The organism is Streptomyces parvulus (assembly GCF_014648855.1).
Lineage (GTDB): Bacteria > Actinomycetota > Actinomycetes > Streptomycetales > Streptomycetaceae > Streptomyces > Streptomyces parvulus.
In genome coordinates this window covers 1-111,025 of record NZ_BMRX01000021.1, presented here as the reverse complement: position 1 = coordinate 111,025, position 111,025 = coordinate 1, and the positions used below count along the sequence as shown (strand labels likewise).

Sequence of the window (111,025 nt, the reverse complement as noted above, 5' to 3'; positions counted from 1 at the left end):
AGCAGGACGTCATCAAGTACCCGCAGAACAACGGCGCGACGGGCAAGAACGAGATCGCGCTGCTGCCGGGCACCCAGAAGGACGGTCAGTGCACCGTCGTGCGCGGTATGACCCAGTCGGCGTCGTTCACCCAGTGGATCAACGACTCGATCAACGGCCGCATGGCCACCGCCCGCAAGAACGCCTCGATCATCATGATGGACTTCGAGGACAACCCGGTGAAGCGGTACAACCTCCGCAACGCCTGGTGCAGCAAGATCGACACGAGCACGGTGAAGGCGGGCGAGGCCTCCGCGCTGACCGAGACCGTCACCATCGTGTTCGAAGAACTGGTCATCGAGTAATGCGGCGTACGCCTGCCAAGGCACCCGCCGCGGCACAGACCGCGGCGGCGGGAGCGGACTTCCCCCGTTCGGCTCCCGCCGCCGCGCCGGCGGAGGCGTCGGCCGGTCTTCCGGCCGCGCCTCCCGTCGAGGCGGTACCGCGGCAGCAGTTGCGGACCGAGTTCCCCTTCGAGCTGCCGCGCGGGTACGTCGACGAGTCGGGCACCGTCCACCGGGACGGTGTGATGCGCCTGTCGACGGCGCGGGACGAGCTGATCCCGCTGCGCGACGTGCGCGTCCAGGAGAACCCGGCGTACCTGTCGGTGGTGCTGCTCGGCCGGGTCATCACCCGGCTGGGCACGCTGGCGATGGTGCACGACGGCGTCGTGGAGAACATGTTCGCCTCCGACCTGGCGTTCCTCCAGGACTTCTACCGCCAGATCAACGCGGAGGGGCACACCCGCGCCGCCGTCGAGTGCCCGCACTGCGCGGAGCCCTTCGAGGTGGAACTCGGCGGGAGCCGCCTGGGGGAATCGTGACGTACGCGACCGACCGGCTGCACGAGGAGATCGCGTACGTCGCCTACCACTTCCACTGGAGCCTGGAGGCGATCCTGGACCTGGAACACCAGGACCGCCGCCGGTACACGGACCAGATCGCGTCCCTCGTGACGCGAGGCACGGCGGAGGGCTGATCGGTGGGATTCCTGGACCGGCTGCGGGGTCGTCGGGACGGCGTCGACGGGGGCGGGGGCGAGACCGCGTCACCCGTGGTCTCCGCACGCCCGCTGCCGGACGCGGGTGACGGCCCGGACGCGGGGAGCGGGGCGAACGCCCCGGCCACGCGCACGGCCGTCGCCGCCTGGACGGGCCTGCCGCCGATCCAGCGGGCGACGGGCGCGGCCCGCGCGGGAGTCGCGGACGCCGGTTTCGGCGGCCGCCTTCCGACGTGGCAGAACCCGTCGTTCACGGGGGCGCCGTCCCCCGCCGTGCTGAACCCGGCCGCCGGCGACAGCCTCCTGTCGGGCGCCTTCGACTCCTCGGCCTCGCGGAACGCGCCCGTCCGGCCCGTGCAGGGCACGGCACCGGTGCAGCGGATGCCGGTCGCGCCGCTGCGCGCGATACCCGCGGACACCGCCGCACCCGCGGGGGAGGTTCCGGGGGCGCGGGGCGGTCCGGCCGCCGCGCAGGGCCCCCGCAGGCCCGCCCCCGCCACCGCGCCGGGGACGCGCGGAGCACCGTCCGGCGCCTCCCGCGGCTCCGGTCCCCGGGGCGGCGCGGCTTCCCCGGCCCGCACGCCGGCCGCACCGCCGCCGGCGACGCGGGCCACCCCGGCGCCGCCCACGCGGCCGGCCCCCTCCTCGGCGCCGCCGGCGTCCGCCGCTACCCCGCCGGTCCAGCGGGCGCGCGCCGCCGGGCCGGCCGCGTCACCGTCTCCCGCGAGCACACCGGCCCAGGCCGCCCGCGGGGTGCGGGTGACGCCCGTACCGCCCGCCGCGCCCAGCCCGCGTCAGGCACTGACCAAGGCTCCCTCCGGGACACCCGCCGTGCAGCGCCGGGCCCTGCCCGCGAGCCGCCGGACCAGCTCCGCGCCGGGACCGTCCGGTACGGCCGCCCCCTCGTCGTCGGACGGCGACCGAGCGGACCCCGGCTCGGCACCGGCCCGGGCCGCCTCCCCGGCCGCCCGCGCCGACGACGCCCCGCCGGCGGCCTCCCCGTCGCCCACGACACCTCCGGCACCCGCACCGGCACAGGCACCGGCTTCCGCCCCCGCGCCGGACGCCCCGGTGCAGCGCGCCGTGCGCCCGCAGCAGCGCCCCTCGGCGCCCGCTCCCCCGGCCGCCCCTCCCGTGCGGCCGGCACCCGCCCGCCCCGGAGCCACCCAGGCCGGCGGCGCCACGCCGCCCGGCCCGGGCGGTACCACGCCGTCCGGTACGCCGGTGCAGCGCGCCCCGCGCGCGAGCGGCGACGGCCCGGCCGCCACGCCCGCCGCGCGGCGGGCGTCCTCCGTTCCCCCGTCGGCCCCGGCCCCGCGCCCCGCGGCACCCGCACAGGACCCCGCGACGCCGCCCCGCCCGACCGTGCAGCCGGCCACCCGCGACTCCGCCACCGGCACGCCGGCCGCCCCCGACTCCGGCCCGGACTCCGCCCCGGCCCGCCCGGCGCAGCCCTCCGCCGCGCCCGCCCGGGACGGCGACACGCCCCCGCGTCCGCCCGTGCAGCGGTCCGCACGCGACTCGGTCGGCAACCCGGGACCCGGCACCACCTCCACCCCGCCGGCCCGGCCCTCCGCCGCCTCCCCGGCCGCGCCCGCGCCCACCGCACCCCCCGCCGCCACCGCGTCCGGCGCTCCGGTCCAGCGGTCGGTGTCCCACCGCAGGCCGGGACTAGGCCCCGCGCTGAACCGGCCGGGCGACGGGACGGCACCCACCCGGGGCGGCGCCCCGGCGTCCGGCGCCCCCGTGCGCCCCGCCACCACCCAGTCCGGCACCGCGAGGAGCGGCGCGACGGGCGAACCCCCCTCGCACCGACCGGAGTCCACTTCCGCGCGGACGCCGTCCTCCCCCGCCCCCGGAGCACCCGCCGCTCCCCCGGCGCCCGCGTCCACGCCCACCACCCCCGCCCAGCCGGTGCAGCGCGCGGCGTCCCGGCCCACCGCCCCGGCGTTCGGAGCGAACCCGGGCATCGCCGTCCCGCCGCCCACCGGCAGCGCGACGACCCCCTCGGCGTCGTCGTCCCCCTCGGCGGCGCCCCCGGAGGCACCGGTCCGGCGGGCCGCGGCCCCCCGCGACGCGTCCGCCCCCGACAGCCCCGCGCCCGGCGCCTCCGGCACGGCGGCGCCCGGCCCCTCCGGCACTCCCTCCGCACCCTCCGGCCCCGCGGCGTCCGGCGCCCCGGTCCAGCGGGCCGTCCCCCGATCCGGGCGGCCCGCCACGCCCACGTCCGCGTCCGCCCCCGCCTCGGAGCAGCGCGGTAAGGGCGCACAACTCCCGCCCGTGCAGCGCTCCGTGGGCCGCACCGGCCCCGCGTCCACCACCGGCGGCGAGACGCCCGGCCGCCCCGCCGCACCGCAGGCCGGCCCGAGCGGACCCGCCGCGACACCGCGCTCCGCGCCGCCCTCCCCGGCCTCGCACCGCGCCTCCGCCGCCCCCGCCCGTCCGGCCGCCCCGGGCCGTCCCGCCGACGGCACCGGAGCGCAGCCGCCCGTACAGCGCAAGGCGGGTCCGGCCGGCCCACCCCGGTCCCCGGCACCGGCACCGGCACCGGCACCGGCCGGACCCTCCGGCCGCGGTGAGGCCCCGTCGGCCCGCCCCGCCCAAACCCCGCCGGCCCGCCCCGCGTCCGGCGCCCCCGCCGCACCCACCGGAGCGGCCTCCCCGCCCCGCGGTCCCGAGGCCTCCCAGGGCCCCGGCACCACCCTTCCGCCCCTTCCCGGCCCGGCACCCGTGGCGCCGGTCCAGCGCGCCGCGGGTTCGCCGCCGGCCGACCTGCCGAGCGCACCGGCCGGCCCCCCGGCCCCCGACGCACCGGCGGCACCTCCGGTCCAGCGCGCGGCCGAAGGCGCCGGCCGGCCCGCCGTACCGCTCTCGCGGCCCGGCCCCGCCGGCCCGCCGTCCACGCCTCCCGTGCAGCGCGCCGCGGCACCACCCCGCCGCGCGGGGCTCGGTGCCCCCACCTCGTCCGGCCCCGTGGACGCCGTACGGCGCACCCCGCCTCCCGCCGCCCGGCAGACACCGGCGTCCGCGCCGGCGGGGCGGCCCGCGCACCGGGCGCCGGCCGGGGCCCCGTTCCCCGCGCCCACCGAGGCCGGTCCGGTGCCGACCGTCCAGCGGGCCGCCGCGACCCCGCCCAGCGGGGCGGGGACCACCGCCCCGGCAGGCCCCACCCCGCTGCCGGTCTCCTCCCCGGCGTTCCCGCCCCCGGCCACCGCCGCGGGCGCCTTCGCCCCGGCCGCGGCCGTCCCGCCGTCCGCCCCGGCGGGCGCGCCCCCGGCGGCGCCCTTCGCGCCGCCCGCCCGAGCGGCCCGCCCCGCGCCGAGCGGCGGCCCCGCGAACCCCACCGTCCAGCGCGCGCCCGCCCGGACGGCCGTGCCGCTGCGCCGTCCGGCCGCCCCCGGCACCACGGCCACCGCGGCCCCGCTCCCGGTGGCACCCCTCGCACCGCCCCCGCCGGCGGCGCCGCACCCGCCCCTGCCGGTCAGCACGCAGCCGGCCCCGGCACGGCCCGCCGAGACCACGACCACCACGTCCGCCGGGGCGCCCCCCGTGCAGCGCGCCTTCGGCCTCGGCCGGGCCCGCGGCGCCATCAGCTCCCTGGCCTCCCACGCGGCGGCCGCCGTGGCCGACACCTTCCCGGACCGCAGGTCGTCGTCGTCCCCGCACCGCCCGGCCGGGCATCAGCCGCCCTCCGACCCGCCTCCCCCGTACTCCGAGGCCGCCGCACCCGCCGAGGGAGGCGACGCGCCGCCCGCGTACACGGCGATCCCGGAGGGCGGGTTCGACCCGCGCCAACTCACCGACTTCCAGCTCGACGAACTGGTGCACCGGATCATCGGCCGCGTCACCCGCCTCGTCCGCACCGAACTGCGCATGGACCGCGAACGGATCGGCAGACTGCGCGACCCCCGCTGACCGGACCGCCCGGACAGCGACGCCCCACCGCCACCGTTCCCCGACAGAAAGGTCGACCTGCGATGTCCCGCCAGGACCCGGGCTCCTCGATCTGGTTCAGCCTCGCCATCGACGGCGAGAGCCTCGGTTACTTCAACGGGTGCGAAGGCCTGTCGACCCAGGTCGAGGTGGAGCAGCGCCAGGAGGGCGGCAACAACGGGTTCGTCTGGCAGCTGCCGACCCGCGTGACGTTCTCCAACATCCGGCTGACGCGACCGCTGACCCCGGACACCGCCAAGGTCGCCAAGTGGATCTCCTCCGTGCAGACCGGCGTGAAGCGGCCCACCGCCCAGATCTCGGCCCTGCGCGCGGACGGGTCCCTGGTCGCCCGCTGGGGACTGATCGACGTCCTGCCCGTCAGCTGGCAGGGCCCCAGCCTCGACCCCGGCAACCTGTCGGTGGCCACCGAGGTCCTGGAGATCGCCCACCACGGGTTCACGGACTGACGGCGCCCGCAAGAGCAGAGAGGAAGACCCATGGCCACCAGCAAGGGCGCCGGCAAGAGCCTCGTACGCGCCAACCTCGCCATCCACGAACCGCCCACCGGCACGACCACCACACCCGGTGCGCTGATCCGGACGTTCGCCTTCGAGTTCAACCCGGCCCAACTGGCCATCAGCCAGCGCACCCAGTGGAAGGCGACGCCGACGGCGGCCGTCCGCGAGGCGGCCAAACCGCAGTTCATGGGTGCCGAGCCGCGGGAGATGACCCTGGAGATCTTCCTGGACTCGTCCATGAAGCCCGACGGCAACACCGTGATGAAGAAGGTCGAGTCGCTGCTGCTCTGCTGCGAGGTGACCGCCAAGAGCCTGAGCGCCAAGCAGCCTTCGCCGCCCTGGGTGGTCTTCGAGTGGGGCTCCTTCTCCACCGCGCGGTTCACCGCCTACGTCTCCTCGATCGAGACGCAGTACACCCTCTTCGGCACCACCGGCATCCCCATCCGCGCGACCTGCCAGGTGGCGCTGGTGGAGATCCCGGGGCCGACCCTGGGCCAGAACCCGACCTCCGGCGCGCTCACCGCCCAGCGCGTGCACCGGGTCGTCGCGGGCGACTCCCTCCAGTCGCTGGCCTGGAGCGAGTACGGCAGCGCCAACGCCTGGCGCGTGATCGCCGAGGCCAACGGCATCGACGACCCCTCCCACCTGCCGACCGGCACGGAGCTGATGCTCCCGGCCGCCGAGGAGGTGCCGCACTGATGGTGCGTCCCGCGTTCTCCAGCGTCGTCGAGGTCAAGATCGGCGGTGCGAAGCTGCCCGACGACATCGCGCCGATGCTCACCGACGGCTGGGTCGACCAGGGCGTCGGCGTGCCGGCGGCCTTCCGCATCACCTTCCGCGACCCCGACCACCTGGTCCTCGGCAAACTGGGCGTGCAGTTCGGCACCAAGGTCGTCATCACGCCCATCGCCGACGGACAGGGCAAGGGCAACCCCCTGCTGACCGGCGAGGTCACCGGCATGGAGGCCGACTACGACGGCACCGGCAGCTTCACCGTCATCCGGGGCTACGACTACGGGCACCGCCTGATGCGCCAGCGCCGGGTGGCCGCGTACCGCAACCAGAAGGCCTCGGACATCGCGCGCAAGCTCGTGGCCATGGACGGCGTCTCCATCGGCCGCATCCAGGCGACCAAGGGCACCTACGCGTTCATCAGCCAGTCCAACGTCACCGACTGGGACTTCCTCTCCCGGCTGGCCGACGAGAACAACATGGTCATGTACCTGGACGCCAAGGGGAAGTTCAGGTTCGTCACGCCCAAGCCCTCGGCCGGGGCGCCCTCCCCGAGTACGGACGGCGACAAGAGCACCTTCGTCCTCCAGGCCCGCCACGACATCCTGCGGCTGCGGGCCGCGGTGACGGCGGCCGACCAGATCGGCAAGGTCGAGTCGCGCGGCTGGAACGTCACCACCAAGAAGAAGATCACCGAGATCGCGCCGGCCACCACCGACCCCGGCATCAGCATCGGCTCGACGCCCGGCACGGCCGCGGGCAAGTTCAAGGCCGGCAAGCTCGTCGAGACCGCCAACCCGTACGACAAGCAGGACGAGGTCCAGCACGCCGCGAAGGCCCTCGCCGCCGACGTGACCTCCTCCTTCGCCGAGCTGGAGGTCGCCGCGTACGGTCATCCCGACCTGCGGCCCGGCGTCCCCGTCGCCCTCTCCGACGTCGGCAAGCCCTTCGAGGGCAAGTACACCGTCACCTCGGTCCGCCACCACTTCGGCGACGGCGTGCCCTACGAGTCCTGGATCACGGTCAGCGGCCGCCAGTGGCGCTCCCTGTACGGGCTGGCCTCGGGCGGCAGCGGCGGCACGGACCCCGCGAGCGCCGCCCGGCTGCCCAGCGTCGCCAACGCCATCGTCACCGACGTGATGGACCCCCTCAAGCAGGGCAGGGTGAAGCTGCAGTTCCCGTGGCTGGACGACACGTACGTCAGCGACTGGGCGCGCAGCGTCCAGATGGGCGGCAAGGGAGGCGGCGGGGTCTTCCCCATGGACGTCGGCGACGAGGTGCTCGTCGGCTTCGACCGCGGCGCCCTCGACCACCCCTTCGTCATCGGCGGTCTCTACAACGGCCGGGACCTGCCCACCAAGGTGAAGGACGTGCCGCTGCACGACGGCCTGAAGAAGAAGGCCGTCCGGCACACCCTGTCCGACCGCACGGGCAACCGCGTCGACCTGCTCAGCCAGCAGACCGGCGCCCGCAAGCAGGGCGTGCGCATCGCCAGCGGCAACGACAAGCTGACCATCAACCTCGACCGCACCAAGACCGAGATCACCGTCGACAGCAAGGGCTCGGTCAGCATCACCGGCAGCCGTTCGGTGTCCGTGGAGGCCGGCATGGACCTCACCCTGGAGGGGCGCCGGTCGGTGACGGTGAAGAGCGGCGGGCCGCTCCTCCTCCAGGGGCGCGGCCTGGTCAACCTCAAGTCGACGGCCGGCACGGTCAACGTGAGCGCGATGGGTGCCCTCCTCATGAACGCGACCGGCGCCATGACGCTCACCGCCACCGGCCTGGTGTCGGTCACCTCGGTGGCCAACGTGAACATCAAGGCCATCAAGGTCGATCTCATGGGCGCCGTGTTCGTCAACACCATCAAGTACCCCCTGCCGGCATGACGGCGGGAACCGGCACGACCGCAGGAAGCAGAAGGCAGGTGGCCCACTGATGGCCGAACAGTTCGTGGGGTCCGGCTGGTCGTTCCCCCTGCGCATCGGTCCCACCGGCGGGATCGCCCTCGTCAGCGGCGAGCAGGAGGTGGAGGAGGCCATGCGGCTGATCCTCGCCACCGCCCCCGGCGAGCGGCCCATGCGGCCCGAGTTCGGCTGCGCCATCCACGACCTGGTCTTCTCCCCGGTCAACGAGCAGACCGCGGGCCGCATCCAGCACGAGGTGCACGTCACCCTGGACCGCTGGGAACCGCGCATCGAGGTGCACGAGGTCGACGTCAGCACCGGCGAGGACCAGAACGTCCTCTACATCGACGTCCGTTACTCGATCCGCGGCACCAACAACCCGCGCAGCCTCGTCTTCCCGTTCTACGTCATCCCCTCCCACGACGAGCCCGATCTCCCCGCCGGCCCGGCCGGCCTCCCGGGCTCTCCCGAAAGCGACCGCTGATGCCCCTGCCCTCCCCCAACCTCGACGACCGCCGCTTCCAGCAGTTCGTCGACGACGCCAAGCGCTACATCCAGCAGCGCGCCCCGGAGTGGACGGACCACAACGTCTCCGACCCCGGCATCACGCTCGTCGAAACGCTCGCCCACATGGCCGACCAGATCGTCTACCGCCTGAACCGGGTGCCGGAGAAGAACCACCTGGCCTTCCTCGACCTCGTCGGCATCACCCTGTTCCCGCCGTCCGCCGCCCGCACGGACGTCACCTTCTGGCTGTCCGCGCCGCAGGAGGACTCGATCCTGGTGCCGGTCGGCGCCGAGGTCGCCACGCTGCGCACCGAGCGGGACGAGGCGGTCGTCTTCGCCACCGAACGCGATCTGACCATCGTGCCCTGCACCCTGGACCGCCTGGTCGTCCAGCACCAGGGCGAGGCCGTCACCGACCGGACGACGGACCTCGCCGAGGGCAAGGACCTGATGTGCTTCGCCGAGGCCCCCCGTCCCGGCGACTGCATGCTGATCGGCCTCACCTCGGCCGTGCCGCACTGCGCGCTCGCCCTGGAACTCGACAGCCGCGTCGACGGTGTCGGCGTCGACCCCCGCCAGCCGCCGCTGGTCTGGGAGGCCTGGACCGAGGACGGCTGGCAGCCCTGCGAGGTCGACCGCGACGGCACCGGCGGTCTCAACCGCCCCGGCGACATCGTGCTGCACATACCCGGCGGGCACGTCCTGTCCCGCAACGGCGGCCACGAGGCCGGCTGGGTCCGCTGCCGGGTCACCGAGCCGCTGCCCGGCCAGCCCTTCTACACCACCTCGCCGACCGTCCGCTCCGCCGAGGCCTACACCATCGGCGGCACCACCGGCACGGTCCACGCGGAGACCGTCTACGACGAGGCGCTCGGCGAGTCCTCCGGCCTGCCCGGCCAGCGGGTGCGGCTCGAACACTTCCCCGTCGTCGCCGACGACCCGTCCGTCCTGCTGCAGACCGCCGCCGACGACGGCTGGCAGGAGTGGCAGGTCGTCCCGCACTTCTCGGCCTCGCACCCCGAGGACCACCACATCACCCTGGACGCCGCCACCGGCGAGATCGCCTTCGGCCCCGCCGTCCGCGAGGCCGACGGCACCCTGCGCCAGTACGGTGCCGTGGCCCCCAAGGGCGCCGTCATCCGCGCCCGCCGCTACCGCACCGGCGGCGGCAGGTCGGGCAACGTGGCCCGCGGCGCCGTCCAGGTGCTGCGCACCTCCATCCCGTACGTCTCCGAGGTCGTCAACCGCGAGGCCGCCCGCGGCGGGGTCGACGGCGAGACCGTCGAGGAGGCCAAGCTCAGGGCGCCGATCACACTGCGCGCGCAGGAACGCGCCGTGACCCTGCGCGACTACGAGGAGCTGGCCCGCCGCGCCGCCCCCGAGACCGCCCGCATCACCTGCCTGGAGGGCGAGGAGAACGAGTACGGGGCGCACGCCGTCCGCGTCCTCGTCGTGCCCCAGGCGGTCCCCGATCCCGGCGGACGGCTCCGCTTCGAGCAGCTCGTCCCCGGGGACGCCCTGCTCGGCCGCATCACCCGCCACCTCGACGAGCGCCGCCTCATCGGCACCCGCCTCGCCGTCGGCCCGCCGTACTACCAGGGCGTCACCGTCGTCGCCACGGTCCACGCCTTCCGCGGCGTCGACACCGACCGGGTGCGCCGCCAGGCCCACGACGCCCTCTACCGCCACCTCGACCCGCTCACCGGCGGCGCCGACGGCAAGGGCTGGCCCTTCGGGCGCCCCGTCCAGACCGGCGAGGTCTTCGCCGTCCTCCAGCGCGTCCCCGGCGTCGAACTCGTCGACGAGGTCGTCCTGCACCCCGCCGACCCCCTCACCGGCAAGCGCGGCGACCCCACCGACCGCATCGACCTCGAAGCGCCCGCGCTGGTCTTCTCCTTCGACCACCGGGTCCGCGTGATCGGGGACGGCGCGTGACGGCCGCCGCGTCCCACCGGGGGTCCGTCGACGGGCTCGGCTCCTCGCTGCCCATCGCCACGATGCTGCCGGCCGTCTTCGCCGACGACGACCTCGCGCTGCGCTTCGTCGGCGGGCTCGACGACGTCCTCGCCCCGATCCTGAACGTCCTGGACTGCCTGGACACCTACTTCGACCCCGCCCTCACGCCGGCCGACTTCGCGCGGTGGCTCGGCACCTGGGTCGGCGCGGAGACCGACGGCACCGAGGCCGAGCCCATGCTGCGCGCGGCCGTCGCCGCCGCCTCCCGGCTGCACCGCGTGCGCGGCACCCGGCAGGGCCTGTCGGAGGCCGTGCGGCTCGCGTTCGGCGTGGAGCCGGACATCACCGAGAGCGGCGGCGCCGACTGGAACGCCCGCCCCCTGGGCCCGTTCCCCGGCACCCCGCGCCCGCGCCTGCACGTCACCCTCCGGCTGCCCGAACCGAGACCCGGCGACATCCACCGCCTGGACGCCCTGGTCGCCGCGGCCCGTCCCGCCCACATGCCCTACACGGTCGAAGTGACCGCCGCCGAAAGGACCCCGGAGAGATGACCACGCAGAACTGCGCCGAGTGCGGGACACCCGCGGAACCGGGCCAGTCCTTCTGCGACGCGTGCGGCGCCGTACTCCGCTGGGACCAGTCCGGCGCCCGCACCGCGCAGCCCGCGACCGCGTCGGCCGACCGGGCCGCCGCCCCCGCCGCCGCACCGGGCCGCCCGGCCACCGCGCCCGCTCCCACGCCGGCCGGCGCCGGCGCACGGGGCGGCGAGGCGCCGGACGCCGCGCCCATGCCGCAGCAGCGCGGCGCGGCGAACCCGCCCGCCCCCGGCACCCCGGACGTGCCCGCGGCGCCCGCGGCGGCCCCCGGAGCCGGAGCCGGTGCCGCTGCCGCTGCCGCCGGAGCGGGAGCCGCCGGTGCTGCTGCCACCGCCGGTCCCGGAGCCGTCGCCGGCCGCTCCGCCGACGCGGACGCCGCCCCCGCCGCACCCACCGCCACGCCGGCGGCCCCCGCGGCCCCCGCCCCCGCGGCCCCGGCGCCCGCCCGCACCCCGGACACGGACGAGACCGCCCCCACCACCCCGGTGACACCGGTCCCCGCGCCGAACGCGCTCACCGACACCATGTCCGACCGCGCCCGCTCCCTGCTGGTCCCGGTCGCCGACCCCGAGGCCCGGACCCCGGCACCGCCCCCCGGCGTCTCCCCCGTCCTGCCCGGCCGTCCCGACGCGGACCGGCCCCAGGTCCGCGCCCCCGGCCACGTGGACATCGCCAACGGCCCGCCGTGCCCGTGGTGCTCCACCCCCAACCGCCCCGACCGCCACTACTGCGCGCGCTGCGCGATGCCCCTGGAGGCCTCCGGCGACCAGTCCGACCTGCGCGCCCCCTGGTGGCGCAGGCTCTTCGGCGGCAGGCGCCGCGAGACCCCCTGGGCCGGCGACCGCCCGCGGCTGCGCCGGGTCTTCGACCGCATCGGCACCTGGATCACCGTCGTCGTGGTGGTGACCCTGGCCGTCCTCGGCTTCATGTACATCCCGGACGGCTACCAGGCCACCCGCGACCACTTCGCCAAGCGCGCCCCGGTCTCCCCGGACGGCATCAAGGCGTCGCGCTCCTACGCCGGCCACAAGCCGGAGCTGGTCATCGACCAGCTCAGCAACACCTGGTGGGGCCCCGGCATCGACCAGTCCGGCAAGGGCGAGTGGATCGAGGTCACCTTCACCGAGCCCACCCGCCTGCTGGACGTCATCATCACGCCCGGCGTCTCCACCCGCGCCGCGAAGATCAAGGAGAGCGCCCTCCCGCACCGCGTGAAGGCGACGATCACCATGAAGGACGGGTCGGTCAAGACCCGCGACCTGACCCTGGACCAGGGTGCCGGCGGCCAGCGGCGCCCGTTCCGCGTCGGCGAGGTCACCAAGGTCCGCTTCACCATCGAGTCGTCCCACGCGGCGTCGGCGAACAAGCAGGTCGCCATCGCCGAGATCGAGTTCTTCGGCCCCTCCAGCGCCAACCGCACCTCCTGAACCACGGCAGGCCGAGGGCCCCTCACCGGATCCGGTGAGGGGCCCTCGGCCTGCCGCTTTCTCGGAGCCCCCTGTCGGATTCGAACCGACGACCTTCGCTTTACAAGAGCGGCGCTCTGACCAGCTGAGCTAAGGAGGCACTCGCGCACCCGACGCGCGCGCGGGTCGGTCCACTCTACACAGGGCCCGGTGAACGGGGGGATTCGAAAATTTCGGCGAAGTTCACAGGCTCACAGGTACTGACAGACCAGGTGAACGCCGGGTACCGTCCTGAGCCAGCTACACCCGTGTGGACTACACCACCACCTTCCTACAACGGATCGTCCGGCACGTTCCTGCCGGTAGAAGGGGGCCCATTCACCATGGCCACAGTTACGTTCGACAAGGCGACCCGCATCTACCCGGGTTCCACCAAGCCCGCCGTCGACGGTCTCGACATCGCGATCGAGGACGGCGAGTTCCTCGTCCTGGTCGGCCCCTCCGGTTGTGGCAAGTCCACCTCGCTCCGCATGCTCGCGGGCCTCGAGGACGTCAACGGCGGCGCCATCCGCATCGGCGACCGCGACGTGACGCACCTGCCGCCGAAGGACCGGGACATCGCCATGGTGTTCCAGAACTACGCGCTCTACCCGCACATGTCGGTCGCCGACAACATGGGCTTCGCCCTCAAGATCGCCGGCGTCAACAAGGCGGAGATCCGGCAGAAGGTCGAGGAGGCCGCGAAGATCCTCGACCTCACGGAGTACCTGGACCGCAAGCCGAAGGCGCTCTCCGGCGGTCAGCGCCAGCGTGTGGCTATGGGCCGCGCGATCGTGCGCGAGCCGCAGGTGTTCCTCATGGACGAGCCGCTGTCCAACCTGGACGCCAAGCTCCGCGTCTCCACCCGCACCCAGATCGCCTCGCTCCAGCGCCGTCTCGGCATCACCACCGTCTACGTCACCCACGACCAGGTCGAGGCCATGACGATGGGCGACCGCGTGGCGGTCCTCAAGGACGGTCTGCTCCAGCAGGTCGACACCCCGCGGAACATGTACGACAAGCCCGCGAACCTCTTCGTCGCCGGCTTCATCGGCTCCCCGGCCATGAACCTGGTCGAGGTCCCGATCACCGACGGCGGCGTGAAGTTCGGCAACAGCGTCGTCCCGGTCAACCGCGACGCCCTGAAGGCCGCCTCCGACAAGGGCGACCGCACGGTCACCGTCGGCGTCCGCCCCGAGCACTTCGACGTCGTCGAGCTGAACGGCGGCGCGGCCAAGACCCTGACGAAGGACTCCGAGGACGCCCCGGCGGGCCTCGCCGTCTCGGTGAACGTCGTGGAGGAGACCGGCGCCGACGGCTACATCTACGGCACGGTCGAGGTCGGCGGCGAGTCCCGGGACCTCGTGGTCCGGGTCAGCAGCCGCTCGGTGCCGGAGAAGGGCGCCACCGTCCACGTGGTGCCGCGGCCGGGCGAGTCCCACGTGTTCTCCTCGTCCACGGGCGAGCGCCTCTCCGACTGAACGTCGCTCTCGACGAGCGGGTGAGTTTTTCACCCGTGTCGGCGAACGGAGCCCCGCGGCCTGCCGCGGGGCTCTTCTCGTTGCCGCTCCGATACCCCGGCAGAACGGACTTTTCGCTCCGCGCGCGTCAACCCCTTACCCACTTCGGGGTCACTCTTCATCCCCCGAAAGGGTGACTAAATGTCGCCAAATCATTACCGGGCGCTACCCTCACTCGCGTGAAGCACTCCGTGAAGCACTCCAGCAAGCGACAGACGCGACGCGGCCGGGGCCCCGCCCGCCGGATCGGCCGCTCTCTCGCCTTCGTCCTGCCCGTCGTCCTGGTGCTCTCCGGGACCCTCGCGGTCACCAGGGTCAACTGGTCCGGGGACCCCGCGGACTCGGTGCTCGCCGCGTCCGAGGCCACCTCGGCCAAGGCGTCCACCTCCCGGGCCGCCGCCCGCGCGCCGCACGAGGTGCTGCGCGACCGGCTGCTGACGGAACTCCAGGAGGAGGACCCGGGCGTCGCCCTGACCCATCTCCAGCAGGCGGTGAACGAGCGCCCGTCGCTGGCCGGCCACTGCGCCTCCATCGCCCGCGCCCTCGGCCGCGCCGCGGTCAAGGTGTACGGGCCGACGCGCGCCCAGTCCTACGCCCGCCCCGTCTGCGACACCGCCTTCGCCTCGGGCGTGCTGGCCGCGCACGGCTGAGGACGCTCCGGGGGCCGGCGGGGCGCCGCGTACAGTTCGGGCATGACCGATCACGCCGCGTCCCGCCGCCCCGTCCAAGCCGTCGTCCTGGCCGGCGGACAGGGTTCCCGGCTGCGCCCCTACACCGACGACCGGCCCAAGCCCATGGTCGAGATCCCGGGCACCGGGACCCCGATCATCGGTCACCAGCTCGCCTGGCTCGCCGACGAGGGCGTGACGGACGTCGTGGTCTCCTGCGGCCATCTGGCGGAGGTGCTCCAGCAGTGGCTGGACACCGCCGACCTGCCGCTCTCCGTCACCACGGTCGTCGAGACCGAGCCCCTGGGCCGCGGCGGCGGCCTCAAGTACGCCGCCGCGCACCTGCCGCACCCGGACCGGCCCTGGTACGCCACCAACGGCGACATCTGGACCCGTTTCTCGCTGCGCGACATGGCCGACTTCCACGCCGAGCGGGACGCCGTCGCGACCCTCGCGCTGGCCCGTCCGCGGCTGCCGTGGGGTGCCGTGCAGACGGACGGCTTCGGCCGCATCACCGACTTCATCGAGGCGCCGCCGTCGACGTTCGAGATCAACGCCGGGGTGTACGTCTTCTCGTCCGGCTTCGCCGCGATGCTCCCCGAGCGCGGCGACCACGAGCGGACCACGTTCCCGAGGCTGGCCCGTGAGCGCCGGCTGTCCGGTTTCCCGATCCCGCTGGGCTCCTACTGGCGCGCGATCGACACCGCGAAGGACCTGACGGAGGCGGCCCGCGAGCTGGAGGCGCTGAGCGGCCGCTGAGCGCTCCGCCCACCCGGATGTGCCGAGGGGCCCCGCACGGTCTGTGCGGGGCCCCTCGGCGTGCCCACGGGCCCGTGGGCGGCCCTAGCCCAGGAGGCCGCCCACCAGGCGTCCGCCCGGCTGGCCGGTGGAGGAGGAACCGCCGCCCTCCTCGCTGCCGGAGCCGCCGGTCGAACCGCCGCCGGTGGTGCCGCCCGTGCCGCCGGAGCCGGTCGAGGTGCCGCCCGCGGTCGGTCCGGCCGAGGTGGTCGGCGCCTGGCCCTGGCCGGCCGGCGACGACTGCCGCGGCGGCACCTGGCCGGAGGAGCCCTGCGTCTGGCTGGGCGTGCCGCCGCCCGCGGTGCCGCTCTCCCGGGTCGCTCCCGGCGCGGCCGAGGCGCCCCCGGAGGGGGTGGACGCTCCGCTGGTGGCGCCCTGGGTGGGCGAGGCGGAGGACTCCGGGGTCTTCGGCTGGCGCGTGCCGGGCTCCTGCGGGAGCGGGGCGCCGGGCAGTTCGTTGCGCGGGGCCTCGCCGGGGCCGGGGACGACCACGCGGTCGGCGTCCCGGACGGCACCGCCGAGCAGCGAGCCGACCAGCAGGGTCGCACCGGCGACCAGGAAGGTGACCAGGGCGCCGCGGCGCAGGACGTAGCGGCGCAGGTCCCAGATGTCGGCGCGGGGGCCGAGCCGGCGCCAGGCGCTGCCGGCGAGTCTGCCGTCCACGGAGTAGACGGGGGCGCCGGCGATGATCAGCGGCGACCAGGCGGCGAGGTAGATGATGTCGGGCGCGTCGTAGACGGGGACGCTCTTCCAGCTGACGGTGACCAGCAGCGCCGCGGACAGGCCCGCGCCGATGACGGCGGCCACCCGCTGCCAGCAGCCCAGCACCGTCAGGACGCCCACCAGCACCTGGAGGAAGGCGATGACGAGGCCGGCGCCGACCGGGTGGGCGAGGGCGAACTGGCGCAGCGGCTCGGCGACGTCCCAGGGGTGCAGGGTGTTGAGCCACTTCACCATGGAGCCGCGTTCGCCGCCGTCGAAGTAGACGGGGTCGCAGAGCTTGCCCATGCCGGCGTAGATGGAGATGAAGCCGAGGAAGACGCGCAGCGGCAGCAGCACGACGCCGAGGTTCATCCGGCGGCCGGGGAAGTACGCGTGCCGCGCCGGGTCGTCGGCCCGGCGCCTGGCGCGCGAGTTGTCCGGGTCGGTGTCGTCGCCGTAGCCCTCGTCCGCGTAACCGTCCCGGCCGGGGCCGAAGTCCTGGGCGGCGTAGGCGGGTTCGTCGTAGGCGCTGCCGACGGTGCGCATGGCGGGCAGCAGCCGGGTGCCCTCGGGGACGGGGCCGCGCTGGGCCCCGACCAGCGGGGTTTCGAGGGTCTCGGTGGCGGGGCCGCCGTCGTCGTAGCCGTCGTAGCCCAGGGGGTCCCCGCCGAGGTCGACCCGGGGGATGACCTGGGTGGCCCCGGCATCGGCGGCCGGGTCCTCGACGTGGTGACCGGCTCCCGCGCGCACGGCCTGGAGCAGCCGGTGCGCGCCCGTGTCGTCGGGGTCGGACCGCCCGCTCCACACGACGGCCCGGCGTCGGCCCGGGGCGGCGGGGATGCGGGGGGTGGCCTGGGTGGCGCTCAGGTGCTGTGCGATCCGCGGGGACTGGGTCCGCCGCGCGGAGGCACCGAACTGCACGCGGAAACTCGCGTGGTTGACGATGACCTGGGCCGGATCGCTCGGCACCTTCACCATGCTCAGCGCGGGAGCGTCGTCGTATCCCGACGAGCGGTCCCCCGTGGGTGTGCGGGGTGTTCTGGTGTCCACACTCATCTAACCGAGTGATGTGTCGTTAGGACACTGCCTTGACCGCCCCGATCTGTCCGGACCGCGTCAAGCATGTCCGGACCGACCCGAACACCCCGTCCGGGCTACCGCCAGAACACCCGTTCAAGCGGTACGCGCACCCGACGGCACTGCCATCAGCCGCGCCGGCGCGCCGCCTCGTACAGCACGATCCCCGCCGCCACACCGGCGTTGAGGGACTCCGCGCCGCCCGGCATCGGGATGCGGACGCGGAAGTCGCAGGTCTCGCCGACCAGTCGGGACAGTCCCTTGCCCTCGCTGCCGACCACGATGACCACGGGTCCGTCCAGGGCCTCCAGGTCGCCGAGTTCGGCCTCGCCGTCGGCGGCCAGGCCGACGACCGTGATCCCGGCCTTCTGGTACGACTCCAGCGCGCGCGTGAGGTTGGTGGCGCGGGCGACCGGCGTACGCGCGGCCGTGCCGGCGGACGTCTTCCACGCGCCGGCCGTCATCCCGGCCGCGCGCCGCTCGGGCACCACGACGCCGTGGCCGCCGAAGGCGGAGACGGAGCGGACGACGGCACCGAGGTTGCGCGGGTCGGTGACCCCGTCGAGGGCGACGATCAGCGGGTCGGCGCCCTCGTCGTGGGCGGCGGCCACCAGGTCCTCGGGGTGCGCGTACTCGTACGGCGGCACCTGGAGGACGAGGCCCTGGTGGTTGAGCCCGTTGGTCATCCGGTCCAGCTCGGGGCGCGGCGCCTCCATGAGGTTGATGCCACCGCGCTCGGCGGCGAGCTGGAGCGCCTCGCGCACCCGCTCGTCGTTGTCGATGAACTGCTGGACGTAGAGCGTCGAGGCGGGCACGCCCTCGCGCAGGGCCTCGTAGACCGGGTTGCGGCCGACGACGAGTTCGGACGTCGAGCGCCCGCCCCCACGCCGCTGCTGCTGCGGACGCCCCGTCGCGCGGCGCGCCTTCGCGTTGGCGGCGCGCTGCTTGGCGTGCCCCTTGCGCATCTCGGCGGGAGGCGTCGGCCCCTTGCCCTCCAGGCCCCGGCGCCGCTTGCCGCCGCTGCCGACCTGCGCGCCCTTCTTGCCGGACATGCGGCGGTTGTTCGCGGCCATGAGTTACCTGTCTCCGCTCTCTACGGGAGTGTGCGTGAAGCTGTGTTCTACGCGGTGTGTTCTATGCAGTGTGCCGCCCGGAGGGCCGGGCGGCACAATCGATCTACGGGACCGGACCTCGCGGGCCGGCCGGGTCAGCGCGGTCCGAGGCTCCACCGGGGGCCCTGCGGACCGTCCTCGATGACCAGCCCGGACTGCCCGAGGTGGTCGCGGATGGCGTCCGCGGTCGGCCAGTCCTTCCGCGCCCGCGCCGCCTCCCGCTGGTCCAGGACCAGGCGTACGAGGCTGTCGACGACGTCCCGCAGGTCCTCGCCCTGCTCCTGCTCGCCCGCCCAGTGCGGGGCCAGCGGGTCGAGGCCGAGGACGCCGAGCATGGCCCGCACCTCGGCGAGCCGCGCCACGGCGGCGTCCTTGTCGTCGGCGGCCAGCGCGCTGTTGCCCTGCCGCACGGTGGTGTGCACGACGGCGAGCGCCTGCGGCACGCCCAGGTCGTCGTCCATCGCCTCGGCGAAGGCGGGCGGCACCTCGGCGGCCGGCTCGACGGTCTGCCCGGCCAGCTCGGTGACGCGCTGCACGAAGCCCTCGATCCGCGCGTACGCCGACTCGGCCTCGCGCAGGGAGTCCTCGCTGTACTCGATGGTGGAGCGGTAGTGCGGGGTGCCGAGGTAGTACCGCAGCACGACCGGCCGCCACCGCTTGACCATCTCGCCGACGAGCACGCTGTTGCCCAGCGACTTCGACATCTTCTCGCCGCTCATGGTGACCCAGGCGTTGTGCACCCAGTACCGGGCGAAGGCGTCGCCGAAGCCGACGGCCTGGGCGATCTCGTTCTCGTGGTGCGGAAAGATCAGGTCGATCCCGCCGCCGTGGATGTCGAACTCGCTGCCCAGGTACTTGTGCGCCATGGCGGAGCACTCCAGGTGCCACCCCGGGCGCCCGCGGCCCCACGGCGTCTCCCAGCTGGGCTCCCCCGGCTTCGCCGCCTTCCACATGGCGAAGTCCCGCGGGTCCCGCTTGCCGGTCTCGCCCTCACCCGAGGGCTGGCGCAGGTCGTCGAGGTCCTGGTTGGACAGCGACAGGTACCCGGGCAGGGAGCGCACGTCGAAGTAGACGTTGCCCTCGGCCTCGTAGGCGTGCCCGCGCTCGATGAGCCCGCGCATCATCTCGACCATCTCGGTGATGTGGCCGGTGGCTCGGGGCTCGTAGGTGGGCGGCAGGCAGCCGAGGGCGTCGTAGGCGTCGTTGAACGCCCGCTCGTTCTCGTACCCGATGGACCACCAGGGGCGGTTCTGCTCGGCCGCCTTCTTGATGATCTTGTCGTCGATGTCGGTGACGTTGCGGACGAACGTGACGTCGTAGCCGCGGTACGCGAACCAGCGGCGCATGATGTCGAAGTTCAGCCCCGACCGGATGTGCCCGATGTGCGGGGCCGCCTGCACGGTGGCACCACACAGGTAGATCGAGACGCAGCCCGGCGTGAGGGGGGCGAAGTCACGGATCTGCCGGGCGCTGGTGTCGTACAGCCGAATAGTCACGGGTCCAGGGTAGTAGGCCCCGAGCAGTGCCACGGGCACACGGCGGACGTCGATGCCTCGCTGCGTGGTCGCCCAGCCTCTCGACCGACCGAGCCGGACGATCGTGGCGAGCCAGCCTCTCGACCGACCGAGCCGGACGATCGTGGCGAGTCCAGCCTCTCGACCAACCGAGTCGGGTGGCGGGTGGGCATAGGCCGGGGTCCAGGGGCGGAGCCCCTGGCGGGGCGCGGGGCGGAGCCCCGCACGGCACGCAACCCGGCTGCACCCCTCGCCCCGCCCGGCTAGGACACGGGCACCCGCACGACCAGCGCCGTCGCCACCGCCATCAGCCCCTCCCCCCGCCCGGGGAAGCCCAGCCCGTCCGTCGTCGCGCCGGACACCGACACCGGCGCCCCCACCACCTCGGACAGCACCTTCTGCGCCTCGTCCCGCCGCTTGCCGATCTTCGGCCGCGCGCCGACCACCTGCACCGCGACGTTCCCGATCCGGAACCCCGCGTCCCGCACGATCCGCGCCGCCTCCGCGAGGAGCGTCACCCCGGACGCCCCCGCCCACTGGGGCCGCCCCGTGCCGAAGTGCTGCCCGAGGTCACCGAGCCCGGCCGCGGAGAACAGCGCGTTGCACGCCGCGTGCGCGACGACGTCCGCGTCGGAGTGCCCGGCCAGCCCGGGTCCCTCGCCCTCCCACTTCAGCCCGGCGCACCACAGCTCACGCCCCTCCTCGAAGGCGTGGATGTCCGTACCGATCCCGACCTGCGGCAGCACCGGCAGCGCGGCCTCCCCGGCCCCGGGGCCCCGGGACGCCTCAGAACCCATCGTTCAGCCTCCTGCGCGCCAGTACCGCCTCCGCGAGGACGAGGTCCAGCGGCCGCGTCACCTTGAACGCCTCCTCGTGCCCCGGCACGACCACCACGGCAGGCCCCATCCGCTCGACCATGCTCGCGTCGTCCGTGACGTCCTCGGTCACCGTCTGGTGGGCCCGCACCAGCGTCTCCCGGTCGAAGCCCTGCGGCGTCTGCACCGCCCGCAGCCGCGCCCGCTCGGGCGTCGCCACCACGGGCTCCGGCGCACCCGGCACCTCGGCGGGCTCGACCTGCTTGACGGTGTCGGCGAGCGGCACGGCCGGCACCACGGCGGGCGCCCCCTCCCTGACCGCCTCGATCACGGCGTCGACCGTGTCGACCGGAACCAGCGGCCGCGCCGCGTCGTGCACGAGGACGATGCCGTACTCGGGCGGCAGCGCGGCCAGCCCCAGCCGTACGGACTCCTGGCGCGTCTCCCCGCCGGGGACGACGGCGAAGTCCGTCCGCTCGGGCAGCGCGTGGGCGTCGAGCAGGCTCCTGACCTCGGCAGCGCCGTCGGGCGGGGCGACGACCACCACGAGGGAGACCCCGCGGGAGGCGGCCATCGCGCGGACGGCGTGGATGAGCATGGGCGTGCCGCCCAGCGCACGGAGGGCTTTCGGGGCGCCCGGTCCGAGCCGTACGCCCCGGCCGGCGGCGGGAATGACCGCCGCGGTCCTGGTGCCGGCACGGTCCTCGGCGGCGGTGTCCGCAGGCCGCCGGAGGGGCGAGGGACGCGAATCGTCAGACATCGGTTCCTGTCAGGTTTGTGTGCTCGACCTAGTTGGGTATGGCCTCACCGTGCCGGGCGCGACGCCTTGACCGGACCCTTCCGTGACCCTGGTCGAGCCAGCAGCCCGGGCCCGGCACACCAGGACCCGGGGGAAGCCTCCCGGGATGAGCGTACGAGGATCATCGGCATCCGGATGTGCGGATGGGCGAAATCGCATCCGGGTACGAACATGCCGCAGCGCCCGGCGACATCGAAGATGTCATCGGGCACCGCGGCAGTTCAGTGAGCCGGACCGAGCAGACGACGGTCCGCGTCTCGCCTCAGGAGGCGAGCACCTCGTCGAGCAGGGCCTCCGCCTTGTCCTCGTTGGTGTTCTCCGCGAGAGCCAGCTCGCTCACCAGAATCTGGCGGGCCTTGGCGAGCATGCGCTTCTCACCTGCGGAGAGTCCGCGCTCGCGCTCTCGACGCCACAGGTCGCGCACGACTTCCGCGACCTTGATGACGTCACCGGAGGCGAGCTTCTCCAGGTTTGCCTTGTAGCGACGCGACCAGTTCGTGGGCTCCTCGGCGTACGGCGCGCGCAGCACCTCGAAGACCCGGTCCAGTCCGTCTTGACCAACCACATCACGCACGCCGACGAACTCCGCATTGTCCGCTGGCACACGTACCGTCAGGTCGCCCTGAGCGACCTTCAGCACCAAGTAGGTCTTGTCCACGCCTTTGATCTGGCGAGTTTCGATAGCCTCGATCAGCGCGGCCCCGTGATGGGGATAGACCACGGTGTCGCCAACCTTGAACGTCATGTGACAGGTACCCCTTCCGTGGCTATCCAGGGTAACACGGAAACGGCGGGTTCTGAATGGCGTTTTCGCAGGTCAGGGCATATCTCGGGGCTTGACAACAGCAACAGGAACGTGCTGCGCGAGGCGAGCGGAAGAAAGAATTCGCAGGTCGGAGCGGCTCTCCAGGCCGGGCGAAACGGGCCCGTCACACACAAGCGGAGCCGCGCCCACCGGACCAAACATCCCGATATGTCGGGTTCCAGGCGTGCGACTTCCGCTACTCCGTTCGGATGCCGCGCCGGGGTTCCGGCCGAATCGGAAATTGATCAAGCGGTGGGCCGGCGGGGCCGCGGGTGATCAATTTCCGGCCGCCCGCGCATTCCTTCACCGAAATTTCGCGCACCGATCGGCAACCCGTATGGCGGACCGGTTCTTATGTGAATGGCGGACCGGCGCGAGCCGCAAAGCGGCCCGTGAAGAGGGCCGGGGCTGCCGCCTGCCGGGCGAAGCGCCGGGGCCTTCGGGGAGGGTCGGGTGCGGCGGCCCGACAACGGCTCGGTAGCCTGAGGCCGCTGACAGACACTTAGGGCGGCTTTATCCGTTGCCGCCACCCCGCTCGAGTCCAAGGAGTTGCCGCCGCCGTGAGCAGCAGCCTTCGACGCGGTGCCCTCGCCGCCGCCGCCATCGCGTTCTCGATCGCCTCGCTCTCCGCGTGCGGTGCCGGTCACAACGCCCAGTCGCTGGAGATCAAGCCGGACAACGCCGCGACGACGGTCGGTGACATCCAGATCCAGAACGCGGTCGTCATCACCCAGCCCGACCTGGAGTCGACGGGCCCGGCGGTGGTCTCCGCCACGCTGTTCAACAACGGCAGGTCGGACCAGACGCTCGAGTCCATCACCGTGGCCGGCACCGACAAGACCGCCGAGCTGAAGCCCGCCGAGGGCCGGAAGGGCGGCCTGACCGTCCCGGCCGGCGGCTCCCTGGTCGTGGGCGGCAAGGACAACGCCGCCGCCGTGCTGCCCAGCAGCCGCGAGGCGGTCCAGGACGGCAACGCGCAGAAGATCACCTTCACCTTCAGCGAGGCCGGCGAGGTGAGCCTGCGCGCCTTCGTCGTGCCCGCCGAGAGCTACTTCTCCGGCTGGGGCCCCAGCGACGCCCCCGCGGCGCCCGGCGCCTCCGCGGAGCCCTCCGAGGGCGCCTCCGGCGAGCCGTCCGACGGCGAGAGCCAGAACACCCCGGGCGACGGCGCCTCGTCCCCCGGCACCGGCGAGCAGAGCGGCGAGCCCTCGGGCGAGCCCACCGGCGAGGCGGACCCGACCGGCTCCGCCACCTCCGGCACCGCGCAGGGGACCGGCACGGGCACCGACGCCGGCCACTGAGCACCGTACGGACGAAGGGCGGGACCTCCGGGAGGTCCCGCCCTTCGCCGTGTCCGTGTAACGGCGTACGGCCTACGGCTCGAACTTGTAGCCGAGGCCGCGCACCGTCACCAGGTACCGGGGCGCGCCCGGGTCCGGCTCGATCTTGGCGCGCAGCCGCTTGACGTGGACGTCGAGGGTCTTGGTGTCACCGACGTAGTCGGCGCCCCAGACCCGGTCGATCAGCTGCATGCGGGTGAGCACGCGGCCCGCGTTGCGCAGCAGCATCTCCAGCAGGTCGAACTCCTTGAGCGGCAGGTCGACCTTGGTGCCGCCGACCGTCACCACGTGCCGGTCGACGTCCATGCGGACGGGACCGGCCTCCAGCGCGGCGGGCGTGACCTCCTCCGGCTCGCCGCGGCGGCGCAGTACGGCGCGGATGCGGGCGACCAGCTCGCGGGAGGAGAAGGGCTTGGTGACGTAGTCGTCGGCCCCTATCTCCAGCCCGACAACCTTGTCGATCTCGCTGTCCTTGGCGGTCACCATGATCACGGGAACGTTCGAGCGGCCGCGCAGCTGGCGGCAGACCTCGGTGCCCGGCAGGCCGGGCAGCATCAGGTCGAGGAGCACGAGGTCGGCGCCGTTGCGCTCGAACTCGTCGAGTCCGTCGGGGCCGGTGGTCGCGACGGCGACCTCGAAGCCCTCCTTGCGGAGCATGTACGACAGGGCGTCGGAGAAGGACTCCTCGTCCTCGACGACGAGCACACGGGTCACGGAAGGACCTCCGGGGCGGGAAGCGTTTCGTACGGGGAAGTATGGGGGGAAGAGGGGGACCCGCCGGGCTCGTCGTCGAGTCCGTCGTGGTCCGGCGTCCGCGGCGCGCGGTCGCGGGACAGGCCCGACTCCGGCAGCCGCAGGGTGAAGGTGGAGCCCTGGCCTTCGGCACTCCACACCGTGACCTCCCCGCCGTGCGAGGCGACCACGTGCTTGACGATGGCGAGACCCAGTCCGGTGCCCCCGGTGGCCCGGGAGCGGGCCGGGTCGACGCGGTAGAAGCGCTCGAAGACGCGCTCCTTGTCCCGCTCCGAGATGCCGATGCCCTGGTCGGTCACGGCGATCTCGATCAGGTCGCCGCCGGGCGCGCCCACCCTCCGGGCCGCTATGCCGACGCGGGTGCGGGCGGGCGAGTAGTTGACGGCGTTCTCGACGAGGTTGCCGAGGGCGGCGGCGAGCTGGCCGCGGTTGCCGCGTACGTGCAGATCCGCCGTTCCTCCGGCGGCCATGGTGATCTGCTTGGTGCCGGCCGCCTGCCGGCAGCGGTCGATGGCCTCGGCGACCAGCTCGTCCACGCGGACGGGCTCGGCGTCGTCGAGGGGGTCGTCGTTCTGCACCCGGGACAGGTCGATGAGCTCCTGCACCAGGTTGGTGAGCCGGGTGGCCTCGATCTGCATCCGCCCGGCGAACCGCTCCACGGCCTCCGGATCGTCCGCGGCGTCCATGACGGCCTCGGACAGCAGGGAGAGCGCCCCGACCGGGGTCTTCAGCTCGTGACTCACGTTGGCGACGAAGTCGCGCCGTACGGCCTCGATGCGGCGGGCCTCGGTGAGGTCCTCGACCAGCAGCAGCACCAGCCGGGACCCGAGCGGCGCGACGCGCGCGGAGACGGCCAGGGCCTCGCCCCGTCCGTTCCCGCGCCTGGGCAGGTCCAGCTCGACCTGCCGTATCTCCCCGTCCCGCCGGGTGTCCCGGGCCATCTGGAGCATCGGCTCCACGGCGAGCTTGCCGCCCCGGACCAGGCCGAGGGCGTACGCCGCCGAGCTGGCCTTGACCACGCCGTCGGCCTCGTCGAGGACCACGGCGGAGGAGCGGAGCACCGACAGGACGGTGTCCACCCCGGGCGGCAGCACGGGGTCGGTGTGCAGGGAGGTGCGGGTGGGGCGTTTCTGGTCGCGCTCGCTCCAGCGGAACGCCAGCATGGCGATGACACCGGTGAGTACTCCGGCGATCGCTGCCGCTGCGGCGACCGCCGCGTTCACGTCCATGTCTCCAGGTTAGGCATGCCGTACGTCCCCGCCCCAGCCATCGGGGTGCGACCTCGAACACTCGTCGCCCAGAGTTCACCTTGGAGCCAGTGTCGGTTCATTTGTGGTGCCGGAAACGGACGCGTACAGGCCGGAACGTGTAAGCGTGGGGGCACGGCGAGGGGTGCGAGCCGGTGCGAGCACGGTGCGAGCCAGTTCTTTGAGCCCCCTAAACGGACGTACGAGAGGGAACCCTGATGCGGGACGCGTACCACGAGGAACTTGATTCGATCGGTGACGGTCTGGTGGAGATGGCCCGGCTGGTCGGGTCGGCGATCGGACGCGCCACGACCGCGATCCTCGACTCCGACCTGAAGCTGGCCGAGGCCGTCATCGAGGCCGACCAGCGGGTCGACGAACTCCAGCACGAGCTGGAGGCCCGGGCGATAACCCTGCTGGCCCGGCAGCAGCCGGTGGCGACGGACCTGCGGATCGTGGTGACCTCGCTGCGGATGTCCGCCGACCTGGAGCGCTCGGGCGACCTGGCCCAGCACGTGGCCAAGCTGGCCCGGCTGCGCTACCCGGACCGCGCCGTCCCGCACGACCTGCACGCGACCATCCTGGAGATGGGGCAGCTCGCGCAGCGCCTGATGGCCAAGGCCGCCGAGGTCATCATCACCAAGGACGTCGACCTCGCCCTCCAGCTGGAGCAGGACGACGACGCGATGGACCTCCTCCACCGCACCCTCTTCCAGCACCTGATGGACGACCGCTGGAAGCACGGCATCGAGACCGCCGTGGACGTCACGCTGCTCGGCCGCTACTACGAGCGCTACGCCGACCACGCCGTCGCCGTCGCCAAGCGCGTCGTCTACCTGGTCACCGGGGAGCACGCCGACGACCTCCAGTCGGACAACATCCAGCCGACCACGCAGGTCGAGGGCGCCTGACCCGCGCGGGAGCACGGGGTCCGGGGCGCGGGGACGTACGGGCTCTCCCGGCCGGGGCTGGGGAGCGTACGGGCTCTACGGGCCGGGGCGCGCGGTGGTGCCCCAATGCGCCGTTGATGCGACGGCCGCCCGGGGCGTGCAATGGAGGCGGACACCGGCCTCCGGACGGAGGCAGGCACCGGCTTCCAGGAGGAACCATGGCCGACTCCACCGGCACGAGGCCCGACCCCGCCCAGGAGCGCCCCACCGAGCAGCCCACCGAGATCCGCGCGCTGCCCCTGGTCGCCGCCTGCGGCTGCGGTTCGGGCTGCGGCTGCGGCTGCCAGTCGGGCAACCCCTGCCAGTGCGGCTGACGGGGCGGCGGTGAGGTGCGGGGCGGCTCCGGGACGTCAGCCGGGCCGCCCGCACTCCTCATGGGTGCCGCGCCGTTCGACTTGAGTACGGGTACTCAGGCTCCCGAGCCGTCCGCGTCAGACCCTGGACACAGGAAGAAGACGCAGCCGCAGACGACCTCGGGAGATCGAGACCCCATGAAGAGCAGCCCGATACGCACCTTCGCCCGCCTCGCCGTCGCCAACCGCGTCTCGGGGATCTACCTCGGCCTGGTCGGCGGCGCGATGGCCGTGGCCGCGGCGGAGCCGCTGTTCGCGACCAACCCGGACGCGTCCCTGATCTGGGTCTGGCCCGCGCTGTTCACCTTCCCGGCCTTCGGTTTCGTGGCCTGGCTCGGCGAGGACGGCTGGGGCGGCGACGCGCCCGCGTGGTTCTTCATCGGCGGCATCGTCGTCTCGGCCCTGGTCCAGTCGCTGGCACTGGGTGCGGTGTGGCGCGGCCTGCGCGGCCGCCGCGGCGACCAGGGCAGCCGGGGGCGCCTCAGCGCGGCGAGCTGACCGCGACCGAGCCCCTGGGCCCGTCCGTCGGCGGATGGCAGAGTGGCCGCATGACGGCGACCGGGGGCACGACCGTGACGGTGGACGAGGTCGAGGAACTCGCGGCGGAGGCGCTGCGCTGGCTGATCGGTACGGCCCGGGAGGCGCCCGACGGCGGCCTCGCCTGGCCGGACCGCCCCTCGGACGACGACTCGGAGCCGATGCTCTACTTCGGGACCGCCGGCACCGTCCCCGTACTCCTGGAGGCGTGGCGGCACTTCGGCGACGACGCCTACGCCGACACCGCCCTGCGCGCGGCCCGCTCCCTCGCGCACCGCGTCGAGGACATCGAGGACGACTCCCTGTACTTCGGCCGCACCGGGCTCGCGCTCGTCCTGCGGACCGTGCAGGAGCAGCTCGGCGACGCGGCGTCCGGCGCGGCGGCCGACCGCGCGCTGGCCCTCGTCCGGTCCCGCTTCGACGGAACGCGCTGGGGCGCGCTCTTCGAGCTGATGGGCGGCAACGCGGGGATCGGTCTCGGGGCACTGCTCGCCGGGGACGAGGACCTCGCCGTACTGGCCATGGAGCCGTACCTGCGCACCGCCGAGCCCACCCCCGACGGCGTCCAGTGGGCCCACCGCCCGGACACCGAGGCCCGGCTGCACCACGTCTCGCACGGCTCGCTCGGCATCGCCCTGGCGCTGGCCAGGGTGGGCGCGGACACCGGCCGTGCGGACCTGACGGAGCTGGCGCTGGCGGGCGCGGCGGACTTCGTGGCGCGGGCCGAGCCGGAAACGGACGGCGGCGGGGAGACCGACGGGACGCGTCCGGGTCGAGGCTTGCTGGTCCGGCACTCCACCCCGCAGTACCTCCCCGACCTGATCGAGCCCTTCAGCTACGGCTGGTGCCACGGCCCGGCCGGCGACGCGCAGGCCTTCCGGCAGCTGCGGGACGTCACCGCCGACCCCGCCTGGTCCGCCCTCGCCGACCGCTGCTGGCACACGGTCACCCACTCCGGACTCCCCCGCCGGCTGCGCCCCGGCTTCTGGGACAACAACGGCCGCTGCTGCGGCACCGCGGGCGTCCTCGCCCTGGCCTGCGACCGCGTCGCCGAGGGGCTTGACCCGTACGCCCCGGAGGGCTTCGCCCACCTCCTGGCGACGGACCTGGCCGCCCGCGCGACCCGGGACGCGGACGGCGCCCGCTGGTCCAACGTCGAGCACCGGGCCACCCCGAGCGCGCTCGAACCGCGCGTGGGCTGGGCCATGGGCAACGCGGGCATCGTCCGCGAGCTCCTGCGCTTCGTACGCCTGACCCGCGGCGGCGACCCGCGCTACGCCTTCACATGGCCCGACCAGCCCGCCGTACCCGGGTGAGCCGGGCGCCCGATCGAACCGGACCACAATGATCGGGCGCCGCGGTGTGGCGCCCTGCCACGGTTGACGCAGGAAGGGAGGCCCCGTGATCTCGGCACTCAACCGCCTGGTCGACCTCGTCGAGGAGCACCTCACCGAGGAACTCGACGTCCCCGCACTGGCCGGGACGCTCGGCACGACCGAGTACCACCTGCGCCGGATGTTCTCGTCGCTGGCGGGCATGCCGCTGTCGGAGTACGTCCGCCGGCGCCGCATGACCGTCGCCGCGGCCGACGTCGTACGGGGCGAGGACGACCTGCTGAGCATCGCGGTCCGGCACGGATACGGGTCGACCGAGGCGTTCGGTCGCGCGTTCCGCTCGGTACACGGCGCCGCCCCGCGCGAGGTACGCCGTGCCGGAGGCCCCCTTCAGTCGCAACCGCAGCTCAGGTTCCGCCTGACCGTCGAAGGGAGCACCCCCATGGACACCCGTTTCGCCGACCGCCCCGCCTTCCGCCTGATCGGACACGCGACCCGCGTCCCCCTGATCCACGAGGGCGTCAACCCGCACATTCAGGAGCACATCGCGTCCCTGCCGCGCCAGGAGCACGCCCGCCTGAAGTCCCTGGGCGACACCGACCCCGCGGGCCTCCTCCAGGTCTGCGACGACCTCGCCCCCGACAGCGCGGAGGGCACCGACCTCACCTACCTGCACGGCGTCGCGGTCACCGGGGACACCCCGGCCCCCGACGACCTCGACGCCATCGAGGTCCCGGCCGGCCTGTGGGCGGTCTTCCGCACGTCGGGCCCCCACCCGGAAGCCCTCCAGACCGCCTGGGCGGCGACGGCCTCGGAGTGGTTCCCCTCCAACCCCTGGCGCCTGCGCCCCGGCCCGTCGATCGTGGCGATCCTGGACCGCGCGGAGGATTTCACGACGGCGACGTGCGAGCTGTGGCTGCCGGTGGAACCGGCCTGACCGATGAGTTCGGCGGCCGGTTCCCGTCCTACCTGGTGAGATCGAACCACCAGGCACTCCCGAACGGGCGGTACGCACCATGAACAAGCAGTTCACGGCAACCCTGCGCAAGAGCCCCGCCAAGGGCGGCTGGACCTACGTCGTCTGGCCCGAGTCGGCGGCCTTCTTCGGCACCCACGGCCTGGTCAAGGTCCGCGGCACCATCGACGGCCACCCCTTCCAGAGCTCCTTCATGGCCCTGGGCGACGGCACCCACAAACTGCCGGTGAAGGCGGAGGTGCGCAGGGCGATCGGGAAGGGGGAGGGGGATGAGGTGACGGTGCGGTTGGTGGAGCGGGTGGGGAGCTGAAGCAGCGCCGGCCCCTGGACGCGCTCCACCAAGTCATCACGCCCAGTGGGAAGATGCCCCGATGGGGATGACCGACGGCGGAGCCGCGCAGTACGTACGCTTCCAGTCACCGCACCGGAACAGCCGAGGCCATTTCACCGGTCTTTTCGGGCTCGTGAACAACCTGGCCCGGGCGGGAAGGCTCTCGGACGAGCAGGAGGCCTTCCGCCGCAGCAACAACACTTGGTACGACGCCGCCTACACCGACCCCTCAACGGTCGACCCCACCGTCTACGACGACGAGATCAACCCCGGAGCGGCGGCGTGGTTCAAGCCGTCGGCCGCCCATCTCCTCGCTCGTGTCCCCGGCTACCTGGAGATCCTTCGCGCCCACGGCGTCGCATGCCGGTCCCTGCGTTCGGCGGATCCGGGGCGGGTGATCTACGAGGACGACGTACAGATCGTGGTCGTCCCGTACAGCTCAGACCACGGGTGAGCGCGCTCCGTGTCGTTCGTAAAGGCGGTTCAACTGCCCGATCCAGAAGCGGGACTTCTCGTCCGCGGACGCACTCATCGGGAGCAGCCCCAGTTCCTTTGCCAACTGATAGAAGCCACTGCCGGCGTCGTTGACACCCAGGTAGATCACCAGGGCCGAGAGCATGACCGGCGGTTCCGAGGGCGCGAGCTCCTGATCACGCTCCACGATCAACCCCAGCAGATGCCCCATCGCGGCCCGCTCGTCCGCCCGCTCGAAGTCGAAGGCACGGCAACCGGTACGTCTGGCGAGTGTGACGTTGAGCTCGGTGTACGACGTGGTCGTGCGCAGCTTGGCCCGCTCGACGAGAAACCTGCGCCCGGCCTCCACGAGCTCGTCCCACTCACTGTCCGCACGCCCGTATCCAGCCATGCACTCCCCCTGCACCGCGTCGATCCCGTGAGCGAGAACGTACAGCGGTGCGGCGGGGCCGACAATCGCTCGATCGGCTGACCTGCACGGCAACCACGGGCCGGGGGGCCAAGAGCCAACGCCCCCGCCTGGCGCCGTTCGCACAGGTCGGGGGCGTGGTCACGTCCGCTACTTCTTCTTGCCCTGGTTCTTCACGGCCTCGATCGCCGCCGCGGCCGCGTCCGGGTCCAGGTACGTCCCGCCCGGGTTGAGGGGCTTGAACTCGGCGTCGAGTTCGTAGGTCAGCGGGATGCCCGTCGGGATGTTCAGGCCCGCGATGTCCGCGTCGGAGATGCCGTCGAGGTGCTTGACGAGGGCGCGCAGGGAGTTGCCGTGGGCGGCGACCAGGACCGTGCGGCCGGTGAGGAGGTCGGGGACGATGCTGTCGAACCAGTACGGCAGCATGCGGGCGACGACGTCCTTCAGGCACTCCGTCTGCGGGCGCAGCTCCGGCGGGAGGGTCGCGTAGCGGGCGTCGTCGAACTGGGAGTACTCGGCGTCGCGGTCCAGCGGGGGCGGCGGGGTGTCGTAGGAGCGGCGCCACAGCATGAACTGCTCCTCGCCGAACTCCGCGAGGGTCTGCGCCTTGTCCTTGCCCTGGAGGGCGCCGTAGTGGCGCTCGTTGAGGCGCCAGTGGCGGTGGACCGGGATCCAGTGGCGGTCGGCGGCCTCCAGCGCGAGCTGGGCCGTGCGGATCGCGCGCTTCTGGACGGACGTGTGCAGCACGTCGGGCAGCAGGCCGGCGTCCTTGAGCAGCTCGCCGCCGCGCGTCGCCTCCTTCTCGCCCTTGGGGGTGAGGTTGACGTCCACCCAGCCGGTGAACAGGTTCTTCTCGTTCCACTCGCTCTCGCCGTGGCGGAGGAGGATCAGCTTGTACGGTGCGTCGGCCATGGCTCCGAGCGTAATCGAACCCTCCGGCCGCCCGCGCGGGGCGCCCGCCGGTCGGACGGTTGACGGGAAGTGTTAATCCGGTGGCCTCCGGCGCCCCCGGGTTCGTAAGTTGTGCCTGCCGCTCCAGCCGCTTACACATCCACGGGGGTCCCATGTCCGTCGCCGGTCTCAGACGTGCCGGACGGGAGACCGTCTCCGGGCTCCCCCGAGAGTTCTGGTGGCTGTGGACCAGCACCCTGGTCAACCGCCTCGGCGCCTTCGTCGCCACCTTCATGGCGCTGTACCTGACCATCGACCGCGGCTACTCCGCCTCCTACGCCGGCCTGGTCGCCGCGCTGCACGGGCTCGGCGGCGTGGTGTCCTCGCTGGGCGCCGGCGTGATGACCGACCGGCTCGGGCGGCGGCCCACCCTGCTGGTGGCGCAGACCTCGACCGCCCTGTCCGTCGCGGTGCTCGGCTTCGTGCACCACCCGATCGCCATCGCCGCCGTCGCCTTCGTGGTCGGCATGGCCAGCAACGCCTCCCGGCCCGCCGTGCAGGCGATGATGGCGGACATCGTGCGGCCCGAGGACCGTATCCGGGCCTTCTCGCTCAACTACTGGGCCATCAACCTCGGTTTCGCGGTCTCCTCCATGGCGGCGGGGTTCATCGCCGAGGTCAGCTATCTCGCGGGCTTCCTGATCGAGGCCGGGATGACGCTCGTGTGCGCCGTCCTCGTCTTCGTGAAGTTGCCCGAGTCGCGGCCCGAGGCGCCGGCCGGCCCCGACGTCCTCGGCAAGGAACCGGCGGTGTCGCTCGGGACCGTGCTGCGCGACGGGCGGTTCATGAGCGTCGTCGGGCTGTCGTTCCTGGTGGCCGTGATCTTCCAGCAGGGGTATCTGGGGCTGCCGGTCGCCATGGGCGAGGCCGGGTTCACGCCCGCGGACTTCGGCATGGCGATCGCCGTCAACGGCATCCTGATCGTCGTACTCCAGATTCCCGTCACCCGGTTCATCGAGCACCGGGACCCGCGGCCGCTGCTCGTCGCCTCGTCCCTGCTGGCCGGATACGGCTTCGGGCTCACCGCCTTCGCCGGGTCGGTCGGGGTCTTCGCGCTCACCGTGTGCGTGTGGACGCTCGCCGAGATGGTCAACGCGCCGACCCAGACCGGGCTCGTCGTCCGCTTCTCGCCGGTGCACGGGCGCGGGCGCTACCAGGGCATGTACACCATGTCCTGGGCGGTCGCCGCGCTCGTCGCCCCGCTGATGTCCGGTTTCGTCATCGACCACTGGGGCGCCGAGTGGCTGTGGGGGATCTGCGCGGTCGTCGGCATGGTGGCGGCGGCCGGGTACTGGGCGCTGATGCGGGGCCTTCCGGCGGAGGCTCCGGAAGCTCCGGAGGTGGCGGTCGCGGCGAGCGCGGACGCCAAGGCGGAGGTCGCGACCACCGCCTGAGCGGCGCGCACGGCGCGAATGGGGCTCACTCGGCGTACGGGCTCACGGGGCGTACGCCGATACGCCCCCCGTCCGCGCACCCCCACCCGCGGACTCACGGATGCATCCGCGCCCCCTTCAGCACCTTGTCCACCGCGTTCCTCGGCCCGTACACCGCGAGCCCCACCAGGTCCAGCTCCGCCGTCGGGACGGCCCGTACCGCCGCCCGGTTGTCGCGGTCGTTGCCCGTGGCGAACAGGTCGGAGGTGAACAGGGCGCGGGGCAGGGCCCGTGACAGCACGCGCGCGTGGGCGTTCGTCAGCGTCTCCTTCGTGCCCTCGAAGACCAGGACCGGCTGGCGGAACATCGGCAGGTAGCCGACCGCGTCCGCGTCCTCGTACGGCTCCCCGACCACCTCGGGGAACTGCGCGCCCAGGCCGCTGACGAGGAAGGCGGTGACGTTCAGGCGCTGCCAGGTCTCCAGGTCCTCGCGCAGCAGGACGGCGATCTTGGTGTCGAAGCGGACAGGGGCCCCGGGGGCTGCGTCGTGCGTGCTCATACCGTGAGACTGCCGACCCGCACCCCGCGCGGTCTTGTACGTTTTTTGCATGGCAGGGCGGCGGAGCGACCAGCGGAGCGTGTCCGCCTGGCGACCACGCGTCCCGGGCGTCGTCGAGGTCTTCCACGCGCACTACACCGAGTACGCCTATCCGATGCACGTGCACGACGCGTGGACGCTGCTGATCGTCGACGACGGGGCCGTACGGTACGACCTGGACCGGCACGAGCACGGCACCCCGCACGACACGGTGTCGCTGCTGCCCCCGCACGTGCCGCACAACGGCTCCCCCGCGACGCCGGACGGCTTCCGCAAGCGGGTCCTGTACCTGGACGCCTCCCGGCTGGGCGACGAGCTGATCGGGCCCGCGGTCGACGCCCCGGACCTGCGCGATCCGCTGCTGCGGCGCCGGGTCGGCCGGCTGCACACCGCGCTCGCCCGGCCCGGCGACGAGCTGGAGGCGGAGAGCCGGCTGACGTTCGTCGGCGAGCGGCTGCGGTCCCATCTGGCGCCCCGGCACGAGGCGGGCGCCGCGCGCCGGGACCCCGCCCTCGCCAGGCGGCTGCGGGAGCTGCTGGACGAACGGATCGTCGAGGGCATCGGCCTCGCGGAGGCGGCCGCGCTGGTGCCGGCCCATCCGGCGCACCTGGTACGGGCGTTCAGCGGCGCCTACGGCATCGCCCCGCACCAGTACCTGATGTCCCGCCGGGTCGACCGGGCACGGCGGCTGCTGCTGGCGGGCACCTCACCGGCGGACGTCGCGGGCGCCACCGGCTTCTACGACCAGGCCCACCTGACCCGGCACTTCAAGCGTCTGGTGGGGGTCACGCCGGGGCGCTACCGCGGCAGCGGAGGACGCTGAGCGGGCGTCACTTGCCGCCGCGCTCGATCAGGTGCTGGAACGCCTCCAGGTTCCGCGTGGACTCCCCGCGCGCGGTGCGCCACTCGTGCTCCTTGCGGATGGCGGACGCGAAACCCAGCTCCAGCAGGGTGTTGAAGGCGCCGTCCGCGGCCTCCAGGACCTGGCCGAGGAGCCGGTCGATCTCGTCGGCGGTGACGGCGGCCAGCGGGAGCTTCGCGGTGACGTAGATGTCGCCGAGGCGGTCGACGGCGTAACCGACGCCGTAGAGCTTGAGGTTGCGCTCCAGCAGCCAGCGGTGGACGGCCGGTTCGTTCTCGTCGGGGTGGCGGACGACGAAGGCGTTGAGGGAGAGGGAGTGGCGGCCCACGAGGAGCGACACGGTCGTCGACAGCTTGCGGATGCCGGGGAGTTTGACGACGTAGTTGCCCGGTTCGGGGCTGTCCCACTCGACCTCGGCGTCCCCCAGCGCCGCCTCGATCACCTCTGCCGTCGTCCCGCGCGCGTCAGCCATGGTGCGAGCGTACGCGACGGCGGTGGGACTGGATCGCGGCCGTGTAGACGTCGGCCGTGGCGGCGGCGGCGCTCTCCCAGCCGAAGGACTGGGCGTGGCGGGCCGCGGCGTCGCCCATCTTCGGCGTCAGTTCCGGGTTGTCGGCGAAGTCGGCCAGTACGCGCGCGTACGCGGCGGGGTCGTGGCCCCGGACGAGGCGCCCGGTGACCCCGTCCCGCACGGCGACCGGCAGGCCGCCGACCGCCGCCGCGAGCACCGGCGTGCCGGCCGCCTGGGCCTCGATGGCGACCAGGCCGAAGGACTCGCTGTACGAGGGCATGACGAGCACGGACGCGGCACGGAACCAGTCGGCGAGCTGCTCCTGGCCGACGGGCGGCCGGAAGCGCACGACGTCGGCGATGCCGAGGCGCGCGGCGAGCTTCTGCAGGCCCTCCGGCTTGGCGAGGCCGCTGCCGCTGGGGCCGCCGACGACCGGGACGACGACGCGGGAGCGCAGCTCGGGGCGTTCGTCGAGGAGTACGGCGACGGCGCGCAGCAGCACGTCGGGGGCCTTGAGGGGCTGTATGCGGCCCGCGAAGAGCGGGATCAGCGCGTCCTGGGGCAGGCCGAGGCGGGCGCGGGCGGCGGCGCGGGCGTTGCCGCTGCGGTCCGGGCCGGGGACGGCGCCCTTGGGGAAGGGTCGGAAGCGGTCCAGGTTCACGCCGGGGTGGACGACGGCGACCTTGGCGGGGTCGGCGGCGTAGTGGCGGACGAGTTCGTCGGCCTCCTCGGCGGTGTTGGCGATGAGGCGGTCGGAGGCGGAGACGATCTGGGTCTCGCCGATGACGCGGGCGGCCGGCTCGGGGGTGTCGCCCTCGGCCAGGTTGGCGTTCTTGACCTTGGCCATGGTGTGCATGGCGTGCACGAGGGGGGCGCCCCAGCGCTGGGCGGCGAGCCAGCCGACGTGCCCGGAGAGCCAGTAGTGCGAGTGGACGAGGTCGTAGTGGCCGGGGCGGTGGCCGGCCCACGCCTGCATGACGCCGTGGGTGAAGGCGCACAGCTGCGCGGGCAGCTCCTCCTTGGCCAGTCCCTCGTAGGGGCCGGCGTCGACGTGGCGGACCAGGACGCCGGGGGCGAGCTGGACGGACGGCGGGAGTCCGCCGGCCGTGGCCCGCGTGAAGATCTCGACCTCGATGTTGATCGCGGCGAGGCGCTGCGCCAGTTCCACGATGTACACGTTCATGCCGCCGGCGTCGCCGGTGCCGGGCTGGTGGAGCGGTGAGGTGTGCACGGAGAGCATGGCGACCCGGCGGGGCCTGCGCAGCAGCCGGAGCCGCGGGGAAGCCGCCGGTGAGCGGCGCCCGAGCCTGCTGACGTACTGGCTCACGAGCCACTCCTCCTCGCTGCGGGCATGCCGATCGAAGGGCACACGTCACCCTCCAGGAGGCGGAAACACCGGATCGGTCCGCTCCATTTCCGGTTTCCCGACCTTTGCCGAATCATTACCGCTGGTCGCTCAACCGTTCGAGCACCGGGCGCGTGCCGATCCCGCGGGCCTCGCCGGGACCCGTGGACCGCCCCTCCGCCTACGCGCCCAGCGCCCCGACCCCCCGCGTCCAGGCCGCGTCCAGGTCCGCGTCCGCCGGGAACCGGCCGTGGATCTCCAGGACCACCATGCCGTGCGCGAACGCCCAGAAGGAGCGGGCCAGGTCCTGCTCCCCGCCGCAGACCCGCATCAGCGGCGCGGCGGCCCGGTCCTCCAGGCCGGCCGGCAGGGACGCGCGGGGCAGCGGCCGCTCGGTCATCAGGCAGTACAGGTGGGGATGGGCCAGCGCGTAGGCGCGGTACGCCCGCGCCAGCCCGGTCAGCGAGCCGGGCTCCCGCGCCTCGGCGGCCTCCATGGCCTCCGCCGCGCCGGTGAGCGCCTGCACGACCAGCTCGGTCTCCACCGCCTCCTTGTCCGGGAAGTGCTTGTACAGGGAGGGGGCCTTGATGCCGAGGCGGTCGGCGAGCGCCCGCAGGGTGAGCGCGGCGGGCCCGGACTCCTCCAGGAGGGTGCGGGCGGCGGCGACGATCTCCCGGGCCCGGGGGGACAGACGGTCGGCCACGCTGGCGGCCCTCCTTGGTGCGCGTTCCACAGCCGGTGACTCCACCCCAACCTAGGGCTAACGTCGTTAGCCGTCAAATGCGGAGGTCCACGCCCGCCGCCCCGCCGCATACCCTCGTACGCATGCCACCACCCCGCGCCCCCCGCCCCCTGGGCACGGTCACGCGCGGGACCACCAACCCGAACCGGCTGCGCCGCATGGACCGCTGGATCGTGGCCACGCACGGCGCCGAACTGCGGCGCGCCGCCGACCCCGTCGCGGTCGACCTCGGTTACGGCGCGGCCCCCTGGACGGCCGTCGAGCTGCTGCACCGCCTGCGCACCGTCGCCCCGCACGCGCGCGTGGTGGGCGTCGAGATCGACCCGGCGCGGGTGGCGGCGGCCGAACCGTACGCACGCGCGGGGCTCGTCTTCCGGCACGGCGGCTTCGAGGTGCCCGTCTCCCCGGCGCCGTCGCTGATCCGCGCGGCGAACGTGCTGCGCCAGTACGACGAGGAGGAGGTCGCCGACGTCTGGCGGCGCCTGTGCGCGCGGCTCGCGCCGGCGTCGGAGGGCTCGCGCGGAGGGCTGCTGGTGGAGGGCACCTGCGACGAGATCGGACGCCGGCACGTGTGGGTGGCGCTGGGTCCCGAGGGTCCGCGCACGGTCACCCTCGCGACCCGGCTCGGCTCCCTGGACCGCCCCTCCGACCTGGCCGAGCGGCTGCCCAAGGCGCTCATCCACCGCAACGTGCCCGGCGAGCCGGTCCACGCCTTCCTGCGCGACTTCGACCGCGCCTGGGCCGCCGCCGCGCCCTACGCCTCCTACGGCGCCCGACAGCGCTGGATGCGGGCGGTGCGCGACCTGACGGCCGACTGGCCGGTGACGGACGGTCCGGCGCGCTGGCGGCAGGGCGAAGTGACGGTGCGCTGGCAGGCGTTGGCGCCGCGCGCCTGATCTTCCCCGGCGGGGAACGATCTCCGTGCCGTGTTCGTCACACTGCCGGGGCCTCTGTCGCTTTCCGCGCCGGCATGGCACGATCCCCCGAACGCTAAGTTACTGACGGTTAACCACTTGGGGGGCGAGGTATGCGTACGGGGAAGCATGGCTTGATGACCGCTGCCGTGACCGTGGTCTGCGCGGTCACCGTGCTCGCGGCACCGGGCACCGCGTTGGCGGACCCCGGCCCCTCGCCGTCGCCCGGCCCGCCCGGCGCCTCCGCCTCCGCCTCCGCCTCACCCGCCCCGGACCCCGGGCGCGGAAAGGACCTGGAGGCGGTGCGCAAGAAGCTCGACTCGCTCTACCGCGCCGCCGCCTCGGCCACCGACGAGTACAACGCCGCCGAGGAGAAGGCGGAGAAGCAGAACGCCCAGATCGTCGAGCTGGCCAAGAAGATCGTCGAGGGCCGGGAGAAGCTGGACCGGCTCAAGGACCGCGCGGGTGCCGCGGCCCGCGCCCAGTACCGCACCGGCGGCCTGCCCGACGAGGCCAAGCTGATGCTCAGCGAGGACCCCGGCGAGTTCCTCGACGGCAGCGGCCGGGTGCTCCAGGGCCAGCGCGCGACCAAGGGCCTGATCGGCGAGCTGACCCGGGCCCAGGACGACCTGGAGAAGTACTCGGCGGACGCCAAGGCCCGCTTCACCAAGCTGGAGGCGAACCGCAAGGCCAAGGCCACCGCCCAGAAGAAGATCGAGAAGCAGATCGCGGCGGCCGAGAAGCTGGAGTCCGAGCTGGCGAAGGAGGAGAAGGAGCGCCTCGCCCGGCTGGAGCGCGAGGCCCAGGCCAAGGCCCAGACCGCCTGGCTGGACTCCGGCATCCTCCAGGACCTCGACCGCGCGGCCACCGAGCGGGGCAGGAAGGCCGTCGAGTACGCCACCGCCCAGATCGGCAAGCCGTACCAGTGGGGCGCCGAGGGCCCGAAGTCCTACGACTGCTCCGGCCTGACCTCCCAGGCGTGGATCGCGGCCGGGCAGACGATCCCCCGCACCTCGCAGGAGCAGTGGCGGCAGCTGAAGCGGGTCGACGTCGCGGACATGCGTCCCGGCGACCTGATCATCTACTTCGACGACGCGAGCCACGTCGGCATGTACGTCGGCGACGGCTCCGTCGTGCACGCCCCGCGCCCCGGGCGGTTGATCACCATCGCCGGAGCGGGCACGATGCCGATCCTCGGCGTGGTCCGGCCGGACTCGGCGGACCCCGGACGGTGACGCGGGCCACCTGCCGAGCGCCGGGGCGTGAAGCGGGCCACGTGACCCACTCCACGCCCCGCGCGCCGTCCGCGTGACGTTCGTCATCCCCGGTCGGGGGGCGAGGTGTCCAACTGCGGCCGATAACGCGGCATATGACAGTGGCCGATGGCGGACCGGCGTGCGCCGGCCCATTCCGCAGCGGCGCCGTCACCCGTTATGGTCCCCGTCGGTGGGTCGAGGTCCCTCGCCCCGCCATGCCCTCGGGGGGAGGGAAGGAAACCAAGACGATGCCCGTACCCGTACCGCGGCAGAGGGCGATCCCGGCCGTGGAGTGCGGTCAGGCGCCCGCCGCGTCTCCGGACAGCGGCCCTTCCAAGGAACAGGCCGCGCCCGGGACCCACCCGGCCGACAACCCCACCACCCGGCGAGAGAACACCACGGACGCACACGACAGGCCCGCGGGCCGACGTGGGAGCACCATCCCCACGAACCTGACGCTGCTGCTGATCGAGGACGATCCGGCGGGCTCGCCGCTGGTGCCCGACCTGATCGACCAGACCGGCAAGCCGATCCGCGTCCGCACCGCCCGCAACCTCACCGAGGCCGAGCGGCTGCTGACCGACGACGTCCACTGCATCCTGCTGGACCTCGCCCTCTCGGCCCCCGCCCCGGCCCGCCCGACCACGGACACCGACGGCGACGGGGACGGCGACGGCCACGACGAGCTGGCGGTGCTCCGGCACGTGCTGGAGCTGGCGCCCCGGCACGCCGTGCTCGCGCTCACCTCGTCCAGCGACGCCGAGCGCGGCGCGGAGGCCGTGGCGGTCGGCGCGCAGGACTACCTGTTCCGCGACGAGCTGGACGGCCGCCTGCTGAGCCGCGCCATCCGGTACGCCGTGGAGCGCAAGCGGTCCGACTCGGCCGAGCGGCGCCTGGCCGAGGGCCGGCTGCGGGCGCAGGAGAACCGGCGTCTCGAGCGCGGCCTGCTGCCGACCCCGCTGCTCGCGGGCTCCTCGCTGCGCTTCGCCGCCCGCTACCGCCCCGGCCGTTCCCGGGCGCTGCTCGGCGGTGACTTCTACGACGTCGTGCGCACCCCGGACGGCACCGTGCACGCCATGATCGGCGATGTCTGCGGGCACGGCCCGGACGAGGCGGCGCTCGGCGTGGAGCTGCGCATCGCGTGGCGGGCGCTGACGCTGGCGGGGCTCTGCGGCGACGAGCTGCTGGGCACCCTCCAGCAGGTTCTGGAGCACGAGCGGGCCGACGACGAGATCTTCGCGACGCTGTGCGCGGTGGACATCTCCCCGGACGGCCGCCGGGCCGGGCTGTGCCTCGCCGGGCACCCGTCCCCGCTGGTCGCCGCTCCGGGCAGGCCGGCGCGGCTGCTGCCGTACGACAACAACGGCCCGGCGCTGGGCCTGCTGCCGGGTGCCCGCTGGCCCCGGATGCAGGTGGACCTGGGTGCCGAGTGGAGCCTGATGCTCTACACCGACGGCCTGATCGAGGGCCACGTCGGCGGGGGCCGGGAGCGGCTGGGCCAGGACGGCATGGTGGAGATGGTCCGCCGCCAGCTCGCCGCGGGCCTCCAGGGCGAGCAGTTGCTGCGGGCGACGGTCAACGAGGTCCGCGAGCTGAACGGCGGCGAGCTGGCCGACGACGTGGCGGTGGTCCTGCTGGACCGGACGGCGGAGGCCGCCCGGTCCCGGTGACCGCGGGCCGCGCGGGGGTCCCCGTCAGCGGCCGCCGTTGTACGGGCCGTAGGGGCCGTCGCTGCTGGAGCCGCGGCGGGTGCTGCGGCCGCCGCCCGGCAGTCCGCGCAGCGCGGGCCGCACGTCGACCATGTACACGATGGTCGCGATGAGGCCGATGATCGGCAGGAACGACAGGATGTTGAAGATCAGGTTCACCACGAAGGCGAGCCCGAGGATGATCAGCCAGAAGGGCTTGGTCTTCTTGTCGGCCGCGCGGTAGGCGTCCTCGCGGCGCGTGGCGGCATCGATCAAAGCGAAGCCGCTGAAAAGGATCAGGGCGATGCTCAGCAGCGACATGAAGTCCGAGAATCCCTGCATCAGCACAACGTCCACCACCAGAATCGGGTCGTCATTACGCGGTCACCGTACCCGCAGGCGGTCACCGTACCCGTAGAACGGGCCGGACGCCCCAAGGGTGCCCGGCCCGCTCCGGTGTGACCGCTTCCTCGCCTACTTGGCCGGCGGGGTGGACTTCTTCGCGGCGGGGGCCTTCTTCGCCGGTGCCTTGCGCGGCGCCGGGGTCTTCTTCGCGGCGGCCTTGTCGTCCGTGACCCGGACGGGCTCGGCGGGCTTGGGCTTGGCCGGCTCGACGGCGACGGCCAGCTCCTCCACCTCTTCGGCGATGTCCTCGATGCCGTCGGCGGCCTGGCCGCGCCAGGTGCGCACGGCGTGCTCGCCGCGCTCGGCGACCTTCTCGTAGGTCTCCCGGGCCTTGACGGCGTACTCGGCGGCCACGCCGACCGAGCGCAGCGCCAGGTCCTGGGCGCTCTCGCCGAGCTTCTTGAAGTCGGCGTCGAGGTTGCCGAACAGCTCGTTGGCCTTGGCCTGGAGGGTCCCCTGGGTCTCCTTGACCCGGGCCGTCGCCCGCTCCTGGACGGTCTTCGGGTCGGTGTTGCGCACGGCGTCGATGCGCGCCGGGGCCTCGGTGCGCAGCTGCTCCACCAGCACCGGCACCTTCTTGGCCTGCTGGAAGGCGAGGTCGGCGGTGCCCGCGGCGAAGTAGAGCGGGGTGGGGTCGCTGAGGGTCTTGCGCAGGTCGTCGGTGATGGCCATGGTGCTGGTCCTCCGGAATGACGTATTACTGAGGGTTTTGTGGTGCTTTCACGGGCGGGCCCGGTATGCCGGGGGCGCCGTCGTCCGTGTCGGCCCCGAAGCCGTTCTCCCTGCGGAACGACTCGTAGACCTGGAGCAGTACCTGCTTCTGCCCTTCGTTCAACGAGGGGTCGGCGAGGATCACCGCGCGCGTCTCCACGTCGTCCCGGTCCCGCTCGGCGTCGAGGATGCCCGCGCGGACGTACAGCGTCTCGGCGGAGATCCGCAGCGCCTTGGCGACCTGCTGGAGCACCTCCGCGCTCGGCTTGCGCAGCCCGCGCTCGATCTGGCTCAGGTACGGGTTGGACACGCCCGCGGCGTCGGCGAGCTGCCGCAGCGACAGCTGCGCGTTGCGCCGCTGCTCGCGCAGGTACTCACCGAGGTTGCCGACGTTGAGCGAGGCCATGACCCCACCATGCACCAGCCTGCTAACTATTGCAAGCAAGCTGCTTGCAATAGTGCGCCACGCCATACGGCCGGGGACACGCACCTTTTTGTGCGTACTTGGCAGCGCGGACCGAGCCGCCGAGGCTGGAGGCCGGGTGCCCGACCGACCGCCGAATCCCCTCCCAGCAGATGGAGTTCCCCCATGTCCGCACAGACCGGCCGCTCGGCCGTCACCGTCCTCGGACTCGGCCCCATGGGACGTGCGCTGGCCGCCGCCCTCCTCGGTGCCGGGCTGCGCACCACCGTCTGGAACCGCACCCCGGGCCGCGACGCCGAAGCGGTCGCCGCGGGCGCGCTGCCGGCGTCGTCGGCCGCGGAGGCGGTCGCCGCCTCGCCGCTGACCCTCGTCTGCGTGGTGAACTACGACGCCTCGGACGCGGTACTGCGCCAGGACGCCGTCACCGCCGCCCTCCGCGGCCGCACACTCGTCAACCTGAGCGCCGACACGCCGGGACGCGCCCGGGACACGGCCACCTGGGCCGAGCGGCAGGGCATCCGGTACCTGGACGGCGCGATCATGACGCCGACCCCCACCATCGGCACGCCCGACGCGGTCTTCCTGCACAGCGGACCGGCGGACCTCTACGAGGAGCACCGGCCCGTACTGGAGGCGCTGGGCGGCACCCACACCCACCTCGGCGCGGACCTGGGCCGGGCCGCGGCCTTCGACATCGCGCTGCTGGACATCTTCTGGACGGCCATGTCCGGCTACGCGCACGCCCTCGCGCTGGCCGGCGCCGAGGGCGTCCGCGCGAGCGAACTGCTGCCCTTCGCCCAGGGCATCGGCGCGATCCTGCCGCCGCTGTTCGCCGAGAGCGCGCGGGACCTGGAGGCCGGGACCTTCCCCGGCGAGGGCAACCCGCTGACCTCGGCACTGTCCACCATGGAACACGTCGTCCAGCTCTCCGACGCGCACGGCATCGACGCCGGCCTGATGCGGGCCGCCGAGGCCACGGCCCGCCGCGCGGTGGAAGGGGGCCACGGCGCGGACGGGTTCACGCGGGTCGCGGAGATGCTGGGCGGGCGCTGACCGTCCCGCGGCGGCGGGGCCCGCGGGGCGCCGGTCTCCGCGCCGCGCGCTGTCGGAGCGGCGGGGGTCCGCGCGGGGCGCCGGTCCGCGTGGGGCGCCGGTCAGAACGGCAGGCCCCGGGCGTGCACCACGTCCAGCCGGGAGACCGCCCGGGTGAGCACCACGTACAGCCGGTGCAGGCCGCGTCCCCGAGGGCCCTCCGCCGCCACGATGGCCGCCGGTTCGACGGCGACGACGTGGTCGTACTCCAGCCCCTTGACCAGGTCCGCAGGCACCAGGGCCACCCGGGCGCCCGGCTCCTGGGGTCCGGCCGCCGCGATGCCCGCCGCGTCGAGCGCCCGGCGCAGCGCGGGCACGTCCGGCCCGGCGGCGACGACCCCGACCGAGCCCTCCCGGGCGAGCGCCCGCCGTACGGCGTCCGCCACGGCCTCCGGCACCGCGCCGGGCGCCGTCTCACGCAGCGTCAGCTCACCGTCACCGCGCAGCGAACGGGCCGGCGGCACGTCCACGTCCAGTCGCGCCAGCAGCCGGTTGGCGAGGCCCACGATCTCGCGGGGCACCCGGAACCCGGTGGTCAGCGGCGTCACGGGCGCGTCCGGCCGGCCCAGGTGGGCGAGGGTCGCGGGCCAGGACCGCGCGGCCCACGGCGTGGTCCCCTGCGCGAGGTCGCCCAGGACGGTGAGCGAGCCGAAGGCGCAGCGGCGGGCGACGGCCCGGCACTCCATCGGGGAGAGGTCCTGGGCCTCGTCGACGACGATGTGGCCGTAGCCCTCGGGGTGGTCGAGGAGGCCCGCCACCTCGTCCAGGAGCACCAGGTCGGCGGCGGACCAGCGGGCCGAACGCCACGACCGCGGCGCCCCCGCCGGCCAGACCAGTGCCCGCCGCTCGTCCTCGTCCAGCAACCCGTCGGCGGCCCGGTCCAGCGCGCCGGGGTCGCCGAGCAGTCCCGCGACGACCTCCTCCGGGCGCACCCGGGGCCACACCGCGTCGAGGTACGCGCCGACCGGCCGGGCGCGTTCGAGCCGGCGGACCCAGGCGGGCGTCCGGGGCCCGGCGCGCCGTTCGGCCCGCTCCTGGACGTACCGGACGATCCGGGCTCTGACCCGCTCGCGCCCCACGGTGTACGGCGTGTCCTGCTCGCGCACCTCGGCGACGATCCGGGCCAGCGCCTCGGCCGGCACGCGCCACCGGTAGGAGCCGTCCGGCACCGCGAGGTCGCCGGCCGCGCCGGGCGCCACGCGCGCGTACAGGGCCCTGCGCAGCACCTCGGCCGTCCGGGCGTCGTGCTTGACGGCGGCGGCCCGTTCGCCGTCGGTGCCGGTCACCGGGTGCCGGGCGATCTCCCGCGCCACCGTGGACTGCCGGACGCCGGTCTCGCCGAGGGCCGGGAGCACCTCGGCGATGTAGGAGAGGAAGGTGGGGTTGGGGCCGAGGATGAGCATGCCGCCGCGCCGGATGCGCTGCGGGTGGGTGTAGACCAGGTACGCGGCCCGGTGCAGGCCGACGGCGGTCTTCCCGGTGCCGGGGGCGCCCTGCACGCAGACGGTGTCGGCGAGGCCCGCCCGGACGAGGTCGTCCTGCTCGGGCTGGATGGTGGCGGCGATGTCCCGCATGGGCCCGACGCGGGGCCGTTCGATCTCCCGGGCGACGATGGCGCTCGCGCGGGACTCTCCCCGGGCCAGGTGCTCGTCCTCCAGCCCGGTGAGGTCGGCCGAGTCCCCGCGACTGCCGGGCGCCCAGCCGAAGCGGCGGCGGACGGCGACGCCGCGCGGGTCGCCCGCGGTGGCCTGGTAGAAGGCGCGGGAGACGGGGGCGCGCCAGTCGACGACGAGGGGCGGTGCGGCGGGCTGCTCGCTGATCCGCAGCCGCCCGAGGTGCAGTACGCGCACGTCCGCGTCGGCCTCGGCTTCGGCTTCGGCTTCGGCTTCGGCTTCGGCGAAGTCCAGCCGTCCGAAGAACAGCGGTCCCTCGGGCAGCTCGCGCAACTCCTTGGCCCGGCTGCGCAGCCGGTACCCCAGCACTTCGGCGTCCGCCCCCGAGGCGGAGACGTCCTCTCCGGTGACGACGTGCTCCTGGGCCCCGTCGACCATGGCGGCGAAGGCCTGCCGGCAGTGCTCGTGGTGGGCGCGTTCGAGATCGAGGGCGCGCTGGAGGGCGGGTTCGGTCGCGGTCATTCCCACCACCGTAGGCGAAAAATGCAACCGAGTAAACTCTTTTACCGAGTAGCGGAACCCAGCCCGGCCGCCAGCCCCGCGAACGCCCGCTCCGCCGCCACCACCGCGTCCGGCCGCACGTCCTCCACCCGCTCACCGGCCGCGATCCGCCGCCAGTTCTCCAGCGCGAGGATCCGCTGCACGGCGATGATCTGACCGGCGGCCAGCCTGGCCTCCAGGTCGCCGCCGAGGGCCCGGGCGAGGGCGGCCTCGGAGCGTTCGAGGTGGGTGTGCATGCGGGCGACGAGGGCGGGCGTGCCGTAGAGCAGCCGGTGGAAGTCCAGGACGGCCGGATGGTCGTTGAGCCCCGTCACCGGGTCGCACCGCTCGAGCCCCGCCAGGAAGTGCGCCCGCAGCGCGCCCACCGGATCCGCGCCCTCCCCCGCCGCCCCCGCCACCCGCGCCGCCTCGTCCTCGTGGTCGGCGATGCGGTGCAGGACGAGGTCCTCCTTGGCCGGGAAGTACCGGAAGAGCGTCGGCTTGGACACCTCGGCCGCGGCGGCCACCTCCGCGACGGACACCGCGTCGAACCCCTTCTCCAGGAAGAGTCCGATCGCGACGTCCGACAGCGTCCGGAACATCCGCTGCTTCTTGCGCTCACGCAGACCGGGGGCGTTCATGGGCCGAGCCTACGCACCGACGACACCGAGCCCCCGCCCGCCCTGTCTGGTCACTGAGGGCGCCAGCCCCTGGTGGAGCAGGTTTCGCCGGGGCGGGTTCCGGACGACTCACGGTGCCAGCGGACCAGCGCGGCAGCCACCTCTCGACGGCTCGGCACGTCCTCCAGACCCAGTGGGCCGGCAGCGGCCGCCAGGACGCCGTGGAGTTTCGCCGCCACCCGCGGGAGGGCGGCCCAGCGGAAACCCGTCTCGTCGCGGAGAGCCTTGGCGGCGCGGACCGTGTCCGTGAAGACGGACTGCCCCTTCTTGAATCCGGTGATGAGCCGCAAGTCGTTCTCCCACGCGTGAGAACTACCGGACCGGATCCGCTCCACCACGTCGCACCATTTCCCGATCAGGCGTTCTTCCTGGTAGGCCGGATAGCGCATCAGGTACAGGTGAGTGGCAAGGTCGTAGAGCGGGTCTCCCACCATCGCCAATTCCCAGTCGATGGTCCAGAGGTCGCCTTGCGGGTCGATGATGAAGTTCTCGCGGTGCAGATCACCGTGGAGGAGGCAGAACGGCCTCTCACTGAGTCCCGCGACATTCTTCTCCAGATGCACGAGCGCCTCGTCCCGTACTCCGAGTTCCGCGAAGAGACTTCCGAACTCCTGCCGGTTGGCGGCATAGACCTGGTCCTCGACGAAGACGACCAAGCGCTTGAGGAATGCTTCGGTGTCCCCGTCCTCCGGCGCGTCCTCGCGCGAGCAGCGCCGCTCCACGTGCAGCGTTTCGGCGGTGATCGGCACCATTTGCCGGAATACGTCCACGATTTGCTCGAACGCGGAGTCGGGCACCGGCCGGCCCCCTCGACGGTGGTCGCCGAGGGTCCGGCCCTCGATGAACGCCTGCAGCCCCATCCCCTCGACATCGACCACCTCGGGGATCCGGTCGATGCGGCCCCGCAAGCCACGGAGCAGCTCTTCCTCCGACTGGAAGCACCTGCGGTCGAACCACAGGCTCGTCGCGCGCGGCTCCCGCAGCTTGACCCGTCTCGTGCCACCCGGCGGCGACAGGACATACGTCTCGTGGTGGTACCCCTTGAGCGGGCCCTTGACCAGGGACGAGCCGTCATTCATCGCTTCGGCTCGCTGCCTGGCGGGCGAGAGCAATTGAGGTGCCATTTCGCGCGTTCTACCCATCCCGATGGCGCCAATGGGGTAAGAGGGATGCACGGTACTCCATCGCGCTCGACCACGGGTGGAGAACCCGTCCCTCGGACACCTCCCTCCCTGGCCCGGGCGAATGGACGCCCGCCCGAAACGAGGCGCCCGACGGCCGGTGAAACCTTGGGAGACCTGCGGGGAAAGCGATCGACGGTACGGATGCAATCCGCGCCATGCTCCGCCCCGTACGAGCTGTTCTGTTCGACTTCGACGGACTTGTGTGCGAACTCTTCGGAGATGCCTCCTCGTCGTTCGAGAAAGTCGCGGATCGAGACCTCGGGGTCCATCAGCGGGGTGAATTGAGGGGTCAGTGCGGCGTACCGGAGTGGGCGCCCGTTCCGATGTGGTCTGCCGTTGGCGTGAGACCGGTTCTCAGCGGACCTGCCGCTCCCACAGGAGGTTGAGGACCGGCTCCAGCGAGTGCACCACCGTCTCCGCCCCCGCCTGCCGCAGGATCTTCGCCTTCTCCTCGTTGCGCGCGTACCCCAGGAACGGCACGCCCGCCGCCCGTGCCGCCGTCAGGTCGGAGGCCGTGTCGCCGACCATCAGGGCCTGGCCGGGGGCCATTCCCCGGGCGTTGAGGGCGCGGTTGAGGCAGTAGGGGTCGGGTTTGAGCAGGTGGAGGTCGCGGGTGCGGCCGTAGATGTGGGGGGCGAAGCAGTCCAGCAGGCCGCGGGTCGCGAGGTACTCGGAGACCACGCGGGGCGAGTTGTTGGTCGTGACCGCGAGGCCGACGCCCAGTGCCGACCAGGTGCGGATCAGCGGGTCCGCGTACGCCGTCGGCCATGCGGTGGGTACGGCGCGCAGTTCCTCCCGGGTGAGCCGCTCCTCGAAGTCGGCGACCAGGTCGCTGTCGTGGCGCCGGCGGTCCACCGCGCCCAAAAGGACGTGCGGGTCGGGATGGACCCGCTCCTCCTCGGTCAGCAGGTCCTTGAGGCCGAGCCGCGAGAGCCAGTCCACCAGTTCGCCCGCCACCCGGTCGGCGGAGTAGCCCGCGAACAGCCTGCAGACGGGGCCGTCGAAGTCCCACAGGACGAGGCGGACGCCCCCGATCAGGTCCCGCAGGCCCGTCTGATCCGTCTGTTCCGTTTCAGGAGTCACTAGGAGAGTGTCATGTCCGTGGTGATGGTTTCCCAGAGGGCGTCGAACCACTTCTGTGATTCCTCCACGAACACGGCGTCCCGGTGACCCGCCCGCTTCAGGAAGGAGAAGAGCAGCGACTGGGAGCCGAGCGCGTCGTACATCTCCAGCGTGCGGCTCTCGTACTCCTCCTCGCGGCGGGTCAGCATGTAGTAGCCGAAGAGCGCCTCCTCGCCGCCCAGCAGGTACAGCTTCATCGGCGGGGTGAACGGCAGCGCCCGGAAGGCGATGTGCACGTCGATCCGGTGGGTGGAGCGCACGGCGTGCAGATTGTGCTGGAGCACCCGGGCCTGGGCGTTGCGCATCTGGAGCCAGCGCTGGTGGACCGGGTCGTCCTCCTCGCCCTCCACCAGGACCGGGAAGGCCAGGTTGATGTCGCGCGAGGGCATCAGGACGCGGAAGTCGATGGCCTCGGGGCGGATGCGGCCCTCGTGGATCAGGCGCAGCGGCTCGCTCAGGGCCAGCATCAGGGTCTCCGAGGTGTGGCACACGACGTCGACCCGCACGCGCGGTGCCGCGAACGCCGCCGCCAGCCGCGGTCCGAGCGAGACCATCGTCGGCTGCGGCTCGCCCCGCGAGGTGGCGGGCTCGGCGATGCGCGGCGGGCTGCCCTTGCTGACGTTGGTGAGGAGACCGTCTTCCTGGAGCGCGCGCAGGGCCTGGCGGACGGTGCCGCGCTCCACCCCGAACTCGTCGGCCAACTCGGCCTGTGTGGGCAGGCGGTCGCCCGCCTTGAGGTCACCCCCGCGGATCCGTTCCCGCAGGACGTCGGCGATCTCCTGGGCCGAGAGCCTTCTGCTGCCGTTCACGGACACGTTCTCCTGAGTCACGACCAAACGCTACAACTTTGGCCTACCTACAGGGAGTTGTTTGAAACTTGTTTATAGATAGCAGCCAAGTGGGGACAACATAGACAGAGTTGGTTACCAACTTAGCCCAGTTGGCGGAAGTTTATCTTCCAGAACTCGCCGGACTTGCCGGACTTCCCGAAGGGGGGAGAAACATCATGCCCGTCCTCGCTCTGGTCTCCACGATCTTCGTCATCGCCTTCGAACAGCTCGTCCAGTGGAAGTACGGCGCCACCGGGGTCATCGGCCTGCTCATGCTCACCATCGGCATCAAGGCCAAGAGCCCCTCCGTCAGCTCCGCCGGCGCGGTCCTGCTGGCCCTCCTGGTCGCGGGGCCCGCGCTCTGACCGGGGGCGGTCAGCTCGTGAGCAGCAGCTCCGAGCTGATCGTCCCCCACAGCGCGTCGAACCACAGCCGCGACTGCTTCACGAACGCGCCGTCGCGCAGACCCCCGCGCTGGTCGAAGCCGAACAGCGTCGAGCGGACGCCCTCCGCGTCGTACATCTCCAGTTGCTCGTGGCCGATCTCCTGCTCGCGCCGGCTCAGCGTGTAGTACGCGAAGAGGGCCTCCGAGCCGTTGAGCAGGTAGAGCTTCACCGGCGGCGTGAACGGCAGCGCCCGGAAGGAGACGCGCACGTCGACGCCGTGCGTGGCCCTCAGGCTCAGCAGGTTGTGCTGGAGCACCTGGCCCTGGGCGTTGCGCATGGCCAGCCACCGCTCGTGCACCGCGTCCCCGGCCTCGCCCCCGCCGCCCACCGGCACCGGGAAGGCCAGGTCGATGTGGCGGCTCGGCAGCAGGACGCGGACGTCGACCTTGGCCGGTTTCAGTCGCCCCGCGTGGATCTGGCGCAGCGGTTCGCCGATGGCGAGGGTCAGGGACACGGAGGTCAGGCACAGGGCGTCGATCTCCACGTGCGGGGCGGCGAAGGCCTCGGCGATGCGGCCAGCGAGGGCGACGGTGGTGGGCATCGGCGGCGCCGACGGCCCGGCCATGGCGCCGTGGAGGTCGGGGGCGACGGTCGCGGGGCTCCCCTTGGACACATTGGTGAGCAGACGTTCCGACTGGAGGATGCGCAGGGCCTGGCGCACGGTGCCGCGCTCCACCCCGAACTCATCGGCCAACTGCGCCTGGGTGGGCATGCGCTGGCCCGGCCGCAGCCGGCCGGACCTGATCCGGGACCGCAGTTCGTCGGCCACCTCGCGGTGCGTCGGCTGTGGCGGCCGCGGTCTCTTCCGCCCATTGACGGGGGCATGTTCCCGCTCCACGACCAAACACTACAACTTCTCGCCATCTTTGGGCAGTTCGCGGAAAGGTGGTTATGAGCCGTGCCCAAGCGGAGATAAGTACAGTGAAGTTGGCAGCCAACTTGAGCAACGTGGTCAGACCTTACGGGGGTTGGCCACCACGGTGAACAGGGGGTACACCATGCCGCTCATCGCCATCGTCGTCGCCGCTCTGGCCATCGGCTTCGAGCAGCTCGTGCAGTGGAAGTACGGGCCCATGGGCATCATCGCGTTCGTCGCGCTGTCCATCGGCATCAAGGCGAAGAACACCATGATCGGCGGTGTGGGCGCGGTGATCCTCGTGATGCTGCTCGCCCAGTCCGGCTGATACCGACTTACTGCTGTCCGGGCCCCCTTCCGGAGGGGAGCCGGGAGCCCGGACGGTCAGTAGGCACCACCGCACCACCGCACCACCGCCCCACCCGAACAACAACCACAACCACAACTGAAGAGCAGCACCGAAGAGCACGCGCTACGGATGCGCACGACCACCGTCACCGGCGGAAGGGAGCACTCTCAGAACATGTCCGGGCACCAAGGCCGCCTGGACGTACGCAGCAGGGCGTCGACCACACGGGCGGCGCCCGCTCGTTCTTCCCGCACCCGGCCGAGCGCCGCCAGCCGCACCGCCGACTCGTCGCCCAGCCACAGCGTCCCCAGCTCGCCCACGTCGAGCGCGAGATCGGCGCTCCCGGTGGTCGCCGTACAGGACGCCCCGTCCGGCCCGGCCTCCAGCCGCCACCGCCCGCCGGTCAGCCCGGCCCGGTCCCCGACCTCCAGCACCACGGAACCCCGCCCCTCGTACGTCCGCGCCTCCAGCGCCCGTACGACGTCCAGGATCCGCACCCACAGCCAGTCCGCCTGTGTGACGACGCGGGCCGCGCGCGGGTCCGGCAGGAGGTGCGGGAGCAGGTCGTCGGGGGACCGCCAGCCGCTCTTGACCGTGGTGATCCAGTCGATCGAGCACAGGAAGTGCCACAGCGCCCGCTCGGCGGCGGGCGTCGCGGCCAGCAGCCACTCCACGGTCGCCGTCTCCAGCGGCTGCTTGGCGTCGCCCCAGTGGTCGTCCGCCCGGTACGAGACCATGCCCTCGACCTCACCGTCCGCCGAGCGGTACACGGCGTAGAAGGGCTCGGTCCACGGGGTGCCGTTGGTGCTGACGACGCCGGTCCGCGCCCGCCACCACAGCTCGGGGCGGCTGACCGCGCCCGGCTGGGACCGCCGCACCCGCTCGTGCAGCCCGGGACCGAGATCCCGCACGTCCTCGCCGTCCACCAGGTCGATCCGCCCGCCGTCGGCCGGGATCCTGGCGCGCGGGTCCAGTCCCGCCCGGGGCACGTCGACCGTCCACTCGGTCATCGTGGTGGCGGGGCCGTAGCCGTACCGGCCGTAGATCGGGTACTCGGCCGCGATCAGCGTGGACACGACGTCCCCGCGCTCCTTCGCCGCCGCGAGGTCCTGCGCCATCATGCGGGTCAGCAGGCCGCGGCGCCGGTGGGTCGGGGTGACCGTCACGTTGGACACGGCGTCGGCGGGGACGAGGGCGCCCCCGACCGCGGTGATCTCCTGGTCGAAGGACCGGAAGGTCGCCACGCAGCGCTTCCCGTCGAAGGCACCGAGGGTGCGGCCCGGCACGAACTGCTCCCGACGGGCGTCCAGCTGCGCCCGGGCCACCGCGGGCGGCATGAGGAAACCGGTGTTCAGGGCCCGGTTCCAGTCGGGGAAGTCGGCCTCGGTGACGGGACGCACGTCGATGTCGGCAGGGCGGGTCATGATCCCACCGTAGGTCGGCCCGCTCGCCCGCGTCGCGCGGATTTCCCGGTGCTCGGGCGAGGCCCGGACGCGGGCGCGGTCACCCGGCGGCCCTCAGAAGGCCGCCCGGATCTCCCCCACCTCGTGCCCGCCGCCCAGCAGCGGCGCGCGGCCGACGCGGTCCACGACCGGTCCCTCCACCCCCATCAGCGTCAGCGCGCGGGCCAGCACCGGCCCCAGGGCCCGGACGGCGCCGTCCTCGACCTTGAAGGCGAGGGCGCGGCCGTCCGGCAGGGCCAGCGCCTGGACCGCCTCGGCGCCCATCTTGGAGAGGCTGCCGGGCACCTCGCGCATGAGCCAGGTGTCGGCGCGGCGGGTGCCGGCGACGTACTCGGGGTGGGCCCGCATCGCGTCGGCGACCCGGCGCTGCGGCGTGCCCGGCTCGGCGCCCACGAAGGACCGGAAGGCGCGGGCCAGCCCGACCAGGCTGATCGCCATCAGCGGCGCCCCGCACCCGTCCGTGCCGACGGCGGCGACCGGCTCGCCCGCCGCCTCCTCCACCACCCGGTGGATGGTCCGCTGCAGCGGGTGGCCGGGGTCGAGGTACGTCTCCATGGGCCAGCCCCGCTGGGCGCAGACCGCGAGCATGGCGGTGTGCTTGCCGGAGCAGTTCATGGTGACCCGGTCGGGCACTGCGCCCGAGGCCAGGTAGGTGTCCCGCTCCTCGGCGTCCAGGGGCAGGTCGGGCGGGCACTGGAGGAGCGCCGGGTCCAGGCCGTACTCGGCCAGCATCTTGCGGACCAGATCGCGGTGAAACGGTTCTCCAGAGTGGCTGGCGGAGGCCAGCGCCAGCCGTTCCTCCGCCAGGTCGAGGCCGGCCCGCAGCACGCCCGCCGCCTGCATCGGCTTGTTGGCGGAGCGCGGGAAGACCGGCGCCGTCACGTCGCCCAGCGCCAGCTGCACGGCCCCGTCGGCGCCCAGGACGACCAGGCTGCCCCGGTGCCGCCCCTCGACGAAGCCGGACCGGACGACCTCGGCGAGGACGGGCGGCGCGACCGGCGAGAGCGCGGAGGCCGGGGCGGGCTGCTCCGCCCCCGACGGCTGCCGGGGCGGCTGGGACGGTTGCGACGGCTGGGGCGCGGGCATCGGCGGTGGCCTTCCGGACGGGTGACCCGCCGCCGCGACGGCCCGGGATCACCGGACCCCGGAGGGCGGCGCTGAAGGCCGCCTCCCGTGTCACACGAGCAGGTCGTCGACTTGTGCTTCCCCTTCACGGTACCGGCGTGCGATCTCCGTGCTGCAGCCGTCCGCCGTGCGCTGGAGGCGCTGCCGGTCGCGGGAGACCTGCTGCTCGTAGCGGACGAGCCGGCCCATTCCGTCGGTCAGCTCGGTGTCGGTGCGGGCCGTCAGGTCCGAGAGCTCCACCTCGCCCAGCATCTCCGCCGCCAGCCGCCTGCACGCTTCGCTCCGCGGTGTGCCGAGCGTCACGTGCCGGGCGGAGGAGCGCTGCCGCGCCGGGGCGTCGGCCAGGATCTCCGAGAGCCGCTCGACCACCGACCCGGTCGCCGCGGTGGTCACCACGGCCGCCGGCCCGCGCCCCGCCAGCTCCGCGCGCAGGATGTCGATACGCCCCTGGAGCAGGCGGCGCACGTAGCTGAGGTCCGCCTCCTCGCGCTGGGCGTCCCGGCGCAGGGTGCGCAGCTCGGGCAGGCTCAGTGCGGTCAGGTCGTGCTCCGGGGGTCCGGCCGGGAGCGCCGGACTGTCCGTGCGCTGCACGGGGGGCCGGGGGGCCTCCAGACCACCCGGACATGTGAACGCGACGGTCCCGAGCGACCGTCCCGTACTCGAAGTGCTCATCTGCCCTACCGTCCCTCGACCGGCGTCTGGGAGAGCATGGTGCCATCCTCTGTGGTCGCTATGTGACCGAGTGCCCCCGATCGGCCCCAGATGGGGGGTAGATGGCGAAAAAATCGTCCTACGGTCCCACCCGCGGCTTCCCCGGGGGCGCACGGCATCATGGCGGGATGCGTGCAGTGGTGCAGAGGGTGGACGGCGCGAGCGTCGTCGTGGACGGCGAGACCGTGGGGTCGATCGACGGCACGGGGCTGTGCGTCCTGGTCGGTGTGACCCACGAGGACACGAAGGAGAAGGCGGCGCAGCTGGCCCGCAAGCTCTGGTCGGTGCGGATCCTGCCCGACGAGAAGTCGTGCAGCGACCTCGGCGCACCGCTCCTGGTGATCAGCCAGTTCACCCTGTACGGCGACGCCCGCAAGGGCCGGCGCCCCACCTGGAACGCGGCCGCGCCCGGCGACGTCGCCGAGCCGCTGGTCGACGAGGTCGTGGCGGCGCTGCGCGCGCTGGGCGCGACGGTGGCGACGGGCCGGTTCGGCGCGCAGATGCGGGTGAGCCTGACGAACGACGGCCCGTTCACCGTCCTGCTGGAGGTCTGAGCGCCGGGGCTCGGGGTTCCAGGCTCAGGGTTCCACGACCGTCTCCTGGGCGGCGGCCGTGTCCTCGGCGGTCAGCCGCGCGTCCACCGGGATGTTCCGCTTGACCAGGGCGAGGGCGACGGGGCCCAGCTCGTGGTGGCGTACGGACGTGGTGACGAAGCCGATCTTCCGGCCCTCGGGGCCGTCGTCCGCGAGCCGGATCTCCGCGCCGGCCGGCGGCAGGTGCACCTCGCTGCCGTCCAGGTGCAGGAAGACCAGGCGGCGCGGCGGCTTGCCGAGGTTCTGCACCCGGGCGACGGTCTCCTGGCCCCGGTAGCAGCCCTTCTGGAGGTGCACGGCCGTGCCGATCCAGCCCAGCTCGTGCGGGATGGTCCGGTGGTCGGTCTCGAAACCGAGCCGGGGCCGGTGCTGCTCGACCCGCAGCGCCTCGTGGGCGAGGATCCCGGCCGCGGGACCGGCGCCGTCGGCGAACGCCTCCAGCCGCTCCCGCGGCAGGAAGAGGTCACGGCCGTACGGCGTCTCGCGGACGGCGGCGCCCTCGGGGACCTCGGTGATGGACCCCGCGGGCAGGTGCACGACCGCGGTGTCGGCGGTGCGGTCGGCGACCTCGACCCGGTAGAAGAACTTCATCGACTCCAGGTAGGCGATCAGCGCCTCCTGGCTGCCGGGCTCCACGTGGGCCCACGTGGTGGTGCCGTCGTCGACGAGGTACAGGGCATGCTCGATGTGGCCGTTCGCGGAGAGGATCAGCGCCTCGGTGGCCTCGCCGGCCGGCAGGTCGCTGACGTGCTGGGTGAGCAGCAGGTGCAGCCAGGCCAGCCGGTCGTCGCCCGTGACGGTGACGACACCGCGGTGGGACAGGTCGACGAAGCCGGTGCCGTCGGCGAGGGCACGCTGCTCGCGGAACAGGTCGCCGTAGTGGGCGGCGACGCCTTCGTCCACACCCTCGGCGGGGACGGCGCCGGGCAGGGACAGCAGGGGGCTCTTCATACGCCTAGCCTACGACTCGGTAGTTGAACCCTTCAGGGAGCAGTCCCGGCACCGCCCGAAGATCGCGAAGTGCTTCATGTCGGTGTCGAAGCCGAACTCCTCGCGGAGCTTGGCAGTGAAGTCGGCCGCCACCGAGACGTCGGCCTCGATCACCTCGGTGCAGTCCCGGCAGACCAGGTGGAGGTGATGGTGGCGGTCGGCCAGGTGGTAGGTCGGCGCGCCGTGCCCGAGGTGGGCGTGGCTGACCAGCCCCAGCTCCTCCAGCAGCTCCAGCGTCCGGTAGACGGTGGAGATGTTGACGCCCGACGCCGTCTTCCGCACCTGGCCGAGGATGTCGTCGGGTGTCGCGTGTTCGAGGGTGTCGACGGCTTCGAGCACCAGCTGACGCTGCGGGGTCAGCCGGTAGCCGCGCTGTCTGAGATCGCTCTTCCAGTCGGTGCTCACCACACCCATGAGTCTAGGCCCGGCGGGCCGCCCCGGGAGAGGCCGTCCGGGGAAGCGTCCCCGGCTCTCGTCCGCGGTCGGTACCGTCGACACCAGCACCGGCCCTTGATCCGGAGGACTCTCCCGTGACCGCACACCGCCCGGAACCGCTCACCGAGCCGCTCATCCCCATGCCCGCCCTCACACCCGAGGCACTGCGCGCCGCGGTCGAGAAGCTGACGCCGAGCCGGGTGCCCGCCTTCGTTCAGGACCTCGTCGAGGCGACCACCAGCGCACAGCAGAACCAGTCCCTCGCACCACTGCGCACGTTCGTCCACACCTGGGGAGTGTTCGTGGCGATCCAGCGCCGGCCGCCCCTGGCCGCGCGTCTGCGACACCTGGAAGAGGTGGTGGGCGCCGGAACGGAGGATCCGACGCAGGCCATGGCCGAGATTCGGGCGATCCACGCCGCGGCGGAGGCGGAGGCGGGCCTGTGAGCGACTGGAAGTGGGACTACAACCCGAGCGAGGAGTACCTCACCGCCGGACTGCCCGTCGGCGTCGTGGCCGAGGTGGAGCGCATCGCCACCGAGATCGCCGCCCTCGGGCGGGACGCCGAGGGCGCGGGCAGCCGACCGGAGGGGAAGCCCGGCGGGTTACGGAACTTCCCCATCTTCGGCGGACGCGGCTTCATCCAGTTCCTCGCGGTGCCCCGGCACGAGTGCGTCTACGTCTGCACCATCGTCTGGCACGGATGAACAGACCGCCCGGCGGCTACTTGAAGAAGGCGATCCCGTCGTCCGGCATGTCGTCCGGGAGGGCCTTCGCCCAGCGTTCGACGTCCTCGGGGGTGACGACCTTCTTCAGGTGCGCCGACATGTAGGGCCGCAGCTCGACCTCGGGGGTCTGCTTCTCGCCGACCCACATGAGGTCGCTCTTGACGTAGCCGTAGAGCCGCTTGCCGCCGGTGTAGGGCCGCGAGGCGGCGGTGCGGGCCACCGCGTCCGTGACCAGGTCGATCTGCGGCTTCTGGTCGGCCAGCTCGCCGTACCAGATCTCGATGACGCCGTCGTCGCGGGTCATCGTGGCCTCGACCCGGCGGTTCGCGTCGATGCGCCAGAAGCCGTACTCGGACTCCAGCGGGCGGACCTTGTTGCCGTCCTTGTCGAGCACCCAGGTGTGCGAGCGGTATTCCAGGAAGTCCCGGCCGTCGTGGGTGAAGGAAACCTCCTGCCCGAAGTTGCACTTCTCGTCGCCCGGGAAGTCGTGCACGCCCGCACCGGCCCAGTCGCCGAGCAGGAAGACGAGCGGGACGAGGTCCTTGTGGAGGTCGGACGGGATCTCGATCATGAGCGGTACTTCCTGGCGTCGGTGATCAGCGCTGGCCCTGGTACAGCTTCTTCACGGTCAGACCGGCGAAGGCGAGAACGCCGACGCAGACCAGGACCAGCAGGGCTTCGAAGAAGATCTCCACGGGGTGCTCCTTGAGCGGGGGGCATACGACAGGGCCGCCCTCAGCTTACGCGGCCCACCCTGGCTCTTCTCGCCGGACTCCGTCCACGAAGGCGGCCCACGCGGGCGCGGCGAAGAGCAGCGCACCGAGGGAGGGCGCCTTGCTGTCCCGGACGGGAACGAGGGAGGGGATGCCGTGGGCGACCTCGACGCAGTTGCCGCCGTCCTGGTTGCTGTAGCTGCTCGTGCGCCAGTCGGCGGCGCGGAGGAGGTCGTCGGAGACCTCCACGCATTCACCGCCGTCCTGGTTGCTGTAGCTGCTCTTGCGCCAGGTGGTCGTGCTCAGGTCGATGGCTCGCATGGCGCTTCCTCCAGCATCCGCTCGATGAACTCCCGCGACTCGCCAGGAGACAGGGCCGTATCGCGCACCCGATCGTATCGGAGCTGCAGCTGGTCGACCGCCGCTGTTTCCTGGACCAGTTCGCCCGAGTAACCCGTCTCCACCCAGGCGACGATGCGGCCCGAGCGGTGCAGAAACATGGCGTCGGTATTCGTCAGCGCGTGCAGTCCCGCGGCACAGGGGACCACCTGGATGCTGATGTTCGTGCGCTCACCCATCGCCAGGAGATGGCGCAATTGCGCACGCCACTCGGCCGGACTTCGCAGAGTGCTGCGCAGCACCGTCTCCGAGAGCAGCGAGCGAAACTGCGGCCCGCCCTCGGCCAGCAGCGGCTCACTGCGCCCCATGCGCGCCAACACCTGCTTCTCCAACTCGACGCCCGACAGTCTGCCTTGGCTCAGCAGCTCCGCCGCATAGCCTCGCGTCTGGAGCAGACCCGGCACGATGCTCGGCGAGTACTGCCACATACTCACCGCCTCGGCCTCCAAGACCATGTACCGCCGGTACCGCTCCTTGAACTGCGTCGGATCGGCCACCGCCAGCTCCCACAGGGTGAGCAGCATCCCGCCCGTCCCGTAGTACTGGTCCAGCGCCTCCACGATCTCCGGGCCGCCCAGCGTGTGGCCGTTCTCCATCTTTCCGAACTGGGACGCGTCCCACCCCACCGCCTCCGCCACGCCCCGCAGGGACACACCCCGCCCGTGCCGGAGCAGCCGCAGCTCCTCCGCGAACCGTGCCCTCGGCTCCTGACTGCGACCCGTGATCGCCCTCCGCTGCGGCACCGCACCCCTCCCGGCTGTGGAATTTGTGGAATTTGGAGCGCCCTTTGTGGCACTAGCGGCCGTTCCGGGCTTGGCGACCCCCGGATTGGGTCATGCTCGTACTGCCCAGCACTACGCAGAGTAGGGCAACTGTCGCATTGCGTATAGACGTTGACATAAAGGAGAGCCCCCGTGAGAACAGAACCGGCCACCTTCGACCCCGGCGCCGTCCTCTACGACCCCGCCGCCGCCAAGGTCGGTGAGTACCAGGGCCTCGCGGGGCCCCGCGCCCTGCTCCGCCCCCTCGGCGGCGGCCGGGAGTGGGAGGCGGAGCCGGCCGGACTGCGCCCGGCGACCGACCGTGAACGCCTCGACGCGGGCGTCCGCGCGGCGAACGCGCGGGCACTCGCCGCACCACCGGACCCGGGTGATCTGAGCCGGGCTCCCACACCGGTCCCCGACTGCGCGGCGTGCGCCTGGCTGGCCGACCGGCGGGAGACCGCGCGGGCGGCACACGACCACAGCGCGGTGACGGACGCGAACGTCCTGCTGCGCCAGCACCGGCGCAAGGAGCACGAGGCGTGACGTACGAAGGCGGACTGCCCTACGAGGAGTGCAGGCGGGCCCAGCGGCTCTCTCCCCGGCGCGACCGGGCGCCCCTGTCCCCCGGCTTCGGGATGCCCCCGTTCCATCCGGCCCACCCGCCGGGGCCGGTACCGCCGGCCGGGACGAGGCGCCGGTCCCGCACCCGGCCGTACGTCAGGCTGGACGGCGCCGCCCTGAGCGGCCTGCTCACCGTGCTCAGCGTCGCGACGCTCCTGGTGACGATCACCGTCGCCCTCTGACGCCACCCGGGAGGGCTACGCTTCCGGCATGGCGAAGAAGCTCGTGATCAAGGTGACGGCGGGGGCGGACGCGCCCGAGCGGTGTTCTCAGGCGTTCACGGTGGCGGCCGTGGCGGTGGCCAGCGGGGTCGACGTGTCGCTGTGGCTGACCGGCGAGTCCGCCTGGTTCGCGGTGCCGGGCCGGGCCGCGGAGTTCGAGCTGCCGCACGCCGCCCCGCTGCCCGACCTGCTCGACTCGCTGCTGGCGGGCGGCCGGGTGACGCTGTGCACCCAGTGCGCGGCCCGCCGCGACCTCACCGAGAAGGACGTCATCGAGGGCGTACGCATCGCCGGCGCGCAGGTGTTCGTGCAGGAGGCCCTCGCCGACGACACGCGGGCGCTCGTCTACTGAGCGGTCCGCGTCGCCGACGAGGCCCCCACCACGCCGCGGATCAGCCGAGGAGTCCGCTCTGCAGGGCGACCGTCTGCTGGAAGGGCACGGCCGCGGCCCCGCCCTTGCGGCTCTGCAGGACGACTGCCAGCACGTCCCCGGCGCCGAGGTAGGCCTGCCGCACCTGCTCGGCGCCGTACGGCTGGGGCTCGACGTAGACCGAGGGGACCAGGTCGTCGCCCACGGCCTCCATCGGGAAGGCCTCGTCGGGCACGCTCTGGTCCGTGCCGCGCACGGCGTAGGCGGGCTCGCTGTACGACACGAGGTGGCGGTTGCGCAGATCGTCCGCGACGGCCGCGGTGTCGAATTGCAGCAGGTAGATCCGGGTGTGCGTGCCGTCCGACGTCGTCCAGCCGCGAGCGGCGACGTGACGCAGCCCGAAGTCGACGAACAGCTGCCGCAGCTCGGCGTGCTCGGACGCGTCCCGGTACTCCTTGACGAACTCGTCCGTCGCCAGCCAGCCGTCCTCGCCCCTCAGGGACTCGTCCGGCTCGGCGCCCTCGGGCGCGGGCAGCACGAGGTCCCGCAGGTCCGCGTAGTGGGCGCCGGCCGGATTGGCCTGGGCGAAGGGCCGGGGGCTGCCCGACGGCAGCGACGGCATCGTCACCTCGGGGTACGTCCAGCGCCCGTCCGTCCGGGTCGCCAGGCCCGGTACGTCCGTCCGCTCCATGCGTGTGACGCCGTACGCCGCGGCCGATCCGACGGCCGCGAAGACGGCGACGGCCGCGGTCCAGCGCAGCACGCCCCGGAGGACCCGCCGGCTCTTCCGCACCTCGGGGGGCGCATCAACGGCCGTGGGCTCTTCGGTCGGCAGAGCATCGTCGGGCGGCGGGAGTGGCGGGGCAGGCGGGAGTGGCGGGGCCGCCGGGGGTATCTGATCGGCGCGCTCGGTGTCCTGGGTCTTCTCGGTCACACCGCCTCCCCGGTCCCGCCGATGCGGTCGAGCTGCTCCGCCAGCAGCGCGGCGACGCCCTTGGCGCCGAAGGGCGGCACTCCCTCGGCGACGGCGGAGACCAGGACGTCTGCCTGGTGGGCGCTGCAGAACATGATGTCCAGTTCCTCGTCCGATTCGCCCGGCAGGCGGTAGCAACGGGCGCTCTTGTGGCCCTTGACGGCCGGGCCCGCCTCAAGGCCGTCCAGTGCCTCGAAGAACTCGTTCTGACCGACCGCGCCGGACCGAGCCGCTTCCTGATTCATCCGCGTCAGCACGACGGCCACCGTGGCCGCACCGGTGTGCTCACCGTTGTGGAAGCCCCCTGTCGTGGCGTAACTGCGCATGGCCACGCCCGAGATGTGCCGACGGTCGATCTCCTTCTCCAGCGCTCTGCGTTGGGAGCGGGGCAGGTCGTTCAGCGACTCCTTGGTCAGGGCTGCCGCGTGAGCGCCGCTCAGTTCGGCGTCGGCCCCGAATTCCCCGAGGTCGGGTCCCCGCGTCCACCCGTCCGGCCGGTACGGCACCAGGGCACCGGACAATCCGCTCGCCGGCTCCTTCGTCTCGTCGTCCGTCGCGGCACGGGGCGGTGTCCACACAAGTGCGCCGGCGGTCCGGTCGGCGTCCCCCACGGTGTGGGCCGTGTACCCGATGGCGCCGCCGACCGCGGCGACCAGGACCACCGCGACCGCGGCGGGAGCCACCCACCTCCGACGCGTCGCCCGCGCGTCCGGCGCGGTCTCTTCGTTCCCGGTCACAGCCGCTCCATCTGTCGCTTCGCCAGATCCGCGATCAGCTTCTCGCTGATGCGCTTGGAGCCGGTGATCAGGATTTCCATCTCGATGTCGCCCCGCCAGGCGTAGGCCTCGGCGACATACGCCTGGCGCCCGTGGGCTCTCCCCGGCTTCGGCTGGTTGTGGACGAACGTCTCGCCGTCGCCGGTCCCGGGAATCGCCGAGATCTTCGCGTCCGCCATCCACGACGCCCAGTGGCGGCCGTTGTCGCCGGCCTCGACCGCCGCCAGGGCCTCCTCCTGATGAAACTGGACCAGATAGACCTCGACGGTGTAAGAGCCGTCGACGGTCCAGCTCGCGACCGCCGCGCGTCGGAACTCGTCGTGGATGTACTGCGAGAACTTCTGGCCCGACTTCGCGTACTTCTCGGCGTAGGCCGCGAGGTCCATCCAGCCGTCGGCGTCCGCGACCCACTCGGCCTCGCGCGCCCCCTGCGGCTTCTTCACGAGAAGCTTGCGCAGGTCGCCGTTGGTGCGTACGCGACGGTCCTGGGCGGCCGGAAGCGGCTTCGACGTCTGGCCGGCGGCCGGTCGCGACAGCGGCTGGGCCAGGGAGGGCAGCTTCGTCGGAGGGCGGTCCGCCTGGACGAGGTACCCGGCGCACGTGCCGGCGACCAGTCCCAGCACGGCGGCGGTGGAAATGAGCAGCGTGGCGCGTCCGCGCCGCGACCGACGCGACGCGGCCTGCCCGGTCCGCACGACGGGCGACGCCCCGCTGTCCTCCCCGGGTGCCGTCGCCTCCCCGGCTTCCACTTCTGAGGCCAACTCTTCCCCCCACGGGTCTCGGCAGAACTTCGATCAAGCGTGCTCCCAAGAGACCCGCGGCGCGGTTCCGGGGTTGTGCCGGTCTTGATCACGATTCGGCCATGGGGACGAAGGATGGGGCGCCTACTGCCCCATGACGTACGCCACCGTCGGACCCGTGGTCCAGCCGCCGTCCACCGCCAGTTCCGCGCCGGTGACGTAGGACGCCGCGTCCGAGAGCAGGAAGACCACGGCGCCGGCGATCTCGTGGGGCTCGCCGACGCGGCCCATGGGCGTGTTGGGGTACTTGCCCTCGCCCTGCTCGATGCCGACGGCCGCGGTCATCGGGGTGTACGTCATCCCGGGGTGGACGGAGTTGACGCGGATGCGGGCGGTGCCCAGTTCGACCGCGCCGATCTTGGTGAGTCCCCGTACGCCCCACTTGGAGGCCCCGTAGCCGGCGGTGAGGGCGAGCCCCATCAGGCCGGCCGCCGACGAGATGTTCACGATCGAGCCGCCGCCGGCCTCCTTCAGCGCGGGGATCACGGTCTTCATGCCAATGAAGACTCCCGTGAGGTTGATGTCGAGCACCTTGCGGAAGTGCTCGACGGACTCCGCCTCCAGGGGCGTGCCGGTCGAGATGCCGGCGTTGTTCACCAGGCCGTGCAGCGCCCCGAACTCGGTCACGGCGAAGTCGGCGGCCCGCCGCCAGTCCTCCTCGGACGTCACGTCGTGGTGCAGGAAGCGGGCGCGGGCGCCGAGTTGCCGGGCGAGGTCCTCGCCCTCGCCGTCGAGGACGTCGGTGAGGAGGACGTGCGCGCCGGCGGCGACCGCCTGCCGGGCCGCCTCCGCGCCCAGGCCCCGGGCGCCACCGGTGATGATCAGGTTCTTGCCGGCCAGGTCGTGCGGGGTGTGCTCGTGCACGGTCGGCTCCTTTCCAGGGGTGTTGCGGGCGGGATCAGAAGTGGGTGCCGCCGTCGACGCGGATCTCGGTGCCCGTGATGAACCGGCCGTCCTCCGAGCCCAGCATCGCGACCACGGAGGCCACCGTCTCCGGGCCGGCGAAGCCCCGTCCGAGGGCGGGCGAGAGCTTCGCGTAGAGGCTCATGTCGGCGTCCGCGGGCAGTCCGGGACCGTTGCTGAGTCCGCTGACGCCGCTGCCGTCCGTCATGCCGGAGGAGATGGACCCCGGCTGCACGGCGGTGAAGCGGATGCCGCGGCCCGCGTACTCGCTGGCGAGGGCGTGGGTCATGGACTGGACGCCGCCCTTGCTCGCCGCGTAGGCCGCCATGTAGGGGTGCGCGAACGCCGCCGAGGTCGAGCTGAAGTTGACCACCGCCGCGTCCCGGCCCTCCAGGAGCGCCGGGATCGACTCGCGGATCACCAGGAAGGTGCCGACGAGGTTGACGGTCAGGACGTGGCTGAAGTCCCTCAGGCTCGTGTCGGCGGTGTGCGACGAGCGCAGGATCCCGGCCGCGTTGACGAGGACGTCGAGGCCGCCGAGCGCCTCGGTCGCCGCCCGGACGCCCGCGCGGACCGAGGTCTCGTCGGCGATGTCCATGACGAGGGTGGTGAGCCGGCCGGCGTGCGCCGCCGCTCTCTCGGCCGTGTCCTTCAGGCCCGGCTCGCTGACGTCGGCGGCCACGACGGTGCCGCCCTCCGCGAGCAGCCGTTCCACGGTGGCCTGGCCTATGCCCGAGCCGGCGCCGGTGACCAGGACGCGACGGCCTTCGTAACGGTTCATGCGTGTGCTCCAACCCGGCCCGTCACGTGCAGCCGGGCGGGCCCTTGCGGCGCCGGCTCTCTTCCGCCGGGCGCCCCGAATCCCTTTCACGGTACGCCTAGGTGGCACGGTTTGCCACTACGTCACGACATGCCACCGGGTGGTCGCGGGTCGTATTCTTCTGGGGTGAGCACCGAGCCGCCGCCCCCGTCCCTGACTGAGCGCCGCAAGGCCGCCACCCAGCTCGACATCGCGCACGCCGCGGCCGAACTGTTCGCCACCCGGGGCCCGCACGCCACGACGGCGGAGGAGATCGCCCAGCGGGCCGGCGTCGCCCTGCGCACCTTCTACCGGTACTTCCGCTCGAAGCAGGACGCGGTCAGCCCCCTGCTGACCGTGGGCGCGGACCGCTGGCGCGGGCTGCTCGCCGACACGGAACCGGGCAGCCCGCTCCTCCCCGCGCTGCGGCAGGCGGCCGAACGGGCCCTGGCGGTCCCGGACGCGCAGGCGGCCGAGGCCCTGCTGCGCACGCGCGGGCTCCTGCGGGCCGGCGCGGACGACCCGGCGCTGCGGGCCGTGTGGTACCGGGTGAACCAGGAGTCGGAGGAGCGGCTCGTCCCGGTGGTCGCGCGCCTGACGGACGGCGCCGTCGATCCGCTGGAGGTCCGGCTGGTCGCGGCGGCCGCCACCGACGCCGTACGGATCGCCATGGAGACGTGGGCGGGGGGCGAGGCGGGCACCGAGGGTCCCGGCTCCCCCGCCGAACTGGCGGTGCGCTGTCTGGAGCGCCTGCTGGGCGGCGCCGAGAAGGGCTAGAGGTCGCCAGGCCAGAGGTCGTCAGGGCTGGTGGCCGCTACGGCCGGTCCCGGTTCCGGGGGCCCTTCCTGCCGTCCAGCTCGTCCCACCACTCGTCGGACTGCGCGTCGCCCGACGGATCGTCCCACCAGCGGTCCTCGGGCCCCCGGCGGTTGGCGACGATGGCGGCCAGCGGCGGTATCACCATGGCGACCACGCACATGGCCACCGCGGCCGGCACGGACCACAGGCGCACGACACCCCAGGCCAGGACGAAGAGCGCGATGCAGGCGCCCATCATGGCGAAGTAGACGTGCCGTCGCCGCGCGTACATACCTCAAGGGTAGATCCGGACACCGGATCCGGACATGCCGAGGGGCCGCACCCCAGGCGTCCAACCCGGTGGGTGCGGCCCCTCGGCCGTGGCGTGGCGCGGGTGCCGTCAGACGGCGATCGCGACCTCCGCCAGTCCGCCCTGCTGGGCGACGACCGTGCGGTCGGCGGTGCCGCCGGGGACCAGCGCCCGTACGGTCCAGGTGCCCTCGGCCGCGTAGAAGCGGAACTGGCCCGTCGCGGAGGTCGGGACCTCCGCCGTGAACTCGCCGGTCGCGTCCAGCAGACGGACGTAGCCCGTCACCGGCTCGCCGTCGCGGGTCACGTGACCCTGGATCGTGGTCTCACCGGGCTTGATCGTCGAGGCGTCGGGGCCGCCGGCCTTCGCTCCGCACATGTCGTACTCCTGAGGGTTGAGGGGGCGGACTTACTTGTTGGCGCCGAGCTCGATCGGCACGCCGACGAGGGAGCCGTACTCGGTCCAGGAACCGTCGTAGTTCTTGACGTTCTCCACACCGAGCAGCTCGTGCAGGACGAACCAGGTCAGGGCGGAGCGCTCGCCGATGCGGCAGTAGGCGATGGTGTCCTTCGCCAGGTCGACCTGCTCGTCGGCGTAGAGCTGCTTCAGCTCGTCGTCGGACTTGAAGGTGCCGTCGTCGTTGGCGTTCTTCGACCACGGGATGTTGCGCGCGGACGGGACGTGGCCCGGACGCTGCGACTGCTCCTGCGGCAGGTGGGCCGGGGCGAGGAGCTTGCCGGAGAACTCGTCGGGCGAGCGGACGTCGACCAGGTTCTGCGCGCCGATCGCCTTGACGACGTCGTCGCGGAAGGCGCGGATCGCGGTGTTCTGCGGCTTGGCCTTGTAGTCGGTGGCCGGGCGCTGCGGCACCTCGTCGCCGGCGACCAGCTCGCGGGCGTCCAGCTCCCACTTCTTGCGGCCGCCGTCGAGGAGCTTGACGTTGTCGTGGCCGTAGAGCTTGAAGTACCAGTAGGCGTACGACGCGAACCAGTTGTTGTTGCCGCCGTAGAGGACCACCAGCGTGTCGTTGGCGATGCCCTTCGCCGAGAGGAGCTTCTCGAAGCCCTCCTGGTCGACGAAGTCGCGGCGGACCGGGTCCTGGAGGTCCTGGGTCCAGTCGATGCGGATCGCGTTCTTGATGTGGTTCTTGTCGTACGCGGACGTGTCCTCGTCCACCTCGACGATCGCGATGCCGGGGTCGTCCAGGTTCTCCTGGACCCAGTCGGCGTCGACCAGGACGTCGCTGCGGCTCATGTTCTCTCCTCCGGGGCAGGTGCGGCGGGGCGTGCGGTGCGAGGGTGCGCGCGCTCGGGCCGTGCGGCGGCGCGCGGGCGCCCAGGGCAGGGCGGGGGTGAGGGGAGCGGACGGCGGCGGGGCGGCCGTGCGCTCAGAAGGTGCGACAGAGCATGGCGGCAACGCGGCACAGGTCCACTGCCCGCCGCTTCGTGAGGTCCGCCTGTCGCTTCATAGGCACCGATCGTAGGGACGGACGCGGGGCCATGTCACCGGCGTGTCGCATCATGAGACGGGATCGTCCGCGATGTGGGATCGATGAGGGGGCGGGACACCGCCCGGTGGTGTCCGGGCCGGGGCGCTCGCCGCCGCATCTGCGGTGCGGACGGCGCCGTCTCGCCTGTCGGACGCCTACCCGGCCAGCTTGACGTCCGAACCCTTCACCGTGATCTCGACGCCGTCCTTCGCCGCCTCGACCTTGTCCAGCCTGATGCCGCCCGGCAGCTCGTCGATCGTCTGCTGGAAGTCGGTGATGGCCCGGATGCGGGACTCGGCGAGCTGCTTGCCGCCGATCTCCGGCAGCCCGTCGGCGACGACCTCGACGTCGTCGTCCTTCACCTTGACCGAGCTGAGCACCTCGACCGGCTTGGGCAGCTCGACCCCGAGGACCGTGGCCTGCAGCGACACCTTGATCTTGCCGTTGCCGCCGTCGGAGAGGCCGATGACCTTGGCGGTGATGCCGGGGGCGATGTCGGTGGGCTCGGACTTGGCGGCCTTCATCAACTCGTCGTAGGCGACGGTCGCGGTGCCGGTGGCGGTGGCCGCGGTGGCGGAGCTGTAGTCGCCGGAGAACTCGACGCCCTTCATGTCCGCGCGCAGGTCGGCGATGCGGATCTTCTCGTCGCCGTTGCCGGTCGAGGCCTCGTAGCCGTCGATGCCCACCTCGACGTCGTCCAGCTCACCGCCGGCGACCTGGGTCAGGAAGGGGAAGCCGTTGATGGACACGTCGGGCGTCGACGCGAGGTTCTCGGTGCTGCGCACCTTGTCCGCCACCTCGTCCTCGGCGAAGTTGACGGCCACCCGGTCGGCGATCACGAAGAGGCCGCCCAGGATCACGACGAAGATCAACAGTATTCGCAGAGCGCGCATGCGGTGTTTCCCCAACCTGGACGGTCGACGACGGCGGTCCCCCGACGACCGGCGCGGCCGTCCCGGCGCGAGCCTAACGCGGGCCGCCGGTGCCACCGGAGTTCTGTAGAACACCTGTGACACCGGCGGCGCCGCTCACCTCGCTCGACGGGTCAGGCCAGGGCGCGGCCCAGCACGTAGACGACCGGCGCCGCGGCGGCCAGCGGCAGCGCCACACCCGCCGTGAAGTGGACGAAGCGGGACGGGTAGTCGTACGCCGCCACCCGCAGGCCGATCAGCGCGCACACCGCCGCGCCCGCGCCGAGCAGCGCCCCCGACGCCCCGAAGTCCGTGGCCGCGCCGGCCGCGATGCCCGCACCGGCCGCCGCGAGCAGCGAGACGGCCACCGAGGCCGGCGTCGGCAGCGGCAGGGCGCGGGCCACGACGGCCACGGCCACCGCGATCGCGCCCACCGTGACCGCCTCGGCGTCGGCGGCCAGGTATCCACCCGCGATCACGGCCAGGGCCGCCGCGGCGACGGTCGCCATCAGGCCGTACATCCGCTCGTCCGGGTCGGCGTGCGAGCGCAGTTGCAGGACGAGCGAGAGCAGCACCCAGACGCCGAGGGTGCCGAGGATCGCCGCCGGGGAGCGGTCCGACACCAGCAGCGCCGCGTCCGCCGCCAGCGCGGCGGCGAAGCCCAGGGCGATGCCCTGCCGGGCCGGCCACATGCCGTTGAGGCGGAACCAGCCCGCCGCGGTGACGGCCTGGAGGGCGACGAGCGGCACCAGCAGGGCGTACGTGCCGACAGAGGCCGCGCCGGCCAGCAGCAGCCCGAGCAGCGCGGTGAGCCCGGCGGGCTGCATGCCCGGGTCGATGATCGGCGACCGCCCCTCGGCGCGGGCCCGCTGGGCATCGGTCACCCGGGTGTTCCCGGCGATGGTCGCCGGACCGTAGCCGGCGTCACCGGGGGCGGCGGCGGGGGACGGTGCCGGGGCCTCGGGGGCGGGGGCGGCGGGAGCGGGCGCGGGCGCGTACGGCTGGGGGTGGGGCTGCGGCTGGGGGTGCGGCTGGTGCTGCGGCGCGTACGTCTGCGCCCCGGGCCGGTAGTGCTGCTGCTGCGGCGACTGCTGCTGATGCGGCTGCTGCTGATACTGGTGCTGCTGGTGCTGGTGCTGGTGCTGGTGCTGGTGCTGCTGCGCGGCGTACGGCGGCAGGTAGGCCGTCTCCTCCGCGGTGACCGGCGGCAGGTACGCGGTCTCCTCCGCCGGCACCCCGGGCTGGGTCTGGTGGACCTGGGTCTCCCAGGTCTGCCCCTGCCACTGCTGCGTGTACTGGCCGGCGTCCGCTTCGGCGTACCCCTGGGGAGCCTGCTGTCCGGGCCACGGGGTGTCGTACCCGGCCTGCCCGACCCATCTCCCCTGCTCGTCGTAGCCCTCGTGGCCCTCGTAGCCCTGGCGCGGCTGATACGGCTGGTCGGTCATCGCTCACCCTCCTGCGAACGGCGGGAGCACCTCGACCGTGCCGCCGTCGGCCAGCCGTACCGTCTCATGCCCGCGGGTGCCCACCGGGTCGCCGTCGACGAGGAACGAGCAGCGCAGCAGCACGCGCGTCAGTTCGCCCGGGTGCCGCTCGCGCACCGCGCCGAGCGCGTCCGCGAGCGTCGCCGCGTCGTACGCCTCCTCGGCCACTCCCGCGGCTGCCTTCGCGGCGGCCCAGTAGCGCACCGTGACCTTTGCCATCTGGATCCTTCGTCGCCGGTGCCGGGCGGCTCCGTGCCGACCGGCGGTGAACACCGTCAGGCTAGCCCGCCCGGGACACCGCCCAGACGCCGATGCGGTCCAGCAGGGCATCGTCCGACGCGTGCTCCGCGTGGCCCATGCCGGGCTCCAGCCAGAGTTCGCCGTGGTCACCGGCGGCCCGGGCCAGCATCCGGGGGTGGTCGAGGGGGAAGTAGCCGTCCCGGTCGCCGTGCACGAGGAGCAGCGGCGTCGGGGCGATGCGCGGCACCGCGGCCACCGGCGAGAGCGGTTCCGGGTCCCAGGCGCGGTGGTGGATGCGGGTCCGGAAGCCGTAGCGGCCCACGAGCCGGCCCTCGGGGCGCGTGACCATCCAGTGCAGCCGGCGCATCGGCGCGGTGCCCCGGTAGTACCAGCGGGCGGGCGCGCTCACCGACACCACGGCGTCCGTCCGGGCCGCGGTGTCCGGGCCGTACAGCGCGGCGTGCCGCAGCACCACCGAGCCGCCCATGGAGAAGCCGACGGTCACCACGCGCGCGTGCCCGAAGCCGCGCGCCCACTCGACGGCCGCCGCCAGGTCCAGGACCTCGCGGTCGCCGACCGTCGACCGGCCCCCGGAGGCGCCGTGGCCGCGGAAGGAGAAGGTGACCACCGCCCCGTGGCGGGCGAACACACCCGCGATGCGCTTCACGTGCGGCGCGTCCACGTGCCCGGTGAAGCCGTGCGCGACGACGAACACCAGGTCGGAGGGGTCGCCCCCGGCCGCCGAGGGCCGGTACGCGGCGTCGACGCGGACCCCGTCGGCGGCGCGCAGGAAGGTGCGCGCGGGCGGGCGCCGGGACGCCTCGCCGGACGTCTCGCCATGCGGACGATTTCGTGGACGAGGGGTGGAACGCGCCACAACACCTGACGCTCGATCGCTCATGTCGGCTATTCTGCTGGGCAGAGGACTCGGGCAAAGTAGCCCCCGGGTCCTTTTGTGCTTCCAGGAGCGTGGCCGATCGTTCACCTCCCGGACGCGCGGCGGGCCCCACGGGCACGGGATCCGCAGCCGTACGAAGCAGTGCCGTAAACGTCCTCGCAGGGACCGAGGAGGAACCAGACGTTATGGGCGAGCGAAGCGTGCACGACCTTAGGACGACCCAGGCAGGTGGGGCGCGATGAGTTCTCTGCTGCTCCTGACCAACGCCCTTCAGCCGTCGACGGAGGTGCTCCCCGCCCTCGGCCTGCTGCTGCACAACGTCCGCGTGGCTCCGGCGGAGGGCCCCGCCCTCGTCGACACCCCGGGCGCCGACGTGATCCTCGTCGACGGGCGCCGCGACCTTCCCCAGATCCGCAGCCTGTGCCAGCTGCTGCGCTCCACGGGGCTCAGCTGTCCGCTGGTGCTGGTGGTGACCGAGGGCGGCCTCGCAGCCGTCACGGCCGACTGGGGCATCGACGACGTCCTGCTGGACACGGCCGGTCCGGCCGAGGTCGAGGCGCGGCTGCGCCTGGCCATGGGCCGCCAGCAGATCGGCGGCGACGACTCCCCGATGGAGATCCGCAACGGCGACCTCTCGGTCGACGAGGCGACCTACTCCGCGAAGCTCAAGGGCCGGGTCCTGGACCTGACCTTCAAGGAGTTCGAACTGCTCAAGTACCTCGCGCAGCACCCGGGCCGGGTCTTCACCCGCGCCCAGCTGCTCCAGGAGGTCTGGGGCTACGACTACTTCGGCGGCACCCGCACGGTCGACGTGCACGTACGGCGGCTGCGGGCCAAGCTCGGCCCCGAGCACGAGTCGCTGATCGGCACCGTCCGCAACGTCGGCTACCGCTTCGTGACGCCGGAGAAGCCCGAGAAGACGGAAAAGTACGAGAAGGCCCCCAGTGGCTCCGGGGAGAGCGGGCCGAAGGCCTCCGGGGCGCCCGCGGACACCCCGGCCGCGGAGACCGCGGGCACGGCGGCGGCAAGGTCATCCAAGGTGTGACACGCCCTGCCCGGAGCGGGTCCATCCGCGTAGACTCCGCGCGTGGCCAAGGTGACTCGGGATGATGTGGCGCGACTGGCGGGGACTTCCACCGCCGTCGTCAGCTATGTCATCAACAACGGACCCCGGCCGGTCGCCCCGGCCACGCGCGAGCGTGTCCTCGCCGCGATCAAGGAACTGGGGTACCGGCCGGACCGGGTCGCCCAGGCCATGGCCTCGCGGCGCACGGACCTCATAGGCCTGATCATCCCGGACGCCCGCCAGCCCTTCTTCGGGGAGATGGCGCACGCGGTGGAGCAGGCCGCCTCCGAGCGCGGGAAGATGGTCCTGGTCGGCAACACGGACTACGTGGGCGAGCGCGAGGTCCACTACCTGCGGGCCTTCCTCGGGATGCGGGTCTCCGGCCTGATCCTGGTCAGCCACGCGCTGAACGACCTGGCCGCCGCCGAGATCGACGCCTGGGACGCCCGGGTCGTCCTGCTGCACGAGCGGCCCGAGGCCATCGACGACGTCGCCGTGGTCACCGACGACCTGGGCGGCGCCCAGCTCGCCGTACGCCACCTGCTGGAGCACGGCTACGAGTACGTCGCCTGCATGGGCGGCACCGCCGACACCCCCTCCGTCGGCGACCCCGTCTCCGACCACGTCGAGGGCTGGGAGCGCGCGATGAAGGAGGCCGGGCTGTCCACCGAGGACCGGCTCTTCGAGGCGCCGTACAACCGCTACGACGCGTACAAGGTCGGCCTGGAGATCCTGGCCGGGCCGCGCCGCCCGCCGGCGATCTTCTGCTCCACCGACGACCAGGCGATCGGCCTGCTGCGGGCCGCGCGTGAGCTGCGCATCGACGTGCCGGGCGAGCTGGCGGTGGCCGGCTTCGACGACATCAAGGAGGCGGACCTCGCGGACCCGCGCCTGACGACGGTCGCCTCGGACCGGCCGGCGATGGCGCGGGCCGCCGTCGACCTGGTCCTGGACGACGGCCTGCGGGTCGCGGGCTCCCGCCGCGAGCGGCTGAAGGTGTTCCCGTCGCAGCTGGTCGTCCGGCAGTCCTGCGGCTGCGTGTAGCGGCTCCCCGGGAGCGTCTTTATATCGGGCATACGAGGTTCTGCCGGGCTTCTCAGGCGGGACTCAGACCGCTCTCATCCGGGGGCGGGAGGCTCATGGACATGACCGAGAGCCTTCGCCGCGACGGCGAGTACGAGCACGCGCAAGAGAACCCGTACGGGAACCCGTACCAGGGCGCCCGGCAGCACGCCTCCTCTCCCGTCAACCCCGAGTGGCCGCCCCCGCCGGCCCAGCCGCCCGCCGCGCCCTACGCCGGGTTCGCCGACGACGGGCAGCCCGGGCAGCCGGCGCAGCCGCAGCAGAAGCACCGGGCCCGCCGCGGCCCGCTCGCCCTCCTCGCGGCCGTGGCGATCGCCGCCGCGGCGGTCGGCGGCGGCACCGCGTACGGCATCCAGGAGCTGACCGGCGGCGACACCGTCGCGGCCTCGACCAGCACCAACGTCGTGCCGTCCAGCCAGAAGGGCACGGTCTCCGGGGTCGCGAAGGCGGTCAGCCCGAGCATCGTCGAGATCAGCGCCACCTCGAACGCCGGCTCCTCCACCGGCTCCGGCGTGATCATCACCGGCGACGGCGAGATCATCACCAACAACCACGTCGTCTCCGGCGCCTCCTCGGTCAAGGTGAGGACCAGCGACGGCAAGCAGTACACCGCCGAGGTCGTCGGCACCGACAGCAAGAAGGACCTCGCCCTGATCAAGCTGGAGAACGCCTCCGGCCTGAAGGCCGCGAGCCTCGGCGACTCGGACGCCGTCGGGGTCGGCGACCAGGTCGTCGCCATCGGCTCGCCCGAGGGCCTGACCGGCACCGTGACCAGCGGCATCGTCTCCGCCCTCGACCGCGACGTGACCGTCTCGACCGACGAGGGACAGCAGCAGCAGCAACAGCAACAGCAGGGTCAGGGGCAGGGCGGCGGCCAGTGGCCGTTCGAGTTCGGCGGCCAGGAGTTCAACGGCGACACCGGCTCGTCCACGACGACGTACAAGGCGATCCAGACCGACGCGTCCCTCAACCCGGGCAACTCCGGCGGTGCGCTGATCGACATGAACGGCAACATCATCGGCATCAACTCCGCGATGTACTCGGCGACCGAGGCGTCCGCGAGCGCCGGGAGCGTCGGCCTCGGCTTCGCGATCCCGGTCAACACGGTCAAGGCCGACCTGCCCGACCTGCGCGCGGGCGCGAGCAACTGAGTGGCCGCGAGGACGCGCGACGAACGTGCGACGCTGATCCCATGAGCCCCGCAGACGCCGACCGCGACCGTGACGTCCAGCGCATCCTGATCGTCGACGACGAGCCGGCGGTCCGCGAAGCCCTCCAGCGCAGCCTCGCCTTCGAGGGCTACGGCACCGAGGTCGCCGTCGACGGCGCCGACGCGCTGGAGAAGGCGGCGGCCTACCGGCCCGACCTCGTCGTCCTCGACATCCAGATGCCCCGCATGGACGGCCTGACCGCCGCCCGCCGGATCCGCGGCGCGGGCGACCTGACGCCGATCCTCATGCTGACCGCGCGGGACACCGTCGGCGACCGGGTGACCGGCCTGGACGCCGGCGCGGACGACTACCTGGTCAAGCCGTTCGAGCTGGACGAACTCTTCGCCCGCATCCGGGCGCTGCTGCGCCGCAGCTCCTACGCGGCCGCCGTGGAGGCCGCCGCCGAGAACTCCGACGCGCTCACGTTCGGCGACCTGACCATGGACCTGGCGACGCGGGAGGTCACCCGGGGCGGGCGGACGGTGGAGCTGACCCGCACGGAGTTCACCCTGCTGGAGATGTTCATGGCGCACCCGCGCCAGGTCCTCACCCGGGAGCAGATCCTCAAGGCGGTCTGGGGCTTCGACTTCGAGCCCTCGTCCAACTCCCTCGACGTGTACGTCATGTACCTGCGCCGCAAGACCGAGGCGGGCGGCGAGCCGCGCCTGGTCCACACCGTCCGGGGCGTCGGCTACGTGCTGCGGCAGGGCGGCGCGGAGTGAGCGGACCCGTACGCCGGTTCCGCGCCCTGCCGATCCGGGCGCGGCTGTCACTGCTGGTCGCGGCGGCGGTGGCGTTCGCGGTGGCGGCTGCGGCGGTGGCGTGCTGGTTCGTCGTCAAGAGCGTGCTGGTGAGTTCGCTGGACGAGGCGCTGAAGGGGAACCGGATGGACCGGGCCCAGGTGAGCCGGTACGTGGACCTGCGCACCGGCCTCTGCGCCCACGACCCGCTCACCCACGAGCAGAATCCCTACGGTTCGTCCGTGCAACTGGTGGCCCGGCAGAACACGAGCTGCCTCATCATCGGCACCGAGGAGGTCCCGCTCACGGACGCCGACCGCGCCGTCGCCGAGGGCTCTTCCGCCAACGTCCTGCACGACGCCACCGGCTCGGACGGTACCCAGTACCGCGTCTTCACCTACCAGGTGCCGGGCCTGTCCGACGTGGCCGTCTCCGCCGCGCGCCCGCTGAGCGAGGTGAACAGCTCGCTCAACAACCTGGCGCTCGTCCTCGTCTTCGTGGCTGGCGCGGGTGTCGTCGGCGCGGGGGCGGCCGGCCTGTGGGTGGCCCGGACGGGACTGCGGCCCGTGGACGAACTGACCCGTACCGTCGAACACGTCGCCCGCACCGAGGACCTCACCGTCCACATCCCCGTCGACGACGACAGCGACGACGAGATCGCCCGCCTCTCCCGGTCCTTCAACAGCATGACCTCGTCCCTGGCCAGCTCGCGCGACCTCCAGCAGCAGCTCATCGCCGACGCCGGGCACGAACTGCGCACCCCCCTCACCTCCCTGCGCACCAACATCGAGCTGCTCACCCGCAGCGAGGAGACCGGGCGCCCCATCCCGGAGGCGGACCGCAAGGCGCTGCTGGCCTCGGTGAAGGCGCAGATGACGGAGCTGGCCGCGCTGATCGGCGACCTCCAGGAGCTGTCCCGCCCGGACACCGGCCAGCACGAGGGCCGCACCCGGATCCTCCCCTGGCACGACGTCGTCGAGTCCGCGCTGCGCCGCGCCCGCCTGCGCGGCCCCGAGCTGGCCATCACGGCCGACGTGCGGCCCTGGTACGTCCGGGCGGAACCGGCGGCGCTGGAACGCGCGGTGGTCAACGTCCTGGACAACGCGGTCAAGTTCAGCCCGGAGTCCGGCACCGTGGACGTACGCCTCGCCGACGGCGTCCTCACCGTCCGCGACCACGGGCCCGGCATCCCCGCCGACGAACTCCCGCACGTCTTCGACCGCTTCTGGCGCTCCCCGTCCGCCCGCGCGCTGCCGGGTTCCGGCCTGGGCCTGTCCATCGTGGCCCGGACGGTGCAGCAGGCGGGCGGCGAGGTGACCCTCACACCGGCGGACGGCGGCGGCACGACCGCGACGGTGCGCCTGCCGGGGGCGCCGAAGCCGCCCCCGGAAGTGCCGCGCGAGACGGACGGCCGCTGACCGCCCGCTACCGCACGACCGTGATGCGGTCCGCCGCCGGCGGCTCGATCGGGTCGGTGGCCGAGGAGTTGGCCGTCAGGTACTGCTCCAGTGCGGCCAGGTCGTCCGCGCCGACCAGTTCGTTCGCGCCCTGGTTCAGCGTGGGGAAGCCGTCGCCGCCGCCCGCGAGGAAGCTGTTGGAGGCGACGCGGTAGGTGGCCGACGGGTCGAGCGGGGCGCCGTTCAGCCGGACGGAGTCCGCCACCACCCGGTCCGCGCCGGTCTTCGTCAGGTCCAGGGTGTAGGTGAGGCCGGACGAGACCTGGAGGATCTTCGGGGCCGCCTCGTTCGGGCCGCTGACCTGCTCCTTGAGGACCTGGACCAGCTGGGCGCCCGTGTAGTCCTTGAGGTTCACCGTGTTGGCGAAGGGCTGGACGGTGAAGCCCTCGGCGTAGGTGACCACGCCGTCGCCCTCGGCGCCCGAGGCCGCGTAGGTCAGCGGGGCCCGGATGCCGCCGGGGTTCATCAGCGCGAGGTCCGTCTCCGGGTCCTGGGTCCTCCCGTACGCGAGCTGCGCGTCGGCGATCAGGTCGCCCAGCGGGGACTCGGTGCCGTCGCGGGAGATGTCGGCGGAGATGTGGCCGACCGCGCGGTTGCCGATCGGGGCGGCCAGCGTGCCCCACTTGTCGATCAGCCGGGTCATGTCGGGCGCCTTCGGGACGTCCCGCGTCACCACGTGGTTCGCCGACTTCACCGACGTACGCGCGATGTCACCGGTGCGCCGGTCGTAGGTCAGCGTGGTGTCCGTGTAGAGGCGGCCGAAGGACGCGGCCGAGGTCACCATGCGGGGCTTGCCCGCCGGGTCGGGGATGGTGCAGACGTAGGCGTTGTGCGTGTGGCCGGTGACCAGCGCGTCGACCTGGGGCGTGATGTTCTTCGCGATGTCGACGATCGGGCCGGAGACGCCGTCGCCGGCGCCCGGGGCGTCGCAGTCGTAGTTGTAGGACGTCGACGCCGGGAAGCCGCCCTCGTGGATGAGGGCGACGATCGACTTCACGCCCTGGCGCTGCAGCTCCTTGGCGTACTTGTTGATCGTCTCGACCTCGTCCTTGAAGGAGAGGCCCTTCACGCCCTCGGCGGAGACGATGTTCGGGGTGCCCTCCAGGGTCACGCCGATGAAGCCGACCTTGACGCCGTTCTTCTTCCACACCCAGTACGGCTTGAGGATGGGCTTGCGCGTCTTCTCGTCCAGGACGTTCGCGGCCAGGTACGGGAAGTCGGCGCCCTTGAACCGCTTGTCCGTGTAGCAGCCCTCGGTGGGGTGGCAGCCGCCCTTCTGGAGGCGGGCCAGCTCCTTCGCGCCCTCGTCGAACTCGTGGTTGCCGACGGAGGTCACGTCCAGGTCGAGCTGGTTCAGCGCCTCGATGGCCGGCTCGTCGTGGAAGAGGCCGGACAGCAGCGGGGACGCGCCGACCATGTCGCCGCCGGCCGCGGTGACGGAGTAGCGGTTGCCCTTGCGGGCCTCGCGCAGGTGGGTGGCCAGGTACTCCACACCGCCCGCGTCGATCGTCTTCGTCGTGCCGTCCGGCTGCACCTCGGTGACCCGGCCGGAGGAACCGGCGGGCGGCTCCAGGTTGCCGTGCAGGTCGTTGAAGGAGAGCAGCTGGACGTCCTGGTAGCGGCTCTGCCCGTGACCGTGACCGTGCCCGTGGCCGTGCCGGTTCGCGTCCGCGTTCGCCGACGCCGGCAGGGCCGCCGCGGCGAGCGCCCCGGCGGTGACGACCGTGGCGGCGAGAAGAACGCCCGTGCGGCGTCTGCGGCGCGACTGGTGCGGCTGTGCTGTGACTGGCATGCGCCCCCCTGTGGGTGTGCGTGGCGCGAGCCGCTGAGGGACGGCTCGTCGGAGCGGCAGCCTAGGGTCAACGCGCGTAGCGCGACAGGGGGTTCCGGGTTACATCCTGGTTTACCTTGCCGAAGGGCGTGGCCCGTACCCCTGCCCGCGCGTCCGCGCCGCCCGCTCCCGCGACTGCCGCCGCTTTGCCCCACCCGCCCTTTACCCTCGTACGCATGACCAGCGACGACTCCGCGCGGCCCGGCCGCCCCCGCTCGATCGACACCCTCGCCGAACTGACCCCGGAGCAGACCGAGGCGGTCCTCGCACTGCTCGGGGAGGCGGCCCGGAACGACGGGCAGCACGCCGTGTCCGAGCAGGGGCGGCTGCACCTGCGCGGTCCCGCCCGGGAGGGCGTCGCGCACCTGCTGCTCACCGTCGACGGCGAACTGGTCGGCTACGCGCAGCTGGAGGGCTCCGACCCCATCGAGCCGCCGGCCGCCGAGCTGGTCGTCCACCCCGCGCACCGGGGCCGGGGACACGGGCGGGCCCTGGGCTCCGCGCTGCTCGCCGCCTCCGGCAAGCGGCTGCGGGTCTGGGCGCACGGCGGCCACTCCGCCGCCCGGCACCTCGCGCAGGTGCTCGGCCTCACCCTGTTCCGGGAACTGCGCCAGATGCGCCGCCCGTTGGCCGGCCTCGACCTGCCGGACCCGCGGCTGCCCGACGGCGTCACCGTCCGCACCTTCGTGCCCGGCCGGGACGACGCGGCCTGGCTCGCGGTGAACGCGGCCGCCTTCGCCCACCACCCCGAGCAGGGCTCCCTCACCCAGCGGGACCTCGACGACCGCGAGGCCGAGGAGTGGTTCGACCCGGCCGGCTTCTTCCTCGCCGAGCGGGCGGGCGAGCTGATCGGCTTCCACTGGACCAAGGTGCACGCCGAGGAGCGCCTGGGCGAGGTGTACGTCCTCGGCATCCGGCCCGACGTGCAGGGCGGCGGCCTGGGCAAGGCCCTGACCACCATCGGCCTGCGGCACCTGGCGGAGCGGGGACTGCCCACGGCGATGCTGTACGTCGACGGCGACAACAAGGCCGCCGTGTCGGTCTACGAGCGCCTGGGCTTCGTCACCCACGAGACGGACCTGATGTACCGCACGGAGTCCTGACCCGCCCTCATCCGGCCCCGCGCCACCGGCGGCGCCCGAGCGGCTCCGGCCCGCACCACGCCCCCGCCACGACCGCCCCGGCGAGCAGCACCGCCCACCGGTCGTGCGCGGCCGCCCACCGGGGATCGCCGGGCGCGACGAACAGCGCCCAGTCCTCCGGCAGCGACAGCGGCGCGAGGACGGCCGCGAGGAGCAGCGCCGCCGCGACGGCCGGCCCGGGCCGCGCCCCCTCCGTCAGCCGTACCGCGGCGGCGGCACCGGCGAGCGCCAGCAGGGCGACCACCGCCGCCTCCAGGGTGATGGCGCCGGCCGGGGGCCGCGAGGCCGAGGGGACGAGCAGCAGCGCGGCCGTCCACCACAGCGCGGCGAGCGGCGCGACCAGGGCCACCCGCAGCGCCTGCCGGACGGGACGCCGGACGGGCACGGGGGCGGTGAGGTGCCGGGCGGGATCGTCCAGGAGGAAGGCCAGCCCGAGGGCGCCGGTGAGAGCGACGCCGCGCAGCAGCGTCAGCGTCTGCCAGGGCGTCGGCTCCGCCCCGGTGGCGGCCGGCACGGCGGCGATCAGCAGGCCGAGCGCGCCCGCCGCCGCCAGTACCCGCCGGGGCAGCGTGCGCCACACCGCGCCGGCCAGGTCCACCGCCGCTACTCGCACGAGTCCGCCTCCCGCGGCCCGGCCACGCCGAGCAGTTCGGCGGCGCGGGCGGTGGTGACGCCGGGCTCGGTCAGCTCGTCCCAGTGCGCCTTCACCCGCTCCCCGGTCCCGCCGGCCGGCTTCTCCAGCAGCCGCCGTACGACGTCCGTCTGGCCCTCCGTCATGGACAGCGGCTCGGTCGGCGACAGCACGATCGCGGACCCGCTCACACTGTCGTCCAGCCGGACCCGGCGCAGGGCGTCCATCGGGTCGTCCTGCCAGCTCAGGGAGAGCCACATGAGGGTGACCATCCGCCCGTCGCACAGCTCACCGCCCGCCTTCTCGCTGCCCGTGACGAGGACGGCGGCGACGGCGCTGGAGAACTCGGGCACCCGGTTGCCGCCCCAGGCGGTGCCCACCGTCACCCGGCCCGGCTCGCTCCGCGGCGGGACCGCGGCGTCGCTGACCAGATCGGCCGCCCCGATCCGCTGGCCCACGACGAGCCGCCGTTCGCGCGCGGTTCCCCCGGCCAGCGCCTGGACCCGGTCGACCACCCCGGCCCAGACACCGACGCGGGGCGCCCACTCGGGGAAGGCGCAGTACGTGGACCTGCCGCGCTCGGTGCACCGCAGCGCGGGGTCCGAGACGGCACGCTCGCGGGCCGCGGTCAGCTCCGGCGACGGCTGCGCGCCCCGGGCCTGGAGGACGCCGCCGGCCACCGCCAGGGCCAGGGTCAGGGCGACGCCCGTACGGACGGCGACGTTCCGTCCGCCGGCGCGCAGCAGCGCGAGGAAGGCCGCGCACAGGGCGATACCGGCCAGGTAGAGGGCGTGCCAGGCGGCGGGCCGCCCCAGCAGGCCGGAGGGCAGGGCGTCGCCGCCGCTCTGCACGACGACCGGCGCCAGCCAGGACACGCCGTCCGCGCCGCCCGAGCCCGAACCCAGGACGAGCAGGTACAGCAACGGCACCACCAGCAGCGGGGCGGCGACCGGTGAGCGCACCAGCGAGGCCACCAGCACGCCGATCGTCCCGGCCGCCAGCACCACCAGCGGGCCCGCGGCCAGCTCGGCCGGCGAACCGTGCCCGACGGCCCCCGGCTTGAGCGCCTCCCAGGTGAACTGCCCGCCCACGCACACCGCGGTGAGCAGGGCGGCCGGCACGACGGACAGCGCGTGCGCGGCCGTACGGCGCCAGGCCGGCATCGCCAGCACCCCGAGGTGCTGCTCGGTGCCGTGCCGTACGGGGCGCAGCGCCGCGAAGTTGGCGGACACCAGGACGGCGAGGCCGACGAGCATCGGCATGGCCTGGGTGTCCCGGTCGGCTTCCTGGAGGGCGGGGTGGCCGTCCCAGGATCCCGGCGTGTGCCAGACGATCCAGGCGGCGTACGCCACGAAGGCCACGACCACGGGGACCCTGGTCAGCAGCCGGCGCGCCTCGAACCGCGCGAGCGCGAGCAGCGCCCCGTTCGAGGAGCCCCGCGCCCCGGTCCCCGCACCGACCGGCGCGTCGACGGCCACGGCGCTCACGCGGCCACCTCCGCCGTGTCGCCGTCGCCGTCGAGGACGAGCAGGTAGCCGTCCTCCAGGGTGGGTTCGGCCAGTTCGGCCCCGGCGGGCGGGTCCCCCACGTTCCGGAAGGATCCCCCTCCGGTCCGCCACCCGGCCTTCGCACCCGGATCCCGGCCGGCACTGCTCCACACCCGCCCTCCCGCACGGGCGGTCAGCTCGGCGGGCGTCCCGTCGAACCGCACCGCGCCCCGGGCCATGACGACGACCCGGTGGCAGAGCATCGCCACGTCCTCGGTCTGGTGGGTGGACAGCAGCACGGTCCGCCCCTCGCCGGCCCCGGCGATCAGCTCCCGGAACCGCATCCGCTGCTCGGGGTCGAGGCCGACGGTGGGTTCGTCCAGCACCAGGAACCCCGGATCACCCACCAGGGCGGCGGCGAGCGCGACCCGCTGCCGCATGCCGCCGGACAGCTTCCTGATCCGCCGCCCCCGCACGTCCCGGAGCCCGACCTCGTCCAGCACCCGCCGCACCTCCCGATGCCGTTCCCCGCGCCCGGCCAGCTCCTTGAGGATCGCGACGTAGTCGACGAACTCGAAGGCGGTGAAGTCCGGGTGGAAACCGGGGGTCTGCGGCAGATAGCCGAGCCGGCGCCGCACCTCCTGCCGTCCGCGCGAGGTCGCCGGGTCGTGCCCGAGCACGGTGAAGGCGCCGCGGTCGGCGGGCACGGCGGTGGCGAGCACGCGCAACAGGGTGGTCTTCCCGGCCCCGTTGGGCCCAAGCAGCCCGGTGACGCCCGGGGTGAGCCGCAGCGACACGTCGTCGAGGGCGCGGGTGCGCCCGTAGTGGAGGCTGAGCCCGGACGCGGACACAGTGGGGGTCATACGTCACTCCTGTACAAGAAGAAGATCGAAAATCCGTCCGCCGAACTCACACGGCCCCCCGCCCGAGCACGTCGAACCGGTCCCGGAAGACGAACAGGAACCCGGCACCGACCAGCACGAGCCCCGCGGACACGCCCTGCCCGGCCGCGGTGAAGGGCGCGAGCGGAGCGCCGGCCCCCCGCTCCGCACTGGCGAGGACCAGCAACGCCACCCACACCGCGCCCACCGCCACCGGCCCGCCCACCGGCCCGAGCCGGGGCGTCAGCGCCAGCCCGGCCGTGGTGAGCGCGAGCCCCGGCAGCAGCCAGGCCAGCGCGGTCAGCCCGTACCCGGGCATGGCCAGGGAGGCGAGCCCGTTCACCCCGAGCGCCACGACCAGCACGGCGACGGTACGGATCATCAGCAGCCGGAAGCCGTGCACCGGCGCGACGACGGCCATCTCGTACGTGGGGTCCATGACGGGCCCGTAGGCGACGGCCACGCCGGCCAGCGGCAGCAGCGGGGCCAGCGCCAGGAACAGGGCGGGCCGCTCGACGGCACCGGCCGAGAAGGCGACGAGGAAGGTCGTCACCAGCACGGCGGCGACGGCACCGAACCAGGACCGGCGCAGCACGGGCGTGGCCGCAAGCAGCCGCGCGGTGCCGTCACCGACCCCGCACCGCACGAGCAGCCCCTCGAACCACCCCGGCCGGGGCGCGTCCAGCTCGGCGTCGAGCCGCTCCCACCCCGCGTCCAGCGCGGCGGGATCACTCAGTTCGGCCAGCACGCCCCGGCAGTGGGCGCACCCGGTCAGATGGGCGTCGGCGGACCACAGCAGGGGCACCGCCAGCTCCCCGCGGGCGTAGTCCCGCAGATCGCCCTCCGCGACATGCCATCCGTCCACGTCACTCATGCCAGCGCCTCCCGCAACTGCCGGCGGGCCCGCATGGCCCGCGTCTTGACCGTGCCCGGCGGAATGCCGAGCAGGACCGCCGCCTCGCGGGTGGTCAGCCCGTCGACGACGGTCGCCTGGAGCACCGCGCGCAGCTCGGGCGAGAGCCGTACGAGCGCGCCGGCGAGGTCGCCGTGCTCGACCCCGGCGAGGACGCGCTCCTCCGCCGAGACCTCGTCCCGGTGCCGCAGCCGCGCGAGCGCCTGCCGCAGCCGGCCCCGCGCCCCGTCGCCGCGCAGCACGTCCACGAGCCGCCGCGACCCGATGCGCCACAGCCACCCGGCCACGTCCCCGTCGTGCCGGTACCGCGCGCTGCCGCGCCACACCGCGAGGAACGTCTCCTGCACCACGTCGTCGACGACGCCGGGATCCGCGCAGCGGCTGCGCATGCGGGCGGTCAGCCAGGGCGCGTACCGGCGGTACAGCTCCTCGAACGCCCGCCGGTCACCGTCCCCCGCGACGGCCCGCAGCAGCTCCCCGTCGCTTCTCGTCTCACTCACGTCCCCTCATCGCACGAGCCCCCCGGATCGGTTCACGCCCCCACCCTGCGGGCCGCTCCACGGGGTGCGGCGCCCCGGGGTGCGGCGTCACCCGGCGTGGGTGGCGGGTGACGCGGGCCGGCGTTCCCTGGTCACCCGGCGTGGGTGGCGGGTGACGCGGGCCGGCGTTCCCTGGTCACCCGGCGTGGGTGCGGGCCGGGGGTGGGTGACGCAACCCGGCGTAACGGGGTGCCGCTGCGCCCACCCGTGCCGCCCCAGCGGCACGACTGCCCGCAGCTGGGTGGGAGAGCCGCGGACGGCGAGAAGGGGGTGTGCCGGGGGGTGTCCGCCCGCAGCGGTTGGCGCGTCAACGCCCCTGGGATCTTGAGACACCGATTCCGCGCCGTTCCGAAGACGGACACCCCCCGGCGCACCCCCGACCCCAAACGCACCGCACCGCGCTACACGCACCCCCACCGAACCAGCCACAGGCCGCCGCAGGCATCGCACCCCCAACCGCCGGAGGCACCCCGCAGGCATCGCACCCACAACCGCCGGAGGCAAGCCGCTTCCCCACACGTCATGTCCCCGTAACCATCGATTCAGACTCCCTTGCGACCCTCACCCAATGCAGCCCACCGAGCCAGAGCATTCCGTGCCCTCCGACGCGCCTGTCCGGCGCCCGGCGCGGAAGAATGGGTTCATGAGGCAGCCGAAGAGCCAGGCAGAGGTCCAGCAGGTCCAGCACACCCAGCCCTCCGTGGGCTCCATCGCCGCGCACCGCTCCCACACCGTGGCCGCCACGGTCTCCGACCTGGAACCCGACATCGACGCCGACCTCGACGCGTACGAGGAGTCGGAGGAGTCCCAGGCCGGCGGCGCCCAGCTCCCGCAGGGCCGCTTCCTCGACCGCGAACGCAGCTGGCTCGCCTTCAACGAACGCGTCCTCGAACTCGCCGAGGACCCGAACACCCCCCTCCTGGAGCGGGCCAACTTCCTCGCGATCTTCGCCAGCAACCTGGACGAGTTCTTCATGGTCCGCGTCGCCGGCCTCAAGCGCCGCATCGCGACCGGCGTAGCCACCCGCTCCGCCTCCGGCCTCCAGCCCCGCGAGGTGCTGGACATGATCTGGGCCCGCTCGCGCGAGCTCATGGCCCGCCACGCCGCCTGCTTCCACGAGGACGTCGCCCCCGCGCTCGCCGAGGAGGGCATCCACCTCGTCCGCTGGAGCGAGCTGGCCGAGAAGGAGCAGGCCCGCCTCTTCACGCTCTTCCGGCACCAGATCTTCCCGGTCCTCACCCCCCTCGCGGTCGACCCGGCCCACCCCTTCCCGTACATCTCGGGCCTGTCCCTCAACCTCGCGGTCGTCGTCCGCAACCCCGTCACGGGCCACCGCCACTTCGCCCGCGTCAAGGTCCCGCCGCTGCTCTCCCGCTTCCTGGAGGCCTCCCCGGGCCGCTACGTCCCCATCGAGGACGTCATCGCCGCCCACCTGGAAGAGCTGTTCCCCGGCATGGAGGTCCTGGAGCACCACGCCTTCCGCCTCACCCGCAACGAGGACCTGGAGGTCGAGGAGGACGACGCCGAGAACCTCCTCCAGGCCCTCGAGAAGGAGCTGATGCGGCGCCGCTTCGGCCCGCCCGTCCGCCTGGAGGTCGAGGAGAGCGTGGACCGCGAGGTCCTGGACCTCCTCGTCCGCGAGCTGAAGATCGGCGAGGCGGAGGTCTACCCCCTCCCCGGCCCCCTGGACCTCACCGGCCTCTTCCGCATCCACAGCCTGGACCGCCCCGAGCTGAAGTACCCGAAGTTCGTCGCCGGCACCCACCGCGACCTGGCCGAGGTGGAGTCCGCCTCCGCGCCCGACATCTTCGCCGCGCTGCGCAGCAGGGACGTCCTCCTGCACCACCCGTACGACTCCTTCTCGACCTCCGTGCAGGCCTTCCTGGAGCAGGCCGCGGCCGACCCGGACGTCCTCGCGATCAAGCAGACGCTGTACCGCACCTCGGGCGACTCCCCGATAGTGGACGCGCTGATCGACGCGGCCGAGTCGGGCAAGCAGGTCCTCGTCCTGGTGGAGATCAAGGCCCGCTTCGACGAGCACGCGAACATCAAGTGGGCCCGCAAGCTGGAGGAGGCCGGCTGCCACGTGGTCTACGGCCTGGTCGGCCTGAAGACCCACTGCAAGCTGTCCCTGGTGGTCCGCCAGGAGGGCGAGACCCTGCGCCGCTACAGCCACGTGGGCACCGGCAACTACCACCCGAAGACGGCCCGCCTGTACGAGGACCTCGGCCTGCTCACCGCGGACCCGCAGGTCGGCGCGGACCTCTCCGACCTGTTCAACCGCCTCTCCGGCTACTCGCGCCGCGAGACCTACCGCCGCCTCCTGGTCGCGCCCAAGTCCCTGCGCGACGGCCTGGTCTCCCGGATACACAAGGAGATCCAGCACCACCACGCCGGCCGCCCCGCGTACATACGCATCAAGGTCAACTCGATGGTCGACGAGGCCGTGGTCGACGCCTGCTACCGGGCGTCCCAGGCCGGCGTCCCCGTCGACGTGTGGGTGCGCGGCATCTGCGCGGTGCGCCCGGGCGTGGAGGGCCTGTCGGAGAACATCAGGGTCCGCTCGGTCCTGGGCCGCTTCCTCGAACACTCCCGGGTCTTCGCCTTCGGCAACGGCGGCGAACCGGAGGTCTGGTTCGGCAGCGCCGACATGATGCACCGCAACCTCGACCGCCGGATAGAGGCCCTGGTCCGGGTCACCGACCCGGCCCACCGGGCGGCCCTGAACCGGCTCCTCGAGACCGGTATGTCCGACGGCACCGCCTCCTGGCACCTCGGCCCGGACGGCGAGTGGACCCGGCACGCGACCGACGCGGACGGCCAGCCCCTGCGCAACGTCCAGGAGATGCTCATAGACGCCCGGAGGCGCCGGCGTGGCACAGCGACACCTTGACCCGACGGACCGGGCCCCCGCGGGGGCGTCCCCCGGCCCGCACACCCCCGGGGACCCGCACCCGCACCCGACCCCGGACGCACCGCCCCCGCCCCCGCACTCCCACCCGGACACCGACGCCCTGGCGTCCTACCTCCGGGCCCAGGCGACGGAGTTCCTCCGGGCCCTGCGCAGGCACCGCGAGTCGGGCGCGTCACCGAACGGGGCGTCCCCCGCGGCCAGGTCGGCGACGCCCCCCGCCCCGTCCACCGGCCACGTGGACACGGCCCGCGCCCTGCGCCGCGCGGCCCGCCGCCTCAGCGGCACCCTGCACACCTTCCAGCCCCTGCTGGACGCCGACTGGGCCGAGACGATGCGCCCGGAGCTGGCCTGGCTGTCGGGCACGCTGGCGATGGAGCACGAGTACGCGTCCCGCCTGGAACGCCTGCTCCAGGCCCTGCACCGGCTCTCCGGCTCACCGTCGCTCCCTGCCCCGCGCCCGGTGACCGGCCGTACGGCCGCGACACCGGTGCCGTTCGCCACGCCCCCCGGAACCTCCGGCACCCCCGGCACCCCCGCACCGCCCACCACCCAGCCGGACCGCGGCAACCTCACCGTCGGCGCGGCCAAGGCGGGCGCGCTGCTGGACCGGCAGCTGACCCTGGCCCGCACCCGGGCCCACTCCACCGCGCTCCAGGCGCTGGGCAGCAGCCGCTTCCACGCGGTCGCCGACAAGGTCGCCTTACTGGCCAGCGAGGTCCCCCTGCGGGCCACCGGCCCCCTCACCGCCCCGGCGGCCGCCACCGCCGCCGACCTCCGTCCGCTGGCCACCGCCGCGAAGGACCGCCTGGCCGACGCCGTGGCCGCCCTGCCACTGGTCACCGCGGGCAGCCCGTACAACGCCCAGGCCCTGGTCCACGGCCTCTCCCCGGACCCGTCGCCCCACCCGCAGGACGCCCCCTGGCACCAGGTCCGCCTGCTCCTGCGCCTGCACCGGTACGCCGTCGAGGTGCTGACCGGCGCGTACCCGGGGGCCGCCGCGGACTCCGGCGGGACCGAGGGCGCCGACGGCTGCGCGGACGTACGCCTGATCGCGGCGGGCGAGGCCCTGGACCGGCACCGCGACGCCTCGGAGGCCGCCGCGGCCGCGGCCCAGGCGGCCCGTACGCCGCGCATCGCGCCGGCGACGGCGTACGCGCTGGGCGTGCTCCACGCGGATCAGCGGCATGAGGTGGAGGCGGCGAGGTACGCGTTCCAGCACAGCTGGCGCAAGGAACCGGTCCGGCTGCCGTAGGACTCCCCCGGGACAGGAGGCGTGAGCGCACCGTGGTGACCCCCGGCGACACCGTCCAGGCGGCCGGCTGCGTCCTGTGGCGCACCGCCCCCGGGCGCCCCCGGGTGCTGGAGCTGTGCCTCGTCCACCGCCCGAAGTACGACGACTGGTCGCACCCCAAGGGCAAGCTCAAGCGCGGCGAGGACCACCTCACGGCGGCGCTGCGCGAGGTGGCGGAGGAGACCGGCTACGCCGCCCGGCCCGGCGTCGAGCTGCCCACCCTGCGCTACCCGGCGAACGGCCGGCCCAAGGAGGTCCGCTACTGGGCGGCGGCCGCCCTCACCGGCGCCTTCGCCCCGTCCGACGAGGTCGACCGCATCCTGTGGCTGGAGCCGGCGGCCGCCCGGGCCCGCCTCACCCAGCCCCGCGACCGCGACCTCGTCGACGCCCTGCTGGCCACCCGCCCGCCCGGAACCGCTCCGTGTCCTTGACGTAAGCGTTCCGTGACCTCACCGCACCGTCCACAGGGGTTCACCCCGCGTTCATTTACGCCCATCGGCGGCTTCACCTGTTCTGCCTAATTTCGGCCTTAGCCGGTACGGGCCGCATCCGAAAACGCGTCCGTATCCCAGCTCGCAGAACGCACCACCCTTACCGCAGAACGCTCCACGCGCCCTGCGTCGAAGTCCTCGCACGCCGCCGGATTCAGGACGGCGGCTCCTGGAAGGAACTCCCTCAAGTGAAGCTTCAGCGCATGAACCGGCGGGCCCTCGCTCTCGGTGCTCTCGCCGTCTCCGGCGCCCTGGCCCTCACGGCGTGCGGCTCCGACGACACCGGCGGCAACAGCGGTGGCAGCGGCGACAGCAGCAACGCCGCCAGCAACAGCAACATCAAGTGCGAGGACGCCAAGGGCCAGCTCCAGGCCTCCGGCTCCTCGGCCCAGAAGAACGCGATCGACGCCTGGGTCAAGCAGTACGTCGCCGCCTGCAAGGGCGTGCAGATCAACTACAACCCGACCGGCTCGGGCGCGGGCATCACCGCGTTCACGCAGGGCCAGACGGCGTTCGCCGGTTCGGACTCCGCGCTCAAGCCCGAAGAGGTCGAGGCCTCCAAGAAGGTCTGCAAGGACGGCCAGGCCATCAACCTGCCGATGGTCGGCGGCCCGATCGCGGTCGGCTTCAACGTCCCCGGCGTCGACACCCTCAACCTGGACGCCGCGACGCTCGCCAAGATCTTCGACAGCAAGATCACCAACTGGAACGACGCGGCGATCGCCAAGCTCAACCCCGACGCGAAGCTGCCCGACCTGAAGATCCAGGCCTTCCACCGCTCGGACGAGTCCGGCACCACGGACAACTTCACCAAGTACCTGAAGGCCGCCGCGCCCGAGGACTGGAAGTACGAGGGCGGCAAGTCCTGGGAGGCCAAGGGCGGCCAGTCCGCGCAGGGCTCCTCCGGCCTGGCCTCCCAGGTGAAGCAGACCTCCGGCTCCATCTCGTACTTCGAGCTGTCGTACGCGAAGGAAGGCATCAAGACGGTCGACGTCAAGACCGCCGCCGCCGAGCCGGTCAAGGCCACCGTCGAGAACGCCACCGCCGCCATCGGCGCGGCCAAGGTCGTCGGCACCGGCAAGGACCTCGCCCTGGAGCTGGACTACACCCCGGACGCCGCCGGCGCCTACCCGATCGTCCTGGTGACGTACGAGATCGCCTGCGACAAGGGCAACAAGGCGGAGACCCTGCCCGCCACCAAGTCCTTCCTGAACTACATCGCCTCGGAGGACGGCCAGGGCCAGCTGGCGGACGCCGGCTACGCCCCGATGCCCACCGAGATCATCACCAAGGTCCGCGAGACCATCTCGGGCCTGAGCTGACCCGAGTGCGGTCCGGCCCCCCACCCCGGGGCCGGACCGCACCGTCCGGTGCACCGCCGCCAGGAGCCCCCCGCGGGCTCCGCCCGAGCCGCCGCCCACGACGGCTCCGCAGACCGGAGAACCCGATGGACATAACCACGGACACCCAGAAGCCGACACCCTCCCCCGCACCCGGGCCCACCGGCCCCGGTGACCAGCGCGCCGCCCGCGGCGCCACCCGCCCCGGCGACCGGATCTTCCTCGGGCTCTCCCGCGGTTCCGGCATCCTGGTGCTGGTCATCATGGCCGCCATCGCGGCCTTCCTCACCTACCGCGCGATCCTCGCGATCAGCAAGGACGAGGCCAACTTCTTCACCACCTTCGAGTGGAACCCGAGCGGCGTCCCCGCCGAGTTCGGCATCGCGGTCCTGGCCTTCGGCACCATCGTGTCGTCGATCATCGCCATGGTCATCGCGGTCCCGATCGCGGTCGGCATCGCGCTGTTCATCACGCACTACGCACCGCGCCGGCTGGGCGGCCCGATCGCCTACGTGATCGACCTGCTCGCCGCGGTGCCCTCGATCGTCTACGGCCTGTGGGGCGCGCTCGTCCTCGTGCCGCACCTGAACGGCCTCTACGGCTGGCTGGACCAGTACCTCGGCTGGACCGGGATCCTGGAGTGGAACGGCGGCGCCCCGCGCTCGCTGTTCACCGTGGGCATCCTGCTCGCGATCATGATCCTGCCGATCATCACCAACGTCAGCCGCGAGGTCTTCCGGCAGGTCCCGCGCATGCACGAGGAGGCCGCCCTGGCCCTCGGCGCCACGCGCTGGGAGGTCATCCGGATGTCGGTGATCCCGTTCGGCCGCTCCGGCGTCATCTCCGCCTCGATGCTCGGACTCGGCCGCGCGCTCGGCGAGACGATGGCCGTCGCGATGGTCCTCTCGCCGACCTTCGACATCAGTCCCAGCCTGCTCGACCCGGGCGGCGGCACCTTCGCGCAGAACATCGCCAGCAAGTTCAACGAGGCGACCGTGATGGGCCAGGACGCGCTGATCGCCTCCGGTCTGGTCCTCTTCGTGATCACCCTGGCCGTCAACGGCGCGGCCCGCATGATCATCGCCCGCCGCAAGGAGTACTCGGGGGCCAACGCATGAGCCACGCAACCCTTACCCCCAAGAGCCGCAGCTCCCTGCGCGGCGCGACCCTGCCCAAGTGGTTCCCCTGGGCGGTCGCCGGCGGATCGGTCCTGCTCGGCCTGGGCATCAGCGCCGCGGCCGGCCTGCACAGCAGCATCCAGTGGGCGCTGATCGCCGCGGTGCTCTTCGTCGCCGGCTCGTACGGCATCTCGGCGCGCGTCGAGGGCGTGCGCCAGGCCAAGGACCGGGTGGCGACCAGCATGGTCTGGGTCGCCTTCCTGATGGCGCTGATCCCGCTGCTCTCCCTGATCTGGGAGACCGTGAAGCAGGGCGTGAAGGTCCTCGACGGCTACTTCCTCAGCCACTCGATGGGCGTGGTCGCCGACAGCGAGCCCGGCGGCGGCATCTACCACGCCATCCTCGGCACCCTGGAGCAGGTCGGCCTCGCCACCCTGTTCTCCGTGCCGATCGGCGTGCTCACCGCGATCTACCTCGTCGAGTACGGCCGCGGCCGGCTCGCCAAGGCCGTCACCTTCTTCGTCGACGTCATGACGGGCATCCCGTCGATCGTCGCGGGCCTGTTCGTCCTCAGCCTGTGGGTCCTGATCCTCGACATGGGCCCGTCCGGCATCGCCGGTTCCTTCGCCCTGTGCATCCTGATGATCCCGGTGGTCGTCCGGTCCACCGAGGAGATGCTCAAGCTCGTCCCGAACGAGCTGCGCGAGGCGTCGCTCGCCCTGGGCGTGCCCAAGTGGCGCACGATCCTCAAGGTGGTCCTGCCGACGTCGATCGGCGGCATCGTCACCGGCGTCATGCTGGCCGTCGCCCGCATCACCGGTGAGACGGCCCCCGTGCTGCTGCTGGTCTGGGGCACCGACTTCATCAACGCGAACCCGTTCCAGGATCCGCAGGAGTCGCTGCCGATGTACATCTACCTCCAGTACAGCGCGGGCTCCGACCCGGCCTACGACCGTGCCTGGGCGGCGGCCCTGACGCTCATCGCGTTCATCATGATCCTCAACCTGGCGGCCCGCGGCATCGCGCGCTGGAAGGCACCGAAGACGGGTCGCTGACGCGACCGGCGGAAACAGTCAGCGACCTGACCCGAGAGAAGCAGTGATACCCATGGCCAAGCGCATAGATGTCAGCGGCCTCAACGCCTACTACAGCTCCTTCCTGGCCATCGAGGACATCTCGATGACCGTCGAGCCCCGCTCCGTGACGGCCTTCATCGGCCCCTCCGGCTGCGGCAAGTCCACCTTCCTGCGCACGCTCAACCGCATGCACGAGGTCACCCCGGGCGGCCGGGTGGACGGCAAGGTCATGCTGGACGACGAGAACCTCTACGGCGCCGGCATCGACCCGGTCGCCGTGCGCCGCGAGGTCGGCATGGTCTTCCAGCGCCCGAACCCCTTCCCGACGATGTCGGTCTACGACAACGTGGCGGCGGGCCTGCGCCTCAACGGCAAGTACAAGAAGTCCCAGCTGGACGACGTCGTCGAGAAGTCCCTGCGGGGCGCCAACCTCTGGAACGAGGTCAAGGACCGCCTGAACAAGCCGGGCTCCGGACTCTCCGGCGGCCAGCAGCAGCGCCTGTGCATCGCGCGGGCGATCGCGGTCGAGCCGAACGTCCTGCTCATGGACGAGCCCTGCTCCGCCCTCGACCCGATCTCCACCCTCGCGATCGAGGACCTGATCGGCGAGCTGAAGGAGCGCTTCACGATCGTCATCGTGACGCACAACATGCAGCAGGCGGCGCGCGTCTCCGACCGCACGGCGTTCTTCAACCTGGCGGCCGTCGGCCAGCCCGGCAAGCTGATCGAGATCGACGACACGGAGCGCATCTTCTCCAACCCGTCGGTCCAGGCCACCGAGGACTACATCTCCGGCCGCTTCGGCTAGAGGCCCCTCCCGATCCCCTCGCGGTGCTGCATGGCGGTGCCACCGCGAGGAGCACAAGGGCCCGCCCCCGAAGCCCGGGGGCGGGCCCTCCGTCTTCGCACCGGCCGGTGCGCCCGGCCGCTACAGGACCACCAGGTCCACGATCCAGAACGACACCGCCGCCACCACGGCGGCCGCCGGCATGGTGATGAACCACCCCATGATGATGTTCTTGGCGACGCCCCACCGCACGGCGTTCACCCGCTTCGTCGCCCCCACACCCATGATCGCGGAGGTGATCACGTGGGTGGTGGAGATGGGCGCGTGGAACAGGAACGCCGAACCGAACATGATCGACGCACCCGTCGTCTCGGCGGCGAACCCCTGCGGCGGGTCCAGCTCGATGATCTTGCGGCCCAGCGTCCGCATGATCCGCCAGCCGCCCGCGTACGTCCCCGCGGACAGCATCAGCGCACAGGCGATCTTCACCCAGACCGGGATGGGGTCGCCGTAGTCCTCGACGTCGGCGATGACCAGCGCCATCACCACGATGCCCATCGTCTTCTGGGCGTCCTGGAGGCCGTGCCCCAGCGCCATGCCGGCCGCCGACACCGTCTGCGCGATGCGGAAGCCCCGCTTGGCCTTGTGCGGGTTGGCCCGCCGGAACATCCACATGATCGCGGTCATCACCAGGTAGCCGGCGACCAGGCCGACGACCGGGGACACGAACATCGGGATGACGATCTTGTCGACGACGCCGTGCCAGTACACGGTCGTACTGCCCGCCAGCGCCGCCCCGACCATGCCGCCGAACAGCGCGTGCGAGGAGGACGAGGGCAGGCCGAAGTACCAGGTGATGAGGTTCCAGACGATCGCGCCGATCAGCGCGGCGAAGAGGATGCCCATCCCCTTCGACCCCTCGGGCGTCTCGATCAGCCCCTCGCTGACGGTCTTGGCGACCCCCGAGCCGAGGAACGCGCCGGCGAGGTTCATGACGGCGGCCATCGCGAGCGCCGCCCGGGGCGTCAGCGCGCGGGTCGACACGGACGTCGCGATCGCGTTCGCCGAGTCGTGGAAGCCGTTGGTGTACGTGAAGAAGAGCGCGACCCCGATGGTCACGACCAGAGCGAAGGTGTCCATGAAGCGGTCAGGACTCCTTGACGGCGATGGTCTCCACCGTGTTCGCCACGTGCTCGAAGGCGTCGGCCGCTTCCTCCAGCACATCCACGATCTGCTTGAGCTTGAGCACCTCGATGGCCTCGTACTTGCCGTTGAAGAGGTGGGCGAGCAGCTTGCGGTGGATCTGGTCGGCCTGGTTCTCCAGGCGGTTGACCTCGATCCAGTACTCGGTGAGGTTGTCCATGGTGCGCAGGTTCGGCATGGCCTCGGCGGTCAGCTCGGCGGCCCGCGCCAGCACCTCGATCTGCTGCTCGACGCCCTTGGGCAGTTCCTCGACGTTGTAGAGGACGACCAGGTCGACGGCCTCCTCCATGAAGTCCATGATGTCGTCGAGGGACGACGCGAGGTTGTAGATGTCCTCGCGGTCGAAGGGCGTGATGAACGAGGAGTTCAACTGGTGGAAGATCGCGTGCGTGGCGTCGTCACCCGCGTGTTCGGCGGCCCGCATACGCTCTGCGATCTCGGCCCGGGCGGATGCGTCCGCCCCGAGCAGTTCCATCAGGAGTTTCGAGCCCGTGACGATGTTGTCCGCGGAGGCGGCGAACATGTCGTAGAAGCTCGTCTCCCTGGGGGTCAGACGAAAGCGCACGTGGGGTCCTCGGGGTGCATGGGTGTCGGTCAGGCTGATGCTAGGCGCATCATCCGGCCACGGCTAACGGGCCGTCCCCCAGTGTCGCCCATCAGGCAGAGTGATGAGCAGGGGGGCGACGTCGGCCGCTCCGGCAAGGGCCCCTTACCCGGGAAAGTTCGTTACCATATACCCATCAGGGGTATATATCGCCACCGCGCGACACCCACCGCGGACCGCCACAGCAGGAGGACCCGATGACGACCACCGAGGCCGGCGCCGGCGCGTCCTCCGCCGCCGTGGAGCAGGCCGTGCAGCCCGAGACGGACGGCACGGACGTCGTGACCGACCACGACCGCGGCGTGCACGGCTACCACAAGCAGAAGGACGAGCACCTCAAGCGCCTGCGCCGCATCGAGGGCCAGATCCGCGGCCTCCAGCGCATGGTCGACGAGGACGTCTACTGCATCGACATACTCACCCAGGTCTCGGCCTCCACGAAGGCCCTCCAGTCCTTCGCGCTGCAGCTCCTGGAGGAGCACCTGCGGCACTGCGTCGCCGACGCGGCCCTCAAGGGCGGCGCCGAGATCGACGCGAAGGTGGAAGAGGCGACGAAGGCCATCGGGCGGCTACTGCGCACGTGAGCGCTCCTCGGCCACCCGCAGCACCTCGTCGATGCTCTCCAGGCTGAGCCGCTCCCGGGCGGCCGACGCCGCGATGATCAGTTCACCGCAGAGCTCGATCTCGGCGAGGGCCACGTGGTCCTGAACCGCCGTGCCGCCGACCGGAGCCACACCCGCCACCTCGTCTCTGCCGTCACCGACTTCCTAGAGTAGGGAGCGGCCTACGCACCGCGCATGGCACGGAAGGGCTAGTTCTTGCCGTCCACCGCCTCGCCCGGCTCGGCCGAGATCCGGCCCGCGTAGATGTCCCGCTCCTCGGGCAGCCGTACGCGCACGGCGGCGCCGAAGTCGAAGAGCAGCGTCGTCGAGGCGACCTCCACGGTGCCCTTCTGGTGCCCGTTGGCGAAGCTGAAGCGCTGCCTGAGCTTGCGGACGCGCCCCTCGTCGTCGAGGTAGACGTCGAACGGCACCTCTGCGGTGGCGAACCCCTCGGCCGCCGCGGCCAGCGCCTTCCTGTTGCCCTCCGAGGCGGCGCGGGCCGCCCACGCGAGATCGGCGGTCCCCCGGTAGTGCGTCACCTCGGTCCCCGCGACCTCGGTGCGCTCCACGAACGCCGCCTTCCGCGTCCCGCGCAGCACCTCGGCGGCGGCGAGCGGGTCCGTCGCGCCGCCGGTCACCAGGTTGCCGTCGGAGAGCGAGGCGGTGTCGACCCGCACCCACTTGTCGTCGGGCACGCCGGCGCCGCGGTTCTTCATGAACAGCGCACCCGGCGCGAGCAGCTCGGTGATCGGCCGGTGCTCGCTCGACCCCGCCGGGTCCTGCGGCAGCCGCACCTTCAGCTGCCCGAGCCGCCCCTCGAAGTCGTACACGCCCTCGCCGCGGATGGTCACCCGCGTCCCGCCGCTGGCCATCTCCATCGCGGTGCGCGTCTTGGCGCTCCCGGCGGCCACCAGCCGGTCGGCGGCCCGGTGCAGCACGGCGACCGGATCACCGCCCTCCGCGCCCTGCGCGACCGACTCCGGGCCGGAGCACGCGGCACCGGCCAGACACGCGCAGACGACACTTCCGGCCGCGACGAGCCCGCCGGCCGCCCGCGCCCTGCTCCGCCGCTCCCTCTCCCGCCCGACCATCGCCACCTGCCCCAAGCCGTCCCGCCCGTTCCGGACCCCCTGCCGTCCCGGTTAACGAGGGGCAGGCGACCCCGGTAACGTTGCGGGCGTGGCGCAACAGGACGGTCTCGAAGTCCCCGGGGACGCCCCGGAACACCTCACGACGACGGTCGAACAGGGCCCCTTCTGCCTCGCCCGCTGCACCTGCGGCTGGCGCGGCCCGGCCCGAAGAGCAAGAAGCCAGGCCCGCACAGACGCGGAGACCCACCCCTCGTAGCTGCGAACAATCGCACCGCCAGGGCAACCGAAGCCGCAGCAAGCCCCCCCCCCCCCCGTAGCTGCGGGCAGTCGTGCCGCTGGGGCGGCACGGGTGGGCGCAGCGGCACCCCGCAACGCCGGGCCACGACACCCACCCCCGGCCCACCGCAACACCGGTCACCCCACAGCCGACCTCAGCGCACCCCGCCCCGCCCCGCCCTGCCCCGCCCCACCCCGCACCCCGCACCACCCACCAGGCCCACCCAATGGAACCCGCACCCCCGCACCCCCGTCTCCTCCCAAGACCCCCCACGGGACGCGGAGGCGACATGCACCGGCGCACATTCCTAGGCGGCACAGCGGCCGCCGCCCTCACCACCACAACGGCCTGCACAGGCAAACCCACCCCGGACCCGGCCCCCGGCCCGGCGAAGAACCCGGAGACCACCCCCCGCCTCACCCACACCGCGACGTCCACCTCCACGACCGCCACCCGCACCCCCACCCCCACCTCCTGGTCGGCCCTGGCCGAATCCCTGGACGGCCCCCTGATCCGCCCCGGCGACCGCTCCTGGCAATCCGCCCACCGCCTCTACAACACCCGCTTCGACACCCTCAGACCCACCGCCGTCGCCTACGCCGCCCACCCGGACGACATCCGCACGGCCCTCGCCTACGCCCGCGCCCACCACGTCCCCGTGGCGATCCGCAACGGCGGCCACTCCTACGCGGGCTGGTCCTCCGGCGACGGCCGCCTGATCATCGACGTCTCCAAGCTCAACCGCGTCCGGGCGAGCGGCGGCGAGGCCACCATCGGCGCCGGCGCCAAGCTCATCGACGTCTACCGCGCCCTCTCCGCGAAGGGCGTCACCGTCCCCGCCGGCTCCTGCCCGACCGTCGGCATCTCGGGCCTCACCCTCGGCGGCGGCCACGGCGTCGTCTCCCGCGCCTACGGCCTGACCTGCGACAGCCTCATCCGCGCCACCCTCATCACCGCGGACGGCAAGGAGATCACCGCCGACGCGAAGAACGAGCACAAGGACCTGTTCTGGGCCCTGCGCGGCGCCGGCAACGGCAACTTCGGCATCGTCACCGAGTTCCGCTTCCGCACCCACCCGGCCCCCCAGGCCGTGACCGCCTACCTGACCTGGCCCTGGCGCCGGGCCGCCGCCGTGGTCCGCGCCTGGCAGGAGTGGGGCCCGGGCCAGCCCGACGAGATCTGGTCGTCCCTCCACCTGGCCGCCGCCCCCGGCCGCAGCCCGTCCGTCTCGGTCGCCGCCTTCTCCCTCGGCTCCCACCGCGAACTGCAGAACGCCGTCGACCGCCTGGCCGACCGCGTCGGCGCCCCCGCGAGCAGCGTCTTCCTCAGACGCCGTTCCTACCAGGAGTCGATGGAGATGTACGCCGGCTGCTCGTCGTTCTCCACCGACGCCCGCTGCCACCTGCCGGGCTCCACCCCCGGCCGCTCACCGGAGGGCGGACTCGGCCGCGAGACCTACGCGGCCCGCTCGGACTTCTTCGACCGCGCGATCCCCGCGGGCGGCGTCCGCGCCCTGCTCGCCGCGCTCACCTCGGTGCGCGGCGGCGCCGGCAGCATCGCGTTCACCGCGCTCGGCGGCGCCGTCAACCGCGTCTCGCCGACGGCGACGGCGTTCGTGCACCGGCGCTCCCGGACACTGGCCCAGTACCTGGTCTCCTGGCGCCCTGGCACGAGCGGCACCGACGCCCAGTCCTGGCTGGCCTCCGCCCACAAGTCGATGCGCCCGTACGCCTCGGGCGCCGCCTACCAGAACTACACGGACCCGGCCCTGACGGACTGGCGGAAGGCCTACTACGGAGACGCGGCCCCGCGTCTGGCGAAACTCAAGCACCAGTACGACCCGTACCGCGTCTTCAACAACCCCCAGGCGCTATAGATAAGCGCCCGCGTACGTCCTCTAGGCGGCGAGATCCCGCTCGCCCGCCTCGGCGCTCTCCTTGCGCGCCCCGGGGATCACGGCCCCGCGCCCGGCCGCACCCTCCGGGCCGCGCGCGCTGACCAGCCAACCCACCCGCGGTGAACGCTCGATCGCGCGGGTCAGCGGGGTGAGCAGGGCCATGGCGAGGGGCGAGAGCAACAGCGCGACCGCCGTACCGAGGGCGAAGCCGCCCACGACGTCGGTCGGGTAGTGCACGCCCATGTAGACCCGGGCGAAGCCGCCGAACAGCGCGAGCACGATCGCGGCGATGCCGAACCTGCGGTGGGCCACGAACAGGGCGACGGCCAGCGCCATCACGAGCGTGGCGTGGTCGCTGACGAAGGAGAAGTCGTTCTTGCCGTCGACGAGCACCTCGAGCCCGTCATGGGTCTTGAAGGGCCGGGGCCGCTCCACGAAGCCCCGTATCGGCACGTTGACCAGGACCGCGACCCCGGCCGCGAGCGGCGCCCACAGCAGGGCGGCCACGCTGGAGGCCGCGTCCTCGCCGCCGCGCCGGCGCACACCCCACCAGCACCACAGCACGAGCAGCACGATCGCGAACAGCAGCCCGTACTCACCCACGAACTCCATGACCCGGTCGAACCAGTGCGGCGCGTCCTTGGCCAGGCCGTTGATGTCGTAGAGCAGCTCGACGTCGGGGTTCGACCCGGATTCGGCGAGTCCAGCCATGGTGCTGCGGCCCCTTCGTCATGTCCTCCGGCGCGCCGATCGCGCGCGCCTCTTACGCCACCCCCGTGGTCACCTACACGCAAAGGAACGCACGGTCCCCGTTGATACGTTCCACGTTCCACTGAATGATCACGCAGACGTTATCGAAGAGAAACACGAAGCCGCAGCTCAGGGCAGGGTTTCACGCTGTGTCCAAACCCTCCCATTCACACCGTGGTGGGCAGCGCTTTCGCGCCATCCTCGGTGACCCGCGTGGCCCCGAAGTAGTCGGGGGTGTCGATCGGGTCGAACCGGATCACGGCACCCGTGCGCGGCGCGTCGATCATGTATCCGCCGCCGACGTAGATCCCGACGTGCCGGATGGCACGGGAGTTGGTGAGGTCGTCCGAGAAGAACACCAGGTCACCCGGGAGCAGCTCGTCCCGCGCCGGATGCGGCCCCGCGTTGTACTGGTCGTTCGCCACGCGCGGCAGCTTGACGCCCACACTCTCGTACGCCGCCTTGGTCAGCCCCGAGCAGTCGAACCGGCCGCCCTGCTCGGGTGTCCCGTTCCCGCCCCACAGGTAGAGCGTGCCGAGCTTCTTCTGCGCGTACGCGATGGCCCCGGCGGCCTGCTCGGAGGGGTCCACCCGCGTCTGGGGCGCCGCGAAGCTCTTCTCCAGGGTGGTGATGACCTTCACGTAGTTCCGGGTCTCCTTGTACGGCGGGACACCCCCGTACTTGATGACCGCGTAGGCCCCCGCGTTGTAGGAGGCCAGCATGTTCTCGGTCGGATTCCCGGGCACGTCCTTCACGTACGAGGCGAGGGAGCAGTCGTAGGAGGCGGCCGACGGAATCGCGTCATTGGGGTCCCACACGTCCCGGTCGCCGTCACCGTCCCCGTCGATGCCGTGCGTGGCCCACGTCCCGGGGATGAACTGCGCTATGCCCTGCGCCGCCGCGTGGCTCTGCGCCTTCGGGTTGAAGCCGCTCTCCTGGTAGAGCTGGGCCGCAAGCAGCGCCGGGTTGATGGCGGGGCAGAGATTGCCCCACTTCTGCACGAGGGGCTGGTAGGCCGCGGGCACGGATCCCTTGGCGAGCTTCTTCGTCCCTCCGCCGCCTCCCGCGAGGTCGCCGGCGACCAGGTAGACGCCCACGACGAGGAGCATCACGAAGGAGAGCCCGGACCCGACGACCACGGCCCCCGCGATCCATGCCTTACGCACCGTCAACCGCCCCTCGCCGTCCAGGAGTCGCCGCCCGGCTCAGTGTAGGGGCGGCACCGGCGCCGTGACCGTCACCGGACGAACACCAACACGGCCCTTCACCCGGTCACCCCGTCAGATTCCGCCACCGGAACCGGAAGACGGCCTGAAAGGGTCTAACGACCGAACCACCCGGCAGGTTTCGCTCACACATCGTTGCCCCTCGTGACCTGCCGTGATACACAGAGTGACGATACGTCACTTCGTACGACGTCACGCGCCTCCCTGAGCACCCGGCGCACGACGGTGGCAAGCTATTCGTACGAAACCCGCCAATCAATGACGCCAAGTCGACATACGACGGCGGCATTGTCGGCGACAATGAGGCCTGACCTCTGCACGTCCGCAGAGGGCGCGGAACTACCCAACAGGGGCGGTGACTTACATGCTCTTTGCGGCCGACGAGGGAGACATCAACACCATCATCGGGGGGATCGCTCCGGACTGGGGCCCCTTCGGCAGCCTGGGCAACGAGGCCAAGATCATGATCGAGGTGGTGATGGCCGTCGCCATTCTGCTCTGCCTCGGCATCGCCATCTGGGGCGCCGCCAAACAGCGCATCGGCGCCACCGCGCTGCGTGACACCTTCAGCGCGGAGCAGGGCAAGGGCCTCATCATCGCCGGGCTGACGGGCGTGTTCATCATCGGCTCGCTCGGCACCCTCTTCACCATCGTGTACGGAATGGCCGTGTAGCCCGGTACGCGAGGTCCCGTCTCCCCCATCCCACCCGCCCGTCGTGCCAACCGGCTGAGGTTGCGTTTCCCTGATGTCGAGTCACCACACCGCGCCCGCGCGGGAACCAGCACGGCTACCGTCGTACTTCTACGGCAGGCACGACGTCGAGGGGGCGTACGCGGCATGAGTCTCGGAGACGACCACCAGTCCTCCGGCGGTTACGGCGGCACCGGTCAGACACGGACCAGACTCCCGGACGCGGACGGCGGGCCCCGGCGCGGTGCCCGCTCGTCCTCGCGGAGCCTGGTCACGGTGGTCGGCGTCGTCGTCCTCCTCATCGCGGCGATCGCCTTCGCGAACCGTGGAGGAGACGATTCCGCATCCCCGGACGACGAGGCGGCCGCCGGCAACCCGAAAACCTCGGCCACGGCCCCCTCCGGCACCCGGCCGGTCCAGTCGGGCTTCGCCCACGACGAACAGGGAGCGCAGAGCGCTGCCGCGAACTATGCGGTGGCTCTGGGTTCTGACGGCATGTTCGACAAGGCCAGGCGCCACGAGATCGTCGACACCGTCTACGCACCCGACGTGGCCGCCTCGCGGCAGGCGGATCTGGACGGCGCGTACGCGAGCCAGAAGTTCCTGGCGAACATCGGCCTGGACAAGAACGGCAAACCGCCGGCCGGGCAGACCTTCGTCTCGCGGGTGATCCCGGTCGGCACCAAGACCACGGCTTCCAGCGCCGACAAGGCCACCGTCGAAGTCTGGTACACCTCGCTCTTCGGGCTCTCCGGAGGCACCTCGACCAACCCGGTGACCGAGAGCTGGTACACCACCACGTACCAACTGACGTGGACGAACAACGACTGGAAGGTCACCGACTTCCAGCAGAAGGACGGACCGGTGCCGGTCGGGCGCGATCAGCGGGCCTCCACCGCCGACGACATGACGAAGGCCGTCGAGGAGTACGGAGGGTTCACGTATGCGCGCTAACCACCGCTTCCTCAAGGTCGCGGCCGCTCTCACCGCAGTGCAGGCCTCTGCGGTGCTGCTGGCCACCCGGGCCGTCGCCGCACCCACACCCACGCCCACACCCGCGGCGAGTGACGACCCCTGCGACCTCATCCGCGGCCCCGCCAAGGACTACTGCGAACGAGGCGAAGGCGGCGGGTCCACCGGAGGTGGCGGTGGGGGCGGCAACGGCATCACCTCCACCCTCGACCCCCTCTCGTCCCTCGCGAAGGGCTGCGCCAACGCCGCCTCCTGGACCGTCGACAAGCTCAGCGCCGCCGTCCAGGACACCGCCAACGTCGACTTCACGAACCCGAAGTTCCTCCAGCAGTACGCCGTCGTCTTCGCGGCGTCGACCATCCTCACGCTCCTCCTGTGGCTGCTGGCCGTCGCCAAGCGGGCGGTGCGCGGCGTCCCCCTCACCACCGCGCTCTCCGAGGCCATCGGGTTCCTCTGGCTCACCGTCCTCGCCTCCGCGTTCACGCCGCTGATCCTCTACACCGTCGTGTCCGCGACCGACGGCGTCACCGACGTCCTCGCCAAGACCACCGGCAACCAGACGGACACCTTCTTCGGCACGTTCTCCGGCGCCCTGGAGAAGGGCGAGGACATCGGCGGCGGACCGATCATGCTGATCGTCGTCTCCCTGGTGTCGATCCTCGCCGCCGGCGTCCTCTGGCTGGAACTCGTCATCCGCGCCGCCCTGCTCTACGTCGGCGCCCTGCTCGGCACCGTCGTCTACGCCGGCCTGGTCGACAAGAACCTGTGGGGCCACGTCCGCCGCTGGGCCGGGATCATGATCGCCGTGATCCTCGTCAAGCCGGTCGTCGTCATCGTCCTCGGACTGGCCGGCGCCCTGTCCGCCGACGACGGCCCCGACGCCTTCTCCGCCGTCGTCTCCGGCCTCGCCATCATCCTGCTGGCGATCTTCGCCTCGGCGATGATCTACCGCTTCGTCCCGGGCTTCGGCGACGAGATCGCCAACAGCCGCAACAACCGCATCATGCAGGGCGCGGAGGGCAAGGCCGCCGCGGTGATCAGCTCCCCGGCGAACCTCGTCGCCCAGGGCATCAGGACCCACAGCGCCCGCAACAACGGCGACGGCGGCGGCCAGTCCTCGTCCTCCTCCGCCGCCCGCCCCTCGAACCCCGCCTCCGGCGGAGTCGCCGCGCACAGCTCGCGCCCCTCGAACGGCGGCGGCGGAAATGTCCCCTCCGCCGCACCCGCACCGCGCTCCGGCAGCCCGGTGAACACGCCCCACGCCAGCAACACCCGCAACAGCAAGAGCACAGGAGGTGACGGGCGTTGACGACCGAGTCCCACGTGTCCCATCCGGTCACGCCCCGCCGTACGTATCTGATCGGCCGCGCCCGGCCGAACGCGATCGTCGGCCGCAACCGCGAGACCGGTGAGATCGCGCTGATCGTCGTGGGCGCCTTCCTCGGCATGATGTGCGGGCTCCTCGTCCCCGTCCTCTCCCTGCGCATCGTGCTGCTCTGCGGCTTCCCGATGCTCGCGCTGGCGGCCGTCTACGTGCCGTACAAGCACCGCACGTTCTACAAGTGGTTCGAGATCAACCGCAGCTTCAAGCGCACGCTGCGCAACGGCACCACCTACCGCTCCGGCGCCGTCGAGGCCGGCACCCGCATCGACGGCCGCGAGGTCGAGGTCGGCCCGCCGCCCGGCATCGGCCGCATCAGCTGGCTGGCGGCGCCTTTCGGGCCCGACGAGATCGCCGTACTGCTGCACGCCGACCGCAAGACCGTCACCGCCGCCATCGAGATCGAGGGCCCCGGCGTCGGCCTGCGCGACTCCGAGGACCAGGAAGCCCTCGTCGACCGCTTCGGCACCCTGCTCAAGCACGTGGCCAACGGCGACGGCTTCGTCACCCGCATCCAGATGCTGGCCCGCACCCTGCCCGCCGACCCCGACGCGCACGCCAAGGACGTCGCCCAGCGCGGCGACGCCAAGGCCCTGCCCTGGCTCCAGCAGTCGTACGACCAGCTCCAGTCGATGGTGTCCACCAGCAGCGAGCAGCACCGCGCGTACCTCATCGCCTGCATGCACTACAACCGCGACCTGGCCGCCGAGGCCAACGCCATGGCCCGCGCCGCCCGCTCGGCGGGTGGACGCAAGCTGGACCGCGACGGCGGCCTCGCCGTCGTCATGGCCCGCGAGCTGACCGACATCTGCTCCCGCCTCCAGGAAGCCGACATCCGCGTACGCCAGCCCCTCGGCCAGGGCCGCCTCGCCTCCCTCGTACACGCCATGTACGACCCGGACCACCCCATCGACCACATCCAGGCGATGACCAAGCGCAACGCCTGGCCGGCCGAGCTGGACGCCATGGAGCCCACCTACCTCCAGGCCAAGACCCGCGAGTCCTCCACCCGGGCCCCCTGGTGCCACGCCACCGCCTGGATCAAGGAGTGGCCGATGACCCCGGTCGGCGTGAACTTCCTCGCGCCGCTCCTCGTCCACACCCCGGACGTCATCCGCACGGTCGCCGTGACCATGGACCTCGAACCCACCGAGGTCGCCATCGAGCGCATGCTGACCGAGAAGACCAACGACGACGCCGAGGCGTCCCGCGCCGCCAAGATGAACCGGACCGTGGACCCCCGCGACATCGCCGCCCACGGCCGCCTCGACCAGCGCGGCGAGGACCTCGCCAGCGGCGCGGCCGGTGTCAACCTCGTCGGCTACATCACCGTCTCCTCCCGCACCCCCGAGGCCCTCGCCCGCGACAAGCGGACGATAAGGGCCTCGGCCGGGAAGTCGTACCTGAAACTGGAGTGGTGCGACCGTGAGCACCATCGCGCCTTCGTGAACACACTTCCGTTCGCCACCGGCATCCGAAGGTAGGGGCTGAGCCAGATGCGGGACCCGCTGTCCGTCCTCACCGAGGCCTTCACGTCCTTCCTCTTCGGGAAGGTGGAGACGACCCGCCTCCCCGTCCGCACCTCCACGGGCCAGGCCCAGGCCGTCTACCTGCCCACCGCCGCGCCCGGCCTCGGCGACTCCGGCGTGATCATCGGCCGCGAGGTGTACTCCGGCAAGGGCTACATCTACGACCCCTTCCAGCTCTACGGCCAGCAACTGCCCGCCCCGCACTGGCTGGTGCTCGGCGAGTCCGGCAACGGCAAGTCGGCGCTGGAGAAGACGTACGTCCTGCGCCAGCTCCGCTTCCGCGACCGCCAGGTCGTCGTCCTGGACGCACAGGGCGAGGACGGCGTCGGCGAGTGGAACCTCATCGCCGAGGAGCTGGGCATAACGCCCATCCGGCTGGACCCGGCCGCCGCCCTGGACCACGGCATCCGGCTCAACCCCCTCGACCCGGCGATCACGACCACGGGGCAGCTGGCGCTGCTGCGGACGATCATCGAGGTCGCCATGGGCCACGGCCTCGACGAGCGCTCCGGCTTCGCCCTCAAGGTCGCGCACGCCTACGTCAACGAGACCATCGTCGAACGCCAGCCGGTCCTGACCGACATCGTCGAGCGGCTCCGCCACCCCGAGCCGGAGTCCGCCGAGGCGATGAACGTCGCCATAGACGACGTACGGGCCTGGGGCCTGGACGTGGCGCTGGTCCTCGACCGCCTCGTCGACGGCGACCTGCGCGGCATGTTCGACGGCCCGACCACCGTCGGCATCGACCTCGACGCCCCGCTGATCGTCTTCGACCTCTCCCACATCGACCGCAACTCCATCGCCATGCCGATCCTCATGGCCATCGTCGGCGTCTGGCTGGAGCACACCTGGATCCGCCCCGACCGGAAGAAGCGCATCTTCCTGGTCGAGGAGGCCTGGCACATCATCAACAGCCCCTTCGTGGCCCAGCTGTTCCAACGGCTGCTCAAGTTCGGCCGCCGGCTCGGCCTGTCGTTCGTCGCGGTGGTGCACCACCTGTCGGACGTCGTCGACGGCGCGGCCGCCAGAGAGGCCGCGGCCATCCTAAAGATGGCCTCCACCCGGACCATCTACGCCCAGAAGGCCGACGAGGCACGGGCCACGGGACGCGTCCTCGGCCTGCCACGCTGGGCCGTGGAGATCATCCCGACCCTCACTCCGGGCATCGCGGTGTGGGACGTCAACGGCAACGTCCAGGTGGTCAAGCACCTGATCACCGAGACCGAGCGCCCCCTGGTCTTCACCGACCGCGCGATGACCGAGTCCTCCGCGGACCTCGGCGACGACGCACTGCGCGCCGCGGAGCTGGAGGCGGAGGAGAGGGCGGCGGCCTTCATGGAGCAGCACATCGGCGACTCGTCCGAATCGACGGTGGCGTAGGAACGGGGAGGACCGGACGCATGAGACCGGACGACCACCGCGACCAGCGGCCCGCCCAGGGCGGCATCCCGGACGGCCTGCTGGTCGGTTTACTCGCCTTCCTCCTCGGCATGACCCTGCTGGTGTGGACGGCGACCGGCCTGGCCGCCCTCTTCACGCACGGCGCCTGGCCCTCGGGCGTGACCTTCACCGGCACCCCGCTGGCCATGCGCGAGCTGGTCTCCGAGCCCCACGACATCCCCGCCGCCTGGCCCGACGCCCCACCGGGCGCCCTCTCCGGGTACGGCCTGTTCTGGGGCCTGTTCATCGGCCAGCTGCTGGTGCTGATCGTCCTCGCGGTCTTCGTCATGGGCACGGTGGCCCGGTGGCGGGCGGTACGGCAGCGGCGGCGGGCGCAGGCGGCGGCCGAGCCCGTGCGGGAGCCGCAGCCCATGCGGGAGCCACAGCCCGCGCGGGAGCCGCAGCCCGTGCGCGAGCCCGAGCCCGAGCCCGTGCGGGAGCCGGTGCACGAGGTACCCGTCCCCAGAGCGGCGGAGCAGCAGCCGTCCGTCCCGGAGGCACAGCCCGTCACCCCCGTGGCCGAGGCCAAGCCGGTGGCCGGCTGGGAGACCCACCGCGCCGAAGGCGCCGTGCACTACGGCCCGCCGGCCACCCGCCACGCCACCGCGGCACAGGCCCTGCGCGACGCGGACGGCGCGGCCCTCGTCGTCACCTCCAACCCGGCCCTCTGGTCCGACACGAAGGACGCCCGCGCCAAGCTGGGCCCGGTCCACCTCTACGACCCCGCCCACCTCTGCGACACCCCCGCCCGCCTCCACTGGTCCCCCACCGCGGGCTGCGAGGACGGACCGACCGCCACCACCAGGGCGGCCGCGCTCCTCGCCCCCGTCCGCCCCACCTCCCGGCTCGACCAGGCCGTCAGCGACACCGCCGAACTCCTGCTGCGCAGCTACCTCCACGCCGCCGCCATCGACGGCCGCACCGTCCGGCACGTCCACCGCTGGTCCCAGGGACTCCAGGTCCAGGACGCCGTACGCGTCCTGCGCACCCACCCCAAGGCGGCGGCCGGCGCGGCGGGCGAACTGGAGGCCGCCCTCACCGCCCACCCCGAACGCCGGGACATGGCCCAGCAGCTGACCAGCAGGGCCCTCGCCGCCCTCTCCACGGTCAACATCCGGGAAGCGTGCACTCCCAACCGAACTGATGCCCTCGCCTTGGATTCCTTCGTCCACGAACAGGGCACCCTTTACGTGGTGGGGGAATCCATCGAGGACCCTCGTACGAGCCCCGGCGCGATGCCGCTGCTGACGGCGCTCGTCTCCAGCGTGGTCGAGCGCGGCCGGCGCATGGCCGAACGGTCATCCTCCGGTCGCCTCGACCCACCAACGACCCTCGTCCTGGACGACGTCGCCGCCGTGGCCCCGCTCCCCCAGCTCCCGGACCTGCTGGCCCAAGGCGCGGACCGTGGCATGCCGACCCTGGCCCTGCTCCGCTCCCGCGAACAGGGCCGCGCCCGCTGGCCCCACGACGAACTCCCGGTCTAGACCCTGCCGTTGCCCCGCCCGGCGGCCCCTCAGCGCTCCGCCACGAACTCCAGCTCGTGGTCACCGGGGCCACCCGCCAGGGGCACCGTCTGGCCACTCGGCACGAACCCGGCCTTCAGGTACGCGCCCTGCGCCCGCGCGTTGTCCGGGTGCACGATGAGCCGCACCCGCTCCAGACCGCTCGCCCACGCCCACTCCAGGCCCGCGGCGAACAGCGCCTTGGACAGCCCGCTGCCCCGCCACTCCGGCCGCACGAACACGCCCACGACGTGTCCCTGACGCCGCTCCACGGGGAACCCGGCCCAGTCCTCCGACCCGGCCTCCTCCACCAGCACGGTCAACGTGCCCAGCCACAGCCCGCCCGGCCCCTCCGCGACGAACTGCCGAGCCCCCGACGCACCCTCGGCGCTCCGGGCCGCCCGCTCCCGCCAGAAGGAGTCCGGCCGCGCCACGGCCTCGTCGTACGTGTCCAGGTAGGCGAGGTGCGCCAGCGGATCCCGCAGCGCGCGCAGGCGCAGCTCCTTGACGGCGGGCCACTCGTCGGCGCGTAGGGAACGGATCACGTAGTCACCGGGGACCGAGGCACTCATGGCGGTCACCGTAGTACCCGGGTACCAGACCTCTCACCCGATATACGGCCCCCGGACGGACGCGCACCGGCCCGCCGCCCGCGACCATGGTCGGATGGAGCCCGTGAAGAGCGCCCCCGAGGACCGGGCGGCCGAACCCCTCACCGAGCACGTCCAGCGCGTCACCCGGGCCCTGCGCGCCTTCGACCGCCGCCGCCCGCTCGTGTGGGACCTGCACTTCACCGCCTTCTGGGTCGCCGCGGCCCTGATCGACCTGGTCAGCGGCGGCTGGCGCAGCACCGCCCACGACCTCGACGTGCCGGTCGTCCTGGTGCTGGCCCTCAGCCTCGGCCTCACCGTCCCCCTGCTGCCGCGGCGCCGCCACCCCCTGGCCGCGCTCCTCGTCACGGTTCCGTTCGCCCTGGTGAACGCCTGGACGGGCGCCGCCCTCCAGGTGTCCCACCTCCAACTGGTCCTCGTCTTCCACCTCACCCTGCGCGGGCCGCTGCGCTCCCTGTGGTGGGTGACCGCCCTGCTGACCACCCCCGCGGTCGTCAGCGCGGTCCGGCACGGTGAAGGGGGCTCCTGGACCCAGCAGATCGGTTCGGTCCTGCTGTCCGTCGGTGTCGTCGCCCTGATCGCGGTCACCGTCCGCACCCGGCGCGACCACACCGAGGTACTGGAGGAACGCGCCCACCGCCTGGAGACCGAGCGCGACCAGCAGGTCCGGCTCGCCGCCGCCGCCGAACGCGCCCGCATAGCCCGCGAGATGCACGACATCATCGGCCACAACCTGTCCGTCATCACGGGCCTCGCCGACGGCGGCCGGTACGCCGCCGCCAAGTCCCCCGAGCGGGCCGCCCAGGCGCTCGACGCGATCGGCACCACCAGCCGGCAGGCCCTGGCCGAACTCCGCCGCCTGCTGGACGTCCTGCGCGACGACGACCAGGACGGCCCGCCGGCCGCAGACCTCGCCCCGCAGCCCGCCCTCACCGACCTCGACCGGCTCCTCGACGGCGTCCGCAGGGCCGGCCTCCCCGTCGCCGCGACCGTCAAGGGCGGCACCACCCTGCCCGAGGGCCGCCAGCTCACCCTCTACCGCGTCATCCAGGAAGCCCTCACCAACACCCTCAAGCACGCCGGCCCCGGCGCCACCGCACACGTCGACCTCTCGCACGAGGCCGGCGGCGCCGTGACCCTCACCGTCACCGACACCGCCCGGTCCAGCCCGCCCCCCGCCCGTCCCGGCGGCCGCGGCCTGCCCGGAATGCGCGAGCGGACGTCCCTGTACGGCGGCACACTCGAAGCCGGCCCGCGCCCGCATCCCGACCTGGGCTGGCGCGTCCATCTGCACCTACCGGAGGAATCCCCGCAGTGACCACCGTCCTCATCGCCGACGACCAGCCCCTCCAGCGCTTCGGCTTCCGCATGCTCCTGGAGAGCCAGGACGACATGACGGTCGTGGGTGAGGCGCCGGGCGGTGCCGAGGCCGTCCGCCTGGCGGCCGAACTCCACCCCGACGTCGTCCTCATGGACGTCCGCATGCCCGGCCTGGACGGCATCGAGGCCACCCGCCGCATCGTCGCGACCGGCGGCCGCACCAGGATCCTCATCCTCACCACCTTCGACCTCGACGAGTACGCCTACGCGGGCCTGCGCGCCGGTGCCTCCGGCTTCCTCGTCAAGGACGCCCAGCCCGAGGAGCTGCTGGCCGGCATCCGGTCGGTCGCCTCGGGCGACGCGGTGGTCGCCCCCGGCCTCACCCGCCGCCTGCTCGACGCGTACGTCCACCACCTGCCGCACACGGCGACCGAACCCGACGACGCCCTCGACCCGCGGCTGACGTCCCTCACCGACCGCGAGACCGAGATCCTGCGCGTCCTGGGCCAGGGCTGGACCAACACGGAGATAGCGGAACGCCTGCACCTCGCCGAGTCGACGGTGAAGACCCATGTCGGCCGCATCCTGTCCAAGACGGGCTCACGCGACCGCGTGCAGGCGGTGATCCTGGCCTACGACACCCAATTGGTGAGGCCGTCATAAATGCGCCCCTAAACGCAAGAAAGCCCCGCACCGTTCCCGGTGCGGGGCTTTCTACGCAATAATTGTTCGGCGGCGTCCTACTCTCCCACAGGGTCCCCCCTGCAGTACCATCGGCGCTGT

117 protein-coding genes and 1 tRNA gene (1 of these 118 cut by a window edge) are annotated in these 111,025 nt (G+C 72.9%); 61 read left to right on the top strand and 57 right to left on the bottom strand.

All coding sequences use genetic code 11. The features are described from left to right. From IE108_RS32390 to IE108_RS32340, 11 genes are all read left to right on the top strand, one after another. Positions 1-344: the 3' portion of a phage tail protein gene (locus IE108_RS32390; RefSeq protein WP_064728563.1), read on the top strand. The gene continues 103 nt to the left of window position 1, outside the view; only the last 344 of its 447 coding nucleotides appear in the window; its start codon lies beyond the left edge, outside the window; its stop codon occupies positions 342-344. After that, a complete protein-coding gene (locus IE108_RS32385) occupies positions 344-862 on the top strand; it encodes a hypothetical protein (RefSeq protein WP_064728564.1) in 519 nt (172 codons plus the stop codon). The genes IE108_RS32390 and IE108_RS32385 overlap by 1 nt, the downstream gene beginning before the upstream one ends. Further along, positions 859-1,017 (top strand): DUF6760 family protein, encoded by a 159-nt coding sequence (locus IE108_RS32380; protein ID WP_007450918.1) that lies wholly within the window; start codon positions 859-861, stop codon positions 1,015-1,017. Before IE108_RS32385 ends, IE108_RS32380 begins: the two co-directional genes overlap by 4 nt. 3 nt (positions 1,018-1,020) lie before the next feature. After that, on the top strand, positions 1,021-4,953 hold the full coding sequence (locus tag IE108_RS34960) for a hypothetical protein (RefSeq protein ID WP_064728565.1): 3,933 nt from the start codon (positions 1,021-1,023) through the stop codon (positions 4,951-4,953). A gap of 62 nt (positions 4,954-5,015) precedes the next feature. Next, positions 5,016-5,438: a phage tail protein gene (locus IE108_RS32370; protein ID WP_064728566.1), complete on the top strand. Its 423-nt coding sequence runs from the start codon at positions 5,016-5,018 to the stop codon at positions 5,436-5,438. 30 nt (positions 5,439-5,468) lie between these two features. Beyond that, positions 5,469-6,188, top strand: a complete 720-nt coding sequence (locus tag IE108_RS32365) for a CIS tube protein (protein ID WP_064728567.1) — start codon at positions 5,469-5,471, stop codon at positions 6,186-6,188. After that, positions 6,188-8,107: a VgrG-related protein gene (locus IE108_RS32360; RefSeq protein ID WP_064728568.1), complete on the top strand. Its 1,920-nt coding sequence runs from the start codon at positions 6,188-6,190 to the stop codon at positions 8,105-8,107. The genes IE108_RS32365 and IE108_RS32360 overlap by 1 nt, the downstream gene beginning before the upstream one ends. Positions 8,108-8,156: 49 nt before the next feature. Continuing rightward, the gene (locus tag IE108_RS32355) at positions 8,157-8,609 is read left to right on the top strand and encodes a GPW/gp25 family protein (RefSeq protein WP_064728569.1); all 453 of its coding nucleotides are present in this window, start codon (positions 8,157-8,159) and stop codon (positions 8,607-8,609) included. Further along, the gene (locus tag IE108_RS32350; RefSeq protein WP_064728570.1) at positions 8,609-10,567 is read left to right on the top strand and encodes a putative baseplate assembly protein; all 1,959 of its coding nucleotides are present in this window, start codon (positions 8,609-8,611) and stop codon (positions 10,565-10,567) included. The genes IE108_RS32355 and IE108_RS32350 overlap by 1 nt, the downstream gene beginning before the upstream one ends. A gap of 62 nt (positions 10,568-10,629) precedes the next feature. Next, positions 10,630-11,139: a phage tail protein gene (locus IE108_RS32345; RefSeq protein ID WP_064731828.1), complete on the top strand. Its 510-nt coding sequence runs from the start codon at positions 10,630-10,632 to the stop codon at positions 11,137-11,139. Continuing rightward, the gene (locus IE108_RS32340; protein ID WP_064728571.1) at positions 11,136-12,611 is read left to right on the top strand and encodes an NADase-type glycan-binding domain-containing protein; all 1,476 of its coding nucleotides are present in this window, start codon (positions 11,136-11,138) and stop codon (positions 12,609-12,611) included. The genes IE108_RS32345 and IE108_RS32340 overlap by 4 nt, the downstream gene beginning before the upstream one ends. Before the next feature lie 65 nt (positions 12,612-12,676). Here IE108_RS32340 and IE108_RS32335 read toward each other — a convergent pair. Next, positions 12,677-12,750: transfer RNA gene (locus IE108_RS32335), tRNA-Thr, on the bottom strand. A gap of 223 nt (positions 12,751-12,973) precedes the next feature. On the opposite strand from IE108_RS32335, the gene msiK reads away from it, so the two are divergent. The 3 genes from msiK to IE108_RS32320 all read left to right on the top strand — a co-directional run bounded on the left by msiK (position 12,974) and on the right by IE108_RS32320 (position 15,576). After that, positions 12,974-14,110: a diacetylchitobiose ABC transporter ATP-binding protein MsiK gene (gene msiK / locus IE108_RS32330; RefSeq protein ID WP_064728572.1), complete on the top strand. Its 1,137-nt coding sequence runs from the start codon at positions 12,974-12,976 to the stop codon at positions 14,108-14,110. A gap of 230 nt (positions 14,111-14,340) precedes the next feature. Further along, a complete protein-coding gene (locus IE108_RS32325) occupies positions 14,341-14,799 on the top strand; it encodes a hypothetical protein (protein WP_064731829.1) in 459 nt (152 codons plus the stop codon). Positions 14,800-14,841: 42 nt separating this feature from the next. Next, the gene (locus IE108_RS32320) at positions 14,842-15,576 is read left to right on the top strand and encodes a nucleotidyltransferase family protein (RefSeq protein WP_064728573.1); all 735 of its coding nucleotides are present in this window, start codon (positions 14,842-14,844) and stop codon (positions 15,574-15,576) included. A gap of 84 nt (positions 15,577-15,660) precedes the next feature. Here the strand turns inward: IE108_RS32320 and IE108_RS32315 are convergent, their stop codons facing one another. The 6 genes from IE108_RS32315 to IE108_RS32290 form a co-directional block, all read right to left on the bottom strand. Then, complete coding sequence (locus tag IE108_RS32315) at positions 15,661-17,373, bottom strand: DoxX family protein (RefSeq protein ID WP_079163560.1); 1,713 nt, start codon at positions 17,371-17,373, stop codon at positions 15,661-15,663. A 149-nt stretch (positions 17,374-17,522) separates the two neighbouring features. Then, positions 17,523-18,467 (bottom strand): 23S rRNA (guanosine(2251)-2'-O)-methyltransferase RlmB, encoded by a 945-nt coding sequence (gene rlmB / locus IE108_RS32310; RefSeq protein ID WP_064728575.1) that lies wholly within the window; start codon positions 18,465-18,467, stop codon positions 17,523-17,525. A gap of 134 nt (positions 18,468-18,601) precedes the next feature. Further along, positions 18,602-20,002, bottom strand: a complete 1,401-nt coding sequence (cysS, locus tag IE108_RS32305; RefSeq protein ID WP_064728576.1) for a cysteine--tRNA ligase — start codon at positions 20,000-20,002, stop codon at positions 18,602-18,604. 281 nt (positions 20,003-20,283) lie between these two features. Continuing rightward, positions 20,284-20,817, bottom strand: a complete 534-nt coding sequence (gene ispF / locus IE108_RS32300; protein WP_064728577.1) for a 2-C-methyl-D-erythritol 2,4-cyclodiphosphate synthase — start codon at positions 20,815-20,817, stop codon at positions 20,284-20,286. Then, positions 20,807-21,595, bottom strand: coding sequence for a 2-C-methyl-D-erythritol 4-phosphate cytidylyltransferase (gene ispD, locus IE108_RS32295; RefSeq protein ID WP_064728578.1), 789 nt, complete (start codon positions 21,593-21,595; stop codon positions 20,807-20,809). The genes ispF and ispD overlap by 11 nt, the downstream gene beginning before the upstream one ends. A gap of 301 nt (positions 21,596-21,896) precedes the next feature. Further along, positions 21,897-22,379 (bottom strand): CarD family transcriptional regulator, encoded by a 483-nt coding sequence (locus tag IE108_RS32290; protein WP_003953493.1) that lies wholly within the window; start codon positions 22,377-22,379, stop codon positions 21,897-21,899. A 620-nt stretch (positions 22,380-22,999) separates the two neighbouring features. Here IE108_RS32290 and IE108_RS32285 point away from each other — a divergent pair. Beyond that, positions 23,000-23,740, top strand: coding sequence for a copper chaperone PCu(A)C domain-containing protein (locus IE108_RS32285; RefSeq protein WP_064728579.1), 741 nt, complete (start codon positions 23,000-23,002; stop codon positions 23,738-23,740). Positions 23,741-23,812: 72 nt separating this feature from the next. Here the strand turns inward: IE108_RS32285 and phoP are convergent, their stop codons facing one another. Together phoP and phoR are read right to left on the bottom strand one after the other, a co-directional pair. Then, positions 23,813-24,484: a two-component system response regulator PhoP gene (gene phoP, locus IE108_RS32280; protein ID WP_465270560.1), complete on the bottom strand. Its 672-nt coding sequence runs from the start codon at positions 24,482-24,484 to the stop codon at positions 23,813-23,815. A 5-nt stretch (positions 24,485-24,489) separates the two neighbouring features. After that, positions 24,490-25,761, bottom strand: a complete 1,272-nt coding sequence (phoR, locus tag IE108_RS32275) for a two-component system sensor histidine kinase PhoR (protein WP_064728580.1) — start codon at positions 25,759-25,761, stop codon at positions 24,490-24,492. Between the two features lie 236 nt (positions 25,762-25,997). On the opposite strand from phoR, the gene phoU reads away from it, so the two are divergent. The 7 genes from phoU (at position 25,998) to IE108_RS32240 (ending at position 30,714) form a co-directional block, all read left to right on the top strand. Next, complete coding sequence (gene phoU / locus IE108_RS32270; RefSeq protein WP_064728581.1) at positions 25,998-26,690, top strand: phosphate signaling complex protein PhoU; 693 nt, start codon at positions 25,998-26,000, stop codon at positions 26,688-26,690. A 197-nt stretch (positions 26,691-26,887) separates the two neighbouring features. After that, positions 26,888-27,043 (top strand): hypothetical protein, encoded by a 156-nt coding sequence (locus IE108_RS32265; protein WP_189397817.1) that lies wholly within the window; start codon positions 26,888-26,890, stop codon positions 27,041-27,043. Between the two features lie 177 nt (positions 27,044-27,220). After that, positions 27,221-27,580, top strand: coding sequence for an SCO4225 family membrane protein (locus tag IE108_RS32260; protein WP_064728582.1), 360 nt, complete (start codon positions 27,221-27,223; stop codon positions 27,578-27,580). A 50-nt stretch (positions 27,581-27,630) separates the two neighbouring features. After that, entirely contained in the window at positions 27,631-28,935 is a 1,305-nt protein-coding gene (locus tag IE108_RS32255; protein WP_064728583.1) for a lanthionine synthetase LanC family protein, read from the top strand. A gap of 85 nt (positions 28,936-29,020) precedes the next feature. Then, positions 29,021-29,890 (top strand): AraC family transcriptional regulator, encoded by an 870-nt coding sequence (locus tag IE108_RS32250; protein ID WP_064728584.1) that lies wholly within the window; start codon positions 29,021-29,023, stop codon positions 29,888-29,890. A 79-nt stretch (positions 29,891-29,969) separates the two neighbouring features. Next, positions 29,970-30,239 carry a DUF1905 domain-containing protein gene (locus tag IE108_RS32245; RefSeq protein WP_064728585.1) on the top strand — a complete coding sequence of 90 codons (270 nt, stop codon included), beginning with the start codon at positions 29,970-29,972 and terminating at the stop codon, positions 30,237-30,239. Positions 30,240-30,300: 61 nt separating this feature from the next. Continuing rightward, positions 30,301-30,714 carry a hypothetical protein gene (locus IE108_RS32240; RefSeq protein ID WP_064728586.1) on the top strand — a complete coding sequence of 138 codons (414 nt, stop codon included), beginning with the start codon at positions 30,301-30,303 and terminating at the stop codon, positions 30,712-30,714. Here the strand turns inward: IE108_RS32240 and IE108_RS32235 are convergent. Together IE108_RS32235 and IE108_RS32230 are read right to left on the bottom strand one after the other, a co-directional pair. Beyond that, the gene (locus IE108_RS32235) at positions 30,700-31,125 is read right to left on the bottom strand and encodes a hypothetical protein (protein WP_189397816.1); all 426 of its coding nucleotides are present in this window, start codon (positions 31,123-31,125) and stop codon (positions 30,700-30,702) included. The two genes, IE108_RS32240 and IE108_RS32235, sit on opposite strands and share 15 nt — an antisense overlap. Before the next feature lie 168 nt (positions 31,126-31,293). After that, positions 31,294-32,055: a phosphoglyceromutase gene (locus IE108_RS32230; RefSeq protein WP_064728587.1), complete on the bottom strand. Its 762-nt coding sequence runs from the start codon at positions 32,053-32,055 to the stop codon at positions 31,294-31,296. A 152-nt stretch (positions 32,056-32,207) separates the two neighbouring features. Here IE108_RS32230 and IE108_RS32225 point away from each other — a divergent pair, with 152 nt between their 5' ends. After that, complete coding sequence (locus IE108_RS32225) at positions 32,208-33,488, top strand: MDR family MFS transporter (RefSeq protein ID WP_064728588.1); 1,281 nt, start codon at positions 32,208-32,210, stop codon at positions 33,486-33,488. Between the two features lie 94 nt (positions 33,489-33,582). Here IE108_RS32225 and IE108_RS32220 read toward each other — a convergent pair whose 3' ends face one another. Further along, positions 33,583-34,026 (bottom strand): DUF2000 domain-containing protein, encoded by a 444-nt coding sequence (locus IE108_RS32220; protein ID WP_064728589.1) that lies wholly within the window; start codon positions 34,024-34,026, stop codon positions 33,583-33,585. 49 nt (positions 34,027-34,075) lie between these two features. Between IE108_RS32220 and IE108_RS32215 the strand changes: the two genes are divergently transcribed. Next, a complete protein-coding gene (locus IE108_RS32215; protein ID WP_064728590.1) occupies positions 34,076-34,888 on the top strand; it encodes an AraC family transcriptional regulator in 813 nt (270 codons plus the stop codon). Between the two features lie 7 nt (positions 34,889-34,895). On the opposite strand, the gene IE108_RS32210 is transcribed toward IE108_RS32215, so the two are convergent. The 3 genes from IE108_RS32210 to IE108_RS32200 all read right to left on the bottom strand — a co-directional run bounded on the left by IE108_RS32210 (position 34,896) and on the right by IE108_RS32200 (position 37,486). After that, a complete protein-coding gene (locus tag IE108_RS32210; protein WP_064728591.1) occupies positions 34,896-35,399 on the bottom strand; it encodes a type III secretion system chaperone family protein in 504 nt (167 codons plus the stop codon). Continuing rightward, on the bottom strand, positions 35,392-36,765 hold the full coding sequence (mshA, locus tag IE108_RS32205) for a D-inositol-3-phosphate glycosyltransferase (protein WP_064731831.1): 1,374 nt from the start codon (positions 36,763-36,765) through the stop codon (positions 35,392-35,394). The genes IE108_RS32210 and mshA overlap by 8 nt, the downstream gene beginning before the upstream one ends. 199 nt (positions 36,766-36,964) lie before the next feature. Further along, positions 36,965-37,486 (bottom strand): TetR/AcrR family transcriptional regulator, encoded by a 522-nt coding sequence (locus tag IE108_RS32200; protein WP_229852579.1) that lies wholly within the window; start codon positions 37,484-37,486, stop codon positions 36,965-36,967. 149 nt (positions 37,487-37,635) lie between these two features. On the opposite strand from IE108_RS32200, the gene IE108_RS32195 reads away from it, so the two are divergent. From IE108_RS32195 to IE108_RS32185, 3 genes are all read left to right on the top strand, one after another. Beyond that, positions 37,636-38,421: a class I SAM-dependent methyltransferase gene (locus tag IE108_RS32195; RefSeq protein ID WP_064731833.1), complete on the top strand. Its 786-nt coding sequence runs from the start codon at positions 37,636-37,638 to the stop codon at positions 38,419-38,421. Between the two features lie 131 nt (positions 38,422-38,552). Continuing rightward, entirely contained in the window at positions 38,553-39,674 is a 1,122-nt protein-coding gene (locus IE108_RS32190) for a C40 family peptidase (protein ID WP_107420205.1), read from the top strand. A 269-nt stretch (positions 39,675-39,943) separates the two neighbouring features. After that, positions 39,944-41,365: a PP2C family protein-serine/threonine phosphatase gene (locus IE108_RS32185; RefSeq protein ID WP_064728592.1), complete on the top strand. Its 1,422-nt coding sequence runs from the start codon at positions 39,944-39,946 to the stop codon at positions 41,363-41,365. Positions 41,366-41,389: 24 nt separating this feature from the next. Here IE108_RS32185 and IE108_RS32180 read toward each other — a convergent pair whose 3' ends face one another. The 3 genes from IE108_RS32180 to IE108_RS32170 form a co-directional block, all read right to left on the bottom strand. Next, positions 41,390-41,725: a DUF2516 family protein gene (locus IE108_RS32180; protein ID WP_079163831.1), complete on the bottom strand. Its 336-nt coding sequence runs from the start codon at positions 41,723-41,725 to the stop codon at positions 41,390-41,392. Positions 41,726-41,857: 132 nt separating this feature from the next. After that, entirely contained in the window at positions 41,858-42,460 is a 603-nt protein-coding gene (locus IE108_RS32175) for a hypothetical protein (RefSeq protein WP_064728593.1), read from the bottom strand. 25 nt (positions 42,461-42,485) lie between these two features. Then, entirely contained in the window at positions 42,486-42,905 is a 420-nt protein-coding gene (locus IE108_RS32170) for a helix-turn-helix domain-containing protein (RefSeq protein WP_064728594.1), read from the bottom strand. Positions 42,906-43,088: 183 nt separating this feature from the next. Here IE108_RS32170 and IE108_RS32165 point away from each other — a divergent pair, with 183 nt between their 5' ends. After that, the gene (locus tag IE108_RS32165) at positions 43,089-43,976 is read left to right on the top strand and encodes an NAD(P)-dependent oxidoreductase (protein ID WP_064728595.1); all 888 of its coding nucleotides are present in this window, start codon (positions 43,089-43,091) and stop codon (positions 43,974-43,976) included. A 101-nt stretch (positions 43,977-44,077) separates the two neighbouring features. On the opposite strand, the gene IE108_RS32160 is transcribed toward IE108_RS32165, so the two are convergent. From IE108_RS32160 to IE108_RS32140, 5 genes are all read right to left on the bottom strand, one after another. Next, positions 44,078-46,150 carry a HelD family protein gene (locus IE108_RS32160; protein ID WP_064728596.1) on the bottom strand — a complete coding sequence of 691 codons (2,073 nt, stop codon included), beginning with the start codon at positions 46,148-46,150 and terminating at the stop codon, positions 44,078-44,080. Positions 46,151-46,191: 41 nt separating this feature from the next. Continuing rightward, a complete protein-coding gene (locus tag IE108_RS32155) occupies positions 46,192-46,809 on the bottom strand; it encodes a TetR family transcriptional regulator (RefSeq protein WP_064728597.1) in 618 nt (205 codons plus the stop codon). A 50-nt stretch (positions 46,810-46,859) separates the two neighbouring features. Next, positions 46,860-47,972: an aminoglycoside phosphotransferase family protein gene (locus IE108_RS32150; RefSeq protein ID WP_064731836.1), complete on the bottom strand. Its 1,113-nt coding sequence runs from the start codon at positions 47,970-47,972 to the stop codon at positions 46,860-46,862. Between the two features lie 414 nt (positions 47,973-48,386). Then, positions 48,387-49,115, bottom strand: a complete 729-nt coding sequence (locus IE108_RS32145; RefSeq protein WP_226487269.1) for an HAD family hydrolase — start codon at positions 49,113-49,115, stop codon at positions 48,387-48,389. Continuing rightward, complete coding sequence (locus IE108_RS32140) at positions 49,115-49,990, bottom strand: winged helix-turn-helix domain-containing protein (protein ID WP_107420207.1); 876 nt, start codon at positions 49,988-49,990, stop codon at positions 49,115-49,117. The genes IE108_RS32145 and IE108_RS32140 overlap by 1 nt, the downstream gene beginning before the upstream one ends. A gap of 170 nt (positions 49,991-50,160) precedes the next feature. Here IE108_RS32140 and IE108_RS32135 point away from each other — a divergent pair, with 170 nt between their 5' ends. Next, positions 50,161-50,349 carry a hypothetical protein gene (locus IE108_RS32135; protein ID WP_064728598.1) on the top strand — a complete coding sequence of 63 codons (189 nt, stop codon included), beginning with the start codon at positions 50,161-50,163 and terminating at the stop codon, positions 50,347-50,349. A gap of 10 nt (positions 50,350-50,359) precedes the next feature. On the opposite strand, the gene IE108_RS32130 is transcribed toward IE108_RS32135, so the two are convergent. Then, complete coding sequence (locus tag IE108_RS32130; protein WP_079163562.1) at positions 50,360-51,274, bottom strand: GntR family transcriptional regulator; 915 nt, start codon at positions 51,272-51,274, stop codon at positions 50,360-50,362. Between the two features lie 154 nt (positions 51,275-51,428). Between IE108_RS32130 and IE108_RS32125 the strand changes: the two genes are divergently transcribed. After that, positions 51,429-51,614, top strand: a complete 186-nt coding sequence (locus IE108_RS32125; protein WP_003974784.1) for a hypothetical protein — start codon at positions 51,429-51,431, stop codon at positions 51,612-51,614. 188 nt (positions 51,615-51,802) lie between these two features. Here the strand turns inward: IE108_RS32125 and IE108_RS32120 are convergent, their stop codons facing one another. From IE108_RS32120 to IE108_RS32110, 3 genes are all read right to left on the bottom strand, one after another. Then, positions 51,803-53,059 (bottom strand): GNAT family N-acetyltransferase, encoded by a 1,257-nt coding sequence (locus IE108_RS32120; RefSeq protein ID WP_064728600.1) that lies wholly within the window; start codon positions 53,057-53,059, stop codon positions 51,803-51,805. A gap of 93 nt (positions 53,060-53,152) precedes the next feature. Further along, entirely contained in the window at positions 53,153-54,184 is a 1,032-nt protein-coding gene (locus IE108_RS32115) for an asparaginase (protein WP_064728601.1), read from the bottom strand. Between the two features lie 90 nt (positions 54,185-54,274). Next, positions 54,275-54,895, bottom strand: a complete 621-nt coding sequence (locus IE108_RS32110; protein WP_064728602.1) for an RsiG family protein — start codon at positions 54,893-54,895, stop codon at positions 54,275-54,277. A gap of 167 nt (positions 54,896-55,062) precedes the next feature. Between IE108_RS32110 and dtd the strand changes: the two genes are divergently transcribed. Beyond that, a complete protein-coding gene (gene dtd / locus IE108_RS32105) occupies positions 55,063-55,488 on the top strand; it encodes a D-aminoacyl-tRNA deacylase (protein WP_161347200.1) in 426 nt (141 codons plus the stop codon). Between the two features lie 24 nt (positions 55,489-55,512). Here dtd and ygfZ read toward each other — a convergent pair whose 3' ends face one another. Together ygfZ and IE108_RS32095 are read right to left on the bottom strand one after the other, a co-directional pair. After that, complete coding sequence (gene ygfZ, locus IE108_RS32100) at positions 55,513-56,478, bottom strand: CAF17-like 4Fe-4S cluster assembly/insertion protein YgfZ (RefSeq protein ID WP_064728604.1); 966 nt, start codon at positions 56,476-56,478, stop codon at positions 55,513-55,515. Between the two features lie 9 nt (positions 56,479-56,487). Then, entirely contained in the window at positions 56,488-56,925 is a 438-nt protein-coding gene (locus IE108_RS32095) for a Fur family transcriptional regulator (protein ID WP_064731839.1), read from the bottom strand. Between the two features lie 122 nt (positions 56,926-57,047). On the opposite strand from IE108_RS32095, the gene IE108_RS32090 reads away from it, so the two are divergent. Both IE108_RS32090 and IE108_RS32085 read left to right on the top strand, forming a co-directional pair. Beyond that, entirely contained in the window at positions 57,048-57,398 is a 351-nt protein-coding gene (locus IE108_RS32090; protein ID WP_229852576.1) for a DUF6247 family protein, read from the top strand. Continuing rightward, the gene (locus tag IE108_RS32085) at positions 57,395-57,658 is read left to right on the top strand and encodes a hypothetical protein (RefSeq protein ID WP_064728605.1); all 264 of its coding nucleotides are present in this window, start codon (positions 57,395-57,397) and stop codon (positions 57,656-57,658) included. Before IE108_RS32090 ends, IE108_RS32085 begins: the two co-directional genes overlap by 4 nt. A gap of 16 nt (positions 57,659-57,674) precedes the next feature. Here IE108_RS32085 and IE108_RS32080 read toward each other — a convergent pair whose 3' ends face one another. The 3 genes from IE108_RS32080 to IE108_RS32070 form a co-directional block, all read right to left on the bottom strand. Next, entirely contained in the window at positions 57,675-58,250 is a 576-nt protein-coding gene (locus IE108_RS32080) for a heme-binding beta-barrel domain-containing protein (protein ID WP_064728606.1), read from the bottom strand. Between the two features lie 169 nt (positions 58,251-58,419). Beyond that, entirely contained in the window at positions 58,420-58,713 is a 294-nt protein-coding gene (locus IE108_RS32075) for a DUF397 domain-containing protein (protein WP_064728607.1), read from the bottom strand. Next, a complete protein-coding gene (locus tag IE108_RS32070) occupies positions 58,695-59,534 on the bottom strand; it encodes a helix-turn-helix domain-containing protein (RefSeq protein ID WP_189397815.1) in 840 nt (279 codons plus the stop codon). The genes IE108_RS32075 and IE108_RS32070 overlap by 19 nt, the downstream gene beginning before the upstream one ends. 171 nt (positions 59,535-59,705) lie before the next feature. On the opposite strand from IE108_RS32070, the gene IE108_RS32065 reads away from it, so the two are divergent. The 3 genes from IE108_RS32065 to IE108_RS32055 are packed head-to-tail and all read left to right on the top strand — an operon-like array spanning position 59,706 to position 60,749. After that, positions 59,706-60,098: a hypothetical protein gene (locus tag IE108_RS32065; protein WP_064728609.1), complete on the top strand. Its 393-nt coding sequence runs from the start codon at positions 59,706-59,708 to the stop codon at positions 60,096-60,098. Next, on the top strand, positions 60,095-60,358 hold the full coding sequence (locus tag IE108_RS32060) for a hypothetical protein (RefSeq protein ID WP_064728610.1): 264 nt from the start codon (positions 60,095-60,097) through the stop codon (positions 60,356-60,358). The genes IE108_RS32065 and IE108_RS32060 overlap by 4 nt, the downstream gene beginning before the upstream one ends. A 28-nt stretch (positions 60,359-60,386) precedes the next feature. After that, entirely contained in the window at positions 60,387-60,749 is a 363-nt protein-coding gene (locus IE108_RS32055; RefSeq protein WP_064728611.1) for a DsrE family protein, read from the top strand. 40 nt (positions 60,750-60,789) lie between these two features. Here IE108_RS32055 and IE108_RS32050 read toward each other — a convergent pair whose 3' ends face one another. The 5 genes from IE108_RS32050 to IE108_RS32030 form a co-directional block, all read right to left on the bottom strand. Beyond that, complete coding sequence (locus tag IE108_RS32050) at positions 60,790-61,701, bottom strand: hypothetical protein (protein ID WP_064728612.1); 912 nt, start codon at positions 61,699-61,701, stop codon at positions 60,790-60,792. Further along, a complete protein-coding gene (locus tag IE108_RS32045) occupies positions 61,698-62,477 on the bottom strand; it encodes a hypothetical protein (RefSeq protein WP_064728613.1) in 780 nt (259 codons plus the stop codon). Before IE108_RS32045 ends, IE108_RS32050 begins: the two co-directional genes overlap by 4 nt. Then, positions 62,474-63,265, bottom strand: coding sequence for a hypothetical protein (locus IE108_RS32040; RefSeq protein ID WP_079163563.1), 792 nt, complete (start codon positions 63,263-63,265; stop codon positions 62,474-62,476). The genes IE108_RS32045 and IE108_RS32040 overlap by 4 nt, the downstream gene beginning before the upstream one ends. Before the next feature lie 135 nt (positions 63,266-63,400). Beyond that, complete coding sequence (locus tag IE108_RS32035; RefSeq protein WP_064728614.1) at positions 63,401-64,180, bottom strand: glucose 1-dehydrogenase; 780 nt, start codon at positions 64,178-64,180, stop codon at positions 63,401-63,403. Between the two features lie 34 nt (positions 64,181-64,214). Further along, entirely contained in the window at positions 64,215-65,000 is a 786-nt protein-coding gene (locus tag IE108_RS32030) for an SDR family NAD(P)-dependent oxidoreductase (protein ID WP_064728615.1), read from the bottom strand. Between the two features lie 165 nt (positions 65,001-65,165). Here IE108_RS32030 and IE108_RS32025 point away from each other — a divergent pair, with 165 nt between their 5' ends. Continuing rightward, entirely contained in the window at positions 65,166-65,795 is a 630-nt protein-coding gene (locus IE108_RS32025) for a TetR family transcriptional regulator (protein ID WP_064728616.1), read from the top strand. A 37-nt stretch (positions 65,796-65,832) separates the two neighbouring features. On the opposite strand, the gene IE108_RS32020 is transcribed toward IE108_RS32025, so the two are convergent. The 7 genes from IE108_RS32020 to IE108_RS31990 form a co-directional block, all read right to left on the bottom strand. After that, positions 65,833-66,108 (bottom strand): DUF3099 domain-containing protein, encoded by a 276-nt coding sequence (locus IE108_RS32020; RefSeq protein ID WP_064728617.1) that lies wholly within the window; start codon positions 66,106-66,108, stop codon positions 65,833-65,835. 108 nt (positions 66,109-66,216) lie between these two features. Next, on the bottom strand, positions 66,217-66,504 hold the full coding sequence (locus IE108_RS32015; RefSeq protein WP_031047895.1) for a DUF1416 domain-containing protein: 288 nt from the start codon (positions 66,502-66,504) through the stop codon (positions 66,217-66,219). A gap of 30 nt (positions 66,505-66,534) precedes the next feature. Further along, on the bottom strand, positions 66,535-67,380 hold the full coding sequence (locus IE108_RS32010; protein ID WP_064728618.1) for a sulfurtransferase: 846 nt from the start codon (positions 67,378-67,380) through the stop codon (positions 66,535-66,537). A gap of 390 nt (positions 67,381-67,770) precedes the next feature. Further along, on the bottom strand, positions 67,771-68,508 hold the full coding sequence (locus IE108_RS32005) for an LmeA family phospholipid-binding protein (protein ID WP_064728619.1): 738 nt from the start codon (positions 68,506-68,508) through the stop codon (positions 67,771-67,773). Positions 68,509-68,660: 152 nt separating this feature from the next. Beyond that, positions 68,661-69,971, bottom strand: a complete 1,311-nt coding sequence (locus IE108_RS32000; RefSeq protein ID WP_064728620.1) for a hypothetical protein — start codon at positions 69,969-69,971, stop codon at positions 68,661-68,663. Positions 69,972-69,974: 3 nt separating this feature from the next. Continuing rightward, positions 69,975-70,229: a MoaD/ThiS family protein gene (locus tag IE108_RS31995; RefSeq protein ID WP_064728621.1), complete on the bottom strand. Its 255-nt coding sequence runs from the start codon at positions 70,227-70,229 to the stop codon at positions 69,975-69,977. 61 nt (positions 70,230-70,290) lie between these two features. Continuing rightward, the gene (locus tag IE108_RS31990; protein WP_189397814.1) at positions 70,291-71,151 is read right to left on the bottom strand and encodes an alpha/beta hydrolase; all 861 of its coding nucleotides are present in this window, start codon (positions 71,149-71,151) and stop codon (positions 70,291-70,293) included. Positions 71,152-71,386: 235 nt separating this feature from the next. Between IE108_RS31990 and IE108_RS31985 the strand changes: the two genes are divergently transcribed. From IE108_RS31985 to IE108_RS31965, 5 genes are all read left to right on the top strand, one after another. Further along, positions 71,387-72,193 (top strand): response regulator transcription factor, encoded by an 807-nt coding sequence (locus IE108_RS31985; RefSeq protein ID WP_064728623.1) that lies wholly within the window; start codon positions 71,387-71,389, stop codon positions 72,191-72,193. 42 nt (positions 72,194-72,235) lie between these two features. Next, positions 72,236-73,258 (top strand): LacI family DNA-binding transcriptional regulator, encoded by a 1,023-nt coding sequence (locus IE108_RS31980; RefSeq protein WP_107420209.1) that lies wholly within the window; start codon positions 72,236-72,238, stop codon positions 73,256-73,258. Between the two features lie 101 nt (positions 73,259-73,359). Beyond that, the gene (locus tag IE108_RS31975) at positions 73,360-74,448 is read left to right on the top strand and encodes a S1C family serine protease (RefSeq protein ID WP_189397813.1); all 1,089 of its coding nucleotides are present in this window, start codon (positions 73,360-73,362) and stop codon (positions 74,446-74,448) included. A gap of 41 nt (positions 74,449-74,489) precedes the next feature. After that, positions 74,490-75,230 (top strand): response regulator transcription factor, encoded by a 741-nt coding sequence (locus tag IE108_RS31970; RefSeq protein WP_064728626.1) that lies wholly within the window; start codon positions 74,490-74,492, stop codon positions 75,228-75,230. Continuing rightward, the gene (locus tag IE108_RS31965; protein WP_064728627.1) at positions 75,227-76,666 is read left to right on the top strand and encodes a sensor histidine kinase; all 1,440 of its coding nucleotides are present in this window, start codon (positions 75,227-75,229) and stop codon (positions 76,664-76,666) included. The genes IE108_RS31970 and IE108_RS31965 overlap by 4 nt, the downstream gene beginning before the upstream one ends. A gap of 7 nt (positions 76,667-76,673) precedes the next feature. Here IE108_RS31965 and IE108_RS31960 read toward each other — a convergent pair whose 3' ends face one another. Beyond that, positions 76,674-78,497: a bifunctional metallophosphatase/5'-nucleotidase gene (locus IE108_RS31960; protein ID WP_064728628.1), complete on the bottom strand. Its 1,824-nt coding sequence runs from the start codon at positions 78,495-78,497 to the stop codon at positions 76,674-76,676. 215 nt (positions 78,498-78,712) lie between these two features. Between IE108_RS31960 and mshD the strand changes: the two genes are divergently transcribed. Then, positions 78,713-79,639, top strand: a complete 927-nt coding sequence (gene mshD / locus IE108_RS31955) for a mycothiol synthase (RefSeq protein WP_064728629.1) — start codon at positions 78,713-78,715, stop codon at positions 79,637-79,639. A 7-nt stretch (positions 79,640-79,646) separates the two neighbouring features. Here mshD and IE108_RS31950 read toward each other — a convergent pair whose 3' ends face one another. The 5 genes from IE108_RS31950 to IE108_RS31930 are packed head-to-tail and all read right to left on the bottom strand — an operon-like array spanning position 79,647 to position 84,090. Further along, entirely contained in the window at positions 79,647-80,291 is a 645-nt protein-coding gene (locus tag IE108_RS31950) for an ABC transporter (protein WP_229852568.1), read from the bottom strand. After that, on the bottom strand, positions 80,282-81,796 hold the full coding sequence (locus IE108_RS31945) for a hypothetical protein (RefSeq protein ID WP_064728631.1): 1,515 nt from the start codon (positions 81,794-81,796) through the stop codon (positions 80,282-80,284). Before IE108_RS31945 ends, IE108_RS31950 begins: the two co-directional genes overlap by 10 nt. Then, positions 81,793-82,659, bottom strand: a complete 867-nt coding sequence (locus IE108_RS31940) for an ABC transporter ATP-binding protein (protein ID WP_064728632.1) — start codon at positions 82,657-82,659, stop codon at positions 81,793-81,795. Before IE108_RS31940 ends, IE108_RS31945 begins: the two co-directional genes overlap by 4 nt. A gap of 46 nt (positions 82,660-82,705) precedes the next feature. Continuing rightward, a complete protein-coding gene (locus IE108_RS31935) occupies positions 82,706-83,551 on the bottom strand; it encodes a hypothetical protein (RefSeq protein ID WP_064728633.1) in 846 nt (281 codons plus the stop codon). Beyond that, the gene (locus tag IE108_RS31930) at positions 83,548-84,090 is read right to left on the bottom strand and encodes an RNA polymerase sigma factor (RefSeq protein ID WP_064728634.1); all 543 of its coding nucleotides are present in this window, start codon (positions 84,088-84,090) and stop codon (positions 83,548-83,550) included. The genes IE108_RS31935 and IE108_RS31930 overlap by 4 nt, the downstream gene beginning before the upstream one ends. A 682-nt stretch (positions 84,091-84,772) precedes the next feature. Between IE108_RS31930 and IE108_RS31925 the strand changes: the two genes are divergently transcribed. The 7 genes from IE108_RS31925 to pstB all read left to right on the top strand — a co-directional run bounded on the left by IE108_RS31925 (position 84,773) and on the right by pstB (position 93,167). Next, complete coding sequence (locus tag IE108_RS31925; protein WP_064728635.1) at positions 84,773-87,022, top strand: RNA degradosome polyphosphate kinase; 2,250 nt, start codon at positions 84,773-84,775, stop codon at positions 87,020-87,022. After that, positions 87,003-88,295 carry a CHAD domain-containing protein gene (locus tag IE108_RS31920; RefSeq protein ID WP_079163564.1) on the top strand — a complete coding sequence of 431 codons (1,293 nt, stop codon included), beginning with the start codon at positions 87,003-87,005 and terminating at the stop codon, positions 88,293-88,295. The genes IE108_RS31925 and IE108_RS31920 overlap by 20 nt, the downstream gene beginning before the upstream one ends. A gap of 32 nt (positions 88,296-88,327) precedes the next feature. After that, complete coding sequence (locus IE108_RS31915) at positions 88,328-88,765, top strand: NUDIX hydrolase (protein WP_372462956.1); 438 nt, start codon at positions 88,328-88,330, stop codon at positions 88,763-88,765. Between the two features lie 248 nt (positions 88,766-89,013). Next, on the top strand, positions 89,014-90,147 hold the full coding sequence (pstS, locus tag IE108_RS31910; protein ID WP_189397812.1) for a phosphate ABC transporter substrate-binding protein PstS: 1,134 nt from the start codon (positions 89,014-89,016) through the stop codon (positions 90,145-90,147). Positions 90,148-90,272: 125 nt separating this feature from the next. Then, positions 90,273-91,283 carry a phosphate ABC transporter permease subunit PstC gene (gene pstC / locus IE108_RS31905; protein ID WP_064728638.1) on the top strand — a complete coding sequence of 337 codons (1,011 nt, stop codon included), beginning with the start codon at positions 90,273-90,275 and terminating at the stop codon, positions 91,281-91,283. Continuing rightward, positions 91,280-92,338 (top strand): phosphate ABC transporter permease PstA, encoded by a 1,059-nt coding sequence (pstA, locus tag IE108_RS31900; RefSeq protein WP_064728639.1) that lies wholly within the window; start codon positions 91,280-91,282, stop codon positions 92,336-92,338. Before pstC ends, pstA begins: the two co-directional genes overlap by 4 nt. Before the next feature lie 52 nt (positions 92,339-92,390). Next, a complete protein-coding gene (pstB, locus tag IE108_RS31895; RefSeq protein WP_064728640.1) occupies positions 92,391-93,167 on the top strand; it encodes a phosphate ABC transporter ATP-binding protein PstB in 777 nt (258 codons plus the stop codon). Positions 93,168-93,287: 120 nt separating this feature from the next. On the opposite strand, the gene pitH is transcribed toward pstB, so the two are convergent. Continuing rightward, a complete protein-coding gene (gene pitH / locus IE108_RS31890) occupies positions 93,288-94,286 on the bottom strand; it encodes a low-affinity phosphate transporter PitH (RefSeq protein WP_064728641.1) in 999 nt (332 codons plus the stop codon). A gap of 7 nt (positions 94,287-94,293) precedes the next feature. Continuing rightward, positions 94,294-94,914 carry a DUF47 domain-containing protein gene (locus IE108_RS31885; protein ID WP_003974832.1) on the bottom strand — a complete coding sequence of 207 codons (621 nt, stop codon included), beginning with the start codon at positions 94,912-94,914 and terminating at the stop codon, positions 94,294-94,296. Between the two features lie 236 nt (positions 94,915-95,150). On the opposite strand from IE108_RS31885, the gene IE108_RS31880 reads away from it, so the two are divergent. Then, positions 95,151-95,537, top strand: coding sequence for a metal-sensitive transcriptional regulator (locus tag IE108_RS31880; RefSeq protein WP_064728642.1), 387 nt, complete (start codon positions 95,151-95,153; stop codon positions 95,535-95,537). Here IE108_RS31880 and IE108_RS31875 read toward each other — a convergent pair. Together IE108_RS31875 and IE108_RS31870 are read right to left on the bottom strand one after the other, a co-directional pair. Next, the gene (locus IE108_RS31875) at positions 95,523-95,687 is read right to left on the bottom strand and encodes a hypothetical protein (protein ID WP_007451049.1); all 165 of its coding nucleotides are present in this window, start codon (positions 95,685-95,687) and stop codon (positions 95,523-95,525) included. The genes IE108_RS31880 and IE108_RS31875 overlap by 15 nt on opposite strands. 77 nt (positions 95,688-95,764) lie before the next feature. Then, the gene (locus tag IE108_RS31870) at positions 95,765-96,646 is read right to left on the bottom strand and encodes an SCO4651 family lipoprotein (protein WP_064728643.1); all 882 of its coding nucleotides are present in this window, start codon (positions 96,644-96,646) and stop codon (positions 95,765-95,767) included. Positions 96,647-96,734: 88 nt separating this feature from the next. Between IE108_RS31870 and IE108_RS31865 the strand changes: the two genes are divergently transcribed. Both IE108_RS31865 and IE108_RS31860 read left to right on the top strand, forming a co-directional pair. Further along, positions 96,735-96,902, top strand: coding sequence for a hypothetical protein (locus IE108_RS31865; RefSeq protein ID WP_189397811.1), 168 nt, complete (start codon positions 96,735-96,737; stop codon positions 96,900-96,902). A gap of 310 nt (positions 96,903-97,212) precedes the next feature. Continuing rightward, a complete protein-coding gene (locus IE108_RS31860; RefSeq protein WP_064728644.1) occupies positions 97,213-98,799 on the top strand; it encodes an FAD-binding oxidoreductase in 1,587 nt (528 codons plus the stop codon). A 21-nt stretch (positions 98,800-98,820) separates the two neighbouring features. Here the strand turns inward: IE108_RS31860 and IE108_RS31855 are convergent, their stop codons facing one another. Further along, positions 98,821-99,531, bottom strand: a complete 711-nt coding sequence (locus tag IE108_RS31855) for a phosphatase PAP2 family protein (protein WP_064728645.1) — start codon at positions 99,529-99,531, stop codon at positions 98,821-98,823. A 206-nt stretch (positions 99,532-99,737) separates the two neighbouring features. Continuing rightward, a complete protein-coding gene (locus tag IE108_RS31850) occupies positions 99,738-100,742 on the bottom strand; it encodes a C40 family peptidase (protein ID WP_229852565.1) in 1,005 nt (334 codons plus the stop codon). A 418-nt stretch (positions 100,743-101,160) separates the two neighbouring features. Here IE108_RS31850 and IE108_RS31845 point away from each other — a divergent pair, with 418 nt between their 5' ends. The 6 genes from IE108_RS31845 to IE108_RS31820 all read left to right on the top strand — a co-directional run bounded on the left by IE108_RS31845 (position 101,161) and on the right by IE108_RS31820 (position 108,293). Then, positions 101,161-101,469: a DUF8827 family protein gene (locus IE108_RS31845; RefSeq protein ID WP_055417641.1), complete on the top strand. Its 309-nt coding sequence runs from the start codon at positions 101,161-101,163 to the stop codon at positions 101,467-101,469. A gap of 165 nt (positions 101,470-101,634) precedes the next feature. Next, positions 101,635-102,441: a hypothetical protein gene (locus IE108_RS31840; protein ID WP_064728646.1), complete on the top strand. Its 807-nt coding sequence runs from the start codon at positions 101,635-101,637 to the stop codon at positions 102,439-102,441. Further along, positions 102,431-103,768, top strand: coding sequence for a hypothetical protein (locus IE108_RS31835; RefSeq protein WP_064728647.1), 1,338 nt, complete (start codon positions 102,431-102,433; stop codon positions 103,766-103,768). Before IE108_RS31840 ends, IE108_RS31835 begins: the two co-directional genes overlap by 11 nt. After that, positions 103,765-105,324: an SCO6880 family protein gene (locus IE108_RS31830; RefSeq protein WP_064728648.1), complete on the top strand. Its 1,560-nt coding sequence runs from the start codon at positions 103,765-103,767 to the stop codon at positions 105,322-105,324. The genes IE108_RS31835 and IE108_RS31830 overlap by 4 nt, the downstream gene beginning before the upstream one ends. Positions 105,325-105,336: 12 nt before the next feature. After that, entirely contained in the window at positions 105,337-106,749 is a 1,413-nt protein-coding gene (locus IE108_RS31825) for an ATP-binding protein (protein WP_064728649.1), read from the top strand. A gap of 20 nt (positions 106,750-106,769) precedes the next feature. Further along, entirely contained in the window at positions 106,770-108,293 is a 1,524-nt protein-coding gene (locus IE108_RS31820) for a type IV secretory system conjugative DNA transfer family protein (protein WP_064728650.1), read from the top strand. A gap of 29 nt (positions 108,294-108,322) precedes the next feature. On the opposite strand, the gene IE108_RS31815 is transcribed toward IE108_RS31820, so the two are convergent. Next, on the bottom strand, positions 108,323-108,883 hold the full coding sequence (locus IE108_RS31815; protein ID WP_229852563.1) for a GNAT family N-acetyltransferase: 561 nt from the start codon (positions 108,881-108,883) through the stop codon (positions 108,323-108,325). A gap of 94 nt (positions 108,884-108,977) precedes the next feature. Here IE108_RS31815 and IE108_RS31810 point away from each other — a divergent pair, with 94 nt between their 5' ends. After that, positions 108,978-110,240, top strand: coding sequence for a sensor histidine kinase (locus IE108_RS31810; protein ID WP_064728651.1), 1,263 nt, complete (start codon positions 108,978-108,980; stop codon positions 110,238-110,240). Continuing rightward, positions 110,237-110,905, top strand: a complete 669-nt coding sequence (locus tag IE108_RS31805; RefSeq protein WP_064728652.1) for a response regulator — start codon at positions 110,237-110,239, stop codon at positions 110,903-110,905. The genes IE108_RS31810 and IE108_RS31805 overlap by 4 nt, the downstream gene beginning before the upstream one ends. The last annotated feature ends 120 nt before the right edge of the window (positions 110,906-111,025 follow it).

Bases quoted from the DNA above. Each gene is read 5' to 3' on its own strand.
- IE108_RS31825 (WP_064728649.1), top strand. From the start codon at position 105,337: ATGCGGGACCCGCTGTCCGTCCTCACCGAGGCCTTCACGTCCTTCCTC.
- IE108_RS31960 (WP_064728628.1), bottom strand. From the start codon at position 78,497: ATGCCAGTCACAGCACAGCCGCACCAGTCGCGCCGCAGACGCCGCACG.
- phoU (WP_064728581.1), top strand. From the start codon at position 25,998: ATGCGGGACGCGTACCACGAGGAACTTGATTCGATCGGTGACGGTCTG.
- IE108_RS32180 (WP_079163831.1), bottom strand. From the start codon at position 41,725: ATGCAGGGATTCTCGGACTTCATGTCGCTGCTGAGCATCGCCCTGATC.
- IE108_RS32240 (WP_064728586.1), top strand. From the start codon at position 30,301: ATGGGGATGACCGACGGCGGAGCCGCGCAGTACGTACGCTTCCAGTCA.
- IE108_RS32190 (WP_107420205.1), top strand. From the start codon at position 38,553: ATGCGTACGGGGAAGCATGGCTTGATGACCGCTGCCGTGACCGTGGTC.
- IE108_RS32175 (WP_064728593.1), bottom strand. From the start codon at position 42,460: ATGGCCATCACCGACGACCTGCGCAAGACCCTCAGCGACCCCACCCCG.
- IE108_RS31880 (WP_064728642.1), top strand. From the start codon at position 95,151: ATGACGACCACCGAGGCCGGCGCCGGCGCGTCCTCCGCCGCCGTGGAG.
- IE108_RS32055 (WP_064728611.1), top strand. From the start codon at position 60,387: ATGGCGAAGAAGCTCGTGATCAAGGTGACGGCGGGGGCGGACGCGCCC.
- IE108_RS31820 (WP_064728650.1), top strand. From the start codon at position 106,770: ATGAGACCGGACGACCACCGCGACCAGCGGCCCGCCCAGGGCGGCATC.
- IE108_RS32155 (WP_064728597.1), bottom strand. From the start codon at position 46,809: ATGAACGCCCCCGGTCTGCGTGAGCGCAAGAAGCAGCGGATGTTCCGG.
- IE108_RS32075 (WP_064728607.1), bottom strand. From the start codon at position 58,713: ATGCGAGCCATCGACCTGAGCACGACCACCTGGCGCAAGAGCAGCTAC.
- IE108_RS31835 (WP_064728647.1), top strand. From the start codon at position 102,431: ATGCGCGCTAACCACCGCTTCCTCAAGGTCGCGGCCGCTCTCACCGCA.
- ygfZ (WP_064728604.1), bottom strand. From the start codon at position 56,478: ATGAAGAGCCCCCTGCTGTCCCTGCCCGGCGCCGTCCCCGCCGAGGGT.
- IE108_RS32120 (WP_064728600.1), bottom strand. From the start codon at position 53,059: ATGACCCGCCCTGCCGACATCGACGTGCGTCCCGTCACCGAGGCCGAC.
- IE108_RS32000 (WP_064728620.1), bottom strand. From the start codon at position 69,971: ATGACCGACCAGCCGTATCAGCCGCGCCAGGGCTACGAGGGCCACGAG.
- IE108_RS32290 (WP_003953493.1), bottom strand. From the start codon at position 22,379: ATGACGTTCAAGGTTGGCGACACCGTGGTCTATCCCCATCACGGGGCC.
- IE108_RS31975 (WP_189397813.1), top strand. From the start codon at position 73,360: ATGACCGAGAGCCTTCGCCGCGACGGCGAGTACGAGCACGCGCAAGAG.
- pstC (WP_064728638.1), top strand. From the start codon at position 90,273: ATGGACATAACCACGGACACCCAGAAGCCGACACCCTCCCCCGCACCC.
- IE108_RS32265 (WP_189397817.1), top strand. From the start codon at position 26,888: ATGGCCGACTCCACCGGCACGAGGCCCGACCCCGCCCAGGAGCGCCCC.
- IE108_RS32135 (WP_064728598.1), top strand. From the start codon at position 50,161: ATGCCCGTCCTCGCTCTGGTCTCCACGATCTTCGTCATCGCCTTCGAA.
- IE108_RS31990 (WP_189397814.1), bottom strand. From the start codon at position 71,151: ATGAGCGATCGAGCGTCAGGTGTTGTGGCGCGTTCCACCCCTCGTCCA.
- ispF (WP_064728577.1), bottom strand. From the start codon at position 20,817: ATGGGTTCTGAGGCGTCCCGGGGCCCCGGGGCCGGGGAGGCCGCGCTG.
- IE108_RS32315 (WP_079163560.1), bottom strand. From the start codon at position 17,373: ATGAGTGTGGACACCAGAACACCCCGCACACCCACGGGGGACCGCTCG.
- IE108_RS32230 (WP_064728587.1), bottom strand. From the start codon at position 32,055: ATGGCCGACGCACCGTACAAGCTGATCCTCCTCCGCCACGGCGAGAGC.
- IE108_RS32005 (WP_064728619.1), bottom strand. From the start codon at position 68,508: ATGCGCGCTCTGCGAATACTGTTGATCTTCGTCGTGATCCTGGGCGGC.
- IE108_RS31925 (WP_064728635.1), top strand. From the start codon at position 84,773: ATGAGGCAGCCGAAGAGCCAGGCAGAGGTCCAGCAGGTCCAGCACACC.
- IE108_RS32215 (WP_064728590.1), top strand. From the start codon at position 34,076: ATGGCAGGGCGGCGGAGCGACCAGCGGAGCGTGTCCGCCTGGCGACCA.
- IE108_RS32125 (WP_003974784.1), top strand. From the start codon at position 51,429: ATGCCGCTCATCGCCATCGTCGTCGCCGCTCTGGCCATCGGCTTCGAG.
- IE108_RS31940 (WP_064728632.1), bottom strand. From the start codon at position 82,659: ATGACCCCCACTGTGTCCGCGTCCGGGCTCAGCCTCCACTACGGGCGC.
- IE108_RS32225 (WP_064728588.1), top strand. From the start codon at position 32,208: ATGTCCGTCGCCGGTCTCAGACGTGCCGGACGGGAGACCGTCTCCGGG.
- IE108_RS32015 (WP_031047895.1), bottom strand. From the start codon at position 66,504: ATGTGCGGAGCGAAGGCCGGCGGCCCCGACGCCTCGACGATCAAGCCC.
- IE108_RS32365 (WP_064728567.1), top strand. From the start codon at position 5,469: ATGGCCACCAGCAAGGGCGCCGGCAAGAGCCTCGTACGCGCCAACCTC.
- IE108_RS32030 (WP_064728615.1), bottom strand. From the start codon at position 65,000: ATGAACCGTTACGAAGGCCGTCGCGTCCTGGTCACCGGCGCCGGCTCG.
- dtd (WP_161347200.1), top strand. From the start codon at position 55,063: ATGCGTGCAGTGGTGCAGAGGGTGGACGGCGCGAGCGTCGTCGTGGAC.
- IE108_RS32210 (WP_064728591.1), bottom strand. From the start codon at position 35,399: ATGGCTGACGCGCGCGGGACGACGGCAGAGGTGATCGAGGCGGCGCTG.
- IE108_RS32320 (WP_064728573.1), top strand. From the start codon at position 14,842: ATGACCGATCACGCCGCGTCCCGCCGCCCCGTCCAAGCCGTCGTCCTG.
- IE108_RS32355 (WP_064728569.1), top strand. From the start codon at position 8,157: ATGGCCGAACAGTTCGTGGGGTCCGGCTGGTCGTTCCCCCTGCGCATC.
- IE108_RS31870 (WP_064728643.1), bottom strand. From the start codon at position 96,646: ATGGTCGGGCGGGAGAGGGAGCGGCGGAGCAGGGCGCGGGCGGCCGGC.
- mshD (WP_064728629.1), top strand. From the start codon at position 78,713: ATGACCAGCGACGACTCCGCGCGGCCCGGCCGCCCCCGCTCGATCGAC.
- IE108_RS32350 (WP_064728570.1), top strand. From the start codon at position 8,609: ATGCCCCTGCCCTCCCCCAACCTCGACGACCGCCGCTTCCAGCAGTTC.
- msiK (WP_064728572.1), top strand. From the start codon at position 12,974: ATGGCCACAGTTACGTTCGACAAGGCGACCCGCATCTACCCGGGTTCC.
- IE108_RS32165 (WP_064728595.1), top strand. From the start codon at position 43,089: ATGTCCGCACAGACCGGCCGCTCGGCCGTCACCGTCCTCGGACTCGGC.
- IE108_RS31810 (WP_064728651.1), top strand. From the start codon at position 108,978: ATGGAGCCCGTGAAGAGCGCCCCCGAGGACCGGGCGGCCGAACCCCTC.
- IE108_RS31860 (WP_064728644.1), top strand. From the start codon at position 97,213: ATGCACCGGCGCACATTCCTAGGCGGCACAGCGGCCGCCGCCCTCACC.
- IE108_RS32185 (WP_064728592.1), top strand. From the start codon at position 39,944: ATGCCCGTACCCGTACCGCGGCAGAGGGCGATCCCGGCCGTGGAGTGC.
- IE108_RS31840 (WP_064728646.1), top strand. From the start codon at position 101,635: ATGAGTCTCGGAGACGACCACCAGTCCTCCGGCGGTTACGGCGGCACC.
- IE108_RS32245 (WP_064728585.1), top strand. From the start codon at position 29,970: ATGAACAAGCAGTTCACGGCAACCCTGCGCAAGAGCCCCGCCAAGGGC.
- pitH (WP_064728641.1), bottom strand. From the start codon at position 94,286: ATGGACACCTTCGCTCTGGTCGTGACCATCGGGGTCGCGCTCTTCTTC.
- phoR (WP_064728580.1), bottom strand. From the start codon at position 25,761: ATGGACGTGAACGCGGCGGTCGCCGCAGCGGCAGCGATCGCCGGAGTA.
- IE108_RS32150 (WP_064731836.1), bottom strand. From the start codon at position 47,972: ATGGCACCTCAATTGCTCTCGCCCGCCAGGCAGCGAGCCGAAGCGATG.
- IE108_RS32220 (WP_064728589.1), bottom strand. From the start codon at position 34,026: ATGAGCACGCACGACGCAGCCCCCGGGGCCCCTGTCCGCTTCGACACC.
- IE108_RS31845 (WP_055417641.1), top strand. From the start codon at position 101,161: ATGCTCTTTGCGGCCGACGAGGGAGACATCAACACCATCATCGGGGGG.
- IE108_RS32340 (WP_064728571.1), top strand. From the start codon at position 11,136: ATGACCACGCAGAACTGCGCCGAGTGCGGGACACCCGCGGAACCGGGC.
- IE108_RS31995 (WP_064728621.1), bottom strand. From the start codon at position 70,229: ATGGCAAAGGTCACGGTGCGCTACTGGGCCGCCGCGAAGGCAGCCGCG.
- IE108_RS31985 (WP_064728623.1), top strand. From the start codon at position 71,387: ATGAGTTCTCTGCTGCTCCTGACCAACGCCCTTCAGCCGTCGACGGAG.
- IE108_RS32110 (WP_064728602.1), bottom strand. From the start codon at position 54,895: ATGAGCACTTCGAGTACGGGACGGTCGCTCGGGACCGTCGCGTTCACA.
- IE108_RS32235 (WP_189397816.1), bottom strand. From the start codon at position 31,125: ATGGCTGGATACGGGCGTGCGGACAGTGAGTGGGACGAGCTCGTGGAG.
- pstB (WP_064728640.1), top strand. From the start codon at position 92,391: ATGGCCAAGCGCATAGATGTCAGCGGCCTCAACGCCTACTACAGCTCC.
- IE108_RS32370 (WP_064728566.1), top strand. From the start codon at position 5,016: ATGTCCCGCCAGGACCCGGGCTCCTCGATCTGGTTCAGCCTCGCCATC.
- IE108_RS31970 (WP_064728626.1), top strand. From the start codon at position 74,490: ATGAGCCCCGCAGACGCCGACCGCGACCGTGACGTCCAGCGCATCCTG.
- IE108_RS32385 (WP_064728564.1), top strand. From the start codon at position 344: ATGCGGCGTACGCCTGCCAAGGCACCCGCCGCGGCACAGACCGCGGCG.
- IE108_RS32360 (WP_064728568.1), top strand. From the start codon at position 6,188: ATGGTGCGTCCCGCGTTCTCCAGCGTCGTCGAGGTCAAGATCGGCGGT.
- IE108_RS32170 (WP_064728594.1), bottom strand. From the start codon at position 42,905: ATGGCCTCGCTCAACGTCGGCAACCTCGGTGAGTACCTGCGCGAGCAG.
- IE108_RS31855 (WP_064728645.1), bottom strand. From the start codon at position 99,531: ATGGCTGGACTCGCCGAATCCGGGTCGAACCCCGACGTCGAGCTGCTC.
- IE108_RS32255 (WP_064728583.1), top strand. From the start codon at position 27,631: ATGACGGCGACCGGGGGCACGACCGTGACGGTGGACGAGGTCGAGGAA.
- IE108_RS32345 (WP_064731828.1), top strand. From the start codon at position 10,630: ATGCTGCCGGCCGTCTTCGCCGACGACGACCTCGCGCTGCGCTTCGTC.
- IE108_RS32160 (WP_064728596.1), bottom strand. From the start codon at position 46,150: ATGACCGCGACCGAACCCGCCCTCCAGCGCGCCCTCGATCTCGAACGC.
- IE108_RS31935 (WP_064728633.1), bottom strand. From the start codon at position 83,551: ATGAGTGACGTGGACGGATGGCATGTCGCGGAGGGCGATCTGCGGGAC.
- IE108_RS32010 (WP_064728618.1), bottom strand. From the start codon at position 67,380: ATGAGCCGCAGCGACGTCCTGGTCGACGCCGACTGGGTCCAGGAGAAC.
- ispD (WP_064728578.1), bottom strand. From the start codon at position 21,595: ATGTCTGACGATTCGCGTCCCTCGCCCCTCCGGCGGCCTGCGGACACC.
- pstA (WP_064728639.1), top strand. From the start codon at position 91,280: ATGAGCCACGCAACCCTTACCCCCAAGAGCCGCAGCTCCCTGCGCGGC.
- IE108_RS32020 (WP_064728617.1), bottom strand. From the start codon at position 66,108: ATGTACGCGCGGCGACGGCACGTCTACTTCGCCATGATGGGCGCCTGC.
- IE108_RS32260 (WP_064728582.1), top strand. From the start codon at position 27,221: ATGAAGAGCAGCCCGATACGCACCTTCGCCCGCCTCGCCGTCGCCAAC.
- IE108_RS32080 (WP_064728606.1), bottom strand. From the start codon at position 58,250: ATGATCGAGATCCCGTCCGACCTCCACAAGGACCTCGTCCCGCTCGTC.
- IE108_RS32115 (WP_064728601.1), bottom strand. From the start codon at position 54,184: ATGCCCGCGCCCCAGCCGTCGCAACCGTCCCAGCCGCCCCGGCAGCCG.
- IE108_RS31815 (WP_229852563.1), bottom strand. From the start codon at position 108,883: ATGAGTGCCTCGGTCCCCGGTGACTACGTGATCCGTTCCCTACGCGCC.
- rlmB (WP_064728575.1), bottom strand. From the start codon at position 18,467: ATGGCCGCGAACAACCGCCGCATGTCCGGCAAGAAGGGCGCGCAGGTC.